The organism is Streptomyces sp. CLCI03 (assembly GCF_053615355.1).
In genome coordinates, this window is sequence record NZ_CM132132.1 from 4591051 (window position 1) to 4701258 (window position 110208).

The 110208-nt window shown below is 72.0% G+C and carries 105 protein-coding genes and 1 tRNA gene (2 of these 106 cut by a window edge); 49 read left to right on the top strand and 57 right to left on the bottom strand.

Going from position 1 to position 110208, the window contains the following annotated elements:
* Both ACWG52_RS21270 and ACWG52_RS21275 read left to right on the top strand, forming a co-directional pair.
* Positions 1-270, top strand: the final stretch of a protein-coding gene (locus ACWG52_RS21270) for a zf-HC2 domain-containing protein (RefSeq protein WP_389816499.1). 1023 nt of this gene lie to the left of the window's left edge; only the last 270 of its 1293 coding nucleotides appear in the window; the start codon falls outside the window, past its left edge; its stop codon occupies positions 268-270.
* Between the two features lie 203 nt (positions 271-473).
* Entirely contained in the window at positions 474-1331 is an 858-nt protein-coding gene (locus ACWG52_RS21275) for a hypothetical protein (RefSeq protein ID WP_453125612.1), read from the top strand.
* Here ACWG52_RS21275 and ACWG52_RS21280 read toward each other — a convergent pair.
* The 4 genes from ACWG52_RS21280 to ACWG52_RS21295 form a co-directional block, all read right to left on the bottom strand.
* Positions 1322-2167, bottom strand: a complete 846-nt coding sequence (locus ACWG52_RS21280; RefSeq protein ID WP_390168240.1) for an aldo/keto reductase — start codon at positions 2165-2167, stop codon at positions 1322-1324. The genes ACWG52_RS21275 and ACWG52_RS21280 overlap by 10 nt on opposite strands.
* The gene (locus tag ACWG52_RS21285) at positions 2101-2430 is read right to left on the bottom strand and encodes a hypothetical protein (protein WP_453125614.1); all 330 of its coding nucleotides are present in this window, start codon (positions 2428-2430) and stop codon (positions 2101-2103) included. The genes ACWG52_RS21280 and ACWG52_RS21285 overlap by 67 nt, the downstream gene beginning before the upstream one ends.
* A 180-nt stretch (positions 2431-2610) precedes the next feature.
* Positions 2611-2766, bottom strand: a complete 156-nt coding sequence (locus ACWG52_RS21290) for a hypothetical protein (RefSeq protein ID WP_188268456.1) — start codon at positions 2764-2766, stop codon at positions 2611-2613.
* Between the two features lie 160 nt (positions 2767-2926).
* On the bottom strand, positions 2927-3058 hold the full coding sequence (locus tag ACWG52_RS21295; RefSeq protein ID WP_453125616.1) for a hypothetical protein: 132 nt from the start codon (positions 3056-3058) through the stop codon (positions 2927-2929).
* 448 nt (positions 3059-3506) lie between these two features.
* Here ACWG52_RS21295 and ACWG52_RS21300 point away from each other — a divergent pair, with 448 nt between their 5' ends.
* The gene (locus ACWG52_RS21300; protein WP_390168244.1) at positions 3507-4865 is read left to right on the top strand and encodes a hypothetical protein; all 1359 of its coding nucleotides are present in this window, start codon (positions 3507-3509) and stop codon (positions 4863-4865) included.
* Here ACWG52_RS21300 and ACWG52_RS21305 read toward each other — a convergent pair.
* Both ACWG52_RS21305 and ACWG52_RS21310 read right to left on the bottom strand, forming a co-directional pair.
* Positions 4835-5368, bottom strand: coding sequence for an NUDIX hydrolase (locus ACWG52_RS21305; protein WP_390140621.1), 534 nt, complete (start codon positions 5366-5368; stop codon positions 4835-4837). The genes ACWG52_RS21300 and ACWG52_RS21305 overlap by 31 nt on opposite strands.
* 175 nt (positions 5369-5543) lie before the next feature.
* Positions 5544-7097: an AMP-binding protein gene (locus ACWG52_RS21310; RefSeq protein ID WP_390140623.1), complete on the bottom strand. Its 1554-nt coding sequence runs from the start codon at positions 7095-7097 to the stop codon at positions 5544-5546.
* A 133-nt stretch (positions 7098-7230) separates the two neighbouring features.
* Here ACWG52_RS21310 and ACWG52_RS21315 point away from each other — a divergent pair, with 133 nt between their 5' ends.
* The 4 genes from ACWG52_RS21315 (at position 7231) to ACWG52_RS21330 (ending at position 11369) form a co-directional block, all read left to right on the top strand.
* Positions 7231-8436, top strand: a complete 1206-nt coding sequence (locus ACWG52_RS21315) for an amidohydrolase family protein (RefSeq protein ID WP_389816490.1) — start codon at positions 7231-7233, stop codon at positions 8434-8436.
* Positions 8436-9593: an acyl-CoA dehydrogenase gene (locus ACWG52_RS21320; protein WP_389816487.1), complete on the top strand. Its 1158-nt coding sequence runs from the start codon at positions 8436-8438 to the stop codon at positions 9591-9593. Before ACWG52_RS21315 ends, ACWG52_RS21320 begins: the two co-directional genes overlap by 1 nt.
* A 5-nt stretch (positions 9594-9598) precedes the next feature.
* Positions 9599-10495 (top strand): acyl-CoA dehydrogenase family protein, encoded by an 897-nt coding sequence (locus ACWG52_RS21325; RefSeq protein WP_390168246.1) that lies wholly within the window; start codon positions 9599-9601, stop codon positions 10493-10495.
* 385 nt (positions 10496-10880) lie between these two features.
* On the top strand, positions 10881-11369 hold the full coding sequence (locus ACWG52_RS21330; RefSeq protein ID WP_390140627.1) for an ATP-binding protein: 489 nt from the start codon (positions 10881-10883) through the stop codon (positions 11367-11369).
* Positions 11370-11565: 196 nt separating this feature from the next.
* On the opposite strand, the gene ACWG52_RS21335 is transcribed toward ACWG52_RS21330, so the two are convergent.
* The 3 genes from ACWG52_RS21335 to ACWG52_RS21345 form a co-directional block, all read right to left on the bottom strand.
* The gene (locus ACWG52_RS21335; protein ID WP_033226794.1) at positions 11566-12183 is read right to left on the bottom strand and encodes a TOPRIM nucleotidyl transferase/hydrolase domain-containing protein; all 618 of its coding nucleotides are present in this window, start codon (positions 12181-12183) and stop codon (positions 11566-11568) included.
* A 140-nt stretch (positions 12184-12323) separates the two neighbouring features.
* The gene (locus ACWG52_RS21340; protein ID WP_389816475.1) at positions 12324-13016 is read right to left on the bottom strand and encodes a hypothetical protein; all 693 of its coding nucleotides are present in this window, start codon (positions 13014-13016) and stop codon (positions 12324-12326) included.
* Between the two features lie 142 nt (positions 13017-13158).
* Entirely contained in the window at positions 13159-14085 is a 927-nt protein-coding gene (locus ACWG52_RS21345; protein ID WP_453129074.1) for a cyclase family protein, read from the bottom strand.
* Between the two features lie 120 nt (positions 14086-14205).
* On the opposite strand from ACWG52_RS21345, the gene ACWG52_RS21350 reads away from it, so the two are divergent.
* The 3 genes from ACWG52_RS21350 (at position 14206) to ACWG52_RS21360 (ending at position 17448) form a co-directional block, all read left to right on the top strand.
* Positions 14206-15117: an SDR family NAD(P)-dependent oxidoreductase gene (locus ACWG52_RS21350; protein WP_030731961.1), complete on the top strand. Its 912-nt coding sequence runs from the start codon at positions 14206-14208 to the stop codon at positions 15115-15117.
* Positions 15118-15178: 61 nt separating this feature from the next.
* Positions 15179-16384, top strand: coding sequence for an acyl-CoA dehydrogenase family protein (locus ACWG52_RS21355; RefSeq protein ID WP_389816471.1), 1206 nt, complete (start codon positions 15179-15181; stop codon positions 16382-16384).
* Positions 16381-17448: a Zn-dependent alcohol dehydrogenase gene (locus ACWG52_RS21360; protein WP_389816468.1), complete on the top strand. Its 1068-nt coding sequence runs from the start codon at positions 16381-16383 to the stop codon at positions 17446-17448. The genes ACWG52_RS21355 and ACWG52_RS21360 overlap by 4 nt, the downstream gene beginning before the upstream one ends.
* 123 nt (positions 17449-17571) lie before the next feature.
* On the opposite strand, the gene ACWG52_RS21365 is transcribed toward ACWG52_RS21360, so the two are convergent.
* Together ACWG52_RS21365 and ACWG52_RS21370 are read right to left on the bottom strand one after the other, a co-directional pair.
* Entirely contained in the window at positions 17572-18504 is a 933-nt protein-coding gene (locus ACWG52_RS21365) for a D-alanyl-D-alanine carboxypeptidase family protein (protein WP_389816465.1), read from the bottom strand.
* Between the two features lie 171 nt (positions 18505-18675).
* Positions 18676-19293 (bottom strand): flavin reductase family protein, encoded by a 618-nt coding sequence (locus ACWG52_RS21370; protein WP_389816555.1) that lies wholly within the window; start codon positions 19291-19293, stop codon positions 18676-18678.
* A 272-nt stretch (positions 19294-19565) separates the two neighbouring features.
* Between ACWG52_RS21370 and ACWG52_RS21375 the strand changes: the two genes are divergently transcribed.
* The 3 genes from ACWG52_RS21375 (at position 19566) to ACWG52_RS21385 (ending at position 22064) form a co-directional block, all read left to right on the top strand.
* The gene (locus ACWG52_RS21375) at positions 19566-20387 is read left to right on the top strand and encodes a phospholipase D-like domain-containing protein (RefSeq protein ID WP_389816463.1); all 822 of its coding nucleotides are present in this window, start codon (positions 19566-19568) and stop codon (positions 20385-20387) included.
* A 38-nt stretch (positions 20388-20425) separates the two neighbouring features.
* Positions 20426-21181, top strand: a complete 756-nt coding sequence (locus ACWG52_RS21380; RefSeq protein ID WP_389816461.1) for a hypothetical protein — start codon at positions 20426-20428, stop codon at positions 21179-21181.
* Positions 21182-21278: 97 nt separating this feature from the next.
* Positions 21279-22064, top strand: a complete 786-nt coding sequence (locus tag ACWG52_RS21385) for a VOC family protein (RefSeq protein WP_389816458.1) — start codon at positions 21279-21281, stop codon at positions 22062-22064.
* On the opposite strand, the gene ACWG52_RS21390 is transcribed toward ACWG52_RS21385, so the two are convergent.
* The 4 genes from ACWG52_RS21390 to ACWG52_RS21405 form a co-directional block, all read right to left on the bottom strand.
* On the bottom strand, positions 22065-22856 hold the full coding sequence (locus ACWG52_RS21390) for an enoyl-CoA hydratase/isomerase family protein (RefSeq protein ID WP_389816455.1): 792 nt from the start codon (positions 22854-22856) through the stop codon (positions 22065-22067). It abuts the gene before it with no gap.
* A 91-nt stretch (positions 22857-22947) separates the two neighbouring features.
* Entirely contained in the window at positions 22948-25182 is a 2235-nt protein-coding gene (locus tag ACWG52_RS21395) for an acetate--CoA ligase family protein (RefSeq protein ID WP_389816452.1), read from the bottom strand.
* Positions 25183-25426: 244 nt separating this feature from the next.
* Entirely contained in the window at positions 25427-25825 is a 399-nt protein-coding gene (locus ACWG52_RS21400) for an SCO4225 family membrane protein (RefSeq protein ID WP_453125626.1), read from the bottom strand.
* Positions 25826-25869: 44 nt separating this feature from the next.
* Positions 25870-27069, bottom strand: a complete 1200-nt coding sequence (locus tag ACWG52_RS21405) for a flavin-containing monooxygenase (protein ID WP_453125627.1) — start codon at positions 27067-27069, stop codon at positions 25870-25872.
* Between the two features lie 193 nt (positions 27070-27262).
* Between ACWG52_RS21405 and ACWG52_RS21410 the strand changes: the two genes are divergently transcribed.
* Both ACWG52_RS21410 and ACWG52_RS21415 read left to right on the top strand, forming a co-directional pair.
* A complete protein-coding gene (locus ACWG52_RS21410; RefSeq protein WP_033226811.1) occupies positions 27263-27715 on the top strand; it encodes a hypothetical protein in 453 nt (150 codons plus the stop codon).
* Positions 27712-28137 carry a Zn-ribbon domain-containing OB-fold protein gene (locus tag ACWG52_RS21415; protein ID WP_389816442.1) on the top strand — a complete coding sequence of 142 codons (426 nt, stop codon included), beginning with the start codon at positions 27712-27714 and terminating at the stop codon, positions 28135-28137. Before ACWG52_RS21410 ends, ACWG52_RS21415 begins: the two co-directional genes overlap by 4 nt.
* A gap of 10 nt (positions 28138-28147) precedes the next feature.
* On the opposite strand, the gene ACWG52_RS21420 is transcribed toward ACWG52_RS21415, so the two are convergent.
* Positions 28148-28831, bottom strand: a complete 684-nt coding sequence (locus ACWG52_RS21420) for a pyridoxine/pyridoxamine 5'-phosphate oxidase (RefSeq protein WP_389816439.1) — start codon at positions 28829-28831, stop codon at positions 28148-28150.
* Positions 28832-29042: 211 nt separating this feature from the next.
* On the opposite strand from ACWG52_RS21420, the gene ACWG52_RS21425 reads away from it, so the two are divergent.
* The gene (locus tag ACWG52_RS21425; RefSeq protein ID WP_389816436.1) at positions 29043-29249 is read left to right on the top strand and encodes a DUF4287 domain-containing protein; all 207 of its coding nucleotides are present in this window, start codon (positions 29043-29045) and stop codon (positions 29247-29249) included.
* Between the two features lie 28 nt (positions 29250-29277).
* Here ACWG52_RS21425 and ACWG52_RS21430 read toward each other — a convergent pair whose 3' ends face one another.
* Positions 29278-30555 carry a thiolase C-terminal domain-containing protein gene (locus ACWG52_RS21430; RefSeq protein WP_390168254.1) on the bottom strand — a complete coding sequence of 426 codons (1278 nt, stop codon included), beginning with the start codon at positions 30553-30555 and terminating at the stop codon, positions 29278-29280.
* A gap of 131 nt (positions 30556-30686) precedes the next feature.
* On the opposite strand from ACWG52_RS21430, the gene ACWG52_RS21435 reads away from it, so the two are divergent.
* The gene (locus ACWG52_RS21435; protein ID WP_390168256.1) at positions 30687-31985 is read left to right on the top strand and encodes an acyl-CoA dehydrogenase family protein; all 1299 of its coding nucleotides are present in this window, start codon (positions 30687-30689) and stop codon (positions 31983-31985) included.
* Entirely contained in the window at positions 31985-32458 is a 474-nt protein-coding gene (locus ACWG52_RS21440) for a nitroreductase family deazaflavin-dependent oxidoreductase (RefSeq protein ID WP_390140639.1), read from the top strand. The genes ACWG52_RS21435 and ACWG52_RS21440 overlap by 1 nt, the downstream gene beginning before the upstream one ends.
* 55 nt (positions 32459-32513) lie before the next feature.
* Here ACWG52_RS21440 and ACWG52_RS21445 read toward each other — a convergent pair whose 3' ends face one another.
* Complete coding sequence (locus ACWG52_RS21445) at positions 32514-33161, bottom strand: TetR family transcriptional regulator (RefSeq protein WP_030013555.1); 648 nt, start codon at positions 33159-33161, stop codon at positions 32514-32516.
* A gap of 308 nt (positions 33162-33469) precedes the next feature.
* Between ACWG52_RS21445 and ACWG52_RS21450 the strand changes: the two genes are divergently transcribed.
* The 3 genes from ACWG52_RS21450 (at position 33470) to ACWG52_RS21460 (ending at position 37533) form a co-directional block, all read left to right on the top strand.
* The gene (locus tag ACWG52_RS21450) at positions 33470-34264 is read left to right on the top strand and encodes a VOC family protein (protein WP_389816426.1); all 795 of its coding nucleotides are present in this window, start codon (positions 33470-33472) and stop codon (positions 34262-34264) included.
* Between the two features lie 300 nt (positions 34265-34564).
* Positions 34565-36967, top strand: coding sequence for an outer membrane protein assembly factor BamB family protein (locus tag ACWG52_RS21455; protein WP_389816424.1), 2403 nt, complete (start codon positions 34565-34567; stop codon positions 36965-36967).
* A 68-nt stretch (positions 36968-37035) separates the two neighbouring features.
* Complete coding sequence (locus ACWG52_RS21460) at positions 37036-37533, top strand: peptidylprolyl isomerase (RefSeq protein WP_389816421.1); 498 nt, start codon at positions 37036-37038, stop codon at positions 37531-37533.
* Positions 37534-37618: 85 nt separating this feature from the next.
* Here ACWG52_RS21460 and ACWG52_RS21465 read toward each other — a convergent pair whose 3' ends face one another.
* Positions 37619-38902, bottom strand: coding sequence for a DUF6193 family natural product biosynthesis protein (locus tag ACWG52_RS21465; RefSeq protein ID WP_390168258.1), 1284 nt, complete (start codon positions 38900-38902; stop codon positions 37619-37621).
* A 230-nt stretch (positions 38903-39132) separates the two neighbouring features.
* Positions 39133-39591, bottom strand: coding sequence for a hypothetical protein (locus ACWG52_RS21470; RefSeq protein WP_389816415.1), 459 nt, complete (start codon positions 39589-39591; stop codon positions 39133-39135).
* A gap of 163 nt (positions 39592-39754) precedes the next feature.
* On the opposite strand from ACWG52_RS21470, the gene ACWG52_RS21475 reads away from it, so the two are divergent.
* On the top strand, positions 39755-40369 hold the full coding sequence (locus ACWG52_RS21475; protein WP_453125633.1) for a hypothetical protein: 615 nt from the start codon (positions 39755-39757) through the stop codon (positions 40367-40369).
* 9 nt (positions 40370-40378) lie between these two features.
* Here ACWG52_RS21475 and ACWG52_RS21480 read toward each other — a convergent pair whose 3' ends face one another.
* Genes ACWG52_RS21480 through ACWG52_RS21490 form a run of 3 tightly spaced genes read right to left on the bottom strand, consistent with a single transcriptional unit; the run spans position 40379 to position 42787 of the window.
* Positions 40379-41155, bottom strand: coding sequence for an enoyl-CoA hydratase/isomerase family protein (locus ACWG52_RS21480; RefSeq protein ID WP_453125634.1), 777 nt, complete (start codon positions 41153-41155; stop codon positions 40379-40381).
* Positions 41152-41628, bottom strand: coding sequence for a Zn-ribbon domain-containing OB-fold protein (locus tag ACWG52_RS21485; RefSeq protein ID WP_453125635.1), 477 nt, complete (start codon positions 41626-41628; stop codon positions 41152-41154). Before ACWG52_RS21485 ends, ACWG52_RS21480 begins: the two co-directional genes overlap by 4 nt.
* Before the next feature lie 7 nt (positions 41629-41635).
* On the bottom strand, positions 41636-42787 hold the full coding sequence (locus ACWG52_RS21490) for a lipid-transfer protein (protein ID WP_375937205.1): 1152 nt from the start codon (positions 42785-42787) through the stop codon (positions 41636-41638).
* 95 nt (positions 42788-42882) lie between these two features.
* Between ACWG52_RS21490 and ACWG52_RS21495 the strand changes: the two genes are divergently transcribed.
* Entirely contained in the window at positions 42883-44529 is a 1647-nt protein-coding gene (locus ACWG52_RS21495; protein ID WP_390140651.1) for a FadD3 family acyl-CoA ligase, read from the top strand.
* 6 nt (positions 44530-44535) lie between these two features.
* Here the strand turns inward: ACWG52_RS21495 and ACWG52_RS21500 are convergent, their stop codons facing one another.
* From ACWG52_RS21500 to ACWG52_RS21515, 4 genes are all read right to left on the bottom strand, one after another.
* Positions 44536-45108, bottom strand: a complete 573-nt coding sequence (locus ACWG52_RS21500; RefSeq protein ID WP_389816402.1) for a Uma2 family endonuclease — start codon at positions 45106-45108, stop codon at positions 44536-44538.
* 77 nt (positions 45109-45185) lie between these two features.
* On the bottom strand, positions 45186-45917 hold the full coding sequence (locus tag ACWG52_RS21505; protein ID WP_390168266.1) for a class I SAM-dependent methyltransferase: 732 nt from the start codon (positions 45915-45917) through the stop codon (positions 45186-45188).
* 147 nt (positions 45918-46064) lie between these two features.
* Positions 46065-46265, bottom strand: a complete 201-nt coding sequence (locus ACWG52_RS21510) for a hypothetical protein (RefSeq protein ID WP_375937217.1) — start codon at positions 46263-46265, stop codon at positions 46065-46067.
* Positions 46266-46443: 178 nt separating this feature from the next.
* Positions 46444-49623 carry a BTAD domain-containing putative transcriptional regulator gene (locus ACWG52_RS21515; RefSeq protein ID WP_453125639.1) on the bottom strand — a complete coding sequence of 1060 codons (3180 nt, stop codon included), beginning with the start codon at positions 49621-49623 and terminating at the stop codon, positions 46444-46446.
* A gap of 131 nt (positions 49624-49754) precedes the next feature.
* Here ACWG52_RS21515 and ACWG52_RS21520 point away from each other — a divergent pair, with 131 nt between their 5' ends.
* Positions 49755-50981: an amidohydrolase family protein gene (locus ACWG52_RS21520; protein WP_453125641.1), complete on the top strand. Its 1227-nt coding sequence runs from the start codon at positions 49755-49757 to the stop codon at positions 50979-50981.
* 10 nt (positions 50982-50991) lie between these two features.
* Here ACWG52_RS21520 and ACWG52_RS21525 read toward each other — a convergent pair whose 3' ends face one another.
* On the bottom strand, positions 50992-52257 hold the full coding sequence (locus ACWG52_RS21525; RefSeq protein WP_453129075.1) for an MFS transporter: 1266 nt from the start codon (positions 52255-52257) through the stop codon (positions 50992-50994).
* Positions 52258-52522: 265 nt separating this feature from the next.
* On the opposite strand from ACWG52_RS21525, the gene ACWG52_RS21530 reads away from it, so the two are divergent.
* Both ACWG52_RS21530 and ACWG52_RS21535 read left to right on the top strand, forming a co-directional pair.
* Positions 52523-53017, top strand: coding sequence for a GNAT family N-acetyltransferase (locus ACWG52_RS21530; RefSeq protein ID WP_389816390.1), 495 nt, complete (start codon positions 52523-52525; stop codon positions 53015-53017).
* A gap of 84 nt (positions 53018-53101) precedes the next feature.
* Positions 53102-53959: a trypsin-like serine peptidase gene (locus ACWG52_RS21535; RefSeq protein ID WP_389816388.1), complete on the top strand. Its 858-nt coding sequence runs from the start codon at positions 53102-53104 to the stop codon at positions 53957-53959.
* A gap of 144 nt (positions 53960-54103) precedes the next feature.
* On the opposite strand, the gene ACWG52_RS21540 is transcribed toward ACWG52_RS21535, so the two are convergent.
* The 5 genes from ACWG52_RS21540 to ACWG52_RS21560 all read right to left on the bottom strand — a co-directional run bounded on the left by ACWG52_RS21540 (position 54104) and on the right by ACWG52_RS21560 (position 58265).
* Positions 54104-54547, bottom strand: a complete 444-nt coding sequence (locus tag ACWG52_RS21540; protein ID WP_389816386.1) for an NUDIX hydrolase — start codon at positions 54545-54547, stop codon at positions 54104-54106.
* Positions 54548-54677: 130 nt separating this feature from the next.
* The gene (locus ACWG52_RS21545) at positions 54678-55928 is read right to left on the bottom strand and encodes an ABC transporter permease (protein WP_389816384.1); all 1251 of its coding nucleotides are present in this window, start codon (positions 55926-55928) and stop codon (positions 54678-54680) included.
* Positions 55925-56668 carry an ABC transporter ATP-binding protein gene (locus tag ACWG52_RS21550; protein WP_389816381.1) on the bottom strand — a complete coding sequence of 248 codons (744 nt, stop codon included), beginning with the start codon at positions 56666-56668 and terminating at the stop codon, positions 55925-55927. The genes ACWG52_RS21545 and ACWG52_RS21550 overlap by 4 nt, the downstream gene beginning before the upstream one ends.
* Entirely contained in the window at positions 56665-57780 is a 1116-nt protein-coding gene (locus tag ACWG52_RS21555) for a peptidoglycan-binding protein (RefSeq protein WP_453125643.1), read from the bottom strand. Before ACWG52_RS21555 ends, ACWG52_RS21550 begins: the two co-directional genes overlap by 4 nt.
* The gene (locus tag ACWG52_RS21560; protein ID WP_389816375.1) at positions 57777-58265 is read right to left on the bottom strand and encodes a hypothetical protein; all 489 of its coding nucleotides are present in this window, start codon (positions 58263-58265) and stop codon (positions 57777-57779) included. Before ACWG52_RS21560 ends, ACWG52_RS21555 begins: the two co-directional genes overlap by 4 nt.
* A 90-nt stretch (positions 58266-58355) precedes the next feature.
* On the opposite strand from ACWG52_RS21560, the gene ACWG52_RS21565 reads away from it, so the two are divergent.
* Genes ACWG52_RS21565 through ACWG52_RS21575 form a run of 3 tightly spaced genes read left to right on the top strand, consistent with a single transcriptional unit; the run spans position 58356 to position 61155 of the window.
* On the top strand, positions 58356-59018 hold the full coding sequence (locus tag ACWG52_RS21565; RefSeq protein WP_453125646.1) for a response regulator transcription factor: 663 nt from the start codon (positions 58356-58358) through the stop codon (positions 59016-59018).
* Positions 59015-60259, top strand: a complete 1245-nt coding sequence (locus ACWG52_RS21570; RefSeq protein WP_453125648.1) for an ATP-binding protein — start codon at positions 59015-59017, stop codon at positions 60257-60259. Before ACWG52_RS21565 ends, ACWG52_RS21570 begins: the two co-directional genes overlap by 4 nt.
* A gap of 41 nt (positions 60260-60300) precedes the next feature.
* A complete protein-coding gene (locus ACWG52_RS21575; RefSeq protein ID WP_389816368.1) occupies positions 60301-61155 on the top strand; it encodes a L,D-transpeptidase family protein in 855 nt (284 codons plus the stop codon).
* Here the strand turns inward: ACWG52_RS21575 and ACWG52_RS21580 are convergent.
* A complete protein-coding gene (locus ACWG52_RS21580; protein ID WP_390140700.1) occupies positions 61127-61765 on the bottom strand; it encodes a transmembrane-type terpene cyclase in 639 nt (212 codons plus the stop codon). The genes ACWG52_RS21575 and ACWG52_RS21580 overlap by 29 nt on opposite strands.
* Positions 61766-61933: 168 nt before the next feature.
* Here ACWG52_RS21580 and ACWG52_RS21585 point away from each other — a divergent pair, with 168 nt between their 5' ends.
* The 5 genes from ACWG52_RS21585 to ACWG52_RS21605 all read left to right on the top strand — a co-directional run bounded on the left by ACWG52_RS21585 (position 61934) and on the right by ACWG52_RS21605 (position 68356).
* Entirely contained in the window at positions 61934-62881 is a 948-nt protein-coding gene (locus ACWG52_RS21585; protein WP_389816364.1) for an LLM class F420-dependent oxidoreductase, read from the top strand.
* 13 nt (positions 62882-62894) lie between these two features.
* Positions 62895-63680: an SDR family NAD(P)-dependent oxidoreductase gene (locus ACWG52_RS21590; protein WP_390168272.1), complete on the top strand. Its 786-nt coding sequence runs from the start codon at positions 62895-62897 to the stop codon at positions 63678-63680.
* Between the two features lie 95 nt (positions 63681-63775).
* A complete protein-coding gene (locus tag ACWG52_RS21595; protein ID WP_389816358.1) occupies positions 63776-64897 on the top strand; it encodes an LLM class flavin-dependent oxidoreductase in 1122 nt (373 codons plus the stop codon).
* 259 nt (positions 64898-65156) lie between these two features.
* The gene (locus ACWG52_RS21600) at positions 65157-66896 is read left to right on the top strand and encodes an N-acyl-D-amino-acid deacylase family protein (protein ID WP_389816355.1); all 1740 of its coding nucleotides are present in this window, start codon (positions 65157-65159) and stop codon (positions 66894-66896) included.
* Positions 66893-68356, top strand: a complete 1464-nt coding sequence (locus ACWG52_RS21605; protein WP_389816353.1) for an aldehyde dehydrogenase family protein — start codon at positions 66893-66895, stop codon at positions 68354-68356. Before ACWG52_RS21600 ends, ACWG52_RS21605 begins: the two co-directional genes overlap by 4 nt.
* A gap of 151 nt (positions 68357-68507) precedes the next feature.
* Here the strand turns inward: ACWG52_RS21605 and ACWG52_RS21610 are convergent, their stop codons facing one another.
* Positions 68508-69596: a DNA alkylation repair protein gene (locus ACWG52_RS21610; protein ID WP_389816351.1), complete on the bottom strand. Its 1089-nt coding sequence runs from the start codon at positions 69594-69596 to the stop codon at positions 68508-68510.
* Between the two features lie 307 nt (positions 69597-69903).
* Between ACWG52_RS21610 and ACWG52_RS21615 the strand changes: the two genes are divergently transcribed.
* The 4 genes from ACWG52_RS21615 (at position 69904) to ACWG52_RS21630 (ending at position 73380) form a co-directional block, all read left to right on the top strand.
* Positions 69904-71469, top strand: coding sequence for an APC family permease (locus ACWG52_RS21615; protein ID WP_390140664.1), 1566 nt, complete (start codon positions 69904-69906; stop codon positions 71467-71469).
* A 155-nt stretch (positions 71470-71624) separates the two neighbouring features.
* On the top strand, positions 71625-71906 hold the full coding sequence (locus ACWG52_RS21620; RefSeq protein ID WP_390140666.1) for a hypothetical protein: 282 nt from the start codon (positions 71625-71627) through the stop codon (positions 71904-71906).
* A 91-nt stretch (positions 71907-71997) separates the two neighbouring features.
* Complete coding sequence (locus ACWG52_RS21625; RefSeq protein WP_390140702.1) at positions 71998-72792, top strand: bestrophin-like domain; 795 nt, start codon at positions 71998-72000, stop codon at positions 72790-72792.
* Between the two features lie 126 nt (positions 72793-72918).
* Entirely contained in the window at positions 72919-73380 is a 462-nt protein-coding gene (locus tag ACWG52_RS21630) for a hypothetical protein (protein ID WP_453125653.1), read from the top strand.
* Here ACWG52_RS21630 and ACWG52_RS21635 read toward each other — a convergent pair.
* The 3 genes from ACWG52_RS21635 to ACWG52_RS21645 are packed head-to-tail and all read right to left on the bottom strand — an operon-like array spanning position 73338 to position 75792.
* A complete protein-coding gene (locus tag ACWG52_RS21635) occupies positions 73338-74123 on the bottom strand; it encodes an ABC transporter permease (RefSeq protein WP_389816337.1) in 786 nt (261 codons plus the stop codon). The genes ACWG52_RS21630 and ACWG52_RS21635 overlap by 43 nt on opposite strands.
* On the bottom strand, positions 74120-75085 hold the full coding sequence (locus tag ACWG52_RS21640; RefSeq protein ID WP_389816334.1) for an ATP-binding cassette domain-containing protein: 966 nt from the start codon (positions 75083-75085) through the stop codon (positions 74120-74122). The genes ACWG52_RS21635 and ACWG52_RS21640 overlap by 4 nt, the downstream gene beginning before the upstream one ends.
* 32 nt (positions 75086-75117) lie before the next feature.
* The gene (locus tag ACWG52_RS21645; protein ID WP_453125656.1) at positions 75118-75792 is read right to left on the bottom strand and encodes a DUF4097 family beta strand repeat-containing protein; all 675 of its coding nucleotides are present in this window, start codon (positions 75790-75792) and stop codon (positions 75118-75120) included.
* 245 nt (positions 75793-76037) lie between these two features.
* Here ACWG52_RS21645 and ACWG52_RS21650 point away from each other — a divergent pair, with 245 nt between their 5' ends.
* Positions 76038-76772, top strand: a complete 735-nt coding sequence (locus tag ACWG52_RS21650) for a GbsR/MarR family transcriptional regulator (protein WP_389815144.1) — start codon at positions 76038-76040, stop codon at positions 76770-76772.
* A 114-nt stretch (positions 76773-76886) separates the two neighbouring features.
* On the opposite strand, the gene ACWG52_RS21655 is transcribed toward ACWG52_RS21650, so the two are convergent.
* The 5 genes from ACWG52_RS21655 to ACWG52_RS21675 all read right to left on the bottom strand — a co-directional run bounded on the left by ACWG52_RS21655 (position 76887) and on the right by ACWG52_RS21675 (position 80502).
* On the bottom strand, positions 76887-77303 hold the full coding sequence (locus ACWG52_RS21655; RefSeq protein ID WP_389815147.1) for a VOC family protein: 417 nt from the start codon (positions 77301-77303) through the stop codon (positions 76887-76889).
* Between the two features lie 115 nt (positions 77304-77418).
* On the bottom strand, positions 77419-77661 hold the full coding sequence (locus tag ACWG52_RS21660; protein WP_386235931.1) for a hypothetical protein: 243 nt from the start codon (positions 77659-77661) through the stop codon (positions 77419-77421).
* Positions 77662-77810: 149 nt separating this feature from the next.
* A complete protein-coding gene (locus tag ACWG52_RS21665) occupies positions 77811-78377 on the bottom strand; it encodes a hypothetical protein (protein WP_389815151.1) in 567 nt (188 codons plus the stop codon).
* A gap of 53 nt (positions 78378-78430) precedes the next feature.
* Entirely contained in the window at positions 78431-79291 is an 861-nt protein-coding gene (locus ACWG52_RS21670; protein WP_389815154.1) for a TIGR03619 family F420-dependent LLM class oxidoreductase, read from the bottom strand.
* 89 nt (positions 79292-79380) lie between these two features.
* Positions 79381-80502 (bottom strand): ADP-ribosylglycohydrolase family protein, encoded by a 1122-nt coding sequence (locus tag ACWG52_RS21675; RefSeq protein WP_389815419.1) that lies wholly within the window; start codon positions 80500-80502, stop codon positions 79381-79383.
* Between the two features lie 558 nt (positions 80503-81060).
* Between ACWG52_RS21675 and ACWG52_RS21680 the strand changes: the two genes are divergently transcribed.
* Complete coding sequence (locus tag ACWG52_RS21680) at positions 81061-82125, top strand: tyrosine-protein phosphatase (RefSeq protein ID WP_389815157.1); 1065 nt, start codon at positions 81061-81063, stop codon at positions 82123-82125.
* A gap of 74 nt (positions 82126-82199) precedes the next feature.
* On the opposite strand, the gene ACWG52_RS21685 is transcribed toward ACWG52_RS21680, so the two are convergent.
* The 7 genes from ACWG52_RS21685 to ACWG52_RS21715 all read right to left on the bottom strand — a co-directional run bounded on the left by ACWG52_RS21685 (position 82200) and on the right by ACWG52_RS21715 (position 92528).
* The gene (locus tag ACWG52_RS21685) at positions 82200-84776 is read right to left on the bottom strand and encodes a bifunctional FO biosynthesis protein CofGH (RefSeq protein WP_453125661.1); all 2577 of its coding nucleotides are present in this window, start codon (positions 84774-84776) and stop codon (positions 82200-82202) included.
* Between the two features lie 51 nt (positions 84777-84827).
* Positions 84828-85610: an SDR family oxidoreductase gene (locus ACWG52_RS21690; RefSeq protein ID WP_390140679.1), complete on the bottom strand. Its 783-nt coding sequence runs from the start codon at positions 85608-85610 to the stop codon at positions 84828-84830.
* A 108-nt stretch (positions 85611-85718) separates the two neighbouring features.
* A complete protein-coding gene (locus tag ACWG52_RS21695) occupies positions 85719-86237 on the bottom strand; it encodes a hypothetical protein (protein ID WP_453125663.1) in 519 nt (172 codons plus the stop codon).
* Between the two features lie 399 nt (positions 86238-86636).
* Positions 86637-86924, bottom strand: a complete 288-nt coding sequence (locus ACWG52_RS21700) for a hypothetical protein (RefSeq protein ID WP_389815169.1) — start codon at positions 86922-86924, stop codon at positions 86637-86639.
* Positions 86924-91462: a putative T7SS-secreted protein gene (locus ACWG52_RS21705; protein WP_453125666.1), complete on the bottom strand. Its 4539-nt coding sequence runs from the start codon at positions 91460-91462 to the stop codon at positions 86924-86926. Before ACWG52_RS21705 ends, ACWG52_RS21700 begins: the two co-directional genes overlap by 1 nt.
* Positions 91462-92094: a hypothetical protein gene (locus ACWG52_RS21710; protein WP_390168290.1), complete on the bottom strand. Its 633-nt coding sequence runs from the start codon at positions 92092-92094 to the stop codon at positions 91462-91464. Before ACWG52_RS21710 ends, ACWG52_RS21705 begins: the two co-directional genes overlap by 1 nt.
* Positions 92091-92528, bottom strand: a complete 438-nt coding sequence (locus ACWG52_RS21715; RefSeq protein ID WP_033223838.1) for a hypothetical protein — start codon at positions 92526-92528, stop codon at positions 92091-92093. Before ACWG52_RS21715 ends, ACWG52_RS21710 begins: the two co-directional genes overlap by 4 nt.
* A gap of 266 nt (positions 92529-92794) precedes the next feature.
* Between ACWG52_RS21715 and ACWG52_RS21720 the strand changes: the two genes are divergently transcribed.
* The 3 genes from ACWG52_RS21720 to ACWG52_RS21730 all read left to right on the top strand — a co-directional run bounded on the left by ACWG52_RS21720 (position 92795) and on the right by ACWG52_RS21730 (position 94968).
* Positions 92795-94141: a diacylglycerol/lipid kinase family protein gene (locus tag ACWG52_RS21720; protein WP_389815179.1), complete on the top strand. Its 1347-nt coding sequence runs from the start codon at positions 92795-92797 to the stop codon at positions 94139-94141.
* A gap of 75 nt (positions 94142-94216) precedes the next feature.
* Positions 94217-94459, top strand: coding sequence for an amphi-Trp domain-containing protein (locus tag ACWG52_RS21725; protein WP_389815182.1), 243 nt, complete (start codon positions 94217-94219; stop codon positions 94457-94459).
* Positions 94456-94968: a hypothetical protein gene (locus ACWG52_RS21730; protein ID WP_389815185.1), complete on the top strand. Its 513-nt coding sequence runs from the start codon at positions 94456-94458 to the stop codon at positions 94966-94968. The genes ACWG52_RS21725 and ACWG52_RS21730 overlap by 4 nt, the downstream gene beginning before the upstream one ends.
* 66 nt (positions 94969-95034) lie before the next feature.
* On the opposite strand, the gene ACWG52_RS21735 is transcribed toward ACWG52_RS21730, so the two are convergent.
* Positions 95035-96285: an aminotransferase-like domain-containing protein gene (locus ACWG52_RS21735; protein ID WP_389815422.1), complete on the bottom strand. Its 1251-nt coding sequence runs from the start codon at positions 96283-96285 to the stop codon at positions 95035-95037.
* 151 nt (positions 96286-96436) lie between these two features.
* On the opposite strand from ACWG52_RS21735, the gene ACWG52_RS21740 reads away from it, so the two are divergent.
* Positions 96437-97294, top strand: coding sequence for a hypothetical protein (locus tag ACWG52_RS21740; RefSeq protein WP_389815188.1), 858 nt, complete (start codon positions 96437-96439; stop codon positions 97292-97294).
* A gap of 214 nt (positions 97295-97508) precedes the next feature.
* On the opposite strand, the gene ACWG52_RS21745 is transcribed toward ACWG52_RS21740, so the two are convergent.
* The 3 genes from ACWG52_RS21745 to ACWG52_RS21755 form a co-directional block, all read right to left on the bottom strand.
* Positions 97509-97718: a DUF397 domain-containing protein gene (locus tag ACWG52_RS21745; RefSeq protein ID WP_390168292.1), complete on the bottom strand. Its 210-nt coding sequence runs from the start codon at positions 97716-97718 to the stop codon at positions 97509-97511.
* Between the two features lie 220 nt (positions 97719-97938).
* Entirely contained in the window at positions 97939-98823 is an 885-nt protein-coding gene (locus ACWG52_RS21750; protein ID WP_030717316.1) for a helix-turn-helix domain-containing protein, read from the bottom strand.
* A 289-nt stretch (positions 98824-99112) separates the two neighbouring features.
* Positions 99113-99847, bottom strand: coding sequence for a GOLPH3/VPS74 family protein (locus tag ACWG52_RS21755; RefSeq protein ID WP_030390041.1), 735 nt, complete (start codon positions 99845-99847; stop codon positions 99113-99115).
* A 186-nt stretch (positions 99848-100033) separates the two neighbouring features.
* Here ACWG52_RS21755 and ACWG52_RS21760 point away from each other — a divergent pair, with 186 nt between their 5' ends.
* The 4 genes from ACWG52_RS21760 (at position 100034) to ACWG52_RS21775 (ending at position 106520) form a co-directional block, all read left to right on the top strand.
* On the top strand, positions 100034-102589 hold the full coding sequence (locus ACWG52_RS21760) for a D-alanyl-D-alanine carboxypeptidase family protein (RefSeq protein ID WP_453125671.1): 2556 nt from the start codon (positions 100034-100036) through the stop codon (positions 102587-102589).
* Between the two features lie 103 nt (positions 102590-102692).
* A complete protein-coding gene (locus ACWG52_RS21765; RefSeq protein ID WP_389815197.1) occupies positions 102693-104678 on the top strand; it encodes an MFS transporter in 1986 nt (661 codons plus the stop codon).
* A 151-nt stretch (positions 104679-104829) separates the two neighbouring features.
* Entirely contained in the window at positions 104830-105033 is a 204-nt protein-coding gene (locus ACWG52_RS21770; RefSeq protein ID WP_202506911.1) for a hypothetical protein, read from the top strand.
* 134 nt (positions 105034-105167) lie between these two features.
* Entirely contained in the window at positions 105168-106520 is a 1353-nt protein-coding gene (locus ACWG52_RS21775; RefSeq protein WP_389815199.1) for an ATP-binding protein, read from the top strand.
* On the opposite strand, the gene ACWG52_RS21780 is transcribed toward ACWG52_RS21775, so the two are convergent.
* Both ACWG52_RS21780 and ACWG52_RS21785 read right to left on the bottom strand, forming a co-directional pair.
* Complete coding sequence (locus tag ACWG52_RS21780; protein WP_390168296.1) at positions 106423-107259, bottom strand: nitroreductase/quinone reductase family protein; 837 nt, start codon at positions 107257-107259, stop codon at positions 106423-106425. The genes ACWG52_RS21775 and ACWG52_RS21780 overlap by 98 nt on opposite strands.
* A gap of 231 nt (positions 107260-107490) precedes the next feature.
* A tRNA-Arg gene (locus ACWG52_RS21785) sits at positions 107491-107563 on the bottom strand.
* Positions 107564-107765: 202 nt separating this feature from the next.
* On the opposite strand from ACWG52_RS21785, the gene ACWG52_RS21790 reads away from it, so the two are divergent.
* The gene (locus ACWG52_RS21790; RefSeq protein WP_389815205.1) at positions 107766-108494 is read left to right on the top strand and encodes a 4'-phosphopantetheinyl transferase family protein; all 729 of its coding nucleotides are present in this window, start codon (positions 107766-107768) and stop codon (positions 108492-108494) included.
* Positions 108495-108609: 115 nt separating this feature from the next.
* On the opposite strand, the gene ACWG52_RS21795 is transcribed toward ACWG52_RS21790, so the two are convergent.
* Positions 108610-110208: the 3' portion of an ABC transporter permease gene (locus ACWG52_RS21795; RefSeq protein WP_390168364.1), read on the bottom strand. 1014 nt of this gene lie beyond the right edge of the window; only the last 1599 of its 2613 coding nucleotides appear in the window; the start codon falls outside the window, past its right edge; its stop codon occupies positions 108610-108612.

Here is a 110208-nt window from a genome sequence, read left to right on the forward strand (position 1 = left end):
CGGGGCCTGGTCGCGGCGGGCGCGCCAGGGCGGACCCTGCACCTGGAGATCGAGGGCTCGGGCGGCGGAGGCTGGGACATCGCGCTGGACTCGCCGGGAGCGAAACCGTCGCCGGAACGCACGGTGGCGGAGATCGCCCTGGACGGCATCGAGTTCTGCCAGCTGGCCGCAGGCCACATCTCCCCGGAGGAGGCGGCGGTGGGCCAGCACGGCGACCGCGAGGCGATCCGGGACGTGCTGTTCGCGGCGGCGTCGCTGAGCAGGCTGTAGGGGAAGGTGCCACTCGGGTGGTGTCAGGGACGGATACGGGGGTTTCGAGTGGTTCGCGCGCAGGGGTACCTCCTATCCTCCGATGCTGTCGACATCCGCAACTGCATCGACGACTGGCGAGCCGGTCGTACCTCTGTCGTCCGACACCACCGTCCCGGCGGGCGTGTTCCTGCTAGCGTCGACCGCTCGCCGAGGAGGTCGTGATGGCTGTTTCTCCGCCTGTTGCCGCCCGCGTGGATCTGCGCCGCCAGCCGGTCGACGGCGTAGTGGGTCGAGTGGAGCAGGCCCTTCGTGTGCGACTCGACCGGCAGGATCTGGTGCGCAAACGGCGCTCCTTGGGTGGCCGTACAGATCGAGGGACGTGGGTGCGTATCGAGCGGCGGGGATTCGAGAGGATCGGCTCGCAGGGCTGGAACGGGACCGAGGCCGCTGCGGTGTTGCAGGGGGTCGCGATGCCCGAGTGGTACCAGGGCGTGGCGTGGCGTGAGCCGGGGGAACCGGTGATGTGGCGTGCGGATGAGCTGGAGTTGCTTGCGTCGCCGTCTGTCGCCAAGGGCGCCTTGGTGCTCGAAGACCCGGGCCTGCCGGATGCGTGGTGGCCGGCCCTGAACTCCTCTCTGGACGCCCTCGCTGGACAGCGGACGCCGCGGATCGCGACGCCGGACACGGTGACGATCACCCAGGAGCAGGTGACGCAGACACTCTGCGATGTCTTTCCCGGCATCACTGATACGCGGATCGACCGGTGGGTTCCGGCTCATGCCGATCTCACCTGGGCCAACGTGATGGGGCCGGCGTTCTCCATCATCGACTGGGAGGACTGGGGCATGGCACCCCGAGGCCTGGACGCCGCCACCCTGTGGGGTAACGCGCTGGCCGTCCCGGCGCTCGCGGACCGTGTCCGTCAGGAGCGACGTGCGGACTTGGAGTGCCGGGACGGCAAGCTGATGTCGCTGTTCTTCCTGTCGAAGATCGTCGGACCTCACGCGTACGAGGAGGATCCGCTGCTGGCCCCGGCCCGGAAGGAGGCCGAGCGCTTGGTGGCCGAGCTTCAGCTCTGACGGTGTCCGTGGAGGGCGCGCAGGTACTGACTGACAGCGGCGGTGTTCACCTCCGCGCCCAGGGCCGTGACGAGCTGGGCCAGGTGACCGGGGTCGTCGGTGCCGACGGCCACCGCGGCAGCAGTCGGCAGGTGGAACGCCGTACGGAATGCTGCCTGCACGCGGGACAACCCATCGTGGGGCGGTCGAAGGAACAGGCGAGGGTCGAAGTCCTCCCACACTCTTCGGTTGCCGCCCCCGAACGGACTCATCCCCCAGGTCTCGCTTGCCTGCCAGGCATTGCGCAGGACGGATGTGGTGTCGAGGAGATCGATGCCCACGAGGAACCCGGCCCGGACCATGAGGACGTCCGGAGACGGCAGGTCGTCCACACCGACCATGCCGAGTGGCCGGGTGTCCCACGAAGACACACCCCATGTGCCGCACAGGCCCTCGCGGGCCGCGTCGACCAGGGCGGTGCAAGCGCTGCCGAGGAGGGTGTGTCCATCGGTCGGGGCCAGGCTCGTGAGGCTCCGTTCGGGATTGTGGAGGAGAACAGTGTCGGGCTCGCTGCCGAGTTCCCGGGCCGCCTTCTCGATGGCCAGGCGCAGCCGACTTGGATCGAGGGAGTGCTCAGCGCCCCCAGCGCCTGGGAAGAAGCCCACCTTCGTGGACAGGGCGAACTTCGGCAGCAGATCAGCGGCCGTCTCGGACAGCACCGCGTGTGAGCGGAAGCCGAGGTAGGGAGCTGCGGTGTCCAGAGCCGTGACGCCGAGGTCGAGTGCGGCCGTCAGGACGTCGCGGTGGTGACGAGACCGGTGTAGGCCGAGGACAAGGCGGGGGTCAGCTCCGTGCACAGTTCCTCCTTCATCAAGATCTCGGCGAGCTGCTCCACGTCCGGGCCGGTCCTCTCGGCAGCGTCGGCGATGTTGACGGGGTGACCGCTCAGCAGCAGGGCGAGGGCGGGGTACGCCGTGCGGGCGAAGGAAAGCTTCTTGCCTGCCGCGAGGACGTCCACGGTGTCGGTGTGCTGCTCGATCACCGGCTCGAAATCGGTGACGCAGACGACGGCGGCGGGCTTGCCGAACAAGCCGGTGGCCGGGACATGCCGGGCGGCCAAGCGTTCCCGCTCCCGGGCATCGAAGAAGTCCTGCGGGGTCAGCTTCGTAGCCAGCTCAACGACGGCGTCGGCCAGAAGCCGCTGCTGCCCGTTCCACTGACCCGGCGAGTTCCAGCGGCAGGACCGGGGGCCCGCCGTGGATGACGAGCCCCCGGTTGGTTCTGTGGGGTACTGGTGCTGCTACTCCTGCGGGAGGTTCAGGCCGTCACGGTTCTCGCCGTCGTCCCCCGCGGAGGTGCCGGTGGAGTCGGACTCCGCCGCCGCAGCGGTGAAGCGGTCCTGGACCCTGATCAGGCTCTCGACGCCGATCAGAAGGTCTTCCTTCTGCGCTGCCATGTGTGTCTCCAATTCCTTTGAGTCCAGAGCCGACGGGTGCCGGCCCAACCCTGTTGGGGGCATGCCTCACTAGCCCGTGGTTCGAGCCGCTGAGGAGAGGGGGTGGCGTACAGCCCCGGATGGAGCGAGCGCGGGACTCGGACCGGAAGCCGGTTGCCGATCAGTAGCCGGGATCGACAGCAATGGCCAGGGTGACCACCAGGACGATGACCGCAGCGGCGTAGAGGAGCACGGCGAGCTGTTGGCGCCGACCTCCCGGTGCTCGACGACGGGACCGGGAATCCCGCTCCAAGGGGGCTTTCAACGCCGAAAGGCGGCCTACGCCGCCCCCGGCGTGATGGATGCTGGTTGCAAGGCACGGGCCGACGACGACGGACCGCCGCAGCGGGGGCACTCGCACGGGGGGTAGCGGCCGGGGTTGGAGAGGATGTCGAACGGGTCGCCTTCCAAGACCTGCGTGCTCGGCGACCACGTCCGGCCCGAGTCCCGAGATACCCGGATGCTCATCCGAACGCGGGGTTCTAGGCCCAGGCCAGGGGTCTTCCCGAGGGTCGTTCGGTCTGTGTCAGGAGTACCCGCCGAATTGTTCGAGGCGGTCGTCCTCGGTCGCTTCGCCATGTCCAGAAGGATCGCGATCAGGACGACAGGTCGGAAAGGCCCAGCAGATTACCCAACTTGGGTAGCATCACTTTCGGTTGACCCATTGAAGCTATCCGTAGTCTCCCTCCGGAGCGTGCCCGATGCCCGAGCCACGTCGCACGAAGGAACTACCGGCAAGCCTGCTCACAGATCCCGAGATGATCGAGGCGTGCGGTGTGCGCGACTTCGCGAGGGTCTTTCGCCTGGTCAGGGTGCGCGCAGGCGTCTACCCGTCGATGATCGCGCGCCAGTGTGAGCTGACGCCGAGCCGGGTGGGGGAGGTGATCGCGGGCCACCGGCAGCTACTCCACATGGACGTGATCGAGCGGATTGCCGATGGGTTGCGCATCCCGGGACACATGCTCGGGCTTGCCCGACGGCAGTGGGAAACGCCGGCTGCGCTCGCCGTGGCAGAGCGAGAGACAGCAGAGTCGGTGCACCCGCCTGCCGGGCTCAGGCCGCTTGCAGCCTTACCCGGGGTGGAGGTGGACGGCATCCTTGCCTTGGCTGCCGGCACCAAGCCGAGCCCCTCCACTCTCCAGGCGCTCCGGTCCTCGATCGAGGACTACTGGCGACGTGACGACGAGCATGGCGGGGAGACCCTGCGACCAGCCGTCGTCGGCCAGCTGCGATACGTCGAAGGGCTGCTCAGGGGGCAGCGGCCGACGCCGATACAGAACGGCCTCTACGGCATCGCGGCGGAGTTGGCGCGGCTGACGGGTTGGACGTACTTCGACGCCCGGCAGTACCAGCAGGCTCGCGCGTACTTCTCAGAGGCTCTGCAACTGGCCAGAGAGATTGACGACCATCCGTTCATGGCCAACGTGCTGGCCTGCATGAGCCTGCAAGCGACCTACCAGGACAAGCCGGCGGACGCGCTTGCGCTGGTGTCTGCTGCTCAGGACCAGGCCCGTGCAGCCAGGGGGGCGACGCCGAGAGTGCGGGCGATGCTTGCCATGCGTGAAGCCTTCGCTCACGCGACATTGGGGGACCGGAAGGCGACGCACAGCGCGATTTCCGAGGCTCACGGTCAGTTCGAGCGCATCCACAAGGCCGACCCGGATCCGGCATGGGTGACGTACTTCGGCGAGCCGAAGCTCATCGTGGACACCGGCATTGCGCACGGCCGTCTTGGGGAAACTGCGATCGCCGAACCGCTGATCTCGGATGCCCTGGCGCGCGAGGATCCTGCGAACCAGCGCGGCCGGGCGTTCCATGCCTTCTGGCTGGCCCGTACGCAGCTCCAACGGGGCAAGCTCGACCAGGCGTGCCATACGGCGATAGAGGCGCTGGTGCCTGCCGCGGCGGTGTCGTCCGAGCGGGTGGCCGGGCACCTTCGCGAGTTCTACGAGCAGCTTGCGCCCTATCGCGAGGTGCCGGCCGCGGTTGCCTTCGAGGCACGTCTACGAGCGATGCTTCCCCCGCAAGGTCAGCGAACCCCCTCGTCCATCAGGACGTAGAGGAGGCCGACCAGGGAGCCGCTGCTGACGATCTCGCGGCGGTCGATCATGCCCCGGACGTCCGCCAGTGGGATCCACTCGATCCGGTCCGACTCGTTCTTCTCGGTCGGCGGGCCGTCGTACGTCGCGCCGTCCGCGCGGAACAGGTGGTGCTGCGAGTCCGTGATGCCGTTGGCCGGTTCGGCGTAGATCAGCGGCTTCATCGGGCCCGGACGCCAGCCGGTCTCTTCGAGGACTTCACGGGCGGCAGCCTCCCCGGGGGTCTCGTCGGCTTCGACCAGGCCCATGGGCAGCTCCCAGGCCCAGGCGTCCGTGATGAAGCGGTGGCGCCACATCATCAGGACCTCTTTACGGTCGTTGAGCACGGCGGCCACGGCCAAATGCCGGAGCTTGACGACGTGGTGCTCCCAGCGGTGGCCGTCCGGCGTTTCGATGTCGGTGAGCCACAGGTTCACCCACTTGTTCTCGTAGATCGGACGTTCCCCGTGGATCTTCCACTGCATCGCTGCGGCCCCTCTCGATCGGCTTCCAGCATCGCAGAGCCCCGCTGAACGGCCGCCCGGTTCAGGGAATTTCACGTCAGAGTGACGAATATGCGTTGTGGGGGGATGTACCGCCCAGGCCGGGAAGCTCTCGTTCCTCGATGCCACCGCTCGTGGCGGCTACCGCCCCCGACCTCTACGCGTAGCGCTCCCTGAGCTTGTACTTCAGGACCTTGCGCAGGGTCTCGTTGCGGGGGAGGGATTCCAGGAGTTCCAGTTGTTCCGGGAGCTTGTGGGTGGCCAGGCCTTGGGTGCGGAGGTACGCGGTCAGTTGGGGGAGGGTCAGGGGGGCGGCCGTCGGGGGTTGTTCCACCACCGCGCAGACGCGTTCGCCGCGGGTCGGGTCGGGGAGGCCGATGACCGCCACGTCCGTGATGCCCGGGAGTTGGTGGAGGAGGTCCTCGATCTCCTTCGCCGAGATGTTCTCGCCCTTGCGGATGATGACGTCCTTGCTGCGGCCGGTGAGGACCAGGTAGCCGTCCGGTGTCAGGTGGCCGAGGTCGCCCGTGATCAGGTAGCCGTCGGGGTCGAAGGCGTCCGTCGACTCGTCGCCGTTGAGGTAGCCCTGGCAGACGGCCTCGCCCCGGAGTCGGACCTCGCCGTCGGTGTTCGGGGGGAGTTCGGTGCCGTCCGGGGCGGTGATGCGGATGGACATGCCCGCCGGGGGCCGGCCCTCGGTGGTGGCGAGGTGCTCGGGGGTGTCGTCCGGGGCGCCCATGGTGATCATGGGGACCTCGGTCATGCCGTAGCCGTGGGTCAGCCGGCAGCCCAGCTCCCGTACGACCGCGTGGTAGATCTCCGGCGGTTTGGGGGCGCCGCCGCCCGCCAGGAGGCGCAGGGTGGGGATGAGGGGGGTGTCCGGGGCCTTGCGTTGTTCGGTCAGGAACATGGAGTAGAAGGCGGTGGAGCCGCCGGCCACGGTGACGCCGTGGCGGCGGTAGCCGTCGAGGGCGTCCGGCATGGCGAACTTCTCGAAGAGGACGGCGGGGAAGCCGTAGAGGAGCAGCATCACCAGGTAGTCCGGGCCGCCTATGTGCGCGTACGGGAAGGCCATGGAGCCGACGTCGGACGGGTGCAGGCGCAGGGCGTGGGCGAGGCAGGAGCCGCCCGCGATCAGGGAGCGGTCGGTGTGCAGGACGCCCTTGGGGTCGGAGGTGGTGCCGGAGGTCCAGTAGATCCAGCGGACGTCGGTGCCGGAGGCGGGTGGCGCGGGGAGCAGGGCGGGGTCGCCGTCGGGGAGGGTCGCGTAGGCCTCGAAGGTGCCGCGTGCGCCGAGGCGTGCGGCCATGGCGGTGTGGTCGAAGCCGCGCCAGGTGCCGGGGACGGCGAAGTACTCGGCCTTGGAGTCGCGGAGGGCGAAGCCGACCTCGCGGTCCCGGTAGAAGGGGATGACGGGGGTCTGGACGGCGCCGATGCGGGCGAGGGCGGCGGAGAGCAGCACGGTCTCGATGCGGGTGGGGAGCTGCCAGGCGACGACGGTGCCGGGGCGTACGCCCATGTGGTGGAGGCCGGCGGCGACGCGTTCGGAGCGGTCGCGCAGTTGCCCGAAGGTGAGCCGGCGGTCGTGTGCGGGGTGGTCGGCGGCTTCGATGAGGGCGGTGGTGTCCGGGGTCAGTGCGGCCCGGCGGGAGATCAGTTCCCACAGGGTGCGGGACCGGCTCAGTTCTGTCGCGGTCGCGGTGTCCGTCATCCCAGACCTCCCCATAGCTGACGGATAGTCAGATCAAGCGCAGAGCGTAGAGCGCCGACGCTTGTCGGTCCAGGGGTGGCGGGGCTAGCTTGTTTCTGACGATCCATCAGATCGATGCATTGGGGAGACTGCCATGGAACTGGGACTGCCTCGGATCATCAGCGTCGACGACCACGTGATCGAGCCCGCGCACCTGTTCGACGTCTGGCTGCCCGCCAAATACCGCGACCGCGGCCCCAAGGCGCTCACCGCCGGCATCGGCGAGCTCGCCTACACCGGCGGCAGGTACGTCATCACCATGGATCCCGACGGCCCGCCGACCGACTGGTGGATCTACGAGGACCTGAAGTTCCCGTACAAGCGCAACATCGCCGCCGTCGGCTTCGACCGCGACGACATGACCCTGGAGGGCATCACCCGCGAGGAGATGCGCCGCGGCTGCTGGGACCCGAAGGCGCGCCTCGCCGACATGGACCTCAACCACGTCGAGGCCTCGCTGTGCTTCCCGACCTTCCCGCGCTTCTGCGGCCAGACCTTCGCCGAGGCCCACGACAAGGAGGTCGCCCTCGCCTGCGTACGCGCCTACAACGACTGGATGGTCGAGGAGTGGTGCGGCGACAGCGGCGGCCGGCTGATCCCACTGTGCATCATCCCGCTGTGGGACATCGACCTGGCGGTGGCGGAGATCCGGCGCAACGCGGCCCGCGGGGTGAAGGCCGTCACCTTCTCCGAGATCCCCACCTACCTCGGGCTCCCCTCCATCCACACCGGCTACTGGGACCCCTTCTTCGCCGTCTGCCAGGAGACCGGCACGGTGGTCAACATGCACATCGGGTCCAGCTCCCAGATGCCCGCCGCCTCCCCCGACGCACCCCCCGCCGTGCAGGCCTCGCTCAGCTTCAACAACGCGATGGCCTCGATGATGGACTTCCTCTTCAGCGGCGTCCTGGTGAAGTTCCCGACGCTCAAGCTCGCCTACAGCGAGGGTCAGATGGGCTGGATCCCCTACGCCCTGGAGCGGGCCGACGACGTCTGGGAGGAGCACCGCGCCTGGGGCGGGGTCCGCGACCTGATCCCCGAGCCGCCGTCCACGTACTACTACCGGCAGATGTTCTGCTGCTTCTTCCGCGACAAGCACGGGATCGCCTCCCTCGACGTCGTCGGACGCGACAACGCCACCTTCGAGACCGACTACCCGCACGTCGACTCGACCTTCCCGCACACCAAGGAGGTCGCCCTCGACCACGTGAAGGGCCTCGACGACGAGACGATCTACAAGCTGATGCGCGGCAACGCCATCCGCATGCTGGGCCTCGACCTGGACAGGAGCCGCCGCTGATGGACCTGACCTACACCGAGGAGGAGCAGGACTTCCGGGCCCGGCTGCGCGAGTGGCTCGCCAAGGTGCTTCCCGAGCTGCCCGCCGCACCGTCCCCCGACGACTGGCCGGGCCGGCGCGCCTACGACCTCGGCTGGCAGCGCAGGCTGTACGAGGCCGGGTACGCGGGCCTGCACTGGCCGGTGGACGCGGGCGGCCGCGGGGCCACCCCGACCCAGCACCTGATCTTCCTGGAGGAGACCGAGCGCGCCGGAGCCCCGTACGTCGGCGCGAACTTCGTCGGGCTGCTGCACGCCGGACCGACGATCGCCGCCGAGGGCACGGCGGCGCAGCGGGCGCGCTGGCTGCCGCCCGTCCTGCGCGGCGAGGAGGTGTGGTGCCAGGGGTTCAGCGAGCCGGACGCGGGTTCCGACCTGGCCTCCTTGCGGACCCGGGCGGTGCGCGACGGCGACGACTACGTGATCACCGGGTCGAAGATCTGGACCTCGCACGCGGAGGTCGCCGACTGGTGCGAGCTGTTGGTGCGCACCGATCCCGCGGCGCCCAAGCACCGGGGGATCTCCTGGCTGGCCATGCCGATGGACGCGCCGGGCGTGACGGTGCGGCCGCTGCGCACGCTCGCCGGGTCGACGGAGTTCGCGGAGATGTTCCTCGACGAGGTACGGGTTCCGGTGACCGACCGGGTCGGCGCGGAGAACGACGGCTGGCGCGTCACCATGGTCACGCTGTCCTTCGAGCGCGGTACCGCCTTCGTCGGTGAGGTCGTCGCCTGCCGCCGGACCCTGGGGGAACTGGCCCGGCGGGCGAAGGCCGACGGGCGGTGGGACGACCCGGTGCTGCGGCGCAGGCTGGGGCGGCTGTACGGGGAGTTCGGCGCGCTGTGGCGGCTCACCCAGTGGAACGTGAGCGAGGCCGAGCGGTCGGCGGGCGGGGTTCCCGGCATCGGCGGTTCCGTCTTCAAGCTCGCCTACTCGCACGCCCGCCAGGAGCTGTACGACACGGCGGCCGAGGTGCTCGGGGCCGAGTCCCTGGATCTGGAGCAGGGGTGGGTGCTGGACCGGCTCTCGTCCCTCTCGTACACGATCGCGGCGGGCACCTCGCAGATCCAGCGGAACATCGTCGCCGAGCGGATCCTCGGCCTCCCGAAGGGCCGGTGAGGGGCATGGACTTCCAGCCGACCGAGGACCAGAGGGATCTGCGGGCGGGTGTACGGGACCTGCTGGCGGGCCGGTACGGAAGGGACGCGCTGCGGGCGTCGGTGGACTCGGGCACGGGCGTGGACCGCGTCCTGTGGCGGGAGCTCGGTGCGGCGGGCTTCTTCGCGCTGCGCCTGCCGGAATCCGAGGGAGGTGTGGGCCTGGGGCTGCCGGAGGCGGTGCTGGTCTTCGAGGAGGCCGGGCGGGCGCTGGTGCCGGGGCCGCTGGTGGCCACGCACCTGGCCGCCGGGGTGGTTCCGGGGGCGGCGGCGGGGACGGCGGTGGTGAGCGCCTTCGACCTGGGCGGGCCGCTGGTGGCCCACCTCGCGGACGCGGACGCGGTGCTGGGGGCGTCCGGGGTGCCGGCGGGCGAGCCGGTGCGCTCGGTGGACCCGCTGACCCCGCTGCACCGGGTGGCGGAGGCGGGCGACTGTTCGGCGTACCGGGAGGAGGGGGCTCTGCTGACGGCCGCGCTGCAGCTCGGGAGTGCGCTGCGGACGGTGGAGCTGGCCGTGCGGTACGCGGGCGAGCGCGAGCAGTTCGGGCAGCCGATCGGGGCGTTCCAGGCGGTCAAGCACCTGTGCGCGCGGATGCTGGTGCGGGCGGAGGTGGCGCGTACGGCGGTCTACGCGGCGGCGGTGACGGGGGACGAGGGTGAGGTGGCCGCGGCCAAGCTCCTCGCGGACGAGGCGGCGGTGCGGGGCGCCCGGGACTGCCTTCAGGTGCACGGCGGGATGGGCTTCACCTGGGAGGCGGACGTGCACCTGCACCTGAAGCGGGCCTGGGTGCGGTCCGAGCAGTGGCGGACGGCGGCGCAGGCGGAGGAGCTGCTGGCGCGGGAGCTGCTGGGCTCGGCGGGATAGGCCGCGCCCGGCGGGGTAGGTGATCACGGCGAGGGGGCCGACCAGGGGCCCTCGGTGGGCGTAGCTCACGGTGATGTGGAGGCACGGGAAGGACGACACGGGACGCATGTCCGATTACAGAGAGTTGATATCGGTTTGTGTCCTTCGCCCAACCCCTTCCGGCCCGGAAGCGGAGGACTGCTCCGGTACGCTCCCACGAATGCGAGCGGTTGAGCGGCGCGAGCGCCGCACAGTATGCACCACGCCCAGTCCTTCGCGTGCGAATATGCCCGAAGCGCTTGTTGCGGTGACTGTACGTCAACCATGCTGCTACGGAAGGGGGTCACAGTCGGTGATCCCGTCCTGTCGCGAGGCGAAGTGTCCGCCGGTTCGGATGGTGTGAGCGGTGCAGGTGCTTCAGGTTCAGCTGGAGGTCGGAGCGGATCCCGCCGAGGTCGGCCGGGCCCGCCGGTGGGCGCGTTCCCGGTTGGCCGGGTCGGGCATAGGGGACGACGAGCCGCTCGCCGAGACGCTGATCCTGCTGATCTCCGAGCTGGTCACGAACGCGGTCGTGCACACGGGCTGTCCGGCCGTGCTGCGGATGCTGTTCGGGGGGCCGGGGGTGCGGGTCGAGGTGGCCGACACGAGCGACCGGGCGCCGAACCGCCGGCAGGCGTGCGGGGAGGACACGGGCGGGCGCGGTCTGGAGCTGGTCGACGGGCTGGCGGACCGCTGGGGCTGGCAGCGCGAGGGCGCGGGCAAGCGGATCTGGTGCGAGATCGACCGCGCGCAGAAATCGACCTCGGACTGCGCCTCCGAGCGGCCCTTCGAGCGGACCTCCGACGGCCCGTCGGAATTTCATACCCCGTCCCGGGAACCGCGCTTGTACCTCTAACGAGGTGTTGACGGTTCGTCACATCTTGATCACCCTGGTGTGGAGCGATTCGACGCGAGGGGACGCCAAGGCAGGCCTTGACGAGTGCGGGTCGTGGGGTGGCGGCTGCCGTGCCGCGCTCGGGGCGTGCATGCGCGCCGCCGCCACCCGCAGCACCTGCACGGCCTCCTCCTGAGGGAGGAGGCCGGACCGGGGTTCACAGGCTCGCGAGAAGGTCGTCGAGCGGGGCCGGTACCTGTTCGGGGTCGAGGGCCTCCACGAGGAGGCGGCCGTAGCGGATCTTGCGGCCCTTCGTCGTGCCGAGGAAGCGCCGCAACTGCCGCTGTCGGGGCCGGCCGCGCTGGGCGGGCTGACGTACGAAGGTCTGCCAGGAGCGGAAGTCGCCCTCGGCCCGCAGGACATCCTCGATCCGGGTGGTCCCCAGGGCGCGGATCAGTTCGTCCTCCAGGTCCGCGACGCAGACGAAGAAGCCCTGCCGGGGTGCACCGGCCCGCTCCAGCGCGCGGTCGTAGAACGGCTGCTCGCGTTCGTCGCTCAGGCCCGTCAGACGCAGGCCGAGGCCGGGCGGGCCGAGGAGTCCGGTGTAGCGGGCCACGCTCATCGCCCCACCCATCGCCACGACGCACACGCCCTCGGCGGCGAGGTCGCGGCCACGCCGCTCGGCGAGCGCCTCGACGGCCGCGTGGTCGCTGGGCCCTTCCAGCAGCACCGCCGTCCGCACGTCCAGGTGGGCGGCCAGCTCGCGCGCGGCCTCGCCGGTACCGCCGCTCGCCCAGTCGTCGACCGCTTCCCGGAATGCCCGCATGTCCGCCATGGGGTGAGTCTGCGCCTTCGCGGATGCGGGGGCGCGGGATTTTTCGGCGGGCGTCGGCTCCCGGGCGGGTGGTTGTGGCGGGCCGGCGGCGGTGGCGCGGGTGTGTGCGCCACCGCCGCCGGTGCGGTTGCGGGGGATCGTCAGCCGTCGGTGCAGATCACGTCGTACGGGCGGCCGATCGCGATCGTCAGCTCGATCGGGTCGGTGGTGCCGGAGGGGCACTCGGACTTCGTCTTGACGAGGCCGAGGACCTTCTGGGCGCCCGAACCGCCGCAGGCGACCTCCTTGGCCTGGGAGGTCACGCAGTCGCCCTTCACCAGCTGGCCGCCGCCGGCGCCCGCGTCGCCGGGGTGGTCCCCCGACAGGTTGCGGCCGCAGACGGTGTTGGTGGGGATGCCGCTGCCCTTGCCGCCGTAGGAGATGCTCACGTCGATCATCAGGTCCGTGCCGGGCGGGCACTGGACCGCGTTCGGGAGGATGCTGGCCTCCTTGATGTCGATGGCCTTGAAGGTGGCCCCGGAGTCGGAGCAGCCCGTCCGCTTGTATCCGTCGGGAGCCTTGGACGTGTCGGGGCCGCCGCAGTCGCCGACCTTCCACGAACTGGAGGTGTCCGAGGAGGACTCGGGGGAGCCGGGGTCCTTGGCCGTGGGCTTGGTGGAGGGGGAGGCGGAGGTGGAGGGGGACGCCGTCGGCTTGCCGTCGTCCTTGCGGAGTGACTGCATGACGAAGTAGCCGCCGATGATGACCACGACGAGGACGATGACGGCGACGACGTTGCCGCCCGAGCGGCGTCTGGGGGCGGGTGGCGGTGTTACCTGGTACGGGTTGGCCATGCGAGCTTCTCCTGCGGGGAAGGTGGTGGGGACGAGGCGTGACGCGCGTACGGTGACGCGGCATGTACACCTCATGGTTCCATCGCGTGGCTCGCGAGGGGCCGGGTTCCTCCGGGTCGGCGTCGCCTTCCCCGCCCCGGGCTCAGAGGACGGCCACCGGGGCCACGGGGGTGCCGGTGCCGCCGACGAAGGGTTCCGGCATCGCGGAGAGGAGGAAGGCGTACCGGTTCTCTTCTGCACAGGCTGTGGACAACTTTTCGAGATTCCAGTTCTGACCTTGGTGCATGCCCATCTCGACCAGGTGCAGGGCGTGGACCGGGAGCCACAGGTTCTCGATCTCCGGCGGGAAGATCTCGAAGGTCAGGGTGTCGTTCGCGACGGCCGCCACGTCCCGCGCGTGGAACCACTCGGGCGTGCGGACGGACAGCCCGGGCGAGGGGAAGCCGTAGCCGTGCTTGTCGCCCGCCAGATAGGTCTGTATCTGTCCGGTGCGGACCAGGACGATGTCGCCGGGGCGGACGGTGACCCCACCGAACTCCTCGGCCTCCGTGAGATCCCCGGGGGCCACCGCGTGATCGCCCGGTAGCCGGTCCAGCCCCTTGGCGCGCGCGACGTCGAGGAGCACTCCGCGCGAGACGATGGGGCCGGCCTTGTCGATGCCGCTGAACTCGGCGCGGCCGTGCGCCGTGATGGTCCCGGCCGGGCGGCCGTTGTAGATCTTCCCCGAGTGCGAGACGTGGGTGAGGGCGTCCCAGTGGGTGCCCGCCTGGAGCCCCATGCTCACGGCGTCGTCGCTGCACGCCACGGTGCCGGGCCCGAACAGCTCCTGGTTGATCTGCACCATCGTGTGCAGCGGGTTGATCCGGCCGGGGATCATGCCGACCTGGACCCCGTCCTCCTTGAGCGGGAGCGCGAGCGGGATCCGGCGGCCGGTGCGGATCTCGTCCGCGGCGCCCCGGACCACCTCGTCGGTGATCAGGTTCAGGGTGCCGATCTCGTCGTCGGCGCCCCAGCGTCCCCAGTTGTTGACGCGCTTGGCGATGTCGTGGAACTCGGCGGGCAGGGTCATGGGCGTCGACAGCTCCTTGCGTGGATGCGGCGGTTCGGGCGGCAACGGGGGCTTGTGCAGGTGCATCTGACTACCCATAGAATCTAACGGTCCGTCAGAAATCGCGGGAAGGGGCCGGACGTGGGGAACTTCTTGGCAGGCAAGGTCGTCGCCGTCACCGGCGCCGGCCGGGGCATCGGGCGGGCCGTGGCACTCGCCGCGGCCGCCGAGGGCGCCAAGGTCGTCGTCAACGACTACGGGGTCGGGATCGAGGGCGCGGAGCCCACCAGCGAGATCGCCGAGGCCGTGGTGAAGGAGATCACCGCCCTCGGCGGGGAGGCCGTCGCCGTCGCCGACGACATCTCCACCATGGCGGGCGGTCAGCGCCTCGTCGACACCGCGCTCGCACGCTACGGCCGCATCGACGGCGTCGTGTGCGTGGCCGGCATCCTGCGCGAACGGATGCTGTTCAACATGGCCGAGGAGGAATGGGACCCGGTCATCGCCACCCACCTCAAGGGCACCTTCACCGTCTTCCGCGCCGCCTCCGCCGTCATGCGCAGGCAGGGCTCGGGCACCCTGATCGGCTTCACCAGCGGCAACCACCAGGGCTCCGTGGCCCAGGCCAACTACAGCGCCGCCAAGGGCGGGATCATCTCCCTCGTCCGCTCCGCCGCGCTGGGCCTGGCCAAGTACGGGGTGACGGCCAACGCCGTCGCACCCGTCGCCCGCACCCGCATGTCGGCGAACGTCCCCATGGAGCTCAAGGAGATCGGCGAGCCCGAGGACGTGGCGGCGCTGGTCACCTACCTGCTCAGCGACCGGGCCAAGGCCGAGGACATCACCGGGCAGGTCTACACGATCGCCGGCCCGAAGATCGCCGTCTGGGCGCAGCCGCGCGAGCTGCGCGCCGGATACGCCGACGGCTCCTGGACGCCGGAGAAGATCGCCGACTTCCTGCCCGGCACGGTGGGCACGGACCCGATGCCGATGCTCGCGCAACTGGAGGCCATGGCCAAGGCGGCGGCCGCCAAGGACCGCCCCAACGCGTAGGACCGACCGACGTCCCGACCGGACCGGACGGGACAGGACCGGACACGACCAGGGGAGCGGCGTGGACTTCAGCTTCGGGGCCGAGGACGAGGAGCTGCGCGGGCGCGCCCGGGCGTGGCTGGCCGAGCACCTCGTGGGCCCGTACGCGCAGGCTGTCGGCCTCGGCGGGCCGGGCAGCGAGCACGAGGGGGCCGGGATCCGGCGGGCCTGGGAGCGTGAGCTCGGCCGGGGCGGCTGGATCGGGCAGGGCTGGGAGGCCGACGGGTGGGGCAACCACCGGCTGTCCCTGACCGGCCAGGTGGTGTGGGCCGAGGAGTACGCGGCGCTGCGCGCGCCCGGCCGGGTCGGTCACATCGGCGAGAACCTCCTCGCCCCGACCCTCATCGCCCACGGCACGCCCGAGCAGCGGGCCCGCTTCCTGCCCGGCATCGCGCGCGGCGAGGAGCTGTGGTGCCAGGGCTACAGCGAGCCGGGCGCCGGGTCCGACCTCGCGGGGATCCGCACGGCCGCGGTACGGGACGCGGCCGACGGGCTGTACCGGGTGACCGGGCAGAAGATCTGGACCTCGCTCGCCCACGACGCCGACTGGTGTTTCGTCCTGGCCCGCACCGAGCCCGGCTCGCGCCGCCACCGGGGGCTGTCGTTCCTGCTCGTACGCATGGACCAGCCGGGCCGCGTCGAGGTCCGGCCGATCCGGCAGATGTCGGGCACGAGCGAGTTCAACGAGGTGTTCTTCGACGGGGCGGTCGCGGCGGAGGTCGTCGGCGCCGAGGGCGACGGCTGGACCGTGGCCATGGGCCTGCTCGCCCTGGAGCGAGGCGTCTCGACCCTGGTCCAGCAGATCGGCTTCGCGGCGGAACTGGAGCGCGTACTGGCCTCGTACGCGGCGCGGGCCGCCGCGGGCGCCGAGGACCCCGTCCTGCGCGAGCGCCTCGTCCGTCAGTGGGCCGAGTTGCGCACGATGCGGTGGAACGCACTGCGGACCCTGGCCTCCACCGAGGGGGACGCGGGCGCCCCCAGTGTCGCCAAGCTGCTGTGGGGCGGCTGGCACCGGCGGCTCGGGGAGCTGGCGGTGGAGGTCCGCGGCGCGGCGGCCACGGCCGGGGCGGCGCTCTGGGCGCCCGGGGTCCCGTACGAACTGGGGCTCGACGAGGAGCAGCGCCTGTTCCTGTTCACCCGTGCCGACACCATCTACGGCGGCTCGGACGAGATCCAGCGGAACATCATCGCCGAGCGCGTGCTCGGCCTGCCTAAGGAGCCCAGGTGAGAGGCGTCGTGTTCGACGGCAAGCAGGCCCAGGTGGTCGACGACCTGGAGGTCCGGGACCCGGGGCCGGGGGAGGTGCTGGTCGCGATCGGTGCGGCCGGGCTGTGTCACAGCGACCTGTCGGTGATCGACGGGACGATCCCCTTCCCGCCGCCGGTGGTGCTCGGGCACGAGGGCGCCGGGATCGTCGAAGCGGTGGGCGCGGGCGTCACCCACGTGGTGCCCGGCGATCACGTGGCACTGTCCACCCTCGCGAACTGCGGGGCGTGCGCGGACTGCGACCGGGGCCGGCCGACGATGTGCCGCAAGGCGATCGGGATGCCGGGACAGCCGTTCTCGCGGGGCGGGAAGCCGCTGTTCCAGTTCGCCTCCAACTCCGCCTTCGCGGAACGCACGATCGTCAAGGCCGTGCAGGCCGTGAAGATCCCGGCCGACATCCCGGCGACCTCGGCGGCGCTCATCGGCTGCGGGGTCCTCACGGGCGTGGGGGCGGTTCTGAACCGGGCGCGGGTGGACCGCGGCGAGAGCGTGCTCGTCATCGGGACCGGCGGCATCGGGCTGAACGTGCTGCAGGGGGCCCGGATCGCGGGTGCCACCACGATCGTGGCGGTGGACGCGAACCCGGCGAAGGAGGCGGTGGCCCGGCAGTTCGGCGCCACCCACTTCATCGACGCGTCCGCCGTGGCCGACTCGTCGGCGGCGGTCCGCGAGATCCTGCCGACGGGCGCCGACCACGCCTTCGAGTGCGTGGGGAACGTGAAGCTGATCCGCCAGGCGATCGACCTCCTCGACCGGCACGGGCAGGCGATCCTGCTCGGCGTCCCGGGCTTCAAGGAGGAGGCCTCGTTCCTGGTGTCGTCCATGTACCTGGACAAGACGATCATGGGCTGCCGGTACGGGTCCTCGCGCCCGCAACGCGACATCGCGCTCTACGCCGAGCTCTACCGGCAGGGCCGACTGCTGCTGGACGAGCTGGTGACGGAGGTCTATCCGGTCGAGGACTTCGCCAAGGCCGTGGACGACGCCCACCACGGGCGGGTGGCGCGCGGGGTGCTCACCTTCTGAGGCGCCGCGGCCCGGGGCCGCGAACGACTCGGCTCCTCCGCCGACGGGAGGTCACCCGTCGGCGGAGGGGCCGAGAACGTGCACCGTGCGACCGTCGGTCAGGCGGTCAGCAGGTCGATCCGATCAGTCGAGGACGTCCGGGATCGGGTCGGTGTTGCCGCGCTGCAGCGCCGCGCCGGAGCCGGCGGTCGAACCGAGCGCCCAGTCCATGAGCTTCATCGCGTCCGCGTAGCGCTCCTCGTCGTTCAGCAGGACACCGATGACGGTCTTGCCGTTACGGGTCGCGGAGTAGACGAGGCACTTGCCCGCGGCGGTGCCGGTGCCGGTCTTGACACCGGTCGCACCCGGGTACGCGTAGCCCGTGGGACGCTCGCGGATCAGCAGGTTGCTGTTGCCCCACGTGGCGTCGGTCGAGGTGCCGCCCGTGCTGTAGGTCGTCGCCGCCACGATCTTCGGGAAGGCGACGCCCGACATCGCGTACTTGGTGAGCTTCGCCAGGTCGCGGGCGGTGGTGAGGTTGTTGCCGGTCGGCGAGATGCCGTCGAAGGAGTCGTACACCGTCTTGGTCATGCCCAGCGCCTTCGCCTTGGCGTTCATCTGCGCGATGAAGTCCGCCGTGCGGGCCTGGGTGGTCGCGCCCTTGCCGAAGGTGTCGGCGAGCGCGTAGGCCGCGTCGCAGCCCGACGGGAGCATCAGCCCGTACAGCAGCTGGCGGACCGTCGGGGTGGAGCCCACCTTCAGGTGGGCCGAGCTGGCGCCCTCGCGGACGACGTAGTCCGCGTACTCCTGCTTGATGGTGACCTTCTGGTCGTAGTTCAGGTTGGGCGTACGCATCACGACCTGAGCGGTCATGATCTTCGTGGTGCTCGCCATCTGACGCTGGGTGTCGGCGTCCTTGCTGGCGAGCGTGGCCCCGCTGGTGCCGTCGATCAGGATCGAGCCGGCGGCCGTGACGGGAGGTGCGGCGACCGGGGCCGCCGACGAGGTCGGCGAAGCGGCCACCAGGAGCGCCCCCGTGGCGACCGTGACCGCGATCGCGCCGCGCGTGCGGCGCATCAGGTTCAGTATCACATCAAATCCCCGCGAATCAGAAGAGGTCCGATGGGTCCGGACCACCGAAGTGGCCTTCCCCCGTGGGGAGCTTACGCAGCGGATCCGACACCCGGGCGACGCAGTGTCCGAGCGGGGGCGGCGAGCCGACCGTTCGGCCTGCTCGGCGGGGGTCCGTCAGTCGGCGAGGCGCCCGAAGCGGCCCTTGTGGAAGAGGAGCGGTTCGCCCTCGCCGGCCGCGCCCATGGCCACCACCCGGCCCACGACGATGAGGTGGTCCCCGCCGGTGTGGACGGCCTGGATCCGGCAGTCGATCCAGGCGGGCACGGCGTCGAGCTGCGGTGATCCCGTGACGGGCGCGGGGGCGTGGGTCACCCCGGCGAACTTGTCGGCGCCGCTGACGGCGAAGGACCGGCACAGCTCACCCTGTTCGGCGCCGAGGATGTTGACGCAGAACACCCCGGCGCGGGCGATCCGCGGCCAGGTGGTCGACGTACGGGCCACCATGAACGTGACCAGCGGCGGGTCGAGGGACAGCGAGGCGAAGGACTGGCAGGCGAAACCGGCCGGTCCCTCCTCGTCCTCGCCGGGCGGTGCGGTGATGACCGTGACCCCGCTGGCGAAGTTCCCGAGCACGGCCCGGAACTCGGCGGGGGACACAGGCGCGCGCTCGTCCTCGCCGACGGCCCGCAGGTCGGGACGCGGCAGAGCGTCGACGGACTCGGGTTCCCGCTGCGCCGAGGCGGAGGTGGGGGAGCCGACTGACCTGAGGTATCGGACGACGGTGGCCGCCATCCCTGCATGTCCCATCACACCCACGATTGAAGCTGACGGTTCGTCAGATAGGAAGGGGCGGGGCGCCGGACGCTTGCCGGGCCGCCCCTGTGGCGTCCGACCCCCGGGTGCCCGGAGAGGTCGTGGTGGGGCCGTGGTGAGGCCCTGCGTCGATCGCTCATTTTCGGCCAACTTGCTTGTGAGGCACCAGACATGAGGTGCCGTCAAAACCGTCCGACCCCCTGTGTAAGGTCGGGTCCGATGGCAACGGCGTCGGCGCTGGGGTGGTGGTCATGGGCAGTGGCAACGGCTTTCGCTACCGGGTCGAACGGATCTCGCTCGGAGCGATGGCATCGGCAGGCATCCTGGTCCTGCTGGCCGACCTCTTCGGCTGGCTCGACAAGATGGCCCCCGGCGGCACCCTCCCGAAGATCACCCTGCTCATCCTCAGCACGGTCACGCTCTTCCTCCTGATGGAGTTCGACCGCCTGAAGGTGCTCGACAGCATCAACACGCAGATCTCCGGCCTCACCCTCGACGGACTGACCGGCGAGCTCAGGCGGCAGCACTACCTCGGCGTGACCAAGGTCCACACGGTCTTCTCCGACGAGGGGTTCAAACGGCTCATGGGGGCGGCCCGCCAGGAGATCGCCATCCTCCAGACCTGGATACCCAACCTCAGCCGTCTCGAAGAAGAGCTGGAGCGGGCCGTCACCGAGCGGAACGTCCAGGTGCGCATCCTGCTGCTGCACCCGAAGTCCGCCGTCGCGGACCTGCGTGACGAGGCCCTGCGCGCCACGCGCAGCTCCGTGGACGTCGGCGCGAGCCTGGACGTCCTCCAGGCGATCCACGACCGCCTCGCACCGGAGCTCCGGACCAGGCTCAGCGTCCGCGTCTACAACTCCCTGCCGTCGATCGCCGTCTACAAGGCCGACGAGCACTACCTGGTCAGCTCGTTCCTGCACGGGCAGCTCGCCATCGAATCGCCCCAGACCGAGATCGACGGATCCGACACCGTGATGGGCCGGCAGGTACAGAAGGAACTGGACACCCTCTGGGGCATCGGCAGCGAGGTCGACCTCCGCGACCCGATGCGATCGATCGACATTCACTGATCAGAAGACCGATCGGGAGACAAGAGAAGGGACACGCCGTGCGCGACCTGGACAGGTTCGAGGACGAACTGATCGAGCAGTACGAGCGTCATCCGGTGCTCGCGGACATCGCACGGCTCCCGGACGAGGACTTCGCCGAGATCCTGCTCCAGCGGCGCTTCCTCTCCCTCGCCTTCACCCCGGCCTACGACCTGGCGATCGACCTGCTGCAGGACGAGCCCGGGCTACGGATCGCCCGCGTCATCCTTCGCGAGGAGTACCCCGACGGACGAGGACACACCCCCTCGCACCGCGAGGACATGACCTACGACATGCGCCGGCTCGGGATCTCGCGCGAAGACGTCGTCCGGTCGAGACCGACGGACGCCACCAGGCGGGCCATCGAGGACACGTTCGCCCTGATCGCCGACGCGGGCGCCCACGAGCACTCCGACCTGCGGCTCCTCACGATCCTGCGGTTCTGGGGCGAGATCCTGGTCTCCGTCGAGTACGGCCGGCTCTGGGAGCGCATGGCGCCGCTGCTCACCGGCGACGGCGAGAACCGCTCCCGCTTCTACTACCCGCACCACGTGCACGACGCCAAGAAGCGGTCCCTCGAAAGCGTCTCCCTGCTGTCCACCACCCACTCCGACCGCCTGGGCACCCGGGTACGAGAACTGCTCACCGGCATGGACGAGGAGGCGGCGGCCATGTGCTTCAGGGAGGCGGAGGAACACTCCCTCCGGCTCAAGGTGTCCTTCTACGATCAGTTCCGGTCCGCGGTGGTCCGCGCTCCCGTACACCCACACGGGTGAAACCCCCGGGCTCCGTGGGTCCGTACGCCCGGGTGCGGGGGGAGGCTCGGCATCGTGGCAGCGACCTCGTACCGCCGCCGTACCCCCGGAGGACCCCATGCTCGGCACCGACTTCACCACCGGATCACCCAACTGGCTCGACCTCGGCAGCCCCGACACCGAGGCGGCCGCCGAGTTCTACAGCGCCGTCCTCGGCTGGGAGTTCGTCTCCGCCGGGCCGGAGGCGGGCGGATACGGGTTCTTCCAGGTGGACGGCAAGACCGTCGCCGCGCTCGGACCGCTCACCGAGGACGGTGCCACGTCCGCCTGGATGCAGCACTTCATGAGCCGCGACGTCCAGGCCACGGCGGCGGCCGTCACCGCCGGGGGCGGCACGGTCCGGACGGAGCCCATGGACGTCATGGGAGAGGGGTGGCTCGCCCAGTTCACCGACCCGCAGGGCGCCGAGTTCGCCTGTTGGCAGCCGGGTAGGACCGCCGGACTGCAGCTGACCTCCGCCGACAACTCGCTGGTGTGGACCGAGCTCCACGTCGCCGACCCCGTCGCCGCCATCGCCTTCTACGCCGGGCTGTTCGGCTGGCGCAGCGCCGAGATGCCCGCGCCCGGAATGACGTACCGGGTGGTGAGCACCGCCGACGGGGACCAGCAGGACGCCTCCTTCGGCGGGGTCGCCCCCTTCATGGGCGTCGGCGAGGGCGAGAAGGCGCGCTGGGTCCCCTACTTCGCCTCGGCGGACGTCGACGCCACCGTCGCGGCTGCCAAGGCGAACGGCGGCTCGGTCCTCATGCCGGCCACCGACCTCCCGGAGGTCGGCCGCATCGCGTGGCTGGCCGACCCGGCCGGCGCGGTGTTCGCGCTGCTCAAGCCCGACCCGCGGATGTAGTCAGCGGCCGAGGTACTTGGGCGTGCGGCGCTCCACGAAGCTCGCCACGCCCTCGTTCGCGTCGGCGGTGGTCATGTTGATCTCCTGAGCGGTGGCCTCGGCGGCCAGCGCCGCCGTCCGGTCGCCGTCCAGGGAGGCATTGACCAGCTGCTTGGTCATGGCCAGCGCCCGTGTGGGCCCCTGGGCCAGCCGCTCGGCCCACTCCCGGGCCGTCGCCTCCAGCTCCTCGGCCGGAACCACCCGGTTGACCAGTCCCAGGCGCTCGGCCTCGACGGCCGGGACGGCGTCGCCGAAGAACATCAGCTCCTTGGCCTTCTGCGGCCCCACGAGCCGGGGCAGCAGATACGCGCCCCCGCCGTCGGGAACCAGGCCGCGCCGGACGAACACCTCGATGAAACGGGCCGCTTCGGCGGCGATCACGAGGTCGCAGGCGAGGGCGAGGTGCGCGCCGATACCGGCGGCCGTGCCGTTGACGGCGGCCACGACGGGCTTCTCGCAGTCGAGCACGGCCGTGATCAGACGCTGCGCGCCGAGGCGGATCATCCGGGCGACATCGCCCGCGACCCGCTCACCCGCGGGGGCGCCCGGGCTTCCCCGCAGGTCCGCGCCGGCGCAGAAGCCCTTGCCGGTGGCGGTGACGACGACGGCCCGCACGGCCGGGTCGGCGGAGGCCTCGGCGAGCAGCGCGATGACGCGCTCGCGCTGGTCCCAGGTGACGGCGTTCATGGCCTCGGGGCGGTTGAGGGTGATCCACGAGACGTTGTTCTCGGTGCGGTGAAGGACTTCGTCCATGCGTGAACTCCCGTTCGGCGGGCGAGGCCGGAGGGTTCGGCCTCGCCGGCGTGTGAGGCGCGGATCCGGGCGGAGCCCGGGGGACGGCGGGTCAGCGACAGATGGCGAGGGCGTCCAGGGCCACCGCCCCCTGGCCGCGCGGGAGCACCATCAGTGGGTTGATGTCCAGCTCGGACAGCTCGTCGCCCAGTTCCAGAGCCATCCGTTGGATGCGGAGCACGACCTCCACCAGGGCGTCCACATCGGCCGGGGGCGCCCCCCGTACGCCCTCCAGCAGCGCGTGCCCGCGCAGCTCCCGCAGCATCGCCCGCGCCTGGTCCTCGCCGAACGGCGGCACGCGGACCGCCGCGTCGTGCAGGACCTCCACCAGGACCCCGCCCAGCCCGACGGTGACGGTGGGGCCGAAGAGGTCGTCCTGGGTCACGCCGACGACCATCTCCACGCCCCGCTCCACCATCTGGCAGACCAGGATCCCGTCGAGCGGCACGTTCTCGTAGCGCGCGATGTCGGTGAGCTCCCGGTACGCGTCGCGGATCTGGCTCGCCGAGGTGAGGCCGATCTTCACGAGGCCGAGCTCCGTCTTGTGGCCCAGCTGCGGGCCCGAGGCCTTCATCACCACCGGGTAGCCGACCAGCCCGGCGGCGCGGACGGCCGCCGCCGCGCTGGTCACGAGCTGCTCGCGGGGGACCCGTATCCCGTAGGCGCGCAGGAGCTGCTTCGCCGCGTGCTCGCTGAGCTGCTGCGACGGCCGCATGAGGGCCTGCGCCTTGCGGTACGAGGGCGAGGGCGTGCGCGGTGCGTCCTCGAAGGGGGAGCGGTAGCCGGTGGTGAAGCGGTGGTGGCCGAGGTAGGCGCGGACGGCGGTGATGCAGTTGCCGAAGGTGCGGAAGGTGGCCACGCGGGAGGAGCCGAGGAGGGTGGTGCGGTAGGCGTCCTCGGTGCCGACGGGGGAGCCCCAGATGACGCAGATCAGCTTGTCGCTCTGCTCGGCGGCGTCGACCAGGTCCTGGGCGAGCTTGTCGCTCATGGGCGGGAAGGGGCCGGTGATCGGGCAGATCAGGACGCCCACCTCGGGGTCGGCGAGGATCGCGTCGATGATCTTGCGGCCGCGCCAGTCGCCGACGGGGTGCCCGCCGTTGTCGACGGGGTTGGCGACGTTCAGGTAGTCGGGGATCCACTGGTGGAGCTCGTCCTGCTTGGCCTGCGACAAGGTCGGCAGGGTCAGGCCGGCCTCCGTGGCCAGGTCGGAGAAGTGCGCCCCGGTGCCGCCGGAGATGGAGTAGACGACGACCCCGTCGGCCCGGGGCCTGCGGGCCCGGGCGAGCAGGGCGGCGGTGTCCTGGAGTTCGTCGAGGCCGTCGACGCGGATGACGCCGAACTGGCGCATGGCGGCGTCCACGACGGTGTCGGCGCCGGTCAGCTTCCCGGTGTGGGAGGCGGCCATGCGGGCGCCGGTCTCGGTGCGGCCGACCTTGACGGCGACGACGGGGACGCCGTTGCGTGCGGCCCGGTCGGCGGCGAGCAGGAAGGACCGGCCGTCCTTGAGGCCCTCCACGTAGCAGGCGATGGCACCGACCTCGGGCCGCTCGGCGAAGTAGGAGATGAAGTCGGAGGTCTCCAGGTCCGCCTCGTTGCCGGTGGGCGCCCAGTGGGAGAGCCGGATGCCCAGCTCCTGCAGTGTGTAGACGGGTCGGCCCTGGTGGCCGGACTGGGTGATGAGGGCGATCGCCGGGCCGTCGAGGTCCTCGCGGAACTTCTCGAAGGCGTTGAGGTTGGTGTTGGGGCCCAGCAGGCGCAGGCCGGAGCCCCGGACGGCGGCGCCGAGCCGTTCCTGGGCGGCGGCGCCGGCGTCGCCGGTCTCGGCGAAGCCGGAGGCGAAGGCGACCGCGAACTTGACCTTGGTCTCCGCCAGTTCCTCGACGACGGGGAGCGGGTCGGCGACGAGGAGGACGGCGAGGTCCACCTGTTCGGGCAGGTCGGCCACGGAGGCGTGGCAGGTCAGACCGAAGACGGTGGGGCGGGTGGGGTGCACGGGGTGGATCCGGGCGCCGACGCGTTCCGCCCAGGCGATGAGCTGGCGGGTGATGCCGGCGTTCGGTCGGCCCTCCGCGTCGGAGGCGCCGATGACGGCCACGGATTCGGGCCGGAAGAACCGGTCCAGGTCGGGCACGTCGGCGTGCAGCGGGCGTCCGCTGACGTCCAGGGGGACCGCGTCGTCGGCGGACGGGGCCGCCGACGAGTGGACGGCGGTCCTGGGAGACTCCCCGCAGGCCTCGACACGTGCGCGGAAGTCGGTGGTGAGGGTGCCGTGAGTAGATCCAAGCATCGTTGCCGCCCACTCCTGCTCGATGAACCTCGATGGAACTCGATAACTGACGTGTAGTCAGATTACTGAACTGACGTGCCGTCAGGAACAGGGCTGCGCGGGAAAGGTGTGGAGGTGGTGTGGTGAAGTGAACGGTGACAGATCCCGCGGGCGCCGGTCCAGGGCGCGATTCGGCCGACCCGGCGGCGGACCGGGCGCCCGACCGGCGGCCGGCCGGTTCCGGTCGCCGGCCGTCCGCGACGGCTCAGGCGTGCCAGAGGGCGAACATCCCGGTGAAGAAGAGCACGGTGAACATCGGAACCCACCACGGCGCGGATCCCGCCTCCCGCGTCGAGCGCGATATACGGGCCAGCAGCCGGGCGTTCAGCAGTCCGGCGGTCAGGCAGTAGAGCACCCACAGCGGCTCGAAGAGCCAGGCGGGCGACTCGAAGTAGAGGCCGTAGCCGAGCAGCCAGGTGTCGATCTGGGTGACGACGAGGAAAAGGTGCACGACGAGGAGCCAGGGCAGGGTCAGCACCACCGCGATGGTGCGGACCAGCCGGCCGTCCTCGCCGAGCCCGACACCGCCGGCCATGGACCACACCGCGCACACCGTGAGCAGCACCAGGTAGCACCGGGACAGCGGCTCGCTCCACGCGGTCACGGCCGCCTCCCGGATCCGGGCCGGGGCGTTCGAGCCGGGCGGCTTCACGAGGCGCCCGCACCGGACCGCCGGGAGATCGCCTTGGCGATCTTCTCCGCGTCCATCGCCATCTCGCGGAACATGCCGCTGATGGGGTTCGAGAAGCCGGTGAAGTACAGGCCGGGGGCCTGCGCGGGGGAGCGGGCGCCCTGCGTGCACGGGCGGCCGCGCTCGTCGAGCACCCCCAGGTGGCCGACCAGCTCCTCCAGGGCCCGGCGGTAGCCGGTCGCCGCGATCACCGTGTCCGGAGCGATCCGCGAGCCGTCCGCGAGCACCACCTCGGCGCCGTCGAAGGCCTCGACGGCCGCCACCGGCTCGACCTTGCCGCCGCGCACCGCGTCGATCAGGCCGACGTCCTGAACCGGTATCGACCCCTGCTTGACCCTGCTGTACAGGCCGGTGGTCGGGCGCGGAAGCCCGTACGCCGACAGGTCCGGTACGGAGGCCTTCGCGACGAGCGCGCCCAGCCGGTCCACGAGCCGCGCGGGCAGCCGGCGTACGAGGATCCCACTGCGCTGGGCCGGCCAGCCGGCGGTGGAGCGGCGCATGATGTGCGGCGCGGTGCGCACGGCGAGCCGCACCCGCGCCGCGCCGCCCTCGACGAGGTCCACGGCTATCTCGGCGCCCGTGTTGCCGACGCCGACGACGAGGACGTCCTGGCCGGCGTACGGCTGGGGGTTGCGGTACTCGCGGGCGTGCAGCAGCCGGCCCTCGTACGCGTCCCGGCCCGGCCAGTCGGGGAGCGCGGGCGTGTGGTTGAAGCCGGTCGCGACGACCACGGCCGCGGCCGCCAGTTCGCGGCCGCCACTGGCGTGCAGGATCCAGCCGCCCTCGCCCTCGCCCTCGGGGCCGGGGCCGGCAGGCTCGATCCGGGTCACCTCCACCCCGGTGACCAGCTCCAGCTCGTGGAACTCGGCGTACTTCTCCAGATAGCGCACGACGTCGTCGCGGGAGACCCAGCGCCCGAAGCGGCGCGGCATGGGCAGGCCCGGGAGGGCGGAGAGGCGGCGCGTGGTGTGCAGGCGCAGCCGGTCGTAGTGCCGCCGCCAGGACGCGCCGACCCCGTCGGACTTCTCGACGACCACCGCGCGGACCCCGCGGGCGCGCAGCGCGGCGGCCGCGGCGAGGCCGCCGGGGCCGGCCCCGATCACGTACACGGGGCGGGGCTGGGTGGTCATGTCGGGTGCTGTGGGGTCTCCGGGCATGAGGTGTGATCGTATCGCCACGCTGGGTTCATGGGTCTCGGTCGGGCGGGGAATCGATTGCGGATCGATCACGGCGCGCGGGCCCCGCGACCGGTGGCCGGCCGGGGCCTTGCGCGATCGCTCCGGATCCGCTGAACTGACGTACCGTCAGATAGAGCGTGCGCGTCGATCGCGAGAGGGGTGGGGGCCGCCGATGCAGACCATCTGGCTCAGTGGGGCCGAATGGCTCGCCGTGCTCCGGATAGGCCTCGGCCTGTGGTGGCTGGAGAGCTGGCGGCACAAGGACAAGAAGGGCTGGTTCGAGCGCGGCACCGGCATCGCCTGGGCCGCCGACGTCGCCGGCAAACACCGCTGGACCTTCGTCAAGGGCGGCTTCGAGCTGGTCGTCGCACCACGGCCGAAAGCGATGGCGTACATCGTCGTCTACGCGGAACTCGCCCTAGGGCTCGGCCTCGTCCTCGGCTTCCTCACCCCGATCGCACTGATCGGCGGACTCCTCCTGAACCTCCTCTACCTGGTCCTGATGATCCATGACTGGGCCGAGCAGGGACAGAACGCGATGATGGCGCTCATCTCCCTCGTCGCACTCCTCGCCATGTCCTGGCAGACCTGGTCCCTCGACGCGGCGATCGGACTCTTCCTGTGACCGGCACCGCGCGGTACGACCTCCCCGAGGTCGACGAGTTCACCCGCCCCTACTGGGACGCGGCGGCCGAGGGGCGGCTCCTGCTACGGCGGTGCGCCGACTGCGGACGGGCCCACCACTACCCGCGCGAGTTCTGCCCGTTCTGCTGGGCGGGGGAGGAGCGCGTGGCGTGGGAGCCGGCGAGCGGCCGGGCCACCCTCTACACGTGGTCGGTGATCCACCGCAACGACCTCCCGCCGTTCGGCACGCGCGTCCCCTACACGGCGGCGGTCGTCGACCTCGCCGAAGGCCCGCGGATGATGACCGAGGTGGTGGACTGCGAGGCGGCCGACCTGAGCATCGGCATGCCACTGACGGTCACCTTCCGCGAGGTCGCGGACGGGGTGTGGGTCGCGGTCTTCCGGCCCGAGCCACCGCGCTGACGATCGACGATCAGGGCCAGAGCAGCTCACGGCCCCAGGATCCGCCCGCGGTACGGGAGTACCGCAGGCGGACGTGCCGGCGCGCGGCGTCCCCCTGGAAGAACTCCACCTCGACCGGGTCCAGTACGTACCGCGTCCAGGTCGGAGCCGGCGCGTCCGGCTCGGCTCCGGCCCGCTCCCAGGCCGCCGCCGAGACCCGCGCCAGCTCCTCCACGGAAGCGAGCACCTCGCTCTGCCGGCCGGTGAGCGCGGCGGCGAGCGCACCGCGCGAGCGGACCGCCAGGTCCGCCCGGCTCTCCTCGGGCCCACAGGCGGTGACCCGACCCCGGACACGGACCTGACGGCCCACGCTCGGCCAGTAGAACCCGAGCGCCGCCTCCGGCCGCCCGGCCAACTGCACACCCTTGGCGCTGGTGGCGTGCGAGGCGAAGTGCCAGCCGCGCGCGTCGACGTCGTGCAGCATCAACGTCCGCACATCGGGCCGCCCCTGCCCGTCCACCGTCGCCAGACTCATGGTGTGCGGCTCCAACTGCCCCGCCCGCGCGGCATGCACGAACCACTCCCGGAACAGCGCCACGGGCTCGGCGGGGGCGGCCTCGGTGTCGAAGCCGGGCAAGGGGGAGTCCCACACGCGCAGGGAGTGCAGGGTGGCACGGAACACGTCGGGACCGCTCTGACTGTCTTCGCTGCTCATGAACCCATGGAACAGCAGGACGGGGGCGAGGGGCCAGGGGATCGGTCGGCGGGAGCCGGCGCGTCATCCGACCCCGCCCCGCCGGCCCCCGCCCCGCCCCCCGAGGCCCTCGAAGAAATCCATCGGCTCACCGATGAGTTCTCGTTCCCGGCGCGGTCATACCTACGAGACCGCACCACACACCCGCACCGCCCCCGGAGGGACACGCATCATGGCCGAGACAGTGAAGGGCCCCGCCGGCTACTTCCCCTCGATCGAGAAGAAGTACGGACGCCCGATCGGGGAGTGGCAGGACCTGATTCGGTCCTCGCCGCTGACCAAGCACATGGAGTTGGTCGCGTGGCTCAAGACCGAGCACGGCCTCGGCCACGGTCACGCCAACGCCCTCGTCGCACACACCCTCGCCGAGGGCGAGTAGCGGCCCCCGCCCCCCGGGCGGGGGCCGATCACCCCCGGCCCAGCAGGACCGTTCCCGACGAGCAGAACCAGCCGCCCGTGCCCGAGGCCAGGGCGACCTCCGGGAGGCGGCCGCCGGGTTTGGTGACCTGGCCGGCCCCCGCCTCGCCGCGGAGTTGGCGGACCGCCTCGACCAGGAGGAACAGGCCGCGCATGCCGGGGTGGCAGGCCGAGAGGCCGCCCCCGTCGGTGTTGACCGGGAGTTCCCCGTCGCGCAGCAGGCGCCCCTTCTCCACGAAGGCCCCGCCCTCGCCCTTCGCGCAGAAGCCGAGGTCCTCCAGGGTCACCAGGGTCATGTAGGTGAAGGCGTCATAGATCTCCGCGAGGTCCACGTCCGCCGGGGTGAGGCCGGCGCGTTCGAACGCGGTGCGGCCCGAGACGGCGGCCGGGGACACGGTGAAGTCCTCCCACTCCGACATGGTGGTGTGGGAGACGGACGTGCCCGTTCCCAGGATCCAGACGGGAGCCTTGGCGGTGTCCGGTACGTAGTCCTCCGCCGCCAGGAGCACCGCGCAGCCGCCGTCCGAACGGATGCAGCAGTGCAGTTTGGTGAAGGGGTCGGCGATCATGTCGCCGCCGAGGACGTCCTCGACCGTGATCGGGTCGCGGAACATGGCGTCCGGGTTCGTTGCCGCGTTCGCGCGGGCCTGTACGGCCACGGAGGCGAGCTGCTCCAGTGTCGTCCCGTACTCGTGCATGTGGCGGCGGGCGGCCATGGCGTACTTGGAGATCAGCGTGTGGCCGTACGGGACCTCGAACTGCAGAGGTCCGCGCGCTCCGAAGGAGAGGTTGGACGTGCGGCGCCGCGCCTTGATGTCCGCGCGGGCCGTGGAGCCGTAGACCAGGAGCACGGCATCGGCGTGCCCGGCGGCGATGGCGTCGGCCGCGTGGGCGGCCATGACCTCCCAGGTGGAGCCGCCGACCGAGGTGGAGTCGACCCAGGTGGGGCGCAGGCCCAGGTACTCGGCCACCTCGACCGGTGCGAGTGTGCCGAGGCCGGCCGAGGCGAAGCCGTCGATGACGGAGCGGTCCAGGCCGGAGTCGGCCAGGGCGCGGCGGGCCGCCTGCGCGTGCAGGGCGTAGGGGGTGGGGCCGTCGACCCGGCCGCAGTCCGAGAGGGCGACGCCGACGACAGCGACCCGCCGGCGGGGCCGGGTCGCGGGTCGGCTCGCCACTCCGGTCGCCGCTCCGGGCGTGGGTCCGGACAGGGGACCGGCTGTGGGTCCAGATATGGGTCCAGATGTGGGTCCAGATGTGGGTCCAGGCATGAGGGGACGGTATATCTGACGAAGTGTCAGACGCTAGACCCCGCCCTGCAATCCACCCTCTCCGCCCCCTGTGCATCTGTCTCCGCCGGGCCTAACATGACGCCCCGTCAGATACGGGGAGGAGCCCGACGATGGATGCCGCCTTCACCGCGGAGCAGGACGAGATACGCCGTACCCTGCGCGAGATCCTGGGCAAACGCTGCGGCCCCGACGAGGTCAAGGCCGCCGTCCGCACCGCCGCCGGACACGACCGCGAGCTCTGGCAGCAGCTCGCCCGGCAGCTCGGGCTGCCGGGCATCGCCGTCGCCGAGGAGTACGGCGGTGTCGGCTGCTCGCCCGCCGACCTGGTCCTGGCCTGCGAGGAGACCGGGCGGGCGCTGCTGCCCTCGCCGCTGCTGGCCACCGCCGCCCTGTGCGTGCCCCTGATCACCGCCCTCGGCGGCGACGCCCAGCGCTCCGCGCTGCTCCCGCCGCTGGCGACGGGCGGGCTGACCGCCGCCCTCGCCGTCAGCGGCCCGGCGCTGGCCACCGCCCTCGCGCTGACCGGCGAGGACCCCTCCGGGCAGTGGTCCGGTGGCGGCCGCGCGGGCGGCGTCCAGGCCCGGGCCGTCACCGCCGACGCCGCCGGGCACGGTGGCGGCTGGCGGTTGTACGGGGAGGCCGCCCAGGTGCTCGACGGGCACAGCGCCGGGCTGTTGCTCGTCGCCGCGCACACCGGCGGTTTCGCGCGCAGCCGCACACTGCTGTTCCTCGTACGGGAGGACGCGCCGGGGCTCGTACGGTCCCGGCAGGCCGTCCTGGACGAGACCCGTCCGCAGGCCAGGATCGAACTGCGGGACGTCCCGGCGGATTTGCTCGGCGACGAAGGGGCGGACGTGCTCGGCGCGCTCGCCGCGACCGGGCGTACCGCCGCGGCCGTGCTGGCCGCCGAGGCGGTCGGGGCGGCAGGTCAGGCGTTGGACCGCACGGTGGAGTACGTACGTCAGCGCGAGCAGTTCGGCCGGGCGATCGGCTCCTTCCAGGCGGTCAAGCACCGCCTCGCCGACCTGTACGTGCGGGTGCAGGCGGCCCGCTCGGCGGTCTACTACGCCGCCTGGGACCCGGACCAGGGAGGCCTCGCGCTCGCGCAGGCCCTGGAGACCCTACGGGTGACCGCGGGCGAGGCGATCCAGCTGCACGGCGGGATCGGCTTCACCTGGGAGCACGACGCGCACCTCTACTTCAAGCGGGCGGCGGCCGACGAGTTGCTGTTCGGCCCGGTCCACCGGCTGCGGGCGCACGCCGCCGACCGGGCGGGCCTGTTCGCGGCTCCGGTCGGGGCCCCGGCGGCATCTCCCGCCACGCCCCCGCCCGCGCCGACGCCCGCCTCCACGTCCCCGCGCACGTCCCCACCCCCGCCCCCGCCCGCACAGGAGAAGGTGGCCGTCTGATGGCTCCCGGCGTCAAGCTGATGCAGAAGGTCTCCTCGACCCTGCTCTTCGCCAAGATCGCACCGCACTTCATCCCCGCCATGGACAAGGCGGTGCACAAGCTGACCCGCGGCAAGGTCATCCTCAGCGCCCAGATGCTGCCGGGCGTGATCCTCACCGCCAAGGGTGCCAAGACCGGTGAGCCGCGCACGACCCCGCTCGCCTGCATGCCGGAGGAGGGCGGGACGACGTGGATCCTGATCGGCTCCAACTTCGGCCGGCCCGGGCACCCGGCATGGACCGGGAACCTGCTCAAGAACCCGGACGCGGACGTGAGTTGGCAAGGCCGGGACATCCCCGTCCGGGCCCGGCTGTTGGCGGGTGAGGAACGCGCGGAGGCGTGGCAGGCGGTGCTGAGGTTCTGGCCGCCGTACGCGACGTACCAGGCGCGCATCGAGCGCGAGATCCGGTTGTTCCGCCTGGAGCGTCGCTGATCGCAGGCGATCGGGCGTGGTCGGCGGGCCCCTGGAGGGCGTCCGGGGGCCGCCGCTACTTCGTGGGCTTCTTGCCCGTGATGCCGAGGTGGACGAGCAGCGCCAGGTTCGGCTTGAGCTCGGCCTGCTTGACGCCCCAGGTCTGGAAGCCCTTCTGGTGCGAGGCGACCGCGGCCAGCATCGCGACCAGGGAGCCGGCCATCGCCGCGGGGCTGATGTCCTTGTCGACCTTGCCCTTGGCCTGGAGCTCCTTCATCGATTCGGTGAGGGAGTTGGTGACCGAGTTCAGGATCTTCATGCGGATCTTGTAGAAGCGCTTGTCGCCCTCGGCCGCGCCGAGGTCGACGACCCGCAGGATCGCGTCGTTGCGGCGCCAGAACTCCAGGAAACCCTCGACGAGTTCCTCGGCGGCGGCCCAACCTGACTTGCCGACCCAGGTCCGGCCCTCGACGAGCGACGTCAACTGCGCGCCCTCGGTGGCCATTTGTTCGGCGATCTCCAGGACGGCGCCCTCGACGTCCGGGAAGTACTGGTAGAAGGTCGCGGGGGAGGTACCGGCCTTGCGGGCGACGTCGATCACTTTGACGTCGCGGTACGGCGAGGAGCTGAGCATCTCGCTGAGGCAGTCGAGCAGCTTCTGCCGCGTCGCCTGGCCGCGCCGGCCGGCGACACGCCCGTCGACGGTGCGTACTTGTCCTGTCATGCCGTCAGCTTACCGAGGGGTGATCGGCGCGCTATTCGGCCGCCTGCAAATGGGGTTACGGGGTCCCTGGCCTGGGCGGAAGGCGGTCCCGGGCGACCGTGGGGGCATATTTCGGACGCGCGTCAGGCCCCGCGCGCCCCTGCCGGGCCCGGGTCCGGGCCCCGGTCAGGGGCCCGGGCGTGTCGCCCGGTTCCGCGAGGTTTCCCCCGAATAGTCTTATCAACAGGCTGTGGACAAGTATTCGGGCGGATCATGGCTGAGAGGGTTGGGAGGGTACACACCCCCGCACAACGGAAGGAAACGGGCCCATGGCCGCATTCGTCGAAGGCGCACCCTGCTGGGTGGACGCCTCGCTTCCGGACGTCGAGGCGGGCAAGCGCTTCTACGGTGAGCTCTTCGGGTGGACCTTCGCCGAAGGCGCGGGCGCCGAGTACGGCCACTACACCCAGGCCTACAGCCGCGGCCGCAACGTCGCCGCCCTCGCCCCCAAGCCCGACGGCCGCATGCCCACCGTCTGGGGGATCTACCTCTACACCACCGACGCCTACGCCTGCGCCCAGCGCATCCGCGCCGCCGGCGGCCAGATGGTGATGGACCCGATGCCGGTCGGCCCGTACGGCACCGCGGCCATGGCCGCCGACCCCGGCGGCGCCGTCTTCGGCCTGTGGCAACCGGGCACCCACCACGGCTTCGACGCCCAGCAGGAGCCGTACACGTACTGCTGGAGCGAGGTCTACACGCGGGCCCGCGACGCCGTCGACGCCTTCTACGCCAAGGTCTTCGGCTACGTCCCGCAGGACCAGGACGACGCCGGCGTCGAGTACCGCATCTGGTCCCCGCCCGGGAGCGCGCCCGGCACGGACACCGCCGTCCTCGGCCGCAGCCTGATCACCGACGCCTTCCCCGAGGCCATGCCCGCGCACTTCCTCGCCTACTTCGCCGTGCCGGACTGCGATCAGTCGGTCATCACCGTGCAGCGGCTCGGCGGGCGGGTCACCGCCGACCCCTTCGACACCCCCTACGGGCGGATCGCGGTCGTCGCCGACAACCAAGGGGCGGTCTTCGGCCTGCTCTCGGAACCCCGCACGAAGCCGGACGCGTGACGGACGCCCCGTGACCGACCCGGGCCCGTGACCGACCCGGGCCCGGTGCCGACCGGGCTTCCTGCCGACCGAGCTCCCGTCGGCCGGGCCGCGTGGCCCGGATCGCCCCGGTTCCGGAAAGATCGACGAGCAGATCACACCGCCCTGCTCGACGTGCCGGGGCCGGACCCGGTCCGGGCCTGACAGAATCGGGGTTGCTCGACCCGGGCGGCGCCCGGAGTGAGACGCTGCACGGGGCAGGGCCCCGTGCCGGTGGAAGCGGGCCCGCTGAGTGGCCCGTACGGGGAGGTGTGGAGGCGAGTGGTGGAGCAGCTGACGCAGCACGACCCGAGACGGATCGGCCCCTTCGAGGTGCTGGGACGGCTCGGCGCCGGCGGCATGGGGCTGGTCTATCTCGCGCGGTCCGCGTCCGGACGGCGGGTCGCGATCAAGACGGTGCGCACCGAGCTCGCCGAGGACCAGCTCTTCCGCGTCCGCTTCACACGCGAGGTGGAGGCGGCCCGCGCCGTGTCGGGCTTCTACACCGCGGCCGTGGTCGACGCCGACCCGCGTGCCGCCGTGCCGTGGCTGGCGACCGCGTACGTCCCGGCGCCCTCCCTGGAGGAGATCGTCAACGAGTGCGGGCCCATGCCCGCCCAGGCCGTACGGTGGCTCGCCGCCGGCATCGCCGAGGCCCTGCAGTCCATCCACGGCGCCGGCCTGGTCCACCGCGACCTGAAGCCGTCCAACGTGCTCGTCGTCGAGGACGGCCCGCGCGTGATCGACTTCGGTATCGCGAGCGGGGTCTCCAACACCCGTCTGACCATGACGAACGTCGCCGTCGGCACCCCGGCCTACATGTCGCCCGAGCAGGCCAAGGACTCGCGCAGCGTCAAGGGCGCGTCGGACGTCTTCTCGCTCGGCTCCACCCTCGTCTTCGCCGCCACCGGACACCCGCCGTACCACGGGGCGAACCCGGTGGAGACGGTCTTCATGCTGCTGCGCGAGGGGCCCAACCTGGAGGGGTTGCCCGCCGAACTGCGGCCGCTGATCGAGTCCTGCATGCAGATGGACGCCACGCTCCGGCCCACCCCGGCCGACCTGCAGGCGCAGCTCGCCCCGCACCTCTTCGACGGCGGTGACGACAGCGGCACCGCCTCCGCGTGGCTGCCCGCCCGGGCCGTCGCGATGATCGAGGCCCGGCGCGCGGGGCACCGCACCCCGCCCACGCCCCTTCCCGCGGTGCCGGCGCCCGGACCGGCCTCCGGGGGCCGCGGGGCGGCCTCCGAGGCCGTCACGCACCGCCGGCCGCGCGGCGCCGACTCGTGGGTGGACCCGCGTACCGGTCAGGCCGTCCCGCAGCGCCCGCACCACCCGCCGATGTCCCCGGTGCCCTCGGGCGAGCCGGTGCGCCTGGGCGGCTCGCCCGTGCCGATCGGGCCCGGCCCGCGCGCGAGCGTCGCGGCCCCGGCCGCGCACGCCTCGTCCGCCGCCGCGGACTCGGCGACCGGCTGGATCCGCCCGCCCGGCGGATCGGTGGCCACCCCCTCGGCGGTGCAGCCCGTACCGAGCCCCGCCCCGTCCCCGGACAGCGGCCGCTGGCGGCCGTGGCGCTTCCGCATGTCCAACGAGGTGTGGGGCACCCCGACCGTCGCCGGGAACCTGCTGTACGTGACCTCCTTCGAGGTCCACGCGCTGGACGTGGCGAGCGGCCGCCGCCAGTTCAAGACCCGCGACGTCGCCTGGTCCATGGCGGTCACCGACGGCCGGATCCACGCCTCCGACGGCCCCTCCCTCTTCGCGCTCGACGCCGGCGACGGCTCCGAGCGGTGGCGGCTGTCCACCGACGCCTGGGTGTACGCGCTGCGCGCCGAACGCGGCACGGTCGTCACCGCCACGCGCGGCGGCGGCGTACAGGGCCGGGAGGCCTCCAACGGCCACAAGCTGTGGGAGCTGACCGGAGCGCAGAGCGACTTCGAGACCCCGGAGGCGGCCCCCGTCCTCCACGACGGCACGGTGTACGTGTGGCAGGACGCCCGACTGCGCGCCCTGGACGCCCGTACCGGCCGTGAGTCCTGGTCCTACCCGATCGGCGACGCGGCCTCCTGCGGGAACGTGCCCGTCCGGGTCACGCCGGCCCCCGACGGCAACGTGTACGTCGCGGCCGGCACCCGGGTCATCTCGGTGGACCGGGCCTCGGGCCGGGTCCGCTGGCACTTCGAGGCCCCCGCGGTCTTCCTGGCGCCCCCGGCGTTCGCGCCGGGCGCGGCCGTCACGGGCGGCGGGGTCTACCTCGTCGACTACCTGGGCACGGTCTACGCCCTCGACGCGGCGACCGGCCAGGACCGCTGGCGGATCGCGACGGAGGGCCGCCAGTCCGCGGACCCGGTGGTGGTCGCCAACGGCAACGTCCACCTGGGCGCGGGCAGCGCGCTGTACACGCTCGACGCGGTCACCGGCACCCCGAAGTGGCGGTTCGCGGCGGGCGGCGAGATCACCGGCCTGCCGGCGGTCGCGGACGGCCGGGTGCACTTCGGTTCGGCCGACCACTGCCTGTACACGTTGGACGCGGCGGGCGGCCAGCTGCGCTGGAAGCTGGCCACGGGCGGAGAGATCACGGGCGCCCCGGTGGCGGACGCGGGCGTGGTCTACGCATGCAGCAAGGACCGCTGCGTGTACGCCCTGGACGCGGCGAAGGGGACGGGCACCCGTACGAGCGGCTGACCTGCCCGGAGGCGGGGCTACGGCCCCGCCGGGTAGCGCACCGCACCGGGAGTGACAGGATGGACCCCATGAGCAACGTCTACTTCGACATCACCATCAACGGCGCCCCCGCCGGCCGCATCGTCTTCAACCTCTTCGACGAGGTCGTCCCGAAGACGGCGCGCAACTTCCGTGAGCTGGCCACCGGCCAGAACGGCTACGGCTACGCCGGCTCGGGCTTCCACCGCGTCATCCCCCAGTTCATGCTGCAGGGCGGTGACTTCACCAACCACAACGGCACCGGTGGCAAGAGCATCTACGGCGAGAAGTTCGAGGACGAGAACTTCCAGCTGAAGCACGACCGCCCGTACCTGCTGTCGATGGCGAACGCCGGCCGCAACACCAACGGCTCGCAGTTCTTCATCACCACGGTCGTCACCTCGTGGCTCGACGGCAAGCACGTCGTCTTCGGCGAGGTCGTCTCGGGCCAGGAGCTCGTGGACCAGATCGAGGCCCTGGGCTCCCAGTCCGGCGCCCCCAAGGGCAAGGTCGAGATCTCGGCCTCCGGCGTCGTCGACGCCGCCTGATCCCCACCCGCCAGCACGGCCGGTCGGCCCCGCCCCCTCCGGGGGGCCGGGGCCGCCGCCATGTCCGGGCGGGCCTTCGGCGAGGTCACAGGTCGTTCGCGGTCCCGCCGATCGCCGGCCCGCAGCCCTCGGGGAGGTGCGCGGCGATCAGGCGGTAGGCCTCCTCCACCGTGTCCGTCACGCCGAGCAGCGTGTCGTCGGACTGCCGGCGTACCCGGTAGCCGCCGCCGGCTTGCGGGAAGGCGGTACCGATGTCCAGGGTCCACGGGAACTCGGTGCAACGGCTGAGGTACAGCACGCCGTGGCTGACGGCGGGGAACAGCTCGCGCAGCGTCGGATGGACGTACGCGGCCCGCGGCACGGCCGGATCGACCCGGTCCGGCCCGTGGTCGAGGACGGTCCGCCAGGCGGTCGCCACGATCTCCGCCGCGGTCGGGCGGACGAGGTCCGCGACGCAGGCGTCGAAGGTTGCGGCGGCTTCGCCGACGGAGGCTCCCGCGCCGGCGGTGAGGGTGAGGTCGGCCGTGGACGGGTGGGCTGCGGAAGCGCCCACGGTCAGGGCCCACGCGAAGGTCGCGGGCGGCCCGGTGACGGCGGGCGGCGGCGGCACGGACAGTTGAAGCTCGGTGCCCTCGGTGCGGACGCCCTCGGCCGCCAGCGCCCGTGCCATGTCCCGCACCAGAGGAACGGCGGCGGCCTCCAGTGATCCTCCCGGCAGCGGGAAGACCCGGTCGAGGGCGAGTGCACCGAGCCCGCGCAGGGTGGTGGCGCGCAGCCGGACGGCGCGGGCACTGTACGCGCCGTGACGGTGCAGGACGTAGACGGCTGTCAGCGCGGCCCCGACCGCTTCGAGCAGGAGGTCCTCGGCGGGCAGCGGCCCGCGGGTCCATGCCTCCCGCCGAGCTGTGACGCGTACGGGCATCCGCCCCCGCGCGAGCGAGGTCAGACCCTCGGCCACGCTCTCGCCGAGCAGCCGGGCGCCGCCGTGGTCCACGCTGAACAGACGGCCGAGCTCATCGACGGCGAGCGGGGCGTCGGCGTCGGTCCGCCCGAAGGGGAACAGCAGAACACCGAGTTCCGCGCCGAGGTGGTGGAAGCAGCCCACGCTGTACGCGGCCTCGCGCGGGTCCACGACCGCCCCGGTCGGCGCGACGTCCAGCCCGGGGCCCGAGGGCCGGACCAGCAGGCCGTGATAGGCGCGCAACGCCTCCCGGGCGGCCGGAAACACTTCCCGACCCGTCCCTCCGACACGCGGATCCACCACCGCGCGGGCCTCGAGGATCGCCCGCATGGCAGGGCCGGCGGCGTCCCTCCCGGGAAACCAGCCGGCGGCGGTCAGGACGTCGACGTCACTCGTCGTGGAGGACATCGATACCGAGCCGGTCGAGGAGCGCGGAACACGAGCGGCAGACGACGGACTCGGTCCCGTGCTCGGGATCCCTTTGGGGGCGGATCTTGCGCGCGACGATGACGGCCCCGGTGAAATGGGGCAGGGCCTCGTCGAGCGTGGTGACACGGCCGTCGCCGCTCGGATTCCGTGTGCTCGTTCGCTCAGGCGATCTGTGGTGACGGCCGAGCCACTCTCCGCGACCACCGGGCCTAGGCGGGCGTCGTCGGGGGGAGGGGGCGGGTGCGGGGGGTGGGGCGGCCGGACATGACCGCCGCCCCCAGGAGGATCAGCGCGCCCGCGCCGAGGGCGTTGGCGAGGCCGTCACCGAGGCCCCGGCCGTCGCCGCCCACCGAGAGGCTGCCCACGGCCTGGCCCTGGCGGACCATCCACAGGATCGTGAAGCCGAGGACGACCAGCCCCGCCAGTGCCATCAGCAGCCGCGAGCGGAGCAGCACCGCGCACAGGGTGAGGACCGCGGCGAAGAGGTACGGGAGCAGGATCGAGGTCATCAGGGTGGGCGTGTGGCCGGTGATCCCGGCGGGGGTGAAGAGCTCCTGGATGCCGTAGTCGCGCCCGTGACGGCCGTCGTACCAGGCACGGAAGGGGCTCCGGACGGCGGCCGCCGCTCCGATCAGACCCATCAGGGAGCCGAGTACGTTGCGGAGCATGCCCGGCCTTCCGGGAGAGGGATCTCGTTGCCGACGCTACCTCCGGGCCCCGCGGCCCGCACCCGGGACGGTTCCGGCGGGGAATGGTCCTTATGTTTTGCTTACGTGGCGTGCTTCGGCTGGTAGCGTGACGCCGTTTGTCCAACGGGGAGGGGTTCGGGCCATGATGGCTGGACGTCGTATCAGGTTCACCGCGGTGCTGGTGGGCGTCGTGCTCGCGCTGACCGGGTTCTCGTCGCACGGCGGGAGCAGCGGCAGCGGGAGCAGCGGCAAGAGCAAGAGCAAGAATGGCAGCGGTGGTGGGTGCTCCAGCTCCAAGAGCAGGAACAAGAGCCACGGCGGCGGCAACAGCACGGCCACGGCCACCGCGGCGCCCTCCGCTCGTGCGAGCGGTGCCCCGGCCACGGCCGTCGTGGTCACCTGCGTCGGTGCCACCCCGCCGGTCACCACGGTCCGGATCACCTCGAACGTGGACCACAGGGCGACCTTCGCGGTGAACCTGTACCGGGAGGGTGCGAACGGCGCCACCGTCGAGTCGACCGTCGTCGAGGAGACCCTCGGCGCCCGCGAGAGCCGCGTGGTGAGCGTTCCGCTCGCGGAGGTCGCGCGGGCCGGCGAGGTCACCGCGTGCCGGCTCGACCGGCCCGTCGAATCGTCCGACAGCGGGACGCCGGGCCCGGCCCGGACCACCACCTCGGGCGGCTCCAGGCCCACGCCCGCGCCCGGTGCCACGTCCGCCCCGAAGAAGCCGGGCCCGAAGTCCACGCGCAAGCCCTGAGGCCTGACGTCAGCGCAGCCTGAACTCCGTGCCCGGCCGCCGGGAGCCGAACAGCTCCGCCTGCCGCTCCGGCGGCAGGTTCCCCAGCGCGATCAGCGCCGGGGCCTGGGCGAGGGCCTGCTGGAGGGCGGCCTGCTTCGCCGACCACAGGGCCCGTACGGTGCCCTGCACGGCCTCCGTCGGGAAGTCGGCCAGGGTCTCGGCCGCCCGCAGGGCCGCCGGGAGCAGCCCGTCCGGCCCGGCCAGCTCCGAGACCAGGCCGATCTCGTACGCCCTTCGTGCGGAGAGCCGTTCGGCCGTGCCCATCAGGGACATCCGGGCGGCCTCGCCGAAGGGCATGCGCTGCGCCATGTACACGGCCTCGTACGCGCTGACCATCCCGTAGGTGGTGTGCGGGTCGAAGAAGGTGGCCGTCTCGGAGGCGATGAGGAACTCCGACTCGCCCAGCAGGTAGAAGGCTCCGCCGCAGGCCATGCCGTTGACGGCGGCGATCACCGGCTTCCACAGGTCGCAGGACTTCGGGCCGATCGCGATCAGAGGGTCGTCGGCGGAGTAGGGCGAGGCGGGTTGCGGCACGTCGACGCCGCGGTCGATGCCCGTGCAGAACGCGGCTGCTCCGGCGCCGGTCAGCACGATCGCCCGTACCTCCTCGGCGAACCGGAACTCCCGCCACACCGCGCTCAGTTCGGCGGCCGTCTCCAGGTCGACGGCGTTGTGCCGGTCGACCCGGTCCAGCGTGACGACGGCGACCCCGGTCGCCTTGTCCCGTTCCACCCGCACGGTCATGACTTCTCTAGGACCCAGCGGGGCACGGCCATGCCGCCCGTCTCGGTGAAGACCACGTGCACCCGGACGCCGATCCGCAGCCGGGCCGGGTCCACCGAGTCGAGCGGGGCGTCGGCCGAGGTCACCAGGTTCCCGGCGAGCCGGATGTGCGGGGCGTCGGCGAGCTCCACGAGGATCACGTTGTACGGGGCCTGCGCGGCGTAGGCGGGCAGCAGCGGCGGGTGCGGGCGTACGTAGGACCAGATGCGGCCGCGGCCGCTCATGCGGCGCCACTCGCTGTCGAAGGACCGGCAGTGCGGGCAGCAGGGGCGGGGCGGGAAGCGCAGGCGGCCGCAGGCGGCGCATGCCTGGACGCGGAGCTCACCCCGGGCGGCGTACTCCCAGAAGGGGGCGCCGTCCTCGTCGGGGACGGGCAGGAGCAGCGCGTCCGCGGACGCGGCTTCGGACGCGGCGGCTTCGGGTGCGGTGGTCATCGGTCGGTCAGCTCCTCAGCAGGATCGCGGACGTCGGGACGCCTTCGCCCGCCGTCACCAGGCAGGTCGCGGCGTCCGGAACCTGGGCGGTGGAGACGCCGCGCAGCTGCTTGACGCCCTCGTTGATCAGGTTGAAGCCGTGCACGTACGCCTCGGACAGGCCGCCGCCCCCGGTGTTGATGGGGAGCCGGCCGCCCATCTCCAGGGCGCCGCCCTCGGTGAACGCGGCGCCCTCGCCGCGGCCGCAGAAGCCGTAGCCCTCCAGGGAGAGCGGGATCAGCGGGGTGAAGGCGTCGTAGATCTGGGCGACGTCCACGTCCTGGGGCCCGAAGTCGGCCTGCTTCCACAGGTGGCGGGCGGCGGTCCAGGCGGGGCCGGACAGGGGGTCGTCGTTCCAGTAGTTGACCATGCCGTGGTGCTGGGCGGGCAGGCCCTGGGCGACGGAGTGGACGTAGACGGGCTTCTGCCGGCAGTCGCGGGCGCGCTCGGCGGAGACGATCACGCAGGCCAGTGCCCCGTCGGTCTCCAGGCAGTTGTCGAAGAGGCAGAGCGGGTCACTGATCATGCGGGAGGTCATGTACATCTCGCGGGTCAGCGGGCGTTCGTACATCATCGCGGCCGGGTTGGCGTTGGCCCGGTTGCGGCAGGCCATGGCGACGTTGAAGAGGTGGTCGCGGGTGGCGCCGTACTCGTGCATGTAGCGGCGGGCGAGCATGCCGATCTCGTCGGCGGGCCGCAGCAGTCCGAAGGGTCTGGTCCACTGCCCGGGGGTGGGCAGTTGGACGGCGGTGTTCTTCCAGGGGCGGGGGCCGGAGCCGCGCTTGCGGGAGCGCCAGGCGACGCCGACGGTGGCCTGGCCGGTGGCGACGGCGGAGGCGAGGTGGCCGACGGTGGCGCAGGAACCGCCGCCGCCGTAGCCGATCTTGGAGAAGAAGGTGACGTCGCCGGCGCCGATGGCCTTGGCGACCTCGACCTCGTCGGTCTCCTCCATCGTGTAGGAGGCGAAGGCGTCGACCTCGCCGGGGTCGATACCGGCATCGGCGAGGGCCGCCAGGATGGCTCGGCAGGCCAGTTCCTTCTCGGACTGCGGCAGCCGTTTGGCAAAGGCGGTCTGCCCGATGCCGACTATCGCCGTCGCGTCCTTGAGCGTTGCCGCCATCGCCACCTCCGGGGTGCGCCAGTACTGACAGCCGCGAAGGCTACAGCTAATCTGACGGATAGTCAGCTACTGGGTCCGCGGGAAGGTGGCACGCAATGGGCGACGACGGGCGCGACGACCGGCACGAGGACGTAGGCGAGGACCCGCGCGGGGATCTGCGCTGGGGCAGCATCGCGCAGCTCGTGCGGGCGGCAGCGGCACGGTACGCCGACCGCGAGGCCGTCGTCGACGGGCGCACCCGGATCAGTTACACGCAGCTCGGCGAACGCGTCGAGCGAGCCGCCGCCGCCTGCCTCGCCGCCGGGATCGAACCCGGCGACCGGGTCGCCGTCTGGGCCCCCAACACCCTGGAATGGATCGTCTCCGCCCTCGGCGCCGTCTCGGCCGGCGCGGTGCTCGTCCCCCTCAACACCCGCTTCAAGGGCGCGGAGGCCGCGTACGTCCTGGAGCGCAGCCGGGCCCGGCTGCTCTTCGTCACCGGCACCTTCCTCGGCACCTCCTACGTCGCCTCCCTGCGCCGCGCCGCGGCCGAAGGCCCGGGCGGCGGCCCGCTGCCGGGACTGCCGAACCTGGAACAGGTCGTCGTCCTCGCCGACGACGCCCCCGACTCCTTCCGCACCTGGAAGGACTTCCTGGCGGGCGGGGACGGCGTACCGGCCGCGGCGGTCCGCGAACGCGCCGAGGCCATCCGCCCCGAGTCCCCCTCCGACATCATCTTCACCTCCGGCACCACCGGCAGCCCCAAGGGCGCGGTCATCACCCACGCCCAGTCCCTGCGCTGCTACGACGTGTGGTGCGAGCTCGCCGGACTGCGCGAGGGCGACCGCTACCTGATCGTGAACCCCTTCTTCCACACCTTCGGCTACAAGGCGGGGATCATCGCCTGCCTGATGCGCGGGGCCACGATGGTCCCGCAGTCCGTCTTCAACGTGGACACCGTCCTCGCGAACGTCGCCGCCGAGCGGATCTCCGTACTCCCCGGGCCGCCCACCCTCCACCAGTCGCTCCTCGACCACCCCCAGCGCGGCCACCACGACCTCTCCGCCCTGCGGCTGGTCGTCACCGGCGCGGCCGTCGTCCCGCTGCGGCTCGTCGAACGGCTGCGCGGCGAGCTGCGCATCGCCACCGTCCTCACGGCGTACGGGCTCTCCGAGGCCAGTGGCATCGTCACCATGTGCCGCCGCGACGACCCCGCGGAGACCGTCTCCGCCACCTCCGGCCGGGCCATCCCGGACACCGAGGTGGTGATCCTGGACGCGGACGGGCACCCCCGGCCGACCGGGCAGCCGGGCGAGGTCGCGGTCCGCGGCCACCACGTCATGCGGGGCTATTTCGAGGACCCCGAGGAGACCGCCCGCGCGATCACCCCGGAGGGCTGGCTGCACACCGGCGACGTCGGGTACCTGGACGAGGACGGCAACCTGCGCATCACCGACCGGATCAAGGACATGTTCATCGTCGGCGGGTTCAACGCCTACCCCGCCGAGATCGAGCAACTCCTCGGCCTCCACCCGGACATCGCGGACGTCGCGGTGATCGGCATCCCGGACCCGCGTCTCGGCGAGGTCGGCAAGGCCTACGCGGTCCGCCGCCCCGGCTCCACCCTGACCGCGGACGACCTGATCGCCTGGTCCCGCCGCGAGATGGCCAACTACAAGGTGCCGCGCGCGGTGGAGTTCGTGACGGAACTTCCCCGCAACGCGAGCGGCAAGATCCTCAAGCGCGAACTGCGCGTCCGCTGAGTAGGTTCAGGGGACGAGGCCGCCCAGATCGACGGTCGCGGCGAACGGGACCGCCACCTTGAGCCACTCCCGGTGGATTCCGGTCGGGACGTAGGACCGGGTCACGGTGTCCAGCTCGTAGACGTGGACGGCGGGCCCGGTCGTCTCGTCCTCGACACGCCAGAAGTGGGGGATTCCCGCCTGGGCGTACTTGAAGGGCTTGATGGACCGGTCGCGGTCCACCGACTCCTCGGACACCACTTCGATCACCAGAACCACCTCGTCGGGGAGGTAGCGGGTACGGTCCGGGTCGTAGGGGACGGCCGCAGCCAGGATGTCCGGTTCCGGGCGACTCTTCCGGTCGAGCCGTACGGTCATCTCCCGTTCGACCTCGATGCCTTCAGGTGCCGCCTGCCGCAGGGCGAAGGTCAGGTTCTCCACGAGCCGGGAGTGCCAGGACCGCTGCGGGGACATCATGAAGATCAGCGCTCCGTCGATGAGCTCGGTGTGCCGGGGAGCCTGGGGCAGGTGATCGAGGTCGTCCGCTTCCCAGCCGCTCGGGCGGGGCGGGAGCATCCATTCGGGGAGCTCGGCGGCCATGGTGTCCTCCAGGGGGTGCTCTGATTCAGCCTACTCGGCGGCACCCCCGCGTACCGGGAAACGGCGGCGCGATCACGCTACCGGCGGCGGGCCAGGAGCAGGCGCCAGCGGGGGGTGCCGTCCGGGCGGCGGCCGAAGTGGGTCAGGGGGACCGTCTCCACCGTGAAGCCGGCCGCGCGGAGGTCCTCGCGGACCGGGCCCAGCGGGAAGGTCCGGTAGTACATGACGAACGGGGGACGCCACACCGCGTTGCGGACCCGCATCGCCGCGTCGAAGCCCGTCGTCGCCCACCACACCGGGGAGCCGAGCGGCAGCGGGGCGCCGATCGGGAAGGCGAAGACACCGCCCTCGCGCAGTGCGGCGTGGATCCCGGAGAAGAGCGCGGGCCGCTCCTTCGGGAGGAAGTGGCCGAAGGCGCCGAAGCTGACCGCCAGGTCGTACGTGTCCGCGAGGGCGGCCGGCAGGGCCCGCGCGTCGGCCCGTACGAAGTCCACGCGCCCGGCGTCCGCGCCGTACCGGCGGCCGGCCTCCGCCAGCATGCCCGCGCTGAGGTCGACGCCCGTCACCCGGCCCCGGCACAGCCGGCGCAGCATGTCGATCCCGGCGCCCGTGCCGCAGCACACGTCCAGGCCGGTGTCGAAGCCGCCCGCCACCTGGGCGAGCGTCTCCTCGACCGCGTCGAGCATCCGGTCCGGGGTGCGGAAGGGGGTGTGGTCGAACTTCGGCGCGAGGAGGTCGTAGCCCCGCTCCACCGAGGAGAGGCCCTGCACTGCCAGTTCGCGGACGCTCGGCCCGTGGGAGGAGAACACGCTCCCAGCCTATGCCTCGGGGTCGCGCACACACGTGTACGGCGGCCGCGGTGGCTCCCCCTCCGGGCCACCGCGACCGCCGTTCCCCCGTTGTTCCCCCGTTGTTCCCCGTACTCCCCCGTGGTTCCCCCGTACGTCTTGCGCGTGCTACGGGCGCGGACCGGACGCGTGGTTGTCCAGCGTCCGGATCTCCTCGCCCGCGACCGGCGGCGTGACCGGAGCCGCAGCCGGGTCCTCGGTCTTCTCCAGCGGCTTGATCTCGATGCCCGAGGCGTGGTTGTCCAGGGTCTCGATATCGACGCCCGAGGCGTGGTTGTCGAGCGGCTTGAGGTTCTCGTTCGTCGTCATCGAATCTCCTGATGAATGGGTAGGGCTGGGCCCGTTCGGCGATTCCCCCGATGACCGCCGAACGGGTAGTCCACCAACCGGCCCGGATGCTCCCCCGAGGCGCCGGGTCGATGCACCTATCGTGTCGGACGGCGATAAACGAACGATGAACGCCGCGTTCAACCGGTGTCCCCGCAGCTCAGGCCGCGACCTCCGAGGCCAACAGGGCCTGAACCTCGCCCAGTTCGGCCGATCGCAGCTGCGTGAACACGGCCTCCGCGTCCCGCCAGCAGGCCCGCGCGCGGTCCCGTTGCCCCAGCCGCCGCAGTGCCTTGCCGAGCACCGTCAGGACCGTCGCCCGGCGCCATTCCCCGCCGATCCCGCGCAGTGCGATGGCCTGCTCGGCGTGCGAGGCGGCCAGGGTGGGCCGGCGCGCCGCCAGGTGGGCCTCGGCGAGCCGGAAGTGCGTCACGCCCTCCCACAGCGGTTGGCGGTTCTCGTGGAACAGCGACAGCGCCTCGGCGAGCTGCGCCAGGGCCTCGCCGAGCCGGCCCGCCTGGGTGAGGGCGATGCCGAGCGCGTAGCGGCCGTTGGCCAGGCGCAGGCTCAGGCCCATCCGGTCGTAGATGGCGATGCCCTGCTGGGCCAGGTCTATGGCGCTGGGCAGTCGGCCCAACTCCACGTGGATGCGGGAGAGGTTGCACAGGGCGCTGGCCTCGCCGACGTTGTTGCCGTCGGCGCGGAAGCACTCGATGGCCTGCAGCAGGTAGCGCTCGCCGTCCGCGTGCCGGCCCTCGTAGAGGGCGATGATCCCGCGGTCGTTGGGGGCCCAGCACATGGGCAGCGGGTCGCCGGCCTCGCGCGCGAGCACGGTGGCCCGGGCGGCCTCGTCGTCGGCCTCGGCGAAGCGGCCGGCGACCAGATGGACGTTGGTGAGGGTGGTGCGGGCGCGGCCCTCGGCGTACGGGTCCTTCGCGGCCTGGCCCGCGTCGCGCAGGGCGACGGCGGCGGACTCGTACTGCCGGGAGTTGGCCCCGGACTCGGCGAGGTCCTTCGCCGCCCACAGCAGGTCCACGGCCCGGCGAAGGACCAGCGATTCGCCGCCGCGGACGGCGGCCTGCCGTACGCACGCCAGCAGCGGGTCTGCCTCGGCGTACAGCCAGTCCAGGGCGGCCCGCGGCTCGGCGAAGACCAGCCCGGGGTAGTGGGTGTCGGACAGGTGCGCGGGCAGTCGGTCGCCGGGGCGTTCCAGGGCGTAGACCCCGGACGCGGTGGCCAGGTAGAAGTCGAGCAGCCGGTCCAGGGCCGCCTCGCATCCGCTCGGCGGCTGCTCGTCACGCTCGGCGCAGGCACGCGCGTAGAGGCGTACGAGGTCGTGGAAGCGGTAGCGGCCGGGAGCGGCGGATTCGAGCAGGGAGCAGTCGACTAAGGCCTCCAGGAGGTCCTCGGTGTCGTACTCGGGCAGGTCGAGCACGGCCGCCGCCGCCGAGAGCGAGATGTCGGGGCCGTCGGCGAGGCCGAGGAGGCGGAAGGCGCGCTGCTGGGCGGGCTCCAGCTGGCCGTAGCCGAGCTCGAAGGTGGCCTTGACGGCCAGGTCGCCGGCCTGGAGCTCGTCGAGGCGGCGGCGCTCGTCGGCGAGCTTGGCGGCCAGGACGGAGACGGTCCAGGTGCGGCGGGCGGCGAGCCGGGAGGCGGCGATGCGGATGGCGAGCGGCAGGAAGCCGCAGGCGCCGACGACGTCGAGGGCGGCCTGGCGTTCGGCGCGTACGCGTTCCTCGCCGACGATCCGGGTGAAGAGCTGGAGGGCTTCCTCGGGGCTCATCACGTCGAGGTCGACGAGATGGGCCCCGGCGAGGCCCGCCATGCGGACCCGGCTGGTGACGAGGGCGGCGCAGCCGGCGGTGCCCGGCAGCAGCGGTCGGACCTGGGCGGCGTCGCGCGCGTTGTCGAGGAGGACCAGGACGCGGCGGCCGTCGAGGATGGAGCGGTAGAGCGCGGCCCGGTCGGCGGGGGAGTCGGGGATGGCCGTGTCGGGGGTGCCGAGGGCGCGCAGGAAGGAGCCGAGGACGGCCTCCGGTTCGGCGGGGCGGGCCTCGGTGCCCTGGAGGTCGACGTAGAGCTGGCCGTCGGGGAAGTGCGGGCGGGCGGCGTGGGCCACGTGCACGGCGAGGGTGGTCTTGCCGACGCCGCCGATGCCGGCGAGCGCGGAGACGGCCATCACCTGGTCCAGGGCGCCACCGGACAGGATGGTGCCGAGCTCGTCGACGAAGCTGGCGCGGCCGGTGAAGTCGGGGACGGTCGCAGGCAATTGGGCGGGCCTCACATGAACGGTCGCGGCGGCCGGGGCCGGGTCCTCCGCGCGGGCGAGATCGGCGTCGGCATTGAGGATGCGCTGCTGGAGCGCGGCCAGTTCCGGGCGGGGGTCGACGCCGAGCTCGTCGGCGAGGAGCCGGCGGGTGTCGGCGTAGACGGCGAGGGCCTCGGCCTGCCGGCCGCTGCGGTAGAGGGCGAGCATCAGCAGCTCGCGCAGGCGTTCGCGCAGCGGGTGGGCGGCGGTGAGGGCGGTGAGCTCCGAGACGGCCTCGGCGTGCTGGCCGACCTCCAGGTCGAGGTCGAGGCGGGTCTCCAGCAGTTGCAGGCGCCACTCGGCGAGCCGGATGCGCTCGGTCTCCGCGTGCGGGCCCGGGACGCCGGCGAGGGGCTCGCCCTCCCAGAGGCCGAGGGCGCGGGTCAGGAGCGTACGGGCGAGGGAGCGGTCGCCGGCCGTCCGGGCCGCCTCGGCGTCGGCGGCGAGGCTGCGGGCCACGCCGAGGTCGAGGGTGGCGGTGGAGCGCAGCCGGATCGCGTAGCCGCCGGACTCGGTGACGAGGAGGCCGGGGGCGACGACCTTGCGCAGCCGGGAGGCGTACGTGCGGATGGTGGCGAGGGCCTGCTGCGGCGGGTCCTCGCCCCAGATGGCGTCGATGAGTTCGGGCGCGGTGGCGGTGCGGCCGTCGCGCAGCAGGAGTACGGCGAGCAGGGCGCGCTGCTGGGGGGTGCCGGAGGGCAGGACCTCGGCGCCGCGCCAGGCGCGGACGGGCCCGAGGACGGCGAACCGGGACTCGCCGGGGCCGAGGCTGCCGGCGGGGCCCGGGGCGGTGGCGTCCCTGCCCGCGGTGGATCCGGTGGTGCTGGTGGGTCCGGTGGTGGTGCCTGCGGTGGTGCCGGTGGTTCCGGTGGTGCCTGCGGTGGTGCTCGTGGCGGAGTCGGTCGGGGCGCCGGCCGCGGGTGCGCGGGTCGCGCGTGCGGGGGTCGTCCCCGGGCCGACTTCGGGTACGACGGCAGCCGTACGGGCCTCGGGATGTTTCCGCGGGCTCGGGATGGCCGGTACGCCGTCCATCTGTCGTCCCCCTGCCTTCCGTCGGTGTAAGGGTCAGTCTGCCCTGTATCGCGCGTACACGTCAGCCCGTACATGACCGATCACCGGCCAACTAGCTGACGGTTCGTCAGATCAGCGCTACCGTATAGGTCATGGAGACCTTCCCGAAGATCATCTCGGTGGACGACCACACGGTGGAGCCCCCGCACGTCTGGCGGGACCGGCTCCCGTCCCGGTATCGCGACATCGGTCCCCGCGTCGTCCGCGCCCCGTTGAAGGAAATGACCTTCCTCGGCGGGAAGTTCGCCCCCGTGATGGGGGCCAAGGGCGACGACGGCCCCATCGGCGACTGGTGGGTGTACGAGGACCTGCACCGGCCGCTCACCCGCCTCGACACCGCTGTCGGGTACGACCGCGACGAGATCAAACTGGAAGTCATCACCTACGAGCAGATGCGCCCCGGGTCCTTCTCGGTTCCCGACCGGCTCGCGGACATGGACGTCAACCACGTCCAGTCGGCCCTCTGCTTCCCGACCTTCCCCCGCTTCTGCGGCCAGACGTTCACCGAGGCCAAGGACCGTGAGCTGGGACTCCTCGGCGTGCGGGCCTACAACGACTGGATGGTCGAGGAGTGGTGCGGCCCGGACGCCCGGGGCCGCCTCATCCCCCTCACCCTCGTCCCGCTCTGGGACGCCCGCCTGGCCGCCGCCGAGGTCCGCCGCAACGCCGCGCGCGGGGTGCGCGCGGTCGCGTTCTCCGAGATACCCCCGCACCTGGGCCTCCCCTCCATCCACACGGACGACTGGGACCCCTTCCTGGAGGCGTGCGACGAGACCGGCACGGTCATCGCCATGCACATCGGCTCCTCGTCGCGCATGCCGTCCACCTCGGCCGACGCGCCGCCCGCGGTCGGCTCCACCATCACCTTCGCCAACTGCTGCTTCTCGATGGTCGACTGGCTGATGAGCGGCAAGTTCGAGCGCTTCCCCAACCTGAAGATCATGTACGCGGAGGGCCAGATCGGCTGGATCCCGTACATCCTGGAGCGCGCGAACGTCGTCTGGGAGGAGAACCGGGGCTGGGGCGGAGTCGCGGACAAGGTGCTGCACCCGCCGTCGGAGCTGTTCGCCGAGCACGTCTTCGGCTGCTTCTTCGACGACGCCTTCGGCCTGAAGAACCTCGACTCGATCGGCGTCGGCAACGTCCTCTACGAGACCGACTACCCCCACTCCGACTCCACCTGGCCCAAGTCCCGCGAGGTCGGCGAGAGCCAGATGGGCCACCTGGCGCCGGACGTGGTGGACCGCATCGTGCGCGGCAACGCGATCGACCTGCTCGGGCTCACGCCCGACGGCCTGTGGGCGGGACCGGGGGCATGAGCCCGCGCTCCTAGAGCGTGTCCGCAGGGCGTGGCCGGCCCCCTCCACCGGCCACGCCCGCCCTCGACGTGCCGCGTCCGGCCCGCGGCCCGGCCACGAGCAGCAGCGCCGTGGCCAGCCCCGCGACCGTCAGCACCGGCAGCAGCACCCGCACGTCCACGAAGGTCACCAGGGCCGCCCCCAGGGCCAGGGCCAGTGCGTTCGGTACGAAGATCAGGGTGTTGGCCGTGGCCGCCGCGCGGCCCAGCGCGGCGCCGGGGACCTCGCGCTGCACCGCCGTCAGCGCGGCGATCAGCACGCACGGCAGTCCGGCGCCGATCGCCGCACTGCCCGCCAGGGCCACCGCGTCGTACGGCAGCGCCCGTACCCCGACGCCCACGGCGAACAGGGCCACTCCGGCGGCCGTGAACACCCGCTCCGGCAACCGGCGCAACAGCGGGCCCGCCACGATCCCGCTCAGGACCGAACCCGCGCCCTGCACCGCGTACAGCACCCCCACGTAGGTGGGCGCGTGCCCCAGCACGTCCCCGGCGACCGCGTAGATCACCGCGCCGTTCAGCCCGGCCAGGAACATCACGGCGGCGCCGGCCGACACCAGCGTGCGTGGCGCCGGCTCCTTCCACAGCTGCCGCCCGCCCTCCCACAGCCGCGCGAACCCCGGCGCCTCGGCCCGGATCCGCTCCCGCTCCGGCTGTTCGCGTACCCGGAGCAGGGCGAAGATCCCCGCCGCCAGCGCGAAGGTCACCGCGTCGAGCAGGGCCACAGAGGCCCCGCCGAAGCGGGCGAACAGGCCCGCGCCCACCAAGGGCGCGATCAGCTTCATGCCCTCGTCGGCGGTGAGCCGCAGCCCGTTGAAGTCCCCCAGGAGTCGGTGGCCGACGGCCTGCGGGACGAGAGCCGCCTCCGCCGCACCGTGCACGGTGCCGCAGATCCCGTACACGAGCAGGACCGCGAACAGCAGCCACACCCGCCCCGGCGAGTCCAGCAGGGTCAGTACGGGCAGCAGCGCGGCCATCACGAGCCCGAGGCCGACCAGCAGCGGCCGCCGCGGCAGCCGGTCGGCGAGCGCCCCCAGCGCGGGCCCGGCCAACACCGGCGCCCACAGGGTGAACACGGTCAGCGCCGCGAGCGCGTCCGACCCGGTCAGCGACTTCACCCAGACCCCGGCGACCAGCCACATGGCGGTCGTACCGAACCCGGAGACCATCACACCGGACAGGTAGAGCCCCGCGTTGCGGTCCCGCAGGACCTTCCCCACGCCCACGCCTCGATCGATCACAGGCCCAGCCTGTGTCCTAAGGAGGGGCCCGGGGATCGGGCAGACGCCTTGGAGCCGGCGCCCGCGTCACTTCGCGGACAGCCCCTAAGGGCTGTCCCGTAATCCCCGGCGGGCGCGCGGCGCCGGCCACGGCACCTCGCCGCGTTGTCGGGATCGCCCAAATACGCCCAGTATGAGGACGACCCTCCGCCTTGCGATGCACCGCATCTGACGCCGCGCGCTGACCCACCGCGGATTACGGGACAGCCCTTAGCATCGGGCCGTGCCCCGACTCCAGTTGCTGCGCTTCGACCACGCACCGGCCCTGCTCGCGTTCGAGCGGGAGAACCGGGCCTACTTCGCCGCTTCGATCCCGGACCGAGGGGATCGCTACTTCGCCGACTTCGACCGGCGGCACGCCGCGTTGATGGCCGAGCAGGAAACCGGGCTGTGCTTCTTCCACGTCCTGGTGGCCGGCGACGGCGAGGTGGTGGGGCGGGTCAACCTCGTCGACGTGGCGGACGGTTCGGCCGAGCTCGGGTACCGGATCGCCGAACGGGTCGCAGGCCGGGGGCTGGCCACGGCCGCGGTCCGGGAGGCCCGCGACCTGGCGGTCACGGAGTACGGACTGACCGAACTGCGGGCGGTCACCACGCTCGACAACACCGGCTCGCGCGCCGTGTTGGCCCGTACGGGATTCGTGACCACCGGCGAGGTGGACCTGGACGGCCGTCCGGGCCTGAGTTTCCTCTGCGACCTGCGGGTCGAAACCGTGTGAGGCGCGGGCCGGGGGTCGTCCGCGGCCTTGCAACCGACCCGGCCGCCGGGGCATGCTTCGCCAGGGCAAAGCGGGAGGATGATCATGCCGGTGGACAAGCGGACCGTCGTGACGGCGGTGCTGTGCGCGGTGGCGGCCCTGGGGGCTTCCGCCGCGGTGGCCGAGCTCGCGCCACCGCCGGAGGCGGTCCCTCCGGTACGGGCGAAGGCCGCGCCGAGCGCGTCCCCGACGGGCCCGTCGTCGCGCTCGTACGTGGCGAAGCCTCAGCTGTCCGCTGCTCCCGGAGCCACGCTGCCGCCGGCCGTCGCCCCGCAGCCCGGCGGGCCCGCGGCCTTCACCGGAGCCCTGTTCACCGACGGCCTGGACAGTGATCACTTCTGCACGGCCACCGTGGTGAGCAGCCCCGGCCGGAACATGATCATCACAGCCGGGCACTGCCTGCTCGAAGGGGACCAGCGCGACGGGAGCGCCGTCTTCGCGCCCGCGTACGCCAACGGCGTCGCCCCGTACGGCACATGGAAGATCGAAGAAGTCTTCGAGGACGCCCGCTGGGCCGAGGGTACGGACGACGACTACGACCTCGCCTTCGCCCGCCTCGCCCCCGACGCCAAGGGCCGCACCATCGAGGACGTGACCGGCGCGGCCGTCCTAGACACCGGCGGCCGAGCGGGCGAGCGGGTCACGGTCACCGGATACCCCGCCGACCGGGGCGTACCCCGTACCTGCACCTCGGTCGCCGTCCGCGAGAGCGCCACCCAACAGCGCTTCGACTGCGCCGACTTCCCGGGCGGCACCAGCGGCAGCGCGTGGATCGCGGACGACGGGAAGATCATCGGCATCCTCACGGGCGGCGACACGGACGACGTGTCGACCAGCACCGTCCTCGGCGAGTACGCGGCCTCGCTCTACGCCAAGGCCACCGCGAAGGCGCCGAGAGCTTAGGGCGAGTTCACGACGTTGACGCTCGTCACACCGTTCGACGGTGCCGGGCACGTGACCACGGGGTTCTGAGGGTCGCAGCCCATCGCCGTGACCGCTCCGAAGAGTGCCGCCCTGTGGGAGGAGTTCGCCGGTCGCCGCGCGCCCTCAGGCCAGCAGCCCCAGGTGGACCGGTTCGGCGGCGGCGTTCGCCAGGAGGTCCGGCAGGCGTGGGGGCCACAGGGGTTCGCCCAGGGTGGCCAGGCGCTGCGGGGAGAGCCACTGCCAGTGGATGTCCGGGGCCTCCAGGACCGGTTCGCGGTGCGGGCCCCTGGTGACGAAGATGTGCTCGTGCTGGCGGACCGGGATCCCCTGGTGCGTGAAGTCGTGCTCCCAGGTGCAGAGCAGCCGTTCGGGCTCCAGGTCCGTCCAGCCGGTCTCCTCGCGCAGCTCGCGCCGCACGCAGTCCTCGGGAGACTCGCCGGGGTCGATGCCGCCGCCGGGCGGCAGCCAATGGATGCCCACCTCCACGTTGTCCTCCCGGAAGAGGAACACGGACCCGGTGGGGGACAGGATGACAACGCGCGCCGCGTGACGAGGAGTTCGCATCATCGATTCAATGTACGCCGGTGATCGGTTCCGGGGGATGGGCTTGCACCTGGGCTTTTACCGCTGTTTGCCCGCCCCGCCCCCGGACCGGTCATCGCGACCGCCCCGGCCGGTCCCGGCCCGGCCCGATCCGCTACGCCGCCGCCAGTGCCAGCGTCGGCGACAGTCGGGCCGCGCGCACCGCCGGGTAGAGCCCGGCCAGGGTGCCGATGGCCAGGGTGGCGGCGAAGCCGCCGGTCACCGCCCAGAGCGGGACCACCCAGGGCAGGCCGCCGGCCCGGGCGTAGAGGGCCGTGGCCGCGCCGCCCAGGGCGATGCCCGCCAGGCCGCCGAGCCCGGACAGCAGCAGGGACTCCGTCACGAACTGGATCCGGATCTGCCCCTTCGTGCCGCCCAGGGACCGTCGTAGGCCGATCTCGTGGCGCCGCTCCAACACCGAGATGATCATGGTGTTGGCGACGCCGACCCCGCCCACCAGCAGCGCGATCCCGCCCAGCCCCAGCAGCAGCGTGCTGAACGCGCCCTCCGTGGCCGCCTTCGCCTTGAGCGCCGCCGACGGGTCGGTGACCTGCACCGCGCTCGGGGTCTGCGGGTTGGCCGTCCGCGGGATGAGCGCGCGGACCGCCGCCACCCGGTCGTCCGCCGACCGCTCGTACACGGCCGTCGGGTGCCCGCCGAAACCCAGCAGCCGCTCGGCCGCCTCCCAGCCGATCAGTGCCGAGCGCTCGATCTCCGGTGCCAGCGGGACCGGCTCCAGGATGCCGGTCACCGTGAAGTACCGGCCGCCGATGAAGACCTGCTGACCCGGTTCGGTGATGCCGAGCCGCCGCGCGGAGACGTCCCCGAGCACTACCGACGGGTAGCGGCCGGTGGCCGCGTTGAGCCAGGTGCCGCTCGCCATCCGCGCGCGCAGCGTGCCCAGCAGGTCGTCCTTGGCGGCCTTGAGCACGATCCCGCCCGTCTCCCCCTTCGGGATGTTCTCGGACCGGCGTACGGACTCGGGCACGTCACCGGTGGTGCCGACCGACTCGACTCCCGCGATCCGGGAGATCATGCCGGGGGCGTCCTTGGGCAGCTCGGTGTCCTGCCCGGTGAACATCCCCTCGCCCGGCTTCGCGACCAGCATGTTCGTGCCCAGCTTGTCGAGCTCCCGCAGGAGCGCGGCCTGGCTGGAGGAGGAGATACCGACCACCGCGATCATCGTCGCGATGCCGATGGCGATGCCGAGCGCGGACAGGAAGACCCGTGTCGGGCGGGCGCGCAGGCCCGCCGACCCGACGTGCAGGACGTCCCGCGGGGACAGCCGCGGCGGCTTCAACCGCCTGGCGGGCGTCCGCGTACGGGCCCGTGACCGTGACCCCGTACGAGGCCTCGCGCGGCTCATGACGCCACCCCCGCCGCGTTCCGCAGGTCCGCGACGATCTCCCCGTCGCGGATCCGGACCTGCCGCGGCAGGCTCGCCGCGATCTCCTGGTCGTGGGTGATCACCGCGATGGTGGCCCCGTCCCGGTTCAGCTCGCGCAGCAGCTCCATCACCGATTCCCCGGAGGCACTGTCCAGCGCGCCCGTCGGTTCGTCGGCCAACAGCAGGTCCGGCGCACCCGCCACCGCCCGGGCGATCGCCACGCGCTGCTTCTGCCCGCCGGACAGCTGGTGCGGCCGGTGGTCCATCCGGTCGCCGAGGCCCACCCGGTCCAGGGCCTGCGCGGCCCGGCGCAGCCGTTCGGCTCGCGGGAGGCCGCTGTAGAGCAGCCCCTCGGCGACGTTCGCCCGGGCGCTGATGCCGGGCACCAGGTGGAAGGACTGGAAGACGAAGCCGACGTGCCGGGAGCGCAGGGCCGACAGGGCGCGGTCCGGGAGGGCCGCGATGTCGTGGCCGGCGATCCGCACGCCGCCCGCCGTCGGGCGGTCCAGGGTGCCGACGATGTGCAGCAGGGTGGACTTGCCGGAGCCGGACGGGCCGACGATGGCGAGGAGTTCGCCGGCGGTGATCGTCAGGTCGACCCCGCGCAGGGCCGCGACCCCGCCCGGGTACTCCTTGGTGACCCCGGTGAGCTCCACGACCGGGTGCGCGGGTGCGGGTGCCGTCGGATCCGGCGTCGGGTCTGTCGTCGTGGCCGTCACAGTTTCGGGATCCCCACCTGCATGCCCTCGGTGAGGGCGGCGCCGGTCACCTCGACCCGGCCGTTGCCGAACATGCCGAGCTCGACCGGGACCTCGCGGACCCGGCCGTCCTGCACGACCTGGACGCCGAAGCCGCCGCCCGCGAGCGCGAGCAGTGCGTTGACCGGAACGGAGAGGACGCCCCTGCGGGTCTCCCCGGTCAGGCCGACGGTCACCGGGGACCGGTCCGGGGCGTTCACCTCGGCGGGCTTGTCGAAGGTGACGACCACCTCGACCTGGGCCTTCTTGTCGCCGCCACCGCCACCGCCGCCCGGGCCGCCGGCGCCACCGCCGTTCCTGTCGTCGGGCTGCCCGGCCCCGCCCACCGAGTCGATCTTCCCGGTGGTGCTGCCGCCGCCCGGCAGCCGTACGGTCACCGGGTCGCCCGCCTTCGCGGCGCCCGCCTTCACCGCGTCCAGCTGGAAGCGGACGATCCGCTCGGTGCCCGTCACCGTCAGCACCGGCTTGCCCGGCGCCAGTTCGTCACCGACCGCCGCGTCGCCCGCGCCCACCCGCTGCGGACCGGAGGCGAAGGCGATGTCCTCCTTGCCGACCTCGCCGGTCTCCGCCGCCTTGTGCGCCTTCTGCCACCGCTTGACCGCCGTGGCCGTCCCCGCGGTGAAGGTGCCGTCCTCCGGGTCGAGCCCGGTCCCGTACCCGAGGGCCTGCAGATTGCGCTTGAGCTGCTCGACGTCCTCGCCCTTGTCGCCGGCCCTCAGCGGCCGGTACATCGGCGTGGACCCGTACATGAGCCGCACCGCCCGGCCGTTGACCTCGTACAGCTTGCCGTCCCGCTCCACCGCCGAGCCCGCGTCCGCGGTCCACGTCAGCACGCCCGGCCCGGCCGCGTTCAGCTTGCGCTCCCGCGCGTAGCCCAGGGTGCCCTCCACCTGGAGGCCCGAGCTGAGGTCGCCGCGCCGGACCGGCGCCGTGGCCGGCGGCAGTCCGCCGGCGGCGTGCCGCTCCCGCTCGTCCGTCTCCCGCTGCGGCTGCGCCATGACGGCCCAGCCGCCGCCCGAGACGGCCAGTACGGCGGCCAGCGAGGCCAGCAGCCACTTGGCCCGCTTCCTCATCGGCCGGTCTCGCACTTCTTCTGGGCCTCCTCGAAGGCCTTCTCCTGACCCTTGGGGATCTCGGTGGCGCTCTTCATGCCGCCCTCGTGGTACTCAGGGTCCTTCAGGGCGACGCCGTTCTCGCGCATGCACCGGATCCACTCCAGCTCCTTGTCCTTCTCCTCCTGCGTGGGCTCCTTGCCGGCGCCGGTACCGGTGCTCATCCCGCAGGCCTTCATGGCCTCCTGCATCTTCCGCGGATCGGCGTCCCCGCCCAGCGTCATCCCGCGCGGGTCCTGGCCGGGCTCGGGGTCGGGCACGTCGATGCCGTGCTCGCGCAGGCACTGGCGCATCTTCACCGCGTTGTCGGCCACCGTCCCGGAGTCGCCGCCGGCGCCCGCGGAGGAGTCCTTGCTCCCCGCCGACGTGTCGTTCGCGCAGGCGGTGGCGAACAGGGTCAGCCCGGTGACGACCGCGGCCGTGGTCATGATCAGGGATCGCTTCATGGGCCCGAGCCTGCGGTGAAAGGGCCTTTCGCTTCCCTCTCGCCCCCTGCTTACAACGGCGAAATACCGATCTCCGGTAAAGAGGACGCCATGCGCGTACTGGTGGTGGAGGACGAGGAATTCCTCCGGGAGATGATCGCCGAGGGGCTGCGCCGTGACGCGCTCGCCGTCGACGAGGCGAGCGACGGCCTGGAGGCCCTGCGGCGGCTGCGCCTGGGCGAGTACGACGTCCTCGTCCTGGAACGCGACCTGCCCGGCCTGCACGGCGACGAGGTCTGCCGGCAGGTCGTGCGCGAGCGGCTGCTGACCCGCGTCCTGATGCTGACCGCCTCCGGGACCGTACGGGACCGGGTCGAAGGCCTCGGTCTCGGCGCCGACGACTACCTCACCAAGCCCTTCGCCTACGACGAGCTCCTCGCCCGCGTCCTGGCGCTGGGCCGGCGGGCCCGCCCCGCCCTGCCGCCCGTACTGGAGCGTGCCGGGGTCGCCGTCGACACCGCCCGGCGCAGCGCCACCCGCGACGGGCACCGGCTCGCGCTGTCCCGCAAGGAGTTCGCGGTGCTGGAGGCGCTGCTGCGCGCCGAAGGGGCCGTCGTCAGCAACGACGACCTGATCGAGCAGGTGTGGGAGCAGGACACCAGCTACTCCACCAACGCCGTCCGCGTCACCCTCAGCAAGCTCCGCGCCAAGCTGGGCGAGCCACCGCTGATCGAGACCGTGCCGGGCGCGGGCTACCGGATCGCGGCCCGGTGAGGGGCCGCCCGTCGTGGCGGCGGCTGCGCACCGAACGCGGCCGCCTCACCGCCCTGTACGGCTCCCTGCTGCTCCTGGCGGGCGGCGGCCTGGTGGCGCTGGTCTACGTCCTCGTCGGACAGGGCCTCTACGCGAGCGTCAGCGGGGCCGTCCGTACGGTGAGCCCGGCCTACGTCGTCCCGTCGCCCGGACCCGTCCCCGGCCGGACCCTCGCCCCGGACTGCCCCTGCGAACCGGCGAAGGCGCTGCCCCCGGGCCGGGCCCCCAGCGCCGAGCAGCTGAGGAGCTACGCGTACACGCAGAACCTCTCCGACGCCGTCACCGACGCCACCCGGCACCGGCTGCTCATGTACTCCCTCCTCGCACTGGCCGTCTTCGCCGTGCTGTCGATCTGGCTCGCCTGGTGGATGGCCGGCCGGGTGCTGCGCCCCGTCGGCGTGATCACCGAGACGGCGCGCCGGTTGTCCGGGGAGAACCTGGACGAGCGGATCTCCCTCGACGCGCCGCCCGGCGAGCTCAAGCAGCTGGCCGACACCTTCGACGCGATGCTGGGGCGGATGGAGCAGCTGGTGTCCGCGCAGCGGCGGTTCGCGGCGAACGCGGCGCACGAACTGCGCACCCCGCTCGCGGTGCAGCGGGCGGCGGCCGAGATCGGCCTGGCGGGGGATCCGTCGCCGGAGAAGGTGGCCCGGATCCGGGCCAAGCTGATCGGGGTCGCCGACTCCAGCGAGCACCTCATCGAGTCCCTGCTGCTGCTCGCCGTCTCCGAGCAGGGGGTGGGGTCCACCGGCCCGGTGGACCTGGCGGCGCTCGCGGCTGCCGAGTTGGCGGCCTGTCCGCGGGACGGGCTGACCGTCGTACGGACCCTCGCGCCGCTGACCGTGTCGGGCGACCGGACGCTGCTGGGGCACCTGCTGCGGAACCTGCTGATGAACGCGGTGCGCCACAACCGCGCCGACGGCCGGATCAGCGTGTCCACCTCCGCCGAGCGGGAACTGACGGTGTCGAACACCGGGCCGGTGATCGATCCGGCGGACGTGCCGGGGCTGCTGGAGCCGTTCCGCAGGCGCGCCGAGCGGCTGCACACCGCGGGTGAGGGAGCCGGGTTGGGGCTGTCGATCGTGGCGTCGATCGCGCGGGCGCACGGGGCGGAGCTGGTGGTGCGGGCCGATCCGGCCCCGGAGGGCGGGCTGACGGTCAGGGTCCGCTTCCCGCCGACCGACGAGGCGCGCACGTCGTAGCCACCCGGGCTGCGGGGGCCCGCTGATGTACGGTCGGAGGAATGAGCAAGCACGTCCGAGCCCGCTCCCGCCCGCCCCGTAAGCCCGGTGCGCCCCGTAGCACCCGCCGGGTGGCTCTTGCCGCCGTGCTCGGTCTGGCGACCTTCACGGCCGGCTGGATCCATGTGGCCCAGGACCCGGACAAGGCCGCCGGTCCCCGGCCGCAGGCCCGCGCGGACGCCCGCCCGCAGGCCGAGGACCGCGCCGCGCGTGACGTGCGGCGGGCCGCGCAGCAGGCCGTCCCGCACGCCGCGCCGCCGGCTCCGGCCCCGCAGGGCCTGCCCGGCGTCAGCGCGGGGACCCGGGCCCGGATCCCGGCCGAGTCCCGGCAGCTGATCCTGGTCACCGGTCGGGCGATGGACTCCTCGGAGTCCACGGCCACCTTCTACACGCGCCCCGCGGCCGGTGCCGACTGGGTCAAGGCCATGAGCTGGCCGGCCCGCAACGGGGCCAACGGCTGGTCCGTCGAACGCACGTACGGAGACCTGACCTCACCGATGGGCGTGTACGCGCTCACCGACGCCGGCGGTCTGCTGCCGAAGCCGCCCGGGACCCGGCTCCCGTACGACGAGGACAACGGCTTCGTCGCCACCGGCCTCGGGGTGAACGGGGAGTCCCTGGCGGGCTCCTTCGACTATGTCGTCGCCATCGACTTCAACCGCAGGCCGGGCCGGTCCCCGCTGGACCCGGTCATGCCGGACGGCGAGGACAAGGGCGGCAACATCTGGCTGCACGTGGACCACGACGGCCCCTCGCAGGGCTGCGTGGGCATCCCGAAGGCGGCCATGAAGCAGGTCCTGGAAACCCTCGACCCGGCGGCGAAGCCGGTCATCGTGATGGGGCCGGCAGGCTTCTGACGCGGGAGGCGCCGGAGAGGCGGGGCCGCAGCAGCAGTCCGATGTAGGCGAGGTCGAAGACGCCGCACAGGATCCCGAGACCGAGGATGAACGGGGCGTCCTCGATCACGCCGAAGAGCAGGGTCGGGGCGAGCGTGCCCAGCCATTTGGCGACGGCGATGGTCAGGGACTGGCCGAGCGGCCCCCGCCGGGAGACGTAGAGGGCGATGAACAGCCCGGACATGAGCAGGTTCTGCAGGAACGCCGAGTAGCGGGACGCGTCGTGCGCCCCGAAGTGCGCCAGGAACAGCCACTGCACGGCGAACCCCGTACCGAAGATCAGGACCGACCAGGCGGCGAAGAGCGGTCGGGTCACGAAGTCGGGCAGCTCGGCCCGTCCGAAGCGCAGGTACGTGTAGACGATCACCAGGTCGGCCACCGCCCACACCACGTCGACCACGCCCTGCGGGGAGAGCCCGACCGAGAACTCGCGGACGGCGTAGGTGCTCTCCCAGGCGAAGTTGAGCGCGAGCGCGGCGACCGGCATCGCGTACGTCCGGTCCCGCAACCCGACGCGGATCGCCTCCACGTACACGAGTGTCCAGGCGATCCCGCTGACCAGCGTGAGCATCAGATCCACGCGCGCACCCTAGCGAGGGGAGGGGGCGAGCGGAACGGGGCCGGGAGGCCCCGGTTCGGCCCGGGGTGTGTCGCCCCCCTTGTCTGACGATCCGTCAGCTACGACGATGGCCCCGCACCGATATGACGAATCGGCAGACGAAGGCGAGGCGGGCCCGCCATGGCGCGCGTATTTCCGCAAGGTCGGCTGGTCTACGGGATGCAGCTCCCGATCCAGTCGCAGAGCACCATCTACGCCGAGCCCTGGGAGGCGTCGGCCACCGCCGCCGATCTCGCCGGGATCGCACGGGCCGCCGACCGGGCCGGCTTCGGATACCTGGCCACCTGCGACCACGTGGCCATCCCCCGGCGGCTGGCCGGGCCCATGAGCACCGTCTGGTACGACCCGGTCGCCACCCTGTCCTTCCTCGCCGGCGTCACCGAGCGGGCGCGGCTGCTGAGCCACGTCGCGATCCTGGGCCTGCGCCATCCACTGATCAGCGCCAAGCAGTACGCCACCCTCGACCACCTCTCGGGCGGCCGGCTGATCCTCGGGGTGGGCGCCGGGCACGTGCAGGAGGAGTTCGAGATCCTCGGCGTGGACTTCGCGCGCCGCGGAGCCGTCCTCGACGAGACCCTCGACGCGCTACGGGCGGCGCTCGGGCCCGAGGAGTACCCGGAGTTCGAGGGCGAGCTGTTCTCCTTCAAGGATCTCGGCCAGCTGCCCCGACCCGCCCAGGAGCGGATCCCCGTCTGGGTGGGCGGCTCCTCGCCCGCCGCCGTGCGCCGCGCCGCGGTGCGGGGCGACGGCTGGCTCCCGCAGGGCGACCCGCGCGACAGGCTTGCGGGGCAGATCGCCCGGATCGGGGAACTCCGCGAGGCGGCGGGGGTCACCGACCCCATCGAGTTCGGCGCGATCACCGAGGCGCTGTACGTCGGCGAGCCCGACTGGGACACCGGCCGACGCACCCTCACCGGCAAGGCGGAGGCGCTCGCCGAGTCCCTGCGGGAGTACAAGGCGCTCGGCGTGGACCAGATCCAGGTGCGCTTCCGCAGCCGTGACCGCGCCGAACTCGTCGACCAGATCACCGCTTTCGGGGCCGAGGTGGCCCCCCTCCTCAACGACTAGGGGCTGACGGATCATGGGCAAGCTGGACGGGCGCGTCGTCATCATCACCGGCGCGGCGCGCGGGCAGGGGGAGCAGGAGGCCCGGCTCTTCGCCGCCGAGGGGGCGCGGGTGCTCCTCGGCGACGTGCTGGACGAGCAGGGCGCGGCGGTGGCCAAGGACATCGGTGAGGACCGGGCCCGGTACGTGCGGATGGACGTGAGCCGCGAGGAGGACTGGGCGGCCGCCGTCGCCGCCGCGAAGGAGACCTTCGGCCCGATCGACGGTCTGGTCAACAACGCGGGCATCCTGCGCTTCAACGAGCTGACCGCGACCCCGCTGGAGGAGTTCCAGCAGGTGGTCCAGGTCAACCAGGTGGGCGCCTTCCTCGGCATCAAGACGGTGGCCCCCGAGATCGAGGCGGCCGGCGGCGGCACCATCGTCAACACGTCCTCGTACACGGGCCTGACGGGCATGGCGTACGTGGGCACGTACGCCGCGACCAAGGCGGCGATCCTCGGACTGACCCGGGTGGCCGCGCTGGAGCTGGCGGCCAAGAACATCCGGGTCAACGCCATGTGCCCGGGGGCCGTGGACACCCCGATGGCCAACCCGGGGCTGCTGGACCCGGTGAACATGACCGACGAGGCCAAGGACGCGATGGCCGAGCTCTACAAGCGGGTGGTCCCGATGGGGCGGGTGGGGCAGCCGGAGGAGATCGCGAAGCTGGCGCTCTTCCTGACGGCGGACGACTCCTCGTACATCACCGGCCAGCCGTTCGTGATCGACGGCGGCTGGATGGCGGGCGTCAGCATTCTCTGATGGGGCGTCAGGTATTGACGCTCGCACCCTCGCGGTGGAACAGTCGAGACATCAAATCTGACGGAACGTCAGAAACCAAAGGACGGTGAACCCCCTTGGAATTCGGGCTCTTTGTGCAGGGATACGTGCCTGAGGCGCGGTCCAAGGTCGACCCCGAGGCAGAGCACAAGGCGCTGATCGAGGAGACCGAGTACGTCATACAGGCGGACAAGTCCGGCTTCAAGTACGCCTGGGCCTCCGAGCACCACTTCCTGGAGGAGTACTCGCACCTGTCGGCGAACGAGGTGTTCCTCGGGTACCTCGCCCACGCCACCGAGCGCATCCACCTCGGCTCCGGCATCTTCAACCCGCTCGCCCCGGTGAACCACCCGGTCAAGGTGGCCGAGAAGGTCGCCATGCTCGACCACCTCTCCAAGGGCCGCTTCGAGTTCGGCACCGGCCGCGGCGCCGGCAGCCACGAGATCCTCGGCTTCCTGCCGGGCATCGAGGACATGAACGGCACCAAGGAGATCTGGGAGGAGACCATCGCGGAATTCCCCAAGATGTTCCTCCAGGAGGAGTACGAGGGGTTCCAGGGCAAGCACTGGTCGCTCCCGCCGCGCAAGGTCTTCCCCAAGCCGTACGGCAAGGCCCACCCGGCCATGTGGTACGCCGCCGGCTCCCCGTCCTCCTACGCGATGGCGGCCAGGAAGGGCCTCGGCGTGCTGGGCTTCAGCGTGCAGAAGGTCTCCGACATGGAGTGGGTCCTCGACCAGTACAAGACGGCGATCCGGGAGGCGAAGGCCATCGGCGCCTTCGTCAACGACAACGTCATGGTCACCTCGACCGCGATCTGTGCCGAGACCCACGACAAGGCCGTCGAGATCGCCGTCAACGCCAACATGAACCGCTTCCAGTCGCTGGTCTTCCGCTACCACGACACCTTCCCGCGGCCCGAGGCGATCCCGCAGTGGCCCGAGACCCTGCCGGAGTACAACGCGGAGATCATCGAGCTCCTGATCGCCGAGGAACTCCTGATCTGCGGTGACCCGTCGGAGGTCCGCGCCCAGTGCAAGCGCTGGGAACAGGCCGGTGCCGACCAACTGTCCTTCGGCCTGCCGACCGGCGTCTCGCCCGAGGACACCATGACGACGATCAAGCTGATCGGCGAACACGTCATCCCGCACATCGACACGGACCCGATCCACCGCACGACCCGCTTCCGCCAGGCCGTCTGACCCGGCGGGGACACGGGGACGGCGTCTTCCCGGACCGCCGTCCCGCACCGGCCCCGGCGGGGCGGCCACCGGCCGGGGCCACATCCAGCAACGCCGGCCATCTTCAGCCTCGCCGGCGTTCGAGGCGCGGGGTCTGGGGCGGAGCCCCAGGGAACCCGGCTCCGCCGGGCACCGGGCTCCGCCCGGAATTCTCCCCCAGCTACCGCTGGGAGGTGCCCCTGCTCAAACGCCGGCGAGGCTCAAAGTGCGAAGGGACGTCATGCTCGACCACCTGATCAAGGGCGCGACCGTCGTGGACGGCACCGGCGCCCCCGCCCGCGTCGCCGACGTGGGGATACGCGACGGCCGTATCGCGGCGATAGCCGCACCCGGCACCGTCACCGAAGAGGCCCGCACCACCGAGGACGCCACCGGCCTGGTCCTCACCCCCGGCTTCATCGACCCGCACACGCACTACGACGCCCAGCTCTTCTGGGACCCCTACGCCACGCCCTCCATGAACCACGGCGTCACCACCGTCGCCGGCGGCAACTGCGGCTTCACCCTGGCCCCGCTCAACCCCGCCCGCCCCGAGGACGCCGACTACACCCGCCGCATGATGAGCAAGGTCGAGGGCATGGCCCTCAAGGCCCTGGAGGAGGGCGTCGACTGGACCTGGTCCACCTTCGGCGAGTACCTCGACGCCCTGGAGGGTCGGATCGCCGTCAACGCCGGGTTCATGGTCGGCCACTGCGCCCTGCGCCGGCACGTGATGGGCGAGGACGCCGTCGGCGGCCAGCCCACCCCCGAGCAGATGCGGCAGATGCTCGACCTCTTCCACGACGCCATGAACGCCGGCGCCTGGGGACTGTCCACCACCCAGTCCTCCACCCACTCCGACGGTTCCGGCGCCCCCGTGGCCTCCCGCCACGCCCGCCCCGCCGAACTGCTCGCCCTGTCCGAGGCCGTCGCCGAACACGAGGGCACCCAGCTGGAGGCGATCGTCGCCGGCTGCCTCGACCAGTTCTCGGACGACGAGATCGACCTCTTCGTGGAGATGAGCGTCGCCGCCGGACGGCCCCTCAACTGGAACGTCCTCACCATCGACGCCTCCGTCCCCGAACGCGTCCCGCGCCAGCTCGTCCCCAGCGAGCGCGCCCGCAAGGCCGGCGGCCGGATCGTCGCCCTGACCATGCCGATCCTCACCCCCATGAACATGTCGCTCGGGACCTTCTGCGCGCTCAACCTCATCCCCGGCTGGGGCGAGATCCTCGGCCTGCCCGTGCCCGAGCGGATCGCGAAGCTCCGCGACGCCGACGTACGCGCCGAGATGCTGCGCCGCGCCGACAGCAAGGAGGCCGGAGTCTTCCGGCGCCTCGCCCACTTCGGCCGGTACGTCATAGGCGACACGTACAGCAAGGAGAACGAGGGCCTCTCCGGCCGGGTCGTGAACGACATCGCCGCCGAACGCGGCCAGGACCCCTTCCACTGCCTGGTGGAGATCTGCGCCAACGACGACCTGCGCACGATCCTGTGGCCGATGCCCACCGACAACGACCCGGCGAGCTGGGCCCTGCGCCAGGAGACCTGGCAGCACGAGGACGTCATGCTCGGCGGCTCCGACGCCGGCGCGCACCTGGACCGGATGTGCGGAGCCCCGTACACGACCCGCTTCCTCGGCGACTGCCTGCGCGGCCGCAAGCTCGTCCCGCTGGAGCAGGCCGTACGCATGCTCACCGACGACCCGGCCCAGCTGTTCGGGCTGCGCGAGCGCGGCCGCCTCGCCGAGGGATACCACGCCGACCTGGTCCTCTTCGACCCGGAGCGGATCGAGGCCGGTCCCGCGACCCTGGTCCACGACCTGCCCGGGGACAGCCCGCGGCTGGACGCGCGGGCCATCGGCATCGTCTCGGTACGGGTCAACGGCGTGGAGACCATCCGCGACGACCAGGTGACGGGGGCCGTGCCGGGCATCGTGCTCCGGTCCGGCCGTGACACGAGGACGGTGAGCACCCGTTGAAGGCACAACCCCTGTACATCGGCGGCGAGTGGGTGGAGCCGGCCGGCGGCCACTACGACGTGGTCGACCCGGCCGACGAGTCGGTGGTCGGGCTCGCCCCCGAGGCCTCCCGCGAACAGGTCGCGGACGCGGCCCGCGCCGCGGCCGAGGCCTTCGAGAGCTGGTCGCGCACGACGCCGGAGACCCGGGCGGCGATCCTCGACCGGGCAGCGGACATCATGCAGCGCGAGTTCGAGCCGTGGACGGCCCTGGCCCAGGCGGAGACGGGCGCGCCCACCGGGATCGCGCGCGGGATGCAGGTCGGCGTCGGCGTGGCCCGCTTCCGCCGGTACGCCAAGGGCGCGCTGGAGCCGGTCGAGAAGGGGCTGCCGCCGCAGGTCACCGAGGCCGGCCCGATGGGGAGGGCGAGCATCCTGGGCGCGCTGGAGGTCCGCCAGCCGGTCGGCGTGGTCACCTGCATCACCTCCTACAACAACCCGTGGGCGAACCCGGCCGGCAAGGTCGCCCCCGCCCTGGCCATGGGCAACACGGTCGTCGTCAAGCCGGCCCCGCAGGACCCGCTGTCCGTCTTCCGGATGGCGCAGGCGCTGCACGAGGCCGGCGTCCCGGCGGGCGTCGTCAACGTGGTCGGCGGGCAGTCGGTGGAGGTCGGCGAGGCAGCCGTGGACTCCCCGTACGTCGACATGGTGTCCTTCACCGGCTCCACCGGCGTCGGACAGCGCATCGCGGAGGTCTGCGGCCGCACGATGAAGCGGCAGCTGATGGAACTCGGCGGCAAGGGCGCGGCCGTCGTCATGGACGACGCCGACCTGGACGCGGCGGTGATGGGCATCGGCACCACCTTCTCCTTCTACTCCGGCCAGATCTGCACCGCCCCCACCCGGGTGATCGTCCACCGGTCGGTCTACGAGCAGCTCATCGAGAAGCTCACCGGCTACCTGGCCTTCATGAAGGTCGGCGACCCCGCCGAGCGGGGCACGGTCGTCGGCCCGGTGATCTCGGCGGCCCACCGCGACCGCGTGGAGTCGTACATCGAGCTGGGGAAGAAGGAGGGCGCCCGGATCGCGTACGGCGGCGAGCGGCCCGTGGTCGGCGACGGCCGGGGCTTCTACGTCGCCCCGACCCTGCTCGTGGACTGCACCAACGACATGCGGGTCGTCCGCGAGGAGATCTTCGGCCCGGTCGTCGTGGTCGTCCCCTTCGACGGCGACGAGGACGAAGCGGTCCGGCTCGCCAACGACAGCGACTTCGGCCTGCTCAGCTACGTGTGGTCCGGGGACTCGGCGCGCGCCTTCCGCATCGCGCGGCGGCTGCGCGCGGGCGGGGTCGGCGTGAACACCGTCGGCCGCAACATGGAGGCCCCGTTCGGCGGCTTCAAGCGCAGCGGGGTGGGCCGCGACGTCGGCTCGTACGCCCTGCACGCCTACAGCGAGGTCCAGTCGATCGTCTGGCCGGGCTGAGACGGCGGCGCCGGGTCCGGCCGGGGGCGGGTGGCCCCCGCCCGGACCCGGGTCATGCCCGAGGGGCGAGCGGCTCGCGCTCGTCGCGGACGTTCATCGGGCGGGGCGGGACCCGAATCCGTAGGTCATGCCGAGAGGTTGTCAGGCGGGGTCAGGACGCGTCCAACGAAAAAGTGGCCTCGCCGCGGACCCGGCCGTTGATCTGGAGCTGCACCAGGTGCTCGCCCGAGTGGTAGCGGCGGGTGGTGATGGGCTTGAAGGAGTGCCGCTTGGTGCCGCCGAGGGTTTCGCCGGGGGCGAGGGCGCGCGTGACGAGTTTGAACACCTTGGGCGTGCGGGTGCCGTTGGCCTTCGCGTGGTGGACGACGTAGTCGATGACCAGCTGCGCCGGGAGCGGGCCGGTGTTGGTGACCGTCCAGTCGAAGACGAGGTACTCGCCGACGGCGACCCGGGGCTCGGCGACGACCGGGCCGCTCACGGTCACGGGCACGTCGGGGGAGTGGCCGAGGAGGGTCAGCGCCTCGGGCCGGCCGGCCTTGATCAGGGTCCGCAGTCCGTGGCGTACGACCCGGTCGGTCGTGGCCTCGGGCTCGGCCAGCCAGCGGGCCGCCGTCTCGACCGCGAGGCTGGGGTGGTCGCGGCTGATGTCGTTGAGGTGGTTGGAGACGGAGCGGCGCACGTACTCGGACCCGTCGCGGTACAGGGCGTCCAGCACGGGCAGGGCCGGGCGCGGGTCGGCGATGAAGGCGGGCAGCTGCGGGGCCCACGGCAGCCGGGGCCGGGTGCCCTCGCTGGCGAGGCGGCGTACGTGCGGGTCCGGGTCGTCCGTCCACTTCTGTACGACGGCCAGGGCGCGGTCCGGGTCGGCGCGCAGGAAGGGCCGTACGGCGGACTCGGCGGTGAGCCGGGAGGTGAGGTCGTGCAGCAGGTCCAGCCCGGGCTCGAAGACCTCCAGCCCGCGGACGGCGACGGCCTCGCCGACGGGGAAGGTCATCCAGCCCTCGAAGCCGGGCCGGTCGAGGGCGGTGCGCACGACGGTCTCGAAGGCCGGCCACGTGTCGGGGAGGTCGTCGAGCACGGCGTCGCGGACGGCGGTGACGCGGCCGCTGAAGGACAGTCCGTCGAGGGTGGCGGCGCGGGCGCGCAGGGCCGGTGAGGACCGGCGGCCGCCCGCGCCGGCGAGCAGTCGGGCCAGGGTGGTGACGGTATCCGCGCTGAGGAGTTCATCGGCCGTGGGCATGGGGCCAGTCTCGCCGATGGCGTCCCGGTCCGGAGAAGGTTTCGGGACGCCGTGCCCCCTGTTACCACCGGTCACCGCAAAGTCACGACGGAAACTTTGGAAACGCGCAAAACGGACATGGCTGCGGTTTCCGCATGCCGAAAGAGTCTCGGTCGAGCCTCTCGAAGCGTGGGCGCGCGAGAAGGTGAACCTTGCATTAAGTGCTTGCGAACTGTCTTGATCTCAAGATTCGAAGGCATTCAAGGGAGTCGACTTCCGGACTTCGATCGTCCAGATGTGGAAAACGCACCATCTAACGTCCTGACCCATGACTCAGCTGGACGTTCGGCCTCGGGCCGGAGACACGGTAAGCGGCGTCGCCGACGGCGACGTTCGCGGCAAGGGCCTCGGCAAGGGCTCCGTCGGACTGGTCGGAAGCGCCGTCATCGGCATCTCCACCGTCGCCCCCGTCTACTGCCTGACCTCGACCCTCGGCTCCACCGCCGGTGAGGTCGGCCTGCAGATGCCCGCGATCTTCCTCGCCGGTTTCCTCCCGATGCTCCTGGTCGCGTTCGCCTACCGCGAGCTCAACAAGGCCATGCCGGACTGCGGCACCTCCTTCACCTGGACCGTCAAGGCCTTCGGCCCGCGGATCGGCTGGATGTGCGGCTGGGGCCTGGTGATCGCCACGATCATCGTGCTCTCCAACCTCGCGGGCGTCGCCACCTCGTACTTCTGGCTGCTGGCAGGCGAGGTCACGAACAACGCGTCGATCGCCGCCCTGGACGACAACAAGCTCGTCCACATCGCCACCTGCCTCACCCTGATCGCCGTCGCGACCGCCATCAGCTACCGCGGCATGACCGCCACCAAGGGCGTCCAGTACGCCCTCGTCGGCCTCCAGCTCGTCGTGCTCGCGATCTTCGTCGCCATGGCCTTCCAGAAGGCCTCCGCCGGCACCTTCGACACCGGCCTGGACTTCTCCTGGTCCTGGATGAACCCCTTCGCGGTCGAGTCCATGGCGGCCTTCACCGCCGGACTCTCGCTCTCGATCTTCATGTACTGGGGCTGGGACGCGTGCCTGGCCACCAACGAGGAGACCACCGGCTCGACCAAGACCCCCGGCCGCGCCTCGCTCATCGCGATGGTCGTCCTGGTCGGCTCGTACCTGGCCACCGGCGTCGCCGCCCAGATGGCCGTCGGCTCCGGCGGCGAGGGCCTCGGCCTCGCCAACGAGGAGACCTCCGGCAACGTCTTCGCCGCCCTCGCCGGCCCCGTCATGGGCCCGGTCCTCGGCATCCTGCTCTTCGTCGCCGTCCTGGCCTCCGCCGCGGCCTCCCTGCAGACCACCTTCATCCCGGTCGCCCGCACGGTCCTGGCCATGTCCACGTACGAGGCCCTGCCGGCCTCCTACGCCAAGGTCCACCCGCGCTTCAAGACCCCGGGCCGCGCCACCGTCATGGCGGGCGTCGCGACCGGTGCCTTCTACACGGTCATGACCCTGGTCAGCGAGAACGTCCTCACCGACACGATCTTCGCGCTCGGCCTGATGATCTGCTTCTACTACTCGCTCACGGCCTTCGCCTGCGTCTGGTACTTCCGTGGCGAGCTGCGCCGCTCCGCCCGCGACCTGTTCTTCAAGGGCGTCTTCCCGATCCTGGGCGGCGTCCTGCTGGCCGCGGTCTTCTTCAAGACCCTCTACGACGCCTGGGACCCGGCCTACGGCTCCGGCTCCACGCTCCCCGGCCTCGACGTCGGCAACGTCTTCGTCATCGGTGTCGGCCTGCTGGCCCTCGGCCTGGTGATCATGTTCGTCACCGAGCGCCGCAGCCCGGCCTTCTTCCGCGGCGAGGTCCTGACGAAGTCCACCCCGTCCCTGGTGGTCGAGGACTGACCGTCCCCGCGCCGCCGCGCTCCCCCCGCCGAGTCATGCCCGAGGCCCCGGATCGATTCCCCCGATCCGGGGCCGCGGGCGTTGCGGGGCCACTTCCCGGGGCCTCGGGCGGTGACCCGGGGCGTGGCGGGGTCGTTGGGCCGGGCATGAACGCCATGAAGCGCACCCTTTCCGCCCTGGTCGTCTCCGGTGGTGCCGCCCTCGCACTGATCCCCGGCGCCGCGCACGCCGACGAGCCCGCCGGGCAGGCGCCCCCGGTCGTCGGCCGCGTCGTCGACATCGTCGACCACCCGACCCAGGCCGTACAGGACACCAAGACCGCGGTGGGCGTGACCGCCCAGGCCGCCGGGTCCGCCACCCGGGCCACCGACTCCTCCCTCAAGGGCACGGGTTCGGCCCTGACCGCCGGGCTCCCGGACGCCCCCAAGGTCGAGTGACCCGAGCCGCCGAGGCCTCCGCCCGGCTCCCACCCCGCAGGAGCCGTGGCGGAGGCCGGGTTCTCGGGCGGTGGCGCTCGTTGAGCAGGGCATGATCCTCTGGCTGCTCAACCACCTCAGCACCCTCGTCATCGCCGTCCTCCTGGTCGGCGGCCTCACCGGCCTCGCCGCGGTCGGCAGCCTGGCCGCCCGCCGCCGCTTCCCACACCTGGCCCAGGGCGACCACAACGAGATGGTCGGGGTCGCGCTCGGCATGTTCGGCGCGATCTACGGCATCATCCTCGCGTTCGTCGTCGTCACCCTGTGGACGCAGTTGGAGAACACCCAGAACATCGTCGCGAGCGAGGCCACCGACCTGGCCCTCGTCGTCCGCAGCGCCGACGCCTTCCCCCCGGCCGACCGCGCCCGGATCCAGCAGGCGGTCGGCGCGTACACCCACGCCGTCGTCGAGGTGCAGTGGCCGCTGATGCGCGACGGGCGGCCGAGCTACGAGGCGACCGCCCCCCAGACGCAGGCCCTCTACCAGGCGCTCCAGGCCTACGAACCGCAGGGCCCCCGCGCCGAGACCTTCTACGCCGAGGCGGTCACCCGCCTCAACGACGTCGCCGCCCAGCGCCGGGCCCGCGTCAGCATGGCCGAGACCTCGTTGCCGATCCTGCTCCAGGTGCTGGTGTACGGGGGCGCGTTCGTGATCGTCCCGCTGACCTTCCTGTTCGGGCTGCGCAGCCTGAAGATGCAGCTGCTCTTCGTATCGGCGGTGGCCGGGCTGATCGGCTTCAGCCTGCTGCTGGTGGTGGCCCTGGACCGGCCCTTCGCGGGGGACCTGAGCGTGACCCCGGAGCCGTACAAGGAGGCGGCTCTGGCGCAGTTCTGGGCCGCCGGCTGAGCGGGCCGCGCACTGTCAAGTCCCGAACTCCAGCGACGTGACGCGATCCGCTCCCTCGGGCTGACTGGAGACACGGGCGCACCACTCGGCGCCCGCCTCCGCCGCCACCTCCCGAGGAGCCCTCCCATGGCCGTCACCCGCACGCGCACCCGCACGTACACGCACACGCAGGCGCGCAGCCGTCGTCTCGGCCGGCTCGTGGTCGTGGCCGTCCTGGCCGGGGCCGCCCTCGCTGCGGTGGTCGCCGGCCTGGTCCACGTGGCCCGCGCCGCCCCCGCGACGCCGCGCACCCCGCCCTCCTCCACCGCCCCGGTGTCCCACGACGACGGCGGCTCCGGGCGCCGGCTGTGGTCGGTGTTCAAGCACCTCTGGACGAGCGTCGGCATGGCCGAGGAATCCCCGCACGTGGGCCGTACCGAACCGCCACCGGACGTCCGCGCGGCGGCCCGGAACGCCGACGGGCGGCGTACCCCGACCGTCGTGTCGGTGTACGCCGCCCAGGGGCGGGACGATGCTGCGGGAGGAGGCCCGCACGCTCCTACCGCCTACTTCGGGTCGCGGTTGAACGAGGCGGCCGACCAGCGGTAGCCGAGCACCGCCAGGGCGATGGACCAGGCGACCGCGAGCCATCCGTTGTAGCCGATCTCGGTACCGAGGAGCAGACCGCGCAGGGTCTCGATGGCCGGCGTGAACGGCTGGTACAGGGCGATCGGCTGGAACCAGCCCGGCATCGCCTCGACCGGGGTGAACGCGCTGGAGATGAGCGGCAGCAGGATCAGCGGCATCGCGCTGTTGCTGGCGGCCTCGGCGTTCGGGCTGGCCATGCCCATCCCGACGGCGATCCAGGTGAGCGCCAGGGCGAAGAGCGCGATCAGACCGAACGCGGCCAGCCATTCCAGGGCCGTGGCGTCCGTGGAGCGGAAGCCGATGGCGACGGCGACGGCGCCGACGAGGACCACGCCGGCGAGCACCTGGAGGACGCTGCCGACCACGTGCCCGACGAACACGGAGCTGCGGTGGATCGCCATGGTGCGGAAGCGGGCGATGATGCCCTCGGACATGTCGGTGGAGACGGACACCGCGGCCCCGATGACGGTGCTGCCGATGGTCATCAACAGGATGCCGGGGACGACGTAGGCGATGTAGTCGGAGCGGTCGCCGCCGCCCATGCCGGCGCTCATCACGTCGCCGAAGATGTAGACGAAGAGCAGCAGCAGCATCACCGGGGTGAGCAGCAGGTTCAGCGTCAGCGACGGGTAGCGCCGGGCGTGCAGGAGGTTGCGGCGCAGCATCGTGGAGCAGTCGCGGACGGCGAGGGTGAGGGAGCTCATCGGACGTTCTCCTCGGTCTGGTGGGGGATGGCGGCGGCCGGGCCGGTGAGGGCGAAGAACACGTCGTCGAGGTCAGGGGTGTGCACGGTCAGTTCGTCGGCCTCGATGCCGGCGGCATCCAACCGGCCGAGCACCGCCCGCAGTTCGCGCTGGCTGCCGTCACTGGGGATCTGCAGGGCCAGAGCCTCGTCGTCCCGGGTGACCTCGTGCAGGGCGAGGGCCGCGGACCGGTAGGCGGCCGGGTCGGTGAAGCGGAGCCGGACGTGTCCGCCGGGGATCAGCCGCTTCAGTTCGTCGGCGGTGCCCTCGGCGGCGATCCTGCCGTCGTTGAGGACGGCGATCCGGTCGGCGAGCTGGTCGGCCTCCTCCAGGTACTGGGTGGTGAGGAAGACGGTGACGCCGCCCGTGACGAGTTCGCGGATGATCTGCCACATGGTGTGGCGGCTGCGCGGGTCGAGGCCGGTGGTGGGCTCGTCGAGGAAGATGATCCGCGGGTCGCCGACCAGCGTCATCGCGATGTCGAGGCGGCGCTTCATGCCGCCGGAGTAGCTCGCGGCGGGCTTCTTGGCGGCCTCCACCAGGTCGAAGCGTTCCAGCAGTTCGCCGGTCACCCGCCGTCCCTCGCTGCGGGAGAGGTGGTGCAGGTCCGCCATGAGGAGCATGTTCTCCTCGCCGGTGATCAGGCCGTCGACGGCGGAGAACTGGCCGGTGACACCGATCGAGGCGCGTACGGCCTGCGGGTCGACGGCCAGGTCGTGCCCGTTGACGTGGATGGCTCCGGTACCGGGATCCGCGCCGAGGAGGGTGGAGAGGATCTTGACGGCGGTGGTCTTCCCGGCGCCGTTCGGGCCGAGCAGGGAGAAGACCGTGCCGGCGGGGACCGCCAGGTCGATCCCGTCGAGAACGAGCTTGTCGCCGTAGGACTTTCGCAGCCCGTTCGCCGCGATGGCCAGGTCGGTCATGAGGAGTGCTCCTTCGAGGGCGGTGACTGCGGTCAGTTGCTGCGGGCGGTGATGTCGCCGTAGGAGGTGGTGGCGCGGATGTTCAGGCCGGCGGCGGCGCCTTCGGTGTTGGTGAGGGCGTTGTGGACGCGGCCGTAGGCGGTGCCGGCGTCGAGGGTGGCGGAGACCCCGTGGGCGGTGCCGATGGTGATGTCGCCCGCCTGGGTGGTGAGTTCGACGGTGCCGCGCTGGGCCTCGGTGATGTGGAGGTCGCCCTTCTGGGTGGTGATCCGCGCGGGGCCGCCCAGGCGTCCGACGGTGATGTCGCCGGCCATCAGGGTGAGGTGGGCGCTCGCGGTCTCGTCGAGCTTGACCGTGCCCTGGGCGCTCTCGAAGGTGACGTCGCCGAGGCGCCCGACGCCGCGGAACTCGGCGGCCGCGGTCTTCGCCTCGACGCTGGAGCCGGCGGGCAGTTGGACGGTGATCTCGACGGATCCCGGGTGGTTGCCGAGGACCCGGTTCTTCGCGGGTGCGGCCGCGATCCGCAGCACGCCGTCGCTGTACTCGGCGCCGGTCTGCTCGGCGGCCTTCACGTCGCGGCTCTTGGAGGCGTCGGCGGGGAGGATCTCGACGGTGGTGTCGGCCCGGTCGGCGGCGATGAACCGGATGAGCCCGGCGGGGACGTCCAGGACGGCGGCGATCGGGGCGGCGGTGGCGAACTTCTGCATGGTGCTTCTCCTTCATCAGCGGCTGCGCTCCGTGCGCCCCGCGGTTTCTGATGAACGAAAAGCTACGTTGCGTTCGAGAAACTGGCAACAGACTCGTTGCGTTGAATCTGCATCACTGCAGGTCAAATAGAGGATTTCATTGCAATGGTTTCGCGCTTAACGCAACGCGCTGCGCATGGTTCGTTGCAATGGAATGAGAGTGAACGCTATAGTGGGACACACCACGCACCACGAAGGAGACCGCGATGCCGGGAGGCAGGCTCAATCAGCAGGAACGCCAGCAGATCGCGCTGGGACTGGCGGACGACCTCCCCTACGCGGAGATCGCCCGGCGTCTCGACCGTCCCACCTCGACGATCTCGCGCGAGGTGATGCGCAACGGCGGACCCAACGCCTACCGGGCGGACCTGGCCCACCGCGCCACCGAACGCCGCGCCCACCGGCGCGGTCAGGCCGCTCCCCGGGGTCCGGAGGCGCCCCCGCAGGCCCACGGACGCGACCCCGAAGCGGTGCGCGCGTTCGAGGACGTGTTCACCGACGTCCTCATCCAGGCCGGCACGCCCAAGATGATGGCCCGGGTGATGGCCTGCCTCTACCTCACGGACACGGGCAGCCTCACCGCGGCCGAACTCGTCCAGCGCCTCGGTGTCAGCCCGGCGTCCATCTCCAAGGCGATCACGTTCCTGGAGGGCCAGGGCCTCGTCCGCAGGGAGCGCGACGAACGCCGCCGCGAGCGCTACTTCGTCGACGACGACGTCTGGTACCAGGCCACCATCGCGAGCGCCCGCGCCAACGCCCAGATCATAGAAACCGCACGTCAGGGCGTCAGCATCCTCGGCCCCGACACCCCGGCGGCCAACCGCCTGGAGAACATCGCCCGCTTCATGGACTTCGTCTCCGAGGGCATCACCCGCGCCGCGGAACAAGCGCGCGCGGTCCTCCACACGAAGCCGGAAACGCCCCCGGGCGACCCGCTCTAGACGAGGTTCGTGCGGCCCGCCGCCGCCCCGATCAGCTCGTCCGGCACCTCGCGGGAGCGGATCGGATCGGATCGCCGATCATCCGGTCGATCCGCTCCCGCTCCGCGGGCCGGCCTACGAGGACGCGGCGGCCTGGCCCCAGGTGCGGGAGCAGAGCACCAGCCGGTAACCGTCGGGGTCGGCGACGGTGACTCCCCACTCGTCCCAGTACGGGTTGTGGGCGGCGACGCGGGTCCCGCCGTGGTCGACCAGGCGCTGGACCAAGGCCTCGTCGGGTGCCTCGCCGAGATAGACCACGAACAGGTCGTCGACGGTGGGCACGGGCAGGATCGGGTTCGAGGCGTCCCGGGTGAGCTCGAAGTGCCAGCCGCCACCGGCCGGTCCGACCATCAGCAGCGCGTGCTCCCCGGTCGTGTTCCCGGCGCTCCGCCACTGCACCTGCAGCCCGAGACCGTCGACGTAGAACCGCTCGGCGGCCGCGAGGTCGAGCGAGGGCCGGGCGATGCGGACATGAGCATGTGGATCGATCATGGTGCCCAGCCTACGAAACCCCCTCCCGGCAAAGGCTGTTCGGCCGACCGGTGCACGGCCGACCCGTCGGCCGGGGCCCCTGTGGGACGGAGCCCCGGCCGACGGGTGCCGGGCGTCAGGCGCCCAGGTGGGCAGCCTCGGCCCACTCCTTCTCGCCGGCCTTCTCGCAGTTGTCGGCGTACAGGGGGCCGATCTTGGCCGGAATGCCGGCGAAGGAGGAGCAGTTGGAGGCGAAGGCCTTGTGGCCGCCGGAGAAGTAGTCGATGTCGACGCCGTCGTTGGCCAGGGCCGCGCCGGCGCCGCCCATCAGGATGCCGGCAGCCAGGACGGACGCCGTCAGGGCAGAGCGAATACGCATGACACTCTCCTAGGATCTCGTTCGACGCGCCGGACAGACGGCACGCGACCGGCTCAACATCACGGAGAGTTCACTGGAAACGGTGCTTCACCCCAATGGCGGTCACCCTCTGTAGTACGAGAGGGGCGCGTTCGGGGCGCGCGCCACCGTCAGGGGCGCCGGCGGGGCGCTTCGTCGTCCGGGGTGTCGGGACTGGCGAAGTGGAACGGCACGCCGAGGTGCGCGGCCAGCTCGGTGCCCGCGCGGGTGGCGGCGGCCGCCGAGGGGTGCAGGCCGCCGGTGTCGGCGCCGTCCAGGGCGCGTTCCGCCGCACCCCAGGGGATCATGGCGAGGCCCTTCTGTCCGACGGGTTCGTCCGTGACGGCCAGCAGGTTCACGAACCAGTCGTGCACGGTGTCCCCGTCCCAGACCGCCTCGATCGCCACCACCCGGCCCGGGATGCCGTGGGCGAGGGTGGCGAGCGAGTCCAGGTCGATGGGGTCGTCGGGGGTGCGGGCCACCCGGTCGCCGAAGTGCAGATAGCGCAGGTGCACCATCTCCTGCGCCTCGCGCAGGCCGACGCCCTGGACGCGGCCCGCGTCCCGCACCAGCCTGATCGCCTGCATGAGGCCGTCCTGGAGGACGAATCCGTCGACCTTGGTGCGGATGCCCGCCGGGAGCGCCACCCACCGGTTCTCGATGTCCTGGTCCACGCCGGCCGCCCCTCGGTTCGTCATGGCGTCATGATCGGCGCGGTGGCGTTCCGCGTCGAGGGGATTTCGGCGGCCCGTCAGAGGTACTGGGCGAACTCGTCCAGGGTGCGCAGGACTTCCGGCTTCGCGGCCGAGGGGAGCTGCAGGACGACCTCCTCGATGCCGAGGTCGGCGTAGTGGCTCATCTTGCCGGGGGTGGGCCGGACGGCGTACGGGACCACCTGGAGGGACTTCGGATCGCGTCCCGCGGTCTCCCAGATCTGGCGCAGCACCGGGAGGGACTCGCCGAGGCCGCCGCCGCCGATGGGGAGCCAGCCGTCGGCGTGGTCGGCGATGGCGGCGAACAGCTTGGGGCCGGCGGCGCCGCCGATCAGGGTGCGCGGCCCGTACAGGGGCACGCCGGGGGCGAGTTCGCGCGGGGCCTGGACCGGCTTCGGGTAGGCGGTGCTGGCCTGGACGGAGCAGTACTGGCCCACGTACGCGGTGGGCTCGGGGGACCACAGGGCGCGCATCAGTGCCATCCGGTCGCGGACCAGGTCGCGGCGGGTGCGCCACTCGACGCCGTGGTCGGCGGCCTCCTCGACGTTCCAGCCGTAGCCGATGCCGAGGGTGAGACGGCCGTGGGAGAGGTGGTCCAGGGTGGCGACCTGCTTCGCGAGGTCGATCGGGTCGTGCTGGGCGACCAGCGTGATGCCGGTGCCCAGGTGCAGCCGCTCGGTCACGGCGGCGGCCTGGCCGAGGGCGACGAAGGGGTCGAGGGTGCGCCCGTACATCTCGGGGAGTTCGCCGCCCATCGGGGCGGCGGTCTCACGGCTGACCGGGATGTGGGTGTGCTCCGGGAGGTAGAGGCCGGAGAAGCCGCGCTCTTCGAGGCTGTGGGCCAGCCGGACGGGGGAGATGGTGCGGTCGGTGAGGAAGATGGTCGTGGCGATCCGCATGTGTTCTGGCACCTCCGAGACGTGGGACCCGCCACGGTACGGGCTGGACCCTCGAATGTTGAGGGGGCGTCAGGTGCCGGGGGCGCGGTTCAGCCGCGCGGGTAGCGGGCCAGCCAGCCGGGGGAGGCGGTGGTGGGGTTGTGCAGGCTCGGCCCCTGGGTCATCTCCAGGGCGAAGTCGTCGGCGAGTTCCAGCAGCGCGGCACGGCCTTCGAGTTCGGCGAGCCAGGCGGCCGGGAGGGCCGTCTCACCGTGCAGGGCACCCAGCAGGGCCCCGCACAGGGCGCCGGCGGCGATGGAGTCGCCGCCGTGGTTGACGGCGAGGCGCAGGCCCTGCGGGACGTCCTCGGCGACCAGGGCGCAGTAGACGGCGGCGGCGAGCGCGTCGGCGGCATCGCATCCGTCGCCCGCCTCGTCCGCGGCGAGGGCCTCGACGGCGTCCGGGCCGGGCGAGCCCTGGGTGACGGCGGCCAGGGCGCGCTGGAGGGCGTCCGTGACGGGCCGGTGGCCGGGGCGGGCACCGAGCAGGCCCAGGGCGCGCTGGACGGCGGCGTCGAGGGAGTCGCCGCGGACCAGGCCGTGGACGATGACGGCGACGGCTCCGGCCGACAGGTGGGCGGTGGGGTGGCCGTGGCTCTGCGCGGCGCATTCCACGGAGAGTTGGAGGACGAGGGCGGGCTCCCAGCCGACCAGCAGACCGAAGGGGGCCGAGCGGGAGGCGGCGGCCGCGTCGCGGGCGGTGGGGTTCTTCGGCCGGTCCAGGGTGCCGAGGACGTCGTCGGCGAAGCCGGTCAGGCAGGCGCGGTGCGGGGCGCGGCGGGCGTAGAGCCACTCCTCCTGCGCGAGCCAGCCGTTGTCCTCGCGGCGCTCGTCGGGGCCCCAGTCGTGCTGGGTGGCGGCCCACCGCAGGTACGCGCGGTGCAGGTCGGTGGGCGGATGCCAGGCGCCGGTGTCGCGGCGTACGTGGGCCCGTATCAGCCCGTCCACGGTGAAGAGCGTGAGCTGGGTGGCGGCGGTGACCCGGCCGCGGCGCCCGAGGGCGGGGGCCGGACCGGTCAGGCCGTCCGGGCCGTGGGCCTCGCGCAGGGCGGCGAGGGAGAGGCCGGCGGCGGGTGCGCCGAGGGCGTCGCCGAGGGCGGAGCCGAGGAGGGTGCCGCGGACCCGGCTGCGGAAGTCCTGCTGCTCGACGCGGCCCCACAGGCCGGTGGCGATGCCGCGGCCGAGCGTGCGGTTCGCCCCGGCGGGGGCGGGGGTCGCGCCGCCGGCCGGGCCGGTGCCGGCGGGGGCGGGGGCGTGCAGGGAGAGGGCGGGGGCGTCGGCGGCGGTCGGGTTCTCGTCCGGCCCGGGGACGGCTCGCGCACCGGCGCCGGCACCGGCATCGGCGGCACCGGCGGTGGTGGTGGTTGCCGGGCGGGGGCCGCCCGGGAGCGGGCCGGGGCCCGTCGTGGAGCCCGTGTCGTTCGTAGCGTTCACTGCGTCCATCCCCGCGTCCATCCCCGGCACCGCGCCCCCCGCCGACCAGTCCACTCGATGCCCGGCGTCCCTACCCGTACCCGCCACGCACGCGAACCCGCACTGTAGTGGACACGAACGGTCGAAATCGGAAGTGGTCGACCATCGGGCTTGTCGGTGAGCGCAGATCGGCCAGAATCTGAACACTTCCGGCCGCCATCTGGAGAGTGGCACGTTTTGCCACTTGCCTTGGAGTCGGTCGTTTTCGGTCACACCTCGTTCATCGGACGTTCTCCGTGGCCGCCCAACCTCGGAGCCATGAAGAAGGCTCTCCTCGCCGCGACCGTCGTCGCCTCCGCACTCGCCGCCTCCCTGGTCGCGGCTCCGCTCGCCTCCGCCACCGGCTGGGACCGGCACGACCGGTCCGCCGTCCCGTTCACCGAAGCCACCGTCACCGCCGGTGTCGACGGCTCCTTCACCCTGCGGTGGAAGGCTCGTGGCACCGACCGGGTCGAGATCGAGGCGAACGGCAAGGTCGTCGCGAAGGGCGGCTCCCAGGGCACCGCCGTGGTCAAGGGCCTGCCCGCCGCCGACCGCCAGTGGTTCGACTTCGAGCCCGGCCGCGGCCAGGGCCTGCGCCTGGCCGACCGCCTGATCGAGCTGGAGGGCACCGCCAACTTCCGCGACGCCGGCGGCTACCGCACCAGCACCGGCCAGTGGGTCAGGATGGGCGAGATCTACCGCTCGGACGCCCTCGACAAGCTGACCGGGAACGACCTGGCCAAGCTCCAGCGCCTGCGCGTACGCACGGTCTTCGACCTCCGCACGGAGGACGAGCGCACCAAGGCCGCCGACAAGGTGCCCACCGGCGCCACCTACGTCGTCGCCGACGTCTTCGCGGGCTCCGGCTCCTTCCAGACCATGCCCCGTACCCCCGACGAGGCCGTCAAGGCCATGGTCGACGCGGAGCGGGCGATGGTCTCCGGCGCCGGCGGCAAGAAGGCGTACACCCAGGTCTTCGACGGCATCGACCGCGACCGCGGCCGCTCCGTCCTCTTCCACTGCACCGCCGGCAAGGACCGCACCGGCTGGGCGGGTGCCGCCCTGCTGACCGCCCTCGGCGTGCCCCGCGAGACCGTCGAGGCCGACTACCTGGCCAGCAACGACTACCGCAAGGCCGCCAACGACGCGATCCTCTCCCACCTGCCCGCCCAGCAGGCCGCCGTCTACAAGCCGCTGCTCGACGTGCGCCCCGAGTACCTGAACGCGGGCTACGACGAGGTCGAGGCGACGTACGGCTCCTTCGACCGCTACCTCAAGGACGGGCTCGGCATCGACGCCCGCGAGCTCAAGGAACTGAAGAAGGACCTCCTCGTCGGCTGATCCGGCTCCGCGCCGACGGGGGAAGGGGATCCCGGCCGGACGGCCGCGATCCCCTTCCGTGGTGCTCCTCGCGCTCAGTCCAGTACGGGCAGCAGCTCCGGCAGGTGCCCGTCCGAGGCGCGGGCCGCCTCCTGCCGCTCCCGCGACACCTCCCCGTACAGCGTCGTACGGGCCTTCGCGGGCCGCCCGGCCGCCTCGGCCACGGCGATCAGGTCCTGTACCGACTTGTACGAGCCGTAACTCGACCCGGCCATCCGCGAGATGGTCTCCTCCATCAGCGTCCCGCCCAGGTCGTTCGCCCCGGACCGGAGCATCTCGGCCGCGCCCTCCGCCCCCAGCTTCACCCAACTCGTCTGGATGTTGGGGATGTGCGGGTGCAGCAGGATCCGGGCCATCGCCGTCACCGCGCGGTTGTCGCGGACCGTCGGGCCCGGCCGTGCGATGCCCGCCAGGTACACGGGCGCGTTGGTGTGGATGAAGGGGAGCGTCACGAACTCCGTGAACCCACCGGTCTGCTGTTGGATGCGCGACAGCGTGCGGAAGTGGCCCAGCCAGTGCCGCGGTTGGTCCACGTGCCCGTACATCATCGTGGAGGAGGAGCGGATCCCGAGCTCGTGCGCGGTGGTGACGACATCGATCCAGTCCGCCGTCGGTAGCTTGCCCTTGGTCAGCACCCAGCGGACCTCGTCGTCCAGGATCTCCGCCGCCGTACCAGGGATCGAGTCCAGACCCGCCTCCTTGGCCGCCGTCAGCCAGTCCCGTACGGACATCCCCGTGCGGGTCGCCCCGTTGACCACCTCCATCGGCGAGAAGGCGTGCACGTGCATGCCCGGCACCCGCTGCTTCACCGCGCGCGCGATGTCGAAGTAGGCCGTCCCGGGCAGGTCCGGATGGATGCCGCCCTGCATGCACACCTCGACCGCGCCCACGTCCCAGGCCTGGGCGGCCCGGTCGGCGACCTGGTCGAGGGAGAGGGTGTAGGCGTCGGCGTCCGTGCGGCGCTGCGCGAAGGCGCAGAAGCGGCAGCCGGTGTAGCAGACGTTGGTGAAGTTGATGTTCCGCGTGACGATGTAGGTGACCTCGTCGCCGACCACCGACCTACGGAGGTCGTCGGCGATGCGACACAGGGCGTCGAGCGCCGGCCCGTCCGCGTGCAGCAGCGCCAGCGCCTGCGCGTCCGTCAGCTTCGTCGGATCGTCGGCGGCCTGCGCCAGGGCGCCCCGTACGTCGGTGTCGATGCGCTCGGCCACCATCCCGGGCGCGGCCGCCTCCCGCAGCGCCTCCCAGTCCCCGTACACGTCGTCGAAGTCGTCGCGGCGGTCGCCGGTGCGGCCCTCGGTGTCGATGGTGGCGTGCAGGTCGGTGCGCCCGTACGCGGTGAAGCCCTCGTCCGGCTCCTGCCACGGCCGGCCCTCGACCACGGCACCTTCGTCGGCCAGCCCGGACTCCGGGTCGGCCAGCGCCCGTACGTGCGGCAGCAGGCGCGGGTCCAGCCAGGGCTCGCCGCGCTGCAGGAACTCCGGGTAGATCGTGAGGCGTTCGCGCAGCTCGAAGCCGGCGGCGGCGGTCCGCTCGGCCAGCTCCTCGATGTGCGGCCAGGGACGCTCCGGGTTGACGTGGTCGGGGGTCAGCGGGGAGACCCCGCCCCAGTCGTCGATGCCGGCGCCGATGAGCAGCGCGTACTCGGCGTCCACCAGGTTCGGCGGGGCCTGGATGCGGGCGCTCGGTCCCAGGATGTGCCGGGCGACGGCGATGGCGGCGGCCAGCTCCTCCAACTCCGCGTCCGGCATGCCGCGCATGGCGGTGTCCGGCTTGGCGCGGAAGTTCTGGACGATGACCTCCTGGATGCCGTGGTAGGCGCGCTGGATCCGGCGGAGCTCGAAGAACGCGTCGGCGCGCTCCTCGTAGGACTCGCCGATACCGATGAGGACGCCGGTGGTGAAGGGGACGTTGGAGCGCCCCGCGTCCTCCAGCACGCGCAGCCGCACGGCCGGGTCCTTGTCGGGGGAGCCGTGGTGGGGGCCGCCCGGCTCGGACCACAGACGGGTGGCCGTGGTCTCCAGCATCATGCCCATGCTCGGCGCGACCGGCTTGAGCCGCTGGAGGTCGGACCAGGACAGGACACCGGGGTTGAGGTGCGGCAGCAGGCCGGTCTCCTCCAGGACCCGGATCGCCATGGCGCGCACGTAGGCGAGGGTGTCGTCGTAGCCGTGCGCGTCGAGCCACTCGCGGGCCTCGGGCCAGCGGTTCTCGGGGCGGTCGCCGAGGGTGAAGAGCGCCTCCTTGCAGCCCATCGCCGCCCCCCGGCGGGCGATGTCGAGGACCTCGTCGGGGGACAGGTACATCCCGTGGCCGCTCTTGCGGAGCTTTCCGGGAACGGTGACGAAGGTGCAGTAGTGGCACCGGTCGCGGCAGAGACGGGTGAGGGGGATGAAGACCTTGCGGGAGTAGGTGATGACGCCGGGCCGCCCTGCGGCGGCGAGCCCGGCGTCCCTCACGCGTGCGGCGGAGGCACCGAGGTCCTTCAGGTGCTCGCCGCGCGCCTGGAGGAGTACGGCCGCCTCGGTCGCGTCGAGCGCGACGCCGTCGCGGGCCCGCCGGAGCGCGCGGCGCATCGCGTTTTCGGTCGGAGCGTCACTCGGAGTGGTCATGGGCCGAGCATACGATCCGGTGATCCGGTGGTGGGGCGGCTGTGAAGTGGCTCATCTCATCAGCTCACCTGCGTTGACCAGCAGCGACTGGCCGGTTATCGCCCGAGCCCGGTCGGAGGCGAGGAAGGCGACGGAGTCGGCGACGTCCCCGTCGGTGGCCAGATCGGGCAGCGCCATCCGCTGGGTGAGGCGGGCGTGCACCTCGGCCTCGGGGACCTTCTCGGTGTGGGCGGTGAAGGTGACGAACGCCTGCACGGGCGGCCCCCACATCCAGCCGGGCAGCACGGTGTTGACACGGATCCGGTGCGGTCCGAGCTCGCGGGCCATGGAGTACATGGCAGAGGTCAGGGCCCCCTTGGAGGCGGCGTAGGCAGCCTGCTGCACCTCGTTGGGCGCGGCCACGGCCGACTGCGTCCCGATGATCACCACGGAGCCGCCGCGCTCCTTGAGCGCGGGCACGCACGCACGGGTCATCTTCAGCGTCCCCAACAGATTGACGTCGATGATCTGCTGCCAGGTCCCGAAGTCGGCGTCCTCCAGGCCCCCGAAGTACGAGTCCCAGGCGGCGACGTGCACGACGGCGTCGATCCGGCCGAAACGGCTGAGCGCGAGCTCGGCGAGGGCCGCGCACTGCGTCTCGTCGGTGATGTCGGTGGCGCGGTGGGCGGTGTGCGCGCCGTCGGGGTCGATCTCGGCGGCGGACTTGGCGAGATTCGCCTCGGTGCGGGCCCCGAGCACGGCGTTCCCGCCGTCGCGCACGACGGTGGCGGCCACCTGATGCCCGAGCCCGGCCCCGACCCCGGAGACGATGACGGTCTTCCCTCGCAACAGCATGACGGACCTCCGGGCGCGGTTGATCTGACGGTGCGTCAGGCTACGGCGCGGGCGCGACGGTGTGAAGGGGCGCGGACCGAGTGGCTGGGGGCCGACCCCACGCACCACTCACAGAGCCCGAACGCTCCACGGCGGCTCGCCCGTGCGCCGGAGCCTGAGAAGGGATTCGGCACCGAACGCCTCCAGGTCGTTCACATAGGGCAGTACGCCCGGGTGATCACCGCAGAAGGTGACGTTCGCCGTGAGGTGGTCGTCGGCCGCGCCGCCGTAGGACAGGGATATGTACGCGGAGATCTCCACGACGGAGCCGAGCGCGTCCGCACGCAGGAGAGCGCTGCCCGCGTACGCCATACAGCGCCGCAACAGCCTCCGCTCCCTGTCTTCTCCGGAGGCCGGCAGGTCGTGGTCCGTCATGCCACGGCCGTTGACGGTGTACTCCTCGTGCACCACGTCCGAGAACGGCCCCGGTGGCGCGGACTTGAGGGCCGACAGGACGTGCGCACCGCCGGGGGTGACCTCCCAGCCTTCGTCCACGACCTGGACGAACGCCGGAGGCACTTCGTCCGGGGTGATGTTCTTCGTGTCGACCCGGCCCAGCAGCCGGGCCATTGAGCGGTTTATTTCCATGCGTCATCCTCCCCCGGGCGCCTCGCCGGTCAGCCACGCCCGGCGAGCAGCGCCCGCACGTGCGCGCTACCGCTGCGGTACGGACGACCGGCCGACACCTGACTGTCCGTCGCGGTCGCGGAGAGCTGCCCGTAGCTGCCGCATTTGATAGATGCCGTTCCAGTGCGCTGTCGGCGCAATCTCCTGGCACTTCCTGAGCATCGAGATCGAGAAAGACCTGAACTGTCGCGGCAGTGAAGCTCTTTCTTCCACCAGGGGCCTGCCCCAAGGGGTGTGGCCATAGGTGCGAGTTCGATATATGCATGGCCGCGCCGATGTTTCGGGCGGTTTGTCGGCGTTCGGGTGGACTCCACAGGAGTCGCCTATGGCTCAGCATCGCAGAACCGTGCCGCAGGGGTTTCAGTCGCTGTTCTCCCAGAACGGTGCGCCTACCCGGATCCTCAACTGCTGATCGCGGTCGACCAGTTCCGCCACGACCCCTGTCACGATCTCACCGACCTCAGGAAGACCGAAACCCTGCATGGCGCCGGTCGGGTTGTACGAGAGCAGGTCCACGAAAGCCCGCACCTCGGGGGCGCCGTCGAGCTCGAGAAATACGCCGTGTTGAAACTTCACCCTCACGGCACCTGTCACGCGAGTCCCAATGGGGTAGGTGGTCTTAATTTCCCCCCACGTCTTTCCGGTCATCACTTGTCCCTCACTCTCGGATATTTATTCAGCTGCTCAACGACAGTATTGGATATTTCTAGCTCCTTTTCGGGACCCCCTTCGTACAGTTTCTCGTACTGTGCGAAGAGTCTTTGATATTCGTCCATGGGGATCCGAATCTCGATGATGCCCTCGCCGTAACTTGGTGCGTATTTCTCGGCGATCTTCCGCTTCATTGCGAAGTAGACCAATCCGTTCTGGTAAAAGTCGTCTGGGCTTCCGGGGAAATCTTCCGCTCGATACCCGATCTTTTCCTGGATCTCCCCTTGGCCACGTTGCGGCGCCTTGTACAGCGGTTGCTCTTCAGGGCATCCGTCGGGAGTCAGACCCAGCGGATCCGACCACGTGTGCGGGTTGCGGACGTACGTCGCCGGGTTCGGGGCCGGGGCGAGGCCCAGGGGGTCCGGGGTGAGGTAGCGGGCCGTTTCGGGGTCGTACGTGCGGAAGTAGTTGTGGTGGAGGCCCGATTCGGGGTCAAAGTACTGGCCCGGGAAGCGCAGTGGCGTGTAGGCCACGGCGTCGCGGGTCCAGGTGGTGGAGCCCCAGAGAGTGGAGCGGGCGCGCCAGGCGATCTCGCCCGACTCGTCGATCAGTTCGCGCGGAGTGCCGATGAGGTCGGTGACGATGGCGAAGAAGCGGTCGTCCGTGGTGCCGAGGACGCTCTCCGCCTGGGTGAGCGGGTGCAGGCCGTGGTGGGTCCAGGTAAGGGTGACCGGGCCTTGCGTCTGCTCGCAGAGGGTGGTGCCGTCCCACGTGAAGAAGACCGCTTCCACGACCTCGCCGGTGGGCGCGAGACGCTGCTTGGCCGTGCGGCGGGACAGGGCGTCGTAGCGGTAGCGCCAGCGCGTGCCGTCGGGGGTGGTGACCCCGACGAGGCGGTCTTCCGCGTCCCATGCGTAGGCCCAGGTGTCCGGCTTGCGGGAGAGGCGGGTCTTCCGGCGGAGCGTGACCCGGCCGAGGGCGTCGTGTTCGTAGCGGATCGAGCCGGCGCGGGTGATGCGGGTGCCCGAGTACGCACGGTCGCCCTGGGCCTCCGCGCCCGGGTGGCGGGACGGCCAGGAGGCACTGGTCTGGTTGCCGGCGTCGTCGTAGGCGTAGCGCTCGGTCCAGTTGGACGCGTCGACCGCCGTGACCCGGGCTGCCGGGTCCAGTGTGAAGGTGCGGGGACCGGCGAGCGCGTCGTCGATCGCCGTGAGGGCGCCGTCCGCGCGGTAGCTGTAGCCGCGGCGCTGGAGGGTGCGGCCGTCCTGGCCTACGAGGTGCTGGTCGGTGAGACGTCCCACCGGGTCGTAGGTGTGCGCCAGGGCCAGGTCCGGGCCGATGGTGCGGGTCAGCTCCCGGCCTGCGGCGTCCCGCTCGAACGTCAGCGTGCGGCCCGATGCGCTGAGGGCGCTGCGCCGGCCGGCCGCGTCGTACGTCCACTCGGAGAAGGCCCCGCCGGGTGTGGTGCGGCCGGCCCGGCGGCCCGCGACGTCGTAGGTGCGGGTGAGGGTGCGTCCGTCGACCGTCTCCGAGACGACGCGGCCGTACAGGTCCCGTTGCAGGGTCAGCGTGGTGCCGTCCGGCGAGACCGCCCGTGCGAGCTCGTCGAAGTCGTCGTACTCGTACGACGTGATGCCGTCCGCCGTCTCCTTGTGCAGGAGCTGGGAGAGGGCGCCGTGTACGTACGTGGTCGTGGCGCCGAGTGCGTTCGTACGGGAGACCAGGCGGCCTGCGGCGTCGTAACCGTAGCTCAGCGTGCGGTCGTCGAAGTCCGTCTCGCAGGCCAGTCGCCCGGCGGGGTCGTAGGCGTAGGTCCAGGTCAGGCCCTGGGGGTTGGTGACCGAGGTGAGGCGCAGCTCGGTGTCGTGGGTGAAGGAGTGGCGGACGCCGTCCGGGCCCGTGCGGGCCGTGAGGAGGTCGAAGTCCCCGTACTCGGAGAGCGTCAGCCCGCCCATCGGGTCGGTGTGGGAGGTGCAGTTGCCCTCGCCGTCGTAGGTCCACGACTCCGTGCCGCCGTCGGCGGTCTCCCGGCGGAGCAGGCGGCCCTCCACGCTCCAGGTGAGACGGGTGGTGTGGCTGAGGGGGTCGGTGATGGCGACCGGGCGGCCGAAGGGGTCGCGCGTGTACGTGGTCGTCGCGCCGAGCGGGTCGGTGACCTCCATGGGCAGGCCGGCCGGGTCGCAGCGGACCGTCGTGACCGCGCCCAGGACGTCCGTCACCGAGGCCAGGTGGCCGCGGGCGTCGTACGTGAAGCGGTTCGTGGCCCCGTGCGGTGCGGTGGCCGAGGTGCGGTTGCCGCGCTCGTCGTACGTCGCCCGCGTGACCCGGCCGTCGGGCTGGAGCACCGTGACCGGCAGGCCCAGAGCGTCGTACTCGGCCCGTACCTCGCGGCCGTCGGGGCGGACCACCGTGGTGAGCCTGCCCTGCTCGTCGTAGACGTGGCGGGTCGTGTGGCCCAGCGGGTCGGTGCGGGTCAGGAGGCGGTCGTACGCGTCGTGGGTGAACCGGGTGGTCGCGCCCGTCGGGTCGATCTCGGCCGTGATCCGGGCGCGGTCGTCGACCAGGTACCGGGTCTCGTGGCCGTGGGAGTCGGTGTAGAGGGTGAAGCCGTCGCCGTAGGTGAAGCGGACGTTCAGGTGGCCGTTGGTGCCGGACTGGGCGGTGCAGCGATGCTGTTCGTCGTAGACGTAGTCGAAGTGGCGGTCGTTGGTGTCGGTCCAGGAGGTGATCCGGCCGAGTTCGTCGTAGCCGAAGCGGAGGGGACGGCCGGAGGAGTTGGTGACGTGGGTGAGGTGGCCGTCCGTGTACGCGTAGCGGAGCACTTCGGTGCCGTCGGCGAGGGCGAGGCCGGTTATTCGGCCTTCCGACGAGCTGAGGCGCAGCTCGTAGCCGCCACTGTGGGACAGGGCGGTCGGCGCGCCCGTCTCGTCGTATTCGAAGGTGATCCAGGCACCGCCCCGGTCGTCGAGCTGGCCGAGTAGGCCCTCGTCCGTGAAGTGGCGGACGTGCCCGGACTCGGGGTCGGTGACCGTGTAGCCGCCGTCCGCATCGAGGACGAGCGGCCAGCGCTGACCGTGGCCGGGGAGTACGGGGACTCCGGGCTCGGGATGCGGGTAGACGAGCAGGCTGCCGTCCTCGCGGACGAGGATCACGCCTTCCTCGTCGATCTCCAAACGCTGGTCGACCGTGGACGCCCAGCTCGGGCCGAACCAGCGGCCCGCGCGGTACGAGGACTCGAAGGTGCGGGTGAACACGAGCGGCAGCGCACCCGGGAGGACCAGGTCGGTCTGCGGCAGGACCATCCGGCCCGTCGCCACGTCGACCGGGTCACCCTTGCACTTCAGGTCCGCCTTGCGGCGGGCGGCGGCCTCGGCTTCGGCCTTCGCGGCCGTCCGCGCCGCTTCCTTGCTCGCCGTCTTCTCGGCGAACCGCATCCCGGCCCGGATGGTGGGCAAGCCCTTCGTGCCGATGAGGTCGGGGAGGAGGCGCCCCTTGAATTCGTCGGGGTCAGCCATGTAGCTGTCGATCATCGGGCCGGGGATGCGTTCGGGGTGGGACGCGGTGGAGACGAGACCGGCCAGCGTCATGCTGAGGTTCTGGTGGAAATCGGCCGGGTGCGTCAGGTTGTACACGTCGAGGGGGTTCAGGCCGCGGGCGAAATTCAGGGTCCCCGCCGTGCCCTTGAGCGCGCCACCCACGACGTGGCTGAGTTCGACCGACTCCGAGCCCGCGTAGTCGACGATGTCGGCCAGCAGCCGGTCCGTCGCCGGGGGCTTGGCCGGGGCGTGCTCCATGGCCGCTTTGAGGGCGCGTTCGGCCGTCGTGGCTGCCTCGTCGCGCTGCCTGCGGGCTTCGTCCAGGATCTCCTTGGCCCGTTTGCGGGCTGCGTCTCCCGGGTCCGCGCCCTCGACCGGGACCGGGCCCGGATCGTGGCCGGCCTTCGCAGCGGCCTCGTAGGCGTCCTTGTTCTTGAGGTGGGCGTCGTGGGCTTCCTTCGTCGCCTTCACCGCGGCCTTGTGCAGGTCGATGGCCGTCTGGGCCTGCTTCTGCGCCCACTCCACCGTTTCCGCGTACCGGCTGAGCGCACCGCTCGCCGACTCGCACGCGTCGGAGGCGCGCAGCCAGTCGGTGGGATGCATCGCGAACTTCGCCCGGAACGCTTCGGCCGCCTGCCCCTTCCACTGGTCCGAGTCGAGGGCCTTCATGCCCTGGCCGACCCGGTCGAAGGCCGCCTGGAAGTCCGTGAAGTGCTTGGCCGACTCCCGGAGCGTCGACGACCTGCCGTGGATCAGTTCGTCGGCCTGCTCGCTTTCGCCGAGCTGCTGCTCCCGTACGGTGGCCCCCAGACGGGACGCGGCGTTGTCACCGAAGTCCTCGACCTTGTCCGCCCAGCCGTGCGCGCCGGCCCGGTCGAGGGCGCCACCGATCTCGTCGGTGGCCCGGTCCACGCCGTGGCCGATGACCTTCTTGGCCGAATCGACCTTCTCATCGATCTTGTCGAGACCCTTGTCGATCAGACCGCCCAAGTCCGTCATCAGCCCTCACCGCCAGGCTGTGCCTCGTGTGCCGGGCCGACCGTGCCCTCGACCACTGCGTCCATCTCATCCCGCAGTCCGACTGCATCGGCGAGCTGGTTGGACAGCAGGATGTCGGAACTGTTCACGTCCCGGACAGCGCTCTTCCACGCCTCGCTGCCGTTCTCCGTGGCCCGGTCGAAGGACTCGCGGCTGTAGTCGGCGTCCCGGATCTGTGTGATCGGGTTGTCGGAGAGGACCCCGCCCCAGTCCTTGGCGATGATGTCCTTCTCCTCGGCATACGGGTTGCCCAGTGCCGCGTTCGCCACGACCTTGAAGCTCCCCTGGATGTACTGGTCCTGTTCGTACATCGCGCCCGCCGAGAGCCCTACCTTCATGGCGAAGGCGTTCCCTTGCTGCACCAGCGAGCGGACGCCCCAGCCCCAGCGTTCGCAGAACGTGCCCAGCGTGGACGCCAGACCCTCATGCCCGGTCTCCATCCCAGAGAGAGCCAGGGCGGTGAAGCCGCCCCCCATACTCGCCGAGCCCACCGAACCGACTTCCTTCAACTCCGCCAAGCTGTCAGTGATCCCCTTCGCGATCTGAGCCAGTGCCGGCTTCGACACATCGAGATCCGCCCCGTCCCCGCTCACGCTGCCGCCTCTCCGTCAAGCGCTGCCGCATCCGGCACGATCCCGCGGATCGGCGGGTACACCACTCCGTCCGGCCCTGCCGCGTTCCATGCGACGCCGCAGGGAAAATCGAGCGCCGGCACCAGCTCGTCGAGCAGCCGCGCACCGATCACCCGCCGGTACGTCCACTCCTGCGCGGCCTCGTCCCGCGCTTGGGCGAAGCGGCCCAGCGCCTCCTCGTCGGAGAACACGCAGATCCAGTCCAGGCCGCCGAGTTCGGCCGTCCACAGGCCGCCCTGTGCGTCCAGCGGCACCAGGACCGTCCGGCTGCAGAAGTCCGCCAGCCGCTCCAGTGCCGCTTCCCGAGCCCGTGCCACCGGATCCACCGCCGGCGGTCGGCCGCCGGCATCCACGGCAGCAGCCCGGAGCCGCCCCCACTCCTCGTCGAACCCCACCTGGAACTCCCCCACCGCTGCCCTTTGCTCCTGATCGAACGTACTTTTGCATGGCGGGGTGAGTGGGCAAAATTTACTGTTTGGTAGGGCGCATATCCTGCCAGGCGTGTCGAGTTGACCCTGAGGTCTCCGGTCGATCCGTCGTTGCAGGAGCGATGGATGGTGCCGCACCGCGTCCTGGGCGGGTTCGCGTTCGCGTCGACGGTCGATCCGCTTCGGGAGATGATCGGAGATGACCCCGCGGTACGAGGCGAGGACGTGAGGGCATGGCACTCCCGGATGCTTCCGGCCCGCCCCGGCGGGCTCGGCTGTGGGCCCTGCTGGCGCTCGGTTGCGCCGTGCTCGCGGCCGTGACCCTGGTCGCCGAGGGCATCGTCGGGGGGCTCCTCGTCCTCGTCGTCGGGATCGCCGGGGCGGCGCTCACGGCCATGGGCACCTGGTGGGTGGTCTCCCATCGCGGGTCCGTCCGGCTGGTCGGCACCCTGCTGATGGTGGGCGCGCCCGTGGCCATCCTGCTCATCTACGCCCGGGCCGATCTGTGGCCCACGGCGCTGCTCGCCATCGCGCTGTGGGCGGCCGCCGTGGCCTGTGCCCGGACCGCGCTGCGCGCCGCGCGCCGCCCCGAGGGGATGCGCGCCGCCGTACGGACCGACGCCCCCCGCAGCCCCGTGCTGATCATGAATCCGAAGTCCGGCGGCGGCAAGGTCGGCCGCTTCGGCCTCGTCGAGAAGGGCGAGGCGCTCGGCGCCCGGGTGGTGCTGCTGGACCCGGAGGTCGTCACGGACGTCGCCGCCCTCGCCCGGCGGGCGGTCGCCGACGGTGCGGACCTGCTCGGGGTGGCCGGCGGCGACGGCACCCAGGCCCGGGTGGCCGAGGTGGCCGCCGAGTACGACCTGCCCTTCCTCGTGATCTCCGCCGGCACCCGGAACCACTTCGCCATGGACCTCGGGCTGGACCGCGAGGACCCCGCCCGGTGCCTGGACGCGCTGGCCGACGGGGAGGAACTCCGGGTCGACCTGGGGGTCGTCGGCGGCCACGCCTTCGTCAACACGGCCTCGTTCGGCGTCTACGCGGAGATCGTGCAGCGACCGGAGTACCGGGACGCCAAGGCCGACTCGGCCCTGGCCGCGCTCCCCGACCTCCTCCTCGGGTACGCCGGCACCACCCTCGACGCGGTGACCGACGAGAAACGGCTGGACGCCCAGCAGGCCCTGCTGGTCAGCAACAACCCCTACACGTCCTCCGAACCGATGGGCGCCCGCAGGGCCCGCCTCGACCGCGGGGAGCTGGGCGTCCTCGGCATCCGGGTGAACAACGCGGCCCAGGCGGCCGAGGTCGCGCTGCGCGGAGCCAGGGCGGCGGGCCTCCACGTGCTCACCTCCCGCCAGGTCGTCATCGGATCGGCCGCCGAACGCATCGCCGTCGCCGTGGACGGCGAGGCGCTGACCATGCCCACCCCCGTCACCTGCTCCATCCGCCCCGGCGCCCTGCGCGTACGGGTGCCCAGGGGCCGCCCCGGAGCCCCGGCGGCCGCCCCGCCCATGCAATGGAGCGAGGTCCTCGCCCTGGCCTTCGCCCGGCCCGGGGCGGGCACGGCCGGCGCGGCCGATTGAAGCCCGGGATGCCCGACCTCCGGGGCGGCCGCACAATGGGCCTTACCCGGTGCGCGTAGCGGATTGGAGACATCCGTGAAGGACCTCAAGTTCGAGCAGAAGAGTTCCCTTTCCCGTCTTGAGGCCGCCGATCAGCTTTCGGCGCTCGCCGAGGCGCTGCGCCACGGCGGCAACGCCGAACTGGAACTCGGCCCCGGGAAGATGAGCCTGCGCGTCCCCGACGAGCTCCGCACCGAGATCGAGGTCGAGGTCGGCGACGGGGAGATCGAGATGGAGATCGAGCTCAAGTGGCCCACCAGGCGGGCCGGGGCCGCGTGACAGCGCCCCCGGACGGCCCGCGGACCGTCCCGGAGGGGGAGGCGGGGCGCGGCGACTACAGCGGCGCCGTCTACGGCTCCCTGCTCGCCGCCTCCGTCGTGGTCGGGGCCGGGACGCTCGGCAAGTTCCCGCGGCTGGAACTCGCCGTGCTGCTCCTGGGCACCGGCATCGTGTTCTGGGCCGCGCACGTCTTCGCCCGCCTCTTCGGGGCCCGTATGGTGCACCACCTGAGCTGGGGCGTGATCCGCAGTACGGCCAAGGAGGAGCGGCCGATCATCAAGGCGGCCGTCCCACCGGCCGTCGCCGCCCTCATCGCCCCGTGGCTCGGTCTGGGGCCCCAGGGCATCGCCTGGCTGGCGCTCGCGGTCGCCCTGATCGGCCAGGTCGGTTGGGCCACCGTGGCCGCCAGTCGCGCCGGTGCCTCGCGCCGGATGATGATGCTGGCCGGCGCGATCAACCTCTTCCTCGGGCTGCTCATCGTCCTCCTCAAGGTCGCCCTCGCGCATTGAAGGGCGATGCGCGACGGCGCGACGGCGCGACGGCGCCCTTCGCGCTTCCTTCCGGCGCCCTTCGCGCTACCTTCCCCCGTACTCCGCCAGAGCCGCGCGCAGCCGGCCGACGCCCTCGGTGATCTCGGCCGGCGTGTGCGTCGTGAAGGAGAGGCGCAGGGTGCGGGGATCCGGGGCGGTGGCGTGGAAGGGGGCGCCCGGGACGAAGGCGACGCCGTGCGTGACGGCCGTCCTGAGCAGGTCCGTCGCGTCGTGGCCCGCCGGCAGGCGGGCCCAGAGGAACATGCCGCCCTCGGGCAGGTTCCACGCGCAGTCGCCCGGCAGGCTTCGGGCCAGGGCGCCGTGCAGGGCGTCACGGCGCTCCCGGTAGGCCGTTCGGACCGCCGCTATGTGCGCGTCGAGGTCGACGGCCGCGAGGTAGTGCGCCGCCGCCAGCTGGTCGACGGTGGAGGTGTGGAGGTCCGCCGCCTGCTTGGCGACCACCGCGGCCCTCCGCAGCGCCGCCGGGGCCCGGAGCCAGCCGAGCCGCAGCCCGGGGGCCATGACCTTCGAGAAGCTGCCGAGCAGGGCCGTACGGTCCTCCGCGCCCGGGTGCGCGGCGAGCCACGGGAGGTCGGAGCCCTCGTAGCGCAGTTCCCCGTACGGGTCGTCCTCCACCAGCCACAGCCCGAGCCGGGCCGCCGTCCGTGCGATCGCCGCACGACGGTCGGCCGGGAGGGTGCGTCCCGTCGGGTTCTGGAAGGTCGGGACGGTGTACAGCAGCTTCGGCCGCTCGCGCGCGACGACGTCCGCCAGCGCGTCCGGGAGGATGCCCTGCGCGTCGCAGGGCACGGCCACCACCCGGGCCCCCGCCAGGCGGAAGCACTGGAGGGCCGCGAGGTAGGTGGGGTTCTCGACCAGCACCACGTCGCCGGGTTCGACGAGGGTGGCGGTGATGAGCGTCAGGGCCTGCTGGGAGCCCGAGGTGATGAGTACGTCGTCCGGGCCGGTCGGCAGTCCGCGTGCGGTCGCCCGGGCGGCGACGGCCTCGCGGAGCTCGGGTGCGCCCTCGGTGGTCGAGTACTGGAGCGCGCGCCGCGCGGACCCCGCGAAGGCGGCGTCGTACGCGGCCCGCAGGCCCTCGGTGTCGAACAGTTCGGGCGCGGGGAGGCCGCCGGCGAGGGAGATGATCCCGGGCCGTTCGGTGAGCGCCAGGATCTCGCGGACGGGGGACCCCTCCACGGAGGCGGCGCGGGCGGCGAACGCGGGCGGCGGCGCGGAGGAGGGGAAGGCAGAGGCGGAGGCAGAAGCAGAGGTAGAGGCAGCGGCGGCGGGCACGGCGGCAGGCACGGGCAGCTCCTTCAGGAGGCGGGTGCGCGCATCGTAACGAGGGGAAGTTGTAGACGGCACGTATGTATCAGGGGGTGGACCGTCCGCCCGGGACCCCCGACCCCTCCCCATCTGACGCCACATCAGCTAGACCGTTCCCATGACGACAGGAGAGCAGGACCCGCAGCAGGACACCCGCGTCGACGACTACGCCGAGCTCGCGGCCGTCGGCCCCTACGGCGTCCACCCCGGCCATGCGCTGATCACCATGGTCGAACCGCACCCGGGCCACGAGTACGCGTACAACCGCTGGTACGAGGACGACCACTACTACGCCGGCGCCATGGCCATGCCCTGGATGTACGCGGGCCGCCGCTGGGTGGCCACCCGTGAGCTGCAGGAGCTGCGCTACCCGGAGAAGTCGGCCGTCGCCCAACCCGTCACCGCGGGCTGCTACATATCGACGTACTGGGTCACCCAGGGCCGCTACGACGAGCACATGAAGTGGACCGTCGGCATCAACAAGCGCCTCAATCGCGACGGGCGGGTCTACCAGGACCGCACCCACGTCTTCACGTCCTTCCAGGACCACGCGGCCACCGTCTACCGCGACGGCGCCGCCGGCCCGCGGGACTTCCACGCCCTGGATCACCCGTACGAGGGGCTCGTCGTCCAGGTCGTCGACGCCGACGGGCCGGAGCAGCGGGCCGAGTTGCTGGAGTGGCTGCGCTCGCGCGCCCTGCCGAAGCGGCTGCACGGCGGTCCGGCCGCGATGGTGACGATCTTCCGCCCCACCCCGCTGCCGGGTGACCGGATGACGTACGTCAAGCAGGTGGAGGGCGTCGACACCCGCCTCACGCTGCTGTGGTTCCTCCAGCAGGACCCCCGTACCTGCTGGGACCGCTTCCAAGGGCTCGACACGGAGGTCGCGGAGGCGGGGTTGGGGCGGGTGGAGCTGGTGGCGCCGTTCGTCCCGACGGTGCCGGGGACCGATCGTTACGTCGATCAGCTGCGCTGAGGGAGCCGCCGCGACCCGGGGCATGGCCGAGCCCCCTCGGCCAAGACGGCGGGTCGGTCGAGAGGGCTCCAGTCAGTGACGCGGGTGCTGCGGGTGTTGCGTGTGGTGCAGGTGCTGCGAGTGGTGGAGCAGCCGGGCCCGCTGGTGTCGAACGCGGGGACCGAACGGTAGGGGCGGTACGGACAGCGAGGCCGGTTGGGACGCGCCGTGATGTTCAGGCGAGGCGTCCCAGCCGGCCCTCGGTGACGCCGGTGACGAACGAGGTCCAGGAGTCGGGCGCGAAGGTGAGGGACGGTCCGTCCTGAGCCTTCGAGTCGCGGACGGCGATGGTCTCCATGACAGGGGACTTGACCTCGACGCAGGCGCCGTTGGCGGAGTAGGAGGACTTGATCCAGTTGGCCGTGGCGCCCTGGCGAATAGCCATGTTTCTCTCCGGTGAGCGAGTAGTTCCGGTGGTTCGGGTGTCCTGTCGGCCAATTTCCCGGCTGACCTGATCGACGCTACCGGCAGCTCCTGACGGGTGAAGGGACCATTCACCCGACCGGGTGGCATATTCCATTCAAGCCTGTTGTGGCTGGGGAGTGACGGTGTACGGTGCCGACCCGCTCGCCGCGCGCGCGGTAAATCCCGGTCGTTTCCCGCCCCTATGCCCCCTTGTCTGCATATTGGTTGATGATCCCCGAGATGAAGTCCCTGGTCTGGTCGACATTCAGCGCCTGCGCGCGCAGGTGCTCGTACATCACGCTGTACTTCTGGACGTCGTTGGCCTTCTCCAGGTACAGGTCGCTCGTCACGCCCTCGATGTAGACGACGGTCGAGTCGGACGCGTCCGGGAACTCCAGGATCGCGTACTGGCCGTTCACGCCGGGGTGCGCGCCCAGCTCGAAGGGCATCACCTGCACGGTGACGTGCGGCTGCTCCGACTGCTCTATCAAGTATTCGAGCTGCCGGATCATCAACTGCGCATCGCCCACGCGCCGGCGCAGCGCGGCCTCGTCGATCACCGCCCACAGGCGCAGCGGACCGAGGTCCGGGTTGTTGTTCTCCGTCTCGGAGAGCCGCTTCTGGCGGTGCATCCGGACCTGGACGCGCTTGTCGACGTCGGCCGGGGCGGTCTCCGGCCACGCGCCGCGGACGAGGGACTGGGCGTACTCCGTCGTCTGGAGCAGCCCCGGGATCACCAGGGGCTCGTACGTGCGCAGGCTGGCGGCGTCCGTCTCCAGGCCGATGTAGACGCTGTACGGGATGTCGCCGAAGGCGTGCCACCAGCCCTGCTGGCGGGAATCCTTGGCCATCTGCATGAGCGAGTCGATGAGGCGGCGGTCCTCGACCTCGTAGACGTCGCACAGGTCGCGGACGTCGCGCTGGCTGATGGAGCGGCGGCCGTTCTCCAGTCGGCTGATCTTCGACTGGGAGACGAGGAGGCGCTCGGCGACCTGTTCGGCCGTCATGCCCTTGTCCTCACGGAGCTTGCGCAACTCCATGCCCAGTCGGCGGCGTCGGACGGTGGGATTGACATTGGACGCCACGTGAACGGCACCTCCGCCTTCTTCTGTCGTTGCAGCTGTCTCTCTGCGTATCTGGTGTTGAGCAGACTGCCACCGAAGCGGGCGGCGCCGCTGGGGAACGCCGGGAAACACAGACGCGCGGGGTGGCGGGGTCGGCGAACCGGCCCCGCCACCCCGCGCGCTGGCGGCTCCCGAACCGACCGGGTCCTCACGGACGTCGGTCTGGGCGGTGGCGTTGCGATGGTGGTGCGATGAAGCGGGTGATCGGGTGGAACGGATTCAACGAGTGGAACGGGTGGAACGGGGTGGATCAGTGCGCGGCCGCGCGGGCCATCGCGCCCGTCCGGCGCGGCTGCAGCGGAACGCTGCTCGCCGTGGCACGGGCCGGCGGTGCGGGTGCGCGGTCACGGCGTGGCTGTGCGGCCACACCGTTCTGGACGTCCATCACGGCATGCGCCACGAGTCCGCCCATCGGGTCGTGCCGGATCAGGTCCCGCAGTCGGGACCTGGACGACCGCCCCTCGTTGCCGGGGTACAGGTGCTTGCCGAGTCCGACCGCGTGGGCCAGTGCGGCGAGCGCCGCGGTCCGCGGGTCCGGCGGTACGCCGGTGCGGATCGCACTGTCGAGCCGGGCTCGGATCTCCCGGCTGATCTCCGTGTCCGTCGCCTGGTAGCGAGTCGTCGGAAGCACTCCGCACATCTGTCCCGCGACGGCATGGACCATGCCGCAACGCTCCAGATGAGCGAGGTAAATCTGGCGGAGCCCCAGTCGGGGTCCACCGATCCAGTGGACGGCCCGTACCGGGCTGCCGCGCCTGCGCAGCAGTTCCAGTGCGGAGTCCAGAGTCGGATCTCCTGTCGGCCGTGGCATCACCACGGCGATACGATCCCCATCAGGGGCTATCCGTCCTGCCAGAGCCAGCTCCACTAGCTGTGCCCCGGCCAGGCCGAGGTCGAGCGACTGCGGCTGCGCCGTGGTACCCGTGGCCGGGTCCAAGGCGAGCAGCAGAAGCTCCTCCGGAATTGTTCTGCGGCTCCTGCCCATCCATGCCTCCCCGCGTGGATGAGTGACAGGGTGACGCCTCTCACATTCATCTGTCGAGAGCGCGTGGTCGCTTTGTGGGGGAACCCGCAGCTATGTCGTTCTCGTCTCGCACGGGGGCGATGCTCCCGAGACGGGACACTGTTAGACATTCGGACAGCCGGACATGGCGGCGATGGAGGAGGAACGGTGGCGGGCGAGTCCCCCGACAAGTCGGTAGATGAAGGAGCGCCGGGGGCGGCGGAGTCGTCCGCGGAGCGTGATCCGAGGCTGTCGGTGTTCCGGCCGCGGGATCCCGAGAGCGGCGGGGCCGCGGCTGCCGCCGGTGCCGGTGCCGGTGTCGACGTCGATGTCCAGACCGACGCCGATGCCGATACCGAGGTCGAAGCCGAAGCCGAAGCCGAAGCCGAAGCCGAGGTCGAAGCCGAGTCCGGCTCCGCATCCGAGTCCGCATCCGGAGCCGGCGGGCGGGACCCGCTGCGGGACGCGGTGGCGGCGTGGGTCGCCTCCGCGGACGCCGACGACACCGATGCCGGCGATTCCGACGGCGACGCCGCAACGGGCGAAGCCGAGGATTCCGCTTCGGCGGACGGTGCGGCGGGCGCGGCCGAGCCCGAGGCCGACGGGGTCGACACGCCGGATGCCCGTACCGAAGCGACGGACTCCGACGCCGGCTCCGACCCGGCCCCCGCTTCGGATTCCGCTTCGGATGCCGCCGCGGACTCCTCCGATGCTCCGGCTCCGGCCGTCGAGGCGAAGCCCCCGGTCGAGGAGCCGAAGGCGGAGGCGCCCGCGGACAGCGAGCGCACCGCCGTGTTCAGGGCATTCACGCCCGTCAAGGCGAAGCCCGCGGCCGAGAAGCCGAAGGTCGAAGAGGACGAGAAGGCCGATCAGCCTGCGGACAGTGAGCGCACTGCCGTGTTCCGCGCCTTCAAGTCGGATTCCGCTTCGCCCCCTGCGGCGGAGCGACCCAAGCCCGCGGCCGAGAAGCCGAAGGTCGACGAGCCGGCGGACAGCGAACGCACCGCCGTGTTCCGCGCCGTGAAGTCCGGTTCCGCTTCGGCTCCCGCCGCGGAGGCGAAGCCGGCCGCCGGCGCGGCCGAGAAGCCCGTGGACAGCGAGCGCACCGCGGTCTTCCGCGTCCCGAAGGTGGACGCGGCCGAGGCGAAGGCGGAGGCCCCGAAGCAGGCCCCCGCCAAGCCGCTGACCCTGGCCAAGCCGAACGAGGCCCGGGCCGTCGTCAAGCCCGCCGAGCCGAAGCCCGCCGCCGATCCGGCCGAGGCCGAGCCCGCCGAGGCCAAGCCCGCGGCCGAGGCGCCCAAGGGCAGCACCTTCGTACCGCTGCGTCCCGAGGGCATCACGCCGACGCCCGCGGCCGGGCAGCGCCCGAAGGCTCCGGTTCCGCCCGCCGCCGCGCGGTTCGACCACTCCGAGCGGACCACGCAGCAGCCGCTGCCGCCCAAGCCGCCGCTCGACATGCTGGCGGACCTCACGAACAACCCGCCCCCGCCGCCGAGCCCGATGCGCACCGCCATCCGGCGGGTCAAGATCTACGCGCCGCTCGTCGTGCTGCTGGCGGTCATCCTGGCCGTCGTGCAGCTGGTGCGCCCACTGCCCGAGCCGACGCTCGTCATGACGGCGAAGTCCTCGTACACCTTCGAGGGCGCCAAGCCCCAGCTGCCGTGGCCCACCGAGGGCCAGGCGTACATGGCGGCCGCCGGTCTCGGCACGCTCGGTCAGTCCGGCGAGCAGAAGCCCGTGCCGATCGCGAGCGTCACCAAGTCGATGACGGCGTACATCATCCTGCGCGACCACCCGATCAAGAAGGGTGATCAGGGCGCGATGATCGACGTCGACCAGACGGCCGAGACTGAGGGCAAGAAGAACAACTCGACCGACAACGAGTCCACCCTCGACACGGTCAAGGCGGGCGACAAGATCTCGGAGTACGACGCGATCGCCGCCCTCATGATCCCGTCGGCCAACAACATCGCGCGGCTCCTCGCGCGCTGGGACTCCGGTTCCCAGGAGGCGTTCGTCAAGAAGATGAACGACACCGCCAAGGAACTCGGCATGAAGAACACCACGTACACGGACCCCTCGGGTCTGGACGCGACCACGGTGAGCACCGCCGAGGACCAGGTGAAGCTGGGCCTGAAGCTCGTCGAGATCGAGACGCTGCTGGACATCACCAAGAAGCCCAAGTGGGTCGACCCGTCCGGCAAGGAATGGCGGAACTGGAACGGCCTGGTCCCGTACAACGACTCGCTCGGCATCAAGACCGGTACGACGACCAAGGCCGGCGGAAACCTCCTCTTCGCCGCGCAGAAGAAGGTCGGCAACACCAACCAGCTGATCGTCGGGGCCGTCCTCGGCCAGCACAAGCCGCCGATCATCGACAGTGTGCTCGCCGCCAGCAAGCAACTGATGCTCGCCACGCAGAAGTCCCTCGACGGCGCGACCGTCGTGAAGAAGGGCGATGTCGTGGGCTACGTCGACGACGGGCTCGGCGGCCGCACGCCGGTCGTGGCCACCGCCGACGTGCAGGCGGTCGGCTGGTCCGGGCTGACCGTCGAGGTGAAGCTCGCGAACGGCGGCGGCACGCTGCCGCAGACCGCGGCGGCCGGTACCGAGGTCGGCCTGCTGACCGTCGGCGAGGGTGCCAGCCAGGTCAAGGTGCCGGTGGCCCTGAAGACCGACCTGGCCGCGCCGGGCATCGGCAGCAAGCTGACGCGCGTCGGCTGACCTCCGGTGGGAACGTGGATCCGGCGCCCCGGGCAACCCCGGGGCGCCGGGCCGCGTCTTGGCCCCCGGGAAGTTCGTGACTCATGGGTTGGGGAGTGCGGCAGTGACCACCGCTGAGCAGCAGGGCCGGCGCCCGGAGGCCATCCCGACGGCCGACGTGACCGAGGCGCCCGCCGCGGGCGCCGGGTCGGCCGTGCTCTCCGCGCCGGCACCGAGAACGGCGCCCGCGTCCGAGCCCGCGTCCGAGCCCGCCGCCGCGTCCGAGTCCGCGTCCGGTCCCGGGCCCGAGGGCATACGGGCGCCCCGCGGCCCGCTCACGGGCGCGCTCGACGCGGCCCGGCGCCACCCGGTGGCCGTCGCCACCGTCCTCGCCGGGCTGCTGCACGTCGTCTGGTTCTTCTGCTTCGCCAACAGCGGCGGCGACCTGGCCGCGCAGGACGCCTGGGCCGAGTTCGTCGGCCGCCATCCCGACTCGGCGTACAACCTCGCCTGGTACGGCGGCATGCACCCCGTCTCGTACAGCGTGGTCTCGCCGTACCTCATGCACATGCTCGGCGTCCGGACCACGATGATGATCGCCGGCACCGTCTCGGCCGGACTGCTCGCGCTGATCCTGACCCGCTGCCGCGGGGCCGTGCGCGAGCCCCTGTGGCCCGCGCTCGCCGGTGTCTACGGGCTGTTCTGCAACGCCCTCTCGGGCCGCGTCACCTTCGGCCTCGGCGTGGTGTTCGCGCTCGGCGCCGTCGCCGCCGTCTTCTGCTGGCCCCGCAAATGGGCGGAGCGGCGCTGGGCCAAGGCCGCGGTCGCGGCCCCGCTGGCCGGCCTCGCGACCGCCGCCAGCCCCGTCGCCGGGCTCTTCCTCGGGGTGATCGCGGCCGCGCTGTTCCTGAGCGGGCGGCGCCCGGGCGCGTACGCGCTGGGGCTGGCCCCGGTGGCCGTGGTGGGGCTGTCGGCGTGGCTGTTCCCGTTCTCGGGGACACAACCGATGAAGATCGGCTCGGCCGGGCTGCCGTTCGTGTTCGGGCTGCTGATCGTGTTCCTCGTACCGAGGCGGTGGAAGACCGTCCGGATCGCCTCGGCCGTCTACGCCCTCGGGGTCTTCCTCACCTGGGCGATCGACTCCCAGGTCGGCTCGAACGTCACCCGCATGGTGATGCTGTTCGGCGGGGTCGCGCTGCTCGCCGCCCTCCCGTACGAGCGGCCGCGCTCGCGCCGCTGGTACGCGGTGCTGCTGGCCTTCGTCGGGCTGAACGCCTGGATCACCACCAACAGCGTCACCGACATCGTCCGCACCACCCCGCTGGCAGCCTGGAGCCGGGAGCTGGCCCCGCTCGTCGACCAGCTGCAGAAGGCGGGCGCCGACCGGGGCCGGGTCGAGGTGGTCCCGGCCAGCAGCCACCGGGAGTCCTCCGCCTTCCCCTCGTACGTGAACCTCGCGCGCGGCTGGAACCGGCAGGCGGACCTGGAGCGCAACCCGCTGTTCTACGACGACACCCTCACCGCCGACAGCTACCGGGCGTGGCTGGAGCGCTGGGCCGTGCACTACGTGGTGCTGCCCGCCGACAAACCCGACTCGGGTGGGGAGGACGAGGCGAAGCTGGTGCGCGCGGGGCTCCCGTACCTCCAGCAGGTGTGGGGCGACGCGAACTGGCAGCTCTTCAAGGTCGAGGGCCCCACCGACCTGGTGGCCGGGCCGGCGAGCGTGGTGCGGGCGAGCGCCGACCAGCTGGTCGTCGACGTGAAGCAGCCCGGACGGGTGCTCGTGCGGATCCCGCACTCGCCGTGGCTGGGGCTGGTGGACGCGGCGGGCAAGCCCGTACCGCCGCCGCAGGAGACCTTCGCCTCCAAGGCGCGGGGCGGGAGCGGGGACGGCGGCGCGCTGCGCAAGCAGTACGCGAACACGGCGGGATGCCTCTTCAAGGCCGCTCCGGACGACACCGGGGACGTGTGGACGGAACTGCTGGCGCCGGCGCCGGGGGAGTACCGGGTGGCGGCGAAGTACCAGCTGCCGCGGGGAACGCCCTGCCCGGAGGACCTGGTGCACCAGACCCTGGGCCGGCCGAAGCGCCCGGCTCCGCCGCGTCCGTGATCGACGCCGGTGCCCGACAGCCGTGATCGACACCTGTGATCGACACCCGTGATCGGCATTCTTTACCCGCCGGTCCGGGTGCGTTGGTCCGTATATGTGCATACGATCCCAGTAGTCCGATTGGGTGCTTCCCGAAGGAGTTGACGACGGGATGAACAAAGAGCAGAAGCGGGATGTCCGGGCGGCCATCGCGAAGGCGCAGGAGCAGGCGCAACCGCCGCGCGCTCCAGGACACGGCTTCAGCGGTCCGGTACGGAGCAAGGTCAAGGGCGGCCTGCACACGAAGGCCGCGCTCAAGCGCGCCGGCACTCCGCAGGGCGACCGTATCGGCGAACGCAGCAGCGGCCTGAGCTGACCGTGATGGCACAGCCCTTCCGGCCCGCGCCGGAAGGGCTTCGTGCGCTCCGTCGCTATCCGGCCTGAGCCGGTGCGATCCGGCCGGATCCCGCCGGTCACCCACCGGGGCTCGCGCATTACCGTGACGTGACCATGAACGACACGCGGCGCGACGAGCGGCTGCGGCCGCGCCCGCGGCTGCCTGCCTGGACCTCCACCCTGACCTGGAAGGCCACGGTCTTCATCACCCTCATGTGCTGCGGGCTCGCGGCACTGCTGGGGTGCCTCGTGCACGGCGCCATGACCCGCCAGACCGTCGGCGCGGCCCGGGAGAAGGCACTGACCCGGCTGGAACGCACCATCGAGGCCTACGAGGCCGGCGCGCGCATGCCGCGCGGCGAGGGCATCGACCCGCCGGGCCTGCCCCCGGAGCTGCGCGCCCTGGCCGTCGGCGGCCGGCGCGGCACGGTCGTCGGCACGCACCGGGGCCGGCCCGTGATGTGGGCGGCCGGGCCCGCCGCCAACGGCGGCGCGATAGCCGCCTCCGTGGACTTCCGCGCCGGCGAGCGGACCATCGTCGAACTGGACCGGGCCATCCTCGGCTCCTCGGGGCTCGCCATCGGCGGCACCCTCCTCATCGGCGCGTTCGGAGTCACCCGGATCACCCGGCGGCTGCACCTGACCGCGCAGGTGGCCCGCCGGATCAGCGCGGGCGACCTCGACGCGCGCGTCGCCGACAGCACGCGCAGCAAGGACGAGGTGGCGGCGGTCTCCCGGGCCCTGGACACCATGGCCTCGTCACTGCAGGTCAAGCTGGAAGCGGAACAACGGTTCACCGCCGATGTCGCCCACGAGCTCCGCACCCCGCTGACCGGCCTGAACGCGGCCGCCGAGCTCCTGCCGCCGGGCCGCCCGGCCGAACTCGTACGGGACCGGGTACGGGCGATGCGCGCGCTGACCGAGGACCTGCTGGAGATCTCCCGGCTGGAGACGCGCGGCGAACGCCTGGAACTGGACGCGCACGACCTGGCCGACCTGGCGGCGCACACGATCCGCGCCTCGGGCACCGACACGGCCCTGGAGGTGCGGGGCGCGCGCGACTTCCAGCGGGTGGAGACGGACCGGCGGCGCCTGGAGCGGATCCTCGGCAACCTCGTGGCCAACGCGCACCACCACGGCGCGGCCCCCGTCACGCTCGCGGTCGACGGCCGGACCCTGACCCTGACCGTGACGGACTCCGGCCCCGGCTATCCGGACTACCTGCTGACCGGCGGCCCGCAGCGGTTCCGTACCGAGGGCACGAACAAGGGCCACGGGCTGGGCCTGACCATCGCCGCCGGTCAGGCCCGGGTCCTCGGCGCCACCCTGACCTTCCGCAATCGGGAGGCGGGCGGCGCCGAGGCCCGCGTCACGCTCCCAGGGCCCGCAGCACCGGCAGCAACTGCGCCTCCTCACCGTCGAGATGAGCCTCCAGCTCCCGGCTCATCCGCTCCACCCGCTGGCTGAACCCGGCGCCGGGCGCGTCCAGGGCCCGTACCAACTCCTCCTGGAGCCGTGCGATGTCGCGGTGCTCGGCGCCGATCCGGCGGAAGAACTCCCGCATGTGCGGATGCTGTTGCTCCAGGTACGGGAAGAGGCCGGCGTCCTCGCTCCGGTGGTGGAACTCCAGTGAATGACAGAACGCGAGGCAGTGCTGGCGCAGTTGCAGCCCGAGCGAGGCCGCCCCGACGCCGCTCGGCTCCTCGCGCGCGAGTTCCCGTACGAGGGCCAGCTGAGCCCGCAGCCAGCCGTGCACGTCGAGCAACTTCCCGGCGATCCCGCCCTCCTGGGACGGGGCCTCGTGCGTGCGCTGGAGCGCGACGACGGGGATCACCCGCCGGGTGCGCGCCTGGTACTCGCCGTACCCGGGCTCCGCGCGGGCGATCCGCGCGAACAACGCGTCCCGCCGGGCCCCTTCGGCAGGAACGGCGACGGCCTCGTACTCCTCGGCCCCGGTCTCGACCTGGACGAGGGGCAGCGCGAGCAGGTTGTGATACCAGGCGGGATGCCGGTCGGCCCCGGCGGCGGACGCCACGACGAGCAGCTCCCCGTCCCCCCGGGCGAACCCGAGCGGAACGGTGTGCGCCTTCCCCGACCTGGCGCCGGTGGTGGTGAGCAGGATCAGCTCGGAACCTTCGAAGGGCCCGCCGACCTGGCCGGCGTTCGCCCTGAACTCTTCGATGACGGCGTGATTGAACGATGACACGGAGTGTGTATTTCCTCACGGTGTGTGTGCGTGCGGGAGCAGCGGAACAACCGAGAGAGATCACCCGTAGCCGGTGGCATACATGCCCATGGGCCCGGTCCTTCGACAACAGGTGCCTGCCCAACCACCGCCCGGCCCACATCTCAGTAGGCGGCGTCACGCGACACGTGTGCCATGAAACCACAACGCGAAGAGGCCCCGCGATCGAAATCGACCGCGGGGCCTCGTCCGTGCCCTCGGCAGGATTCGAACCTGCGACACCGGCTTTAGGAGAGCCGTGCTCTATCCCCTGAGCTACGAAGGCGGGCCTTGCGTGCAAGGTCCAGGGTTGCCACGAGGGCAACCCAGGGACAGCCTAGCGGATCAGGCAGAGGCTCCGCGGCCCAGTTCTCGGGGGAGCGGATGCCGTCGCGGGACCGGCGGAATCCGGGCGATGTGCCCGCCTGCCGAGGTGCCGGCGGCGCCGCGCCGCCGGCGGGGGCGGGGGCCCTGGATAGGATTTCCGGATGACCACACCCGCAGGCCTCAGCTCCGCCGCGATGCGGCTCGACCGGCCCGTCGGGGCGCAGCGGATGCCCGCTCCCGGTGAGGCGCTGGTGCGGTTCGTGGACGCCGCGACGCAGGCCCCCTTCGCGGAGCGCCTCGCGCCCGACGTGCTCGACGCGGCCGAGCGCCGCCGGGCCGACCGGTTCGTCCGCCCCCAGGACCGCGGCTCCTATCTCGTCGCGCACGTGGCGCTGAGGCTGCTGCTGGGATCCCTCCTCGACACCGATCCGCAGGCTCTGCTGATGGCCCGCGACGCCTGCCCCGAGTGCGGTGGCCCCGATGGCCGTCCGGTCCTCGTGGGCGGCCGCGCCCACTTCTCCCTGTCGCACAGCCGCGACGCGGTCTTCGTGGCCTGCGCCTCCACACCGGTCGGGGTGGACGTGGAGGCACTTCCGGCGCCGCACGTGGTGGCGCAGAGCGGGGAGTTCTTCCACCCCGACGAGAGCGCCGAACTGGTCGCGTTCCCCGAGGCCGAGCGCCCCGCGGCGTTCGCCCGCCTGTGGACGCGCAAGGAGGCCTATCTCAAGGGCACCGGAGCAGGACTCGGGCACGACGGTCACCGGACCTACCTGGGGACCGGTCCGGGCGCCGACTTCGTCCGCCCGCACTGGGCCCTCACGGACCTGCCGGCCCCCGAGGGCTACGCCGCCGCGCTCGCGCTGCGCGCCCCCTCGGCGAACTGGCGCTGAGGCCCGGACGGCCGGCACTCGCGTGCTGAGGATCCGTCAATATCTCATCTCTGGTGGTTGTTTCCTCTCGTGGTGTCGGCGGTCGGAGCTCGTCCCGTGGGCCCGGGTCTGAGCCCTACAGTTCGGCGACGGCCTCCAGGGGGCTCAGGGTCGACGCACGGCGGGCCGGGAGGGCCGCCGCCACCACGCCCGTGGCGAGGGAGATCAGGCAGACGAGGAGCAGCGTGCCCCAGGGGAGGGCGAGGGAGTAGTCCTTGAGCGCGCCGTTGGTCAGGGCGCCGACCGTCCAGGCGCCGAACAGGCCGGTCGCCAGTCCCAGCAGGGTGCCGAAGGCGGCCACGGCCAGGGATTCGACGCGGATCATCCGGCGGATGCCGGCGCGGTCCATGCCGATGGCGCGCAGGACGCCGATCTCGCGGGTGCGGTCCGACACCGACATGGCGAGCGTGTTCATGATGCCGAGGGCGGCGATCACGCCGCCGATGGCGAGCAGGGCGTACGTCAGGGTCAGCAGGGTGCCCAGGGAGCCGGCGGCCGCCCGGACCAGTTCCTGCCGGTCCTGGACCTGGAGCAGCGGGTTGTTGCCGGTGGCGGTCCGCAGGCGGTCCTTCATGGCCCCGCCGTCGCCACCGTTGTCCACGCGGACGAGGACGCGCTGGACGGAGCCGGGGGCGAGGGCCTTCTCCTGGACCTCGGCGCGGGCACCCAGGACGTCCTGGGCGGTGGGGTTGTCCTCGTAGACGCCGACGACCGTGTACGAGGTGACATCCGTGCCGGGCCCGCCGATCCGGGCGTCGATCCGGTCGCCGGCGCTCACACCGTTCTCGCGGGCGAGCGTGCGGGAGAGGGCGATACGGCCCGGACCGAGGTCCTTCAGGGAGCCGCTGACGAAGACCGGCTTCATGACGGACAGGGCGGCGGCCGGGTCGACCCCGGAGATCTGGCGGACGCCACCGCCGATGAACAGCGTGGAGTCGCAGACGCCGGTCGCCGTCCGCACGCCGGGGGTGGCGGACACCCGCTGTACGGCGGCCGGGTCGATGCCGGTCGACGAGGTGTGGGTGCTGATCACGTAGTCGGCGCCGAGGCCCGCGGCGGCCTGGCGGTCGAGGGCCTGCCCGGTGGAGTGGCCGATGACGGAGAGCCCGGCGACCAGGGCCGTACTGACCATCAACGCGGAGGCGGTGGCGGCGGTGCGCCGCGGGTCGCGCAGCGCGTTGCGGTGGGCGAGGTGGCCGGTGATCCCGAGGCGGCCGGTCAGCCGGCCGGACAGTCGCAGTACGGGGACGGCGAGCAGCGGCGCCGACACGATCACGGCGACGACCAGAAGGGCGCAGCCGAACATCGCGCTCCGCAGGTTCTCCTCGGAGGCGTCCTTCACGCCCGCGAGCGACAGCAGCAGTCCGGCGCCGAGGGCGAGCAGGAGGGCACCGGCCGCGCCGCGGACCCGGGACGCGGCGACGGTGGGCGGCTGTTCGGCCGTGCGCATGGCCTCGACCGGTGCGATCCGGGCGGCCTTGCGGGCCGGCAGCCACGCGGCGAGCACGGTGATCCCCACTCCGACGGCGAGCGCGGCCACCACCGGGAGCGGCCCGATCACCAGGGGGCCGCGGGGCAGCGCCTCCCCGGTGATGTTCAGGATCCGCGGCAGCACGGAGGCGATCCCGAGGCCCGCGAGGAAACCGAGGCCCGAGGCGGCGAGGCCGAGGAGGAC

What these genes read in the sequence shown, in the direction of transcription:
- ACWG52_RS21300 (WP_390168244.1), top strand. Translation starts at nt 3,507, where the DNA reads ATGCCCGAGCCACGTCGCACGAAGGAACTACCGGCAAGCCTGCTCACA.
- ACWG52_RS21695 (WP_453125663.1), bottom strand. Translation starts at nt 86,237, where the DNA reads ATGGAAATAAACCGCTCAATGGCCCGGCTGCTGGGCCGGGTCGACACG.
- ACWG52_RS21580 (WP_390140700.1), bottom strand. Translation starts at nt 61,765, where the DNA reads ATGCTCACGCTGGTCAGCGGGATCGCCTGGACACTCGTGTACGTGGAG.
- ACWG52_RS21755 (WP_030390041.1), bottom strand. Translation starts at nt 99,847, where the DNA reads ATGGGCAGGAGCCGCAGAACAATTCCGGAGGAGCTTCTGCTGCTCGCC.
- ACWG52_RS21465 (WP_390168258.1), bottom strand. Translation starts at nt 38,902, where the DNA reads ATGTCCTCCACGACGAGTGACGTCGACGTCCTGACCGCCGCCGGCTGG.
- ACWG52_RS21720 (WP_389815179.1), top strand. Translation starts at nt 92,795, where the DNA reads ATGGCACTCCCGGATGCTTCCGGCCCGCCCCGGCGGGCTCGGCTGTGG.
- ACWG52_RS21640 (WP_389816334.1), bottom strand. Translation starts at nt 75,085, where the DNA reads ATGACCGACCTGGCCATCGCGGCGAACGGGCTGCGAAAGTCCTACGGC.
- ACWG52_RS21565 (WP_453125646.1), top strand. Translation starts at nt 58,356, where the DNA reads ATGCGCGTACTGGTGGTGGAGGACGAGGAATTCCTCCGGGAGATGATC.
- ACWG52_RS21635 (WP_389816337.1), bottom strand. Translation starts at nt 74,123, where the DNA reads ATGAGCTCCCTCACCCTCGCCGTCCGCGACTGCTCCACGATGCTGCGC.
- ACWG52_RS21620 (WP_390140666.1), top strand. Translation starts at nt 71,625, where the DNA reads ATGAAGCGCACCCTTTCCGCCCTGGTCGTCTCCGGTGGTGCCGCCCTC.
- ACWG52_RS21660 (WP_386235931.1), bottom strand. Translation starts at nt 77,661, where the DNA reads ATGCGTATTCGCTCTGCCCTGACGGCGTCCGTCCTGGCTGCCGGCATC.
- ACWG52_RS21630 (WP_453125653.1), top strand. Translation starts at nt 72,919, where the DNA reads ATGGCCGTCACCCGCACGCGCACCCGCACGTACACGCACACGCAGGCG.
- ACWG52_RS21385 (WP_389816458.1), top strand. Translation starts at nt 21,279, where the DNA reads ATGCTCGGCACCGACTTCACCACCGGATCACCCAACTGGCTCGACCTC.
- ACWG52_RS21460 (WP_389816421.1), top strand. Translation starts at nt 37,036, where the DNA reads ATGAGCAACGTCTACTTCGACATCACCATCAACGGCGCCCCCGCCGGC.
- ACWG52_RS21340 (WP_389816475.1), bottom strand. Translation starts at nt 13,016, where the DNA reads ATGGCCAACCCGTACCAGGTAACACCGCCACCCGCCCCCAGACGCCGC.
- ACWG52_RS21405 (WP_453125627.1), bottom strand. Translation starts at nt 27,069, where the DNA reads ATGCCCGGAGACCCCACAGCACCCGACATGACCACCCAGCCCCGCCCC.
- ACWG52_RS21420 (WP_389816439.1), bottom strand. Translation starts at nt 28,831, where the DNA reads ATGAGCAGCGAAGACAGTCAGAGCGGTCCCGACGTGTTCCGTGCCACC.
- ACWG52_RS21510 (WP_375937217.1), bottom strand. Translation starts at nt 46,265, where the DNA reads ATGACGACGAACGAGAACCTCAAGCCGCTCGACAACCACGCCTCGGGC.
- ACWG52_RS21310 (WP_390140623.1), bottom strand. Translation starts at nt 7,097, where the DNA reads ATGACGGACACCGCGACCGCGACAGAACTGAGCCGGTCCCGCACCCTG.
- ACWG52_RS21770 (WP_202506911.1), top strand. Translation starts at nt 104,830, where the DNA reads ATGAACAAAGAGCAGAAGCGGGATGTCCGGGCGGCCATCGCGAAGGCG.
- ACWG52_RS21500 (WP_389816402.1), bottom strand. Translation starts at nt 45,108, where the DNA reads ATGGCCGCCGAGCTCCCCGAATGGATGCTCCCGCCCCGCCCGAGCGGC.
- ACWG52_RS21475 (WP_453125633.1), top strand. Translation starts at nt 39,755, where the DNA reads ATGATGGCTGGACGTCGTATCAGGTTCACCGCGGTGCTGGTGGGCGTC.
- ACWG52_RS21515 (WP_453125639.1), bottom strand. Translation starts at nt 49,623, where the DNA reads ATGGACGGCGTACCGGCCATCCCGAGCCCGCGGAAACATCCCGAGGCC.
- ACWG52_RS21365 (WP_389816465.1), bottom strand. Translation starts at nt 18,504, where the DNA reads ATGCGCCGCACGCGCGGCGCGATCGCGGTCACGGTCGCCACGGGGGCG.
- ACWG52_RS21700 (WP_389815169.1), bottom strand. Translation starts at nt 86,924, where the DNA reads ATGACCGGAAAGACGTGGGGGGAAATTAAGACCACCTACCCCATTGGG.
- ACWG52_RS21665 (WP_389815151.1), bottom strand. Translation starts at nt 78,377, where the DNA reads ATGACGAACCGAGGGGCGGCCGGCGTGGACCAGGACATCGAGAACCGG.
- ACWG52_RS21560 (WP_389816375.1), bottom strand. Translation starts at nt 58,265, where the DNA reads ATGAAGCGATCCCTGATCATGACCACGGCCGCGGTCGTCACCGGGCTG.
- ACWG52_RS21535 (WP_389816388.1), top strand. Translation starts at nt 53,102, where the DNA reads ATGCCGGTGGACAAGCGGACCGTCGTGACGGCGGTGCTGTGCGCGGTG.
- ACWG52_RS21555 (WP_453125643.1), bottom strand. Translation starts at nt 57,780, where the DNA reads ATGAGGAAGCGGGCCAAGTGGCTGCTGGCCTCGCTGGCCGCCGTACTG.
- ACWG52_RS21585 (WP_389816364.1), top strand. Translation starts at nt 61,934, where the DNA reads ATGGCGCGCGTATTTCCGCAAGGTCGGCTGGTCTACGGGATGCAGCTC.
- ACWG52_RS21650 (WP_389815144.1), top strand. Translation starts at nt 76,038, where the DNA reads ATGCCGGGAGGCAGGCTCAATCAGCAGGAACGCCAGCAGATCGCGCTG.
- ACWG52_RS21410 (WP_033226811.1), top strand. Translation starts at nt 27,263, where the DNA reads ATGCAGACCATCTGGCTCAGTGGGGCCGAATGGCTCGCCGTGCTCCGG.
- ACWG52_RS21625 (WP_390140702.1), top strand. Translation starts at nt 71,998, where the DNA reads ATGATCCTCTGGCTGCTCAACCACCTCAGCACCCTCGTCATCGCCGTC.
- ACWG52_RS21335 (WP_033226794.1), bottom strand. Translation starts at nt 12,183, where the DNA reads ATGGCGGACATGCGGGCATTCCGGGAAGCGGTCGACGACTGGGCGAGC.
- ACWG52_RS21685 (WP_453125661.1), bottom strand. Translation starts at nt 84,776, where the DNA reads ATGACCACTCCGAGTGACGCTCCGACCGAAAACGCGATGCGCCGCGCG.
- ACWG52_RS21325 (WP_390168246.1), top strand. Translation starts at nt 9,599, where the DNA reads ATGGACTTCCAGCCGACCGAGGACCAGAGGGATCTGCGGGCGGGTGTA.
- ACWG52_RS21600 (WP_389816355.1), top strand. Translation starts at nt 65,157, where the DNA reads ATGCTCGACCACCTGATCAAGGGCGCGACCGTCGTGGACGGCACCGGC.
- ACWG52_RS21425 (WP_389816436.1), top strand. Translation starts at nt 29,043, where the DNA reads ATGGCCGAGACAGTGAAGGGCCCCGCCGGCTACTTCCCCTCGATCGAG.
- ACWG52_RS21435 (WP_390168256.1), top strand. Translation starts at nt 30,687, where the DNA reads ATGGATGCCGCCTTCACCGCGGAGCAGGACGAGATACGCCGTACCCTG.
- ACWG52_RS21450 (WP_389816426.1), top strand. Translation starts at nt 33,470, where the DNA reads ATGGCCGCATTCGTCGAAGGCGCACCCTGCTGGGTGGACGCCTCGCTT.
- ACWG52_RS21680 (WP_389815157.1), top strand. Translation starts at nt 81,061, where the DNA reads ATGAAGAAGGCTCTCCTCGCCGCGACCGTCGTCGCCTCCGCACTCGCC.
- ACWG52_RS21495 (WP_390140651.1), top strand. Translation starts at nt 42,883, where the DNA reads ATGGGCGACGACGGGCGCGACGACCGGCACGAGGACGTAGGCGAGGAC.
- ACWG52_RS21690 (WP_390140679.1), bottom strand. Translation starts at nt 85,610, where the DNA reads ATGCTGTTGCGAGGGAAGACCGTCATCGTCTCCGGGGTCGGGGCCGGG.
- ACWG52_RS21490 (WP_375937205.1), bottom strand. Translation starts at nt 42,787, where the DNA reads ATGGCGGCAACGCTCAAGGACGCGACGGCGATAGTCGGCATCGGGCAG.
- ACWG52_RS21670 (WP_389815154.1), bottom strand. Translation starts at nt 79,291, where the DNA reads ATGCGGATCGCCACGACCATCTTCCTCACCGACCGCACCATCTCCCCC.
- ACWG52_RS21375 (WP_389816463.1), top strand. Translation starts at nt 19,566, where the DNA reads ATGGGCAGTGGCAACGGCTTTCGCTACCGGGTCGAACGGATCTCGCTC.
- ACWG52_RS21290 (WP_188268456.1), bottom strand. Translation starts at nt 2,766, where the DNA reads ATGGCAGCGCAGAAGGAAGACCTTCTGATCGGCGTCGAGAGCCTGATC.
- ACWG52_RS21615 (WP_390140664.1), top strand. Translation starts at nt 69,904, where the DNA reads ATGACTCAGCTGGACGTTCGGCCTCGGGCCGGAGACACGGTAAGCGGC.
- ACWG52_RS21370 (WP_389816555.1), bottom strand. Translation starts at nt 19,293, where the DNA reads ATGGCGGCCACCGTCGTCCGATACCTCAGGTCAGTCGGCTCCCCCACC.
- ACWG52_RS21775 (WP_389815199.1), top strand. Translation starts at nt 105,168, where the DNA reads ATGAACGACACGCGGCGCGACGAGCGGCTGCGGCCGCGCCCGCGGCTG.
- ACWG52_RS21345 (WP_453129074.1), bottom strand. Translation starts at nt 14,085, where the DNA reads ATGACCCTGCCCGCCGAGTTCCACGACATCGCCAAGCGCGTCAACAAC.
- ACWG52_RS21470 (WP_389816415.1), bottom strand. Translation starts at nt 39,591, where the DNA reads ATGCTCCGCAACGTACTCGGCTCCCTGATGGGTCTGATCGGAGCGGCG.
- ACWG52_RS21545 (WP_389816384.1), bottom strand. Translation starts at nt 55,928, where the DNA reads ATGAGCCGCGCGAGGCCTCGTACGGGGTCACGGTCACGGGCCCGTACG.
- ACWG52_RS21610 (WP_389816351.1), bottom strand. Translation starts at nt 69,596, where the DNA reads ATGCCCACGGCCGATGAACTCCTCAGCGCGGATACCGTCACCACCCTG.
- ACWG52_RS21305 (WP_390140621.1), bottom strand. Translation starts at nt 5,368, where the DNA reads ATGCAGTGGAAGATCCACGGGGAACGTCCGATCTACGAGAACAAGTGG.
- ACWG52_RS21645 (WP_453125656.1), bottom strand. Translation starts at nt 75,792, where the DNA reads ATGCAGAAGTTCGCCACCGCCGCCCCGATCGCCGCCGTCCTGGACGTC.
- ACWG52_RS21390 (WP_389816455.1), bottom strand. Translation starts at nt 22,856, where the DNA reads ATGGACGAAGTCCTTCACCGCACCGAGAACAACGTCTCGTGGATCACC.
- ACWG52_RS21395 (WP_389816452.1), bottom strand. Translation starts at nt 25,182, where the DNA reads ATGCTTGGATCTACTCACGGCACCCTCACCACCGACTTCCGCGCACGT.
- ACWG52_RS21275 (WP_453125612.1), top strand. Translation starts at nt 474, where the DNA reads ATGGCTGTTTCTCCGCCTGTTGCCGCCCGCGTGGATCTGCGCCGCCAG.
- ACWG52_RS21540 (WP_389816386.1), bottom strand. Translation starts at nt 54,547, where the DNA reads ATGATGCGAACTCCTCGTCACGCGGCGCGCGTTGTCATCCTGTCCCCC.
- ACWG52_RS21440 (WP_390140639.1), top strand. Translation starts at nt 31,985, where the DNA reads ATGGCTCCCGGCGTCAAGCTGATGCAGAAGGTCTCCTCGACCCTGCTC.
- ACWG52_RS21520 (WP_453125641.1), top strand. Translation starts at nt 49,755, where the DNA reads ATGGAGACCTTCCCGAAGATCATCTCGGTGGACGACCACACGGTGGAG.
- ACWG52_RS21790 (WP_389815205.1), top strand. Translation starts at nt 107,766, where the DNA reads ATGACCACACCCGCAGGCCTCAGCTCCGCCGCGATGCGGCTCGACCGG.
- ACWG52_RS21430 (WP_390168254.1), bottom strand. Translation starts at nt 30,555, where the DNA reads ATGCCTGGACCCACATCTGGACCCACATCTGGACCCATATCTGGACCC.
- ACWG52_RS21575 (WP_389816368.1), top strand. Translation starts at nt 60,301, where the DNA reads ATGAGCAAGCACGTCCGAGCCCGCTCCCGCCCGCCCCGTAAGCCCGGT.
- ACWG52_RS21480 (WP_453125634.1), bottom strand. Translation starts at nt 41,155, where the DNA reads ATGACCGTGCGGGTGGAACGGGACAAGGCGACCGGGGTCGCCGTCGTC.
- ACWG52_RS21740 (WP_389815188.1), top strand. Translation starts at nt 96,437, where the DNA reads ATGACGACAGGAGAGCAGGACCCGCAGCAGGACACCCGCGTCGACGAC.
- ACWG52_RS21320 (WP_389816487.1), top strand. Translation starts at nt 8,436, where the DNA reads ATGGACCTGACCTACACCGAGGAGGAGCAGGACTTCCGGGCCCGGCTG.
- ACWG52_RS21705 (WP_453125666.1), bottom strand. Translation starts at nt 91,462, where the DNA reads ATGACGGACTTGGGCGGTCTGATCGACAAGGGTCTCGACAAGATCGAT.
- ACWG52_RS21485 (WP_453125635.1), bottom strand. Translation starts at nt 41,628, where the DNA reads ATGACCACCGCACCCGAAGCCGCCGCGTCCGAAGCCGCGTCCGCGGAC.
- ACWG52_RS21590 (WP_390168272.1), top strand. Translation starts at nt 62,895, where the DNA reads ATGGGCAAGCTGGACGGGCGCGTCGTCATCATCACCGGCGCGGCGCGC.
- ACWG52_RS21655 (WP_389815147.1), bottom strand. Translation starts at nt 77,303, where the DNA reads ATGATCGATCCACATGCTCATGTCCGCATCGCCCGGCCCTCGCTCGAC.
- ACWG52_RS21445 (WP_030013555.1), bottom strand. Translation starts at nt 33,161, where the DNA reads ATGACAGGACAAGTACGCACCGTCGACGGGCGTGTCGCCGGCCGGCGC.
- ACWG52_RS21315 (WP_389816490.1), top strand. Translation starts at nt 7,231, where the DNA reads ATGGAACTGGGACTGCCTCGGATCATCAGCGTCGACGACCACGTGATC.
- ACWG52_RS21745 (WP_390168292.1), bottom strand. Translation starts at nt 97,718, where the DNA reads ATGGCTATTCGCCAGGGCGCCACGGCCAACTGGATCAAGTCCTCCTAC.